The organism is Mesorhizobium sp. PUT5, assembly GCF_052216645.1.
In the GTDB taxonomy this organism is placed as follows: Bacteria; Pseudomonadota; Alphaproteobacteria; order Rhizobiales; family Rhizobiaceae; genus Mesorhizobium.
The window spans coordinates 506604-618705 of sequence record NZ_JBQOSO010000003.1 but is presented as its reverse complement, the minus strand read 5'-3'; the positions used below and the strand labels follow the sequence as shown (position 1 = coordinate 618705).

At 65.7% G+C, this 112102-nt stretch carries 102 protein-coding genes, 1 tRNA gene, 3 pseudogenes and 1 other annotated feature (2 of these 107 only partly in view); of the genes and pseudogenes, 62 read left to right on the top strand and 44 right to left on the bottom strand.

Annotated elements, in window-relative coordinates:
• The 3 genes from ACTDI4_RS04505 to ACTDI4_RS04495 all read left to right on the top strand — a co-directional run.
• Window positions 1-134, top strand: the end of a protein-coding gene (locus ACTDI4_RS04505) for an isocitrate lyase/PEP mutase family protein (RefSeq protein WP_442840015.1). Its footprint begins 667 nt before the window's first position; the window shows 134 of its 801 coding nt (coding positions 668-801); its start codon lies off the left edge, out of view; it ends in the stop codon at window positions 132-134.
• Window positions 135-260: 126 nt separating this feature from the next.
• Window positions 261-1253, top strand: coding sequence for an adenosine kinase (locus ACTDI4_RS04500; RefSeq protein WP_442840014.1), 993 nt, complete (start codon window positions 261-263; stop codon window positions 1251-1253).
• A gap of 391 nt (window positions 1254-1644) precedes the next feature.
• The gene (locus ACTDI4_RS04495; RefSeq protein WP_442840013.1) at window positions 1645-3084 is read left to right on the top strand and encodes an FAD-binding oxidoreductase; all 1440 of its coding nucleotides are present in this window, start codon (window positions 1645-1647) and stop codon (window positions 3082-3084) included.
• 48 nt (window positions 3085-3132) lie between these two features.
• Here the strand turns inward: ACTDI4_RS04495 and ACTDI4_RS04490 are convergent, their stop codons facing one another.
• A complete protein-coding gene (locus ACTDI4_RS04490; RefSeq protein ID WP_442840012.1) occupies window positions 3133-5412 on the bottom strand; it encodes an NADP-dependent malic enzyme in 2280 nt (759 codons plus the stop codon).
• A gap of 247 nt (window positions 5413-5659) precedes the next feature.
• Between ACTDI4_RS04490 and mutS the strand changes: the two genes are divergently transcribed.
• Window positions 5660-8311 (top strand): DNA mismatch repair protein MutS, encoded by a 2652-nt coding sequence (gene mutS, locus ACTDI4_RS04485; RefSeq protein WP_442843264.1) that lies wholly within the window; start codon window positions 5660-5662, stop codon window positions 8309-8311.
• A 100-nt stretch (window positions 8312-8411) separates the two neighbouring features.
• Here mutS and ACTDI4_RS04480 read toward each other — a convergent pair whose 3' ends face one another.
• Complete coding sequence (locus ACTDI4_RS04480; RefSeq protein WP_442840011.1) at window positions 8412-9170, bottom strand: GGDEF domain-containing protein; 759 nt, start codon at window positions 9168-9170, stop codon at window positions 8412-8414.
• A gap of 178 nt (window positions 9171-9348) precedes the next feature.
• On the opposite strand from ACTDI4_RS04480, the gene ACTDI4_RS04475 reads away from it, so the two are divergent.
• Window positions 9349-10053 carry a pyrimidine 5'-nucleotidase gene (locus tag ACTDI4_RS04475; RefSeq protein ID WP_442840010.1) on the top strand — a complete coding sequence of 235 codons (705 nt, stop codon included), beginning with the start codon at window positions 9349-9351 and terminating at the stop codon, window positions 10051-10053.
• A 36-nt stretch (window positions 10054-10089) separates the two neighbouring features.
• Here ACTDI4_RS04475 and ACTDI4_RS04470 read toward each other — a convergent pair whose 3' ends face one another.
• A complete protein-coding gene (locus ACTDI4_RS04470; RefSeq protein WP_442840009.1) occupies window positions 10090-10935 on the bottom strand; it encodes an LOG family protein in 846 nt (281 codons plus the stop codon).
• 153 nt (window positions 10936-11088) lie between these two features.
• Here ACTDI4_RS04470 and dapD point away from each other — a divergent pair, with 153 nt between their 5' ends.
• From dapD to ACTDI4_RS04450, 4 genes are all read left to right on the top strand, one after another.
• Entirely contained in the window at window positions 11089-11943 is an 855-nt protein-coding gene (dapD, locus tag ACTDI4_RS04465; protein WP_442840008.1) for a 2,3,4,5-tetrahydropyridine-2,6-dicarboxylate N-succinyltransferase, read from the top strand.
• 36 nt (window positions 11944-11979) lie between these two features.
• Window positions 11980-12351, top strand: a complete 372-nt coding sequence (locus ACTDI4_RS04460) for a DUF805 domain-containing protein (protein WP_442840007.1) — start codon at window positions 11980-11982, stop codon at window positions 12349-12351.
• Window positions 12352-12423: 72 nt separating this feature from the next.
• On the top strand, window positions 12424-13611 hold the full coding sequence (gene dapE, locus ACTDI4_RS04455) for a succinyl-diaminopimelate desuccinylase (protein WP_442840006.1): 1188 nt from the start codon (window positions 12424-12426) through the stop codon (window positions 13609-13611).
• A 3-nt stretch (window positions 13612-13614) separates the two neighbouring features.
• Window positions 13615-14208 carry a transporter gene (locus ACTDI4_RS04450; RefSeq protein WP_442840005.1) on the top strand — a complete coding sequence of 198 codons (594 nt, stop codon included), beginning with the start codon at window positions 13615-13617 and terminating at the stop codon, window positions 14206-14208.
• 4 nt (window positions 14209-14212) lie between these two features.
• Here ACTDI4_RS04450 and truA read toward each other — a convergent pair whose 3' ends face one another.
• From truA to def, 4 genes are all read right to left on the bottom strand, one after another.
• Entirely contained in the window at window positions 14213-14968 is a 756-nt protein-coding gene (gene truA, locus ACTDI4_RS04445) for a tRNA pseudouridine(38-40) synthase TruA (RefSeq protein ID WP_442840004.1), read from the bottom strand.
• A gap of 18 nt (window positions 14969-14986) precedes the next feature.
• Window positions 14987-15493 carry a GNAT family N-acetyltransferase gene (locus ACTDI4_RS04440; RefSeq protein WP_442840003.1) on the bottom strand — a complete coding sequence of 169 codons (507 nt, stop codon included), beginning with the start codon at window positions 15491-15493 and terminating at the stop codon, window positions 14987-14989.
• On the bottom strand, window positions 15490-16425 hold the full coding sequence (fmt, locus tag ACTDI4_RS04435; RefSeq protein ID WP_442840002.1) for a methionyl-tRNA formyltransferase: 936 nt from the start codon (window positions 16423-16425) through the stop codon (window positions 15490-15492). Before fmt ends, ACTDI4_RS04440 begins: the two co-directional genes overlap by 4 nt.
• Window positions 16426-16620: 195 nt before the next feature.
• Complete coding sequence (gene def, locus ACTDI4_RS04430; RefSeq protein ID WP_442840001.1) at window positions 16621-17154, bottom strand: peptide deformylase; 534 nt, start codon at window positions 17152-17154, stop codon at window positions 16621-16623.
• 103 nt (window positions 17155-17257) lie between these two features.
• Here def and ACTDI4_RS04425 point away from each other — a divergent pair, with 103 nt between their 5' ends.
• Window positions 17258-18517, top strand: a complete 1260-nt coding sequence (locus tag ACTDI4_RS04425) for a DNA recombination protein RmuC (RefSeq protein ID WP_442840000.1) — start codon at window positions 17258-17260, stop codon at window positions 18515-18517.
• Window positions 18518-18554: 37 nt separating this feature from the next.
• On the opposite strand, the gene ACTDI4_RS04420 is transcribed toward ACTDI4_RS04425, so the two are convergent.
• A complete protein-coding gene (locus tag ACTDI4_RS04420; RefSeq protein WP_442843263.1) occupies window positions 18555-20186 on the bottom strand; it encodes a long-chain-fatty-acid--CoA ligase in 1632 nt (543 codons plus the stop codon).
• Between the two features lie 534 nt (window positions 20187-20720).
• On the opposite strand from ACTDI4_RS04420, the gene ACTDI4_RS04415 reads away from it, so the two are divergent.
• The 3 genes from ACTDI4_RS04415 to ACTDI4_RS04405 are packed head-to-tail and all read left to right on the top strand — an operon-like array spanning window position 20721 to window position 24302.
• A complete protein-coding gene (locus tag ACTDI4_RS04415) occupies window positions 20721-22313 on the top strand; it encodes an ABC transporter substrate-binding protein (protein ID WP_442839999.1) in 1593 nt (530 codons plus the stop codon).
• A gap of 59 nt (window positions 22314-22372) precedes the next feature.
• The gene (locus ACTDI4_RS04410) at window positions 22373-23380 is read left to right on the top strand and encodes an ABC transporter permease subunit (protein WP_442839998.1); all 1008 of its coding nucleotides are present in this window, start codon (window positions 22373-22375) and stop codon (window positions 23378-23380) included.
• 1 nt (window position 23381) lies between these two features.
• Window positions 23382-24302 (top strand): ABC transporter permease subunit, encoded by a 921-nt coding sequence (locus ACTDI4_RS04405; RefSeq protein ID WP_442839997.1) that lies wholly within the window; start codon window positions 23382-23384, stop codon window positions 24300-24302.
• A 12-nt stretch (window positions 24303-24314) separates the two neighbouring features.
• Here the strand turns inward: ACTDI4_RS04405 and ACTDI4_RS04400 are convergent, their stop codons facing one another.
• Window positions 24315-24836: a molybdopterin-dependent oxidoreductase gene (locus ACTDI4_RS04400; protein ID WP_442839996.1), complete on the bottom strand. Its 522-nt coding sequence runs from the start codon at window positions 24834-24836 to the stop codon at window positions 24315-24317.
• A 133-nt stretch (window positions 24837-24969) separates the two neighbouring features.
• On the opposite strand from ACTDI4_RS04400, the gene ACTDI4_RS04395 reads away from it, so the two are divergent.
• Window positions 24970-25818 carry an ABC transporter ATP-binding protein gene (locus ACTDI4_RS04395; protein WP_442839995.1) on the top strand — a complete coding sequence of 283 codons (849 nt, stop codon included), beginning with the start codon at window positions 24970-24972 and terminating at the stop codon, window positions 25816-25818.
• On the top strand, window positions 25815-26642 hold the full coding sequence (locus ACTDI4_RS04390; protein WP_442839994.1) for a dipeptide ABC transporter ATP-binding protein: 828 nt from the start codon (window positions 25815-25817) through the stop codon (window positions 26640-26642). The genes ACTDI4_RS04395 and ACTDI4_RS04390 overlap by 4 nt, the downstream gene beginning before the upstream one ends.
• Window positions 26643-26957: 315 nt before the next feature.
• On the opposite strand, the gene ACTDI4_RS04385 is transcribed toward ACTDI4_RS04390, so the two are convergent.
• The 3 genes from ACTDI4_RS04385 to gshB form a co-directional block, all read right to left on the bottom strand.
• Window positions 26958-28490, bottom strand: a complete 1533-nt coding sequence (locus tag ACTDI4_RS04385; protein WP_442839993.1) for a YifB family Mg chelatase-like AAA ATPase — start codon at window positions 28488-28490, stop codon at window positions 26958-26960.
• Window positions 28491-28736: 246 nt separating this feature from the next.
• A complete protein-coding gene (locus ACTDI4_RS04380) occupies window positions 28737-29663 on the bottom strand; it encodes an IS110 family transposase (protein ID WP_442839992.1) in 927 nt (308 codons plus the stop codon).
• Between the two features lie 312 nt (window positions 29664-29975).
• Complete coding sequence (gene gshB / locus ACTDI4_RS04375; RefSeq protein WP_442839991.1) at window positions 29976-30914, bottom strand: glutathione synthase; 939 nt, start codon at window positions 30912-30914, stop codon at window positions 29976-29978.
• A gap of 186 nt (window positions 30915-31100) precedes the next feature.
• On the opposite strand from gshB, the gene ACTDI4_RS04370 reads away from it, so the two are divergent.
• The 8 genes from ACTDI4_RS04370 (at window position 31101) to ACTDI4_RS04335 (ending at window position 39095) form a co-directional block, all read left to right on the top strand.
• The gene (locus ACTDI4_RS04370; protein WP_442839990.1) at window positions 31101-32333 is read left to right on the top strand and encodes a glycosyltransferase family 2 protein; all 1233 of its coding nucleotides are present in this window, start codon (window positions 31101-31103) and stop codon (window positions 32331-32333) included.
• A gap of 8 nt (window positions 32334-32341) precedes the next feature.
• Complete coding sequence (locus tag ACTDI4_RS04365; RefSeq protein WP_442839989.1) at window positions 32342-32776, top strand: GtrA family protein; 435 nt, start codon at window positions 32342-32344, stop codon at window positions 32774-32776.
• Between the two features lie 33 nt (window positions 32777-32809).
• Entirely contained in the window at window positions 32810-34624 is a 1815-nt protein-coding gene (locus ACTDI4_RS04360) for a GtrA family protein (RefSeq protein WP_442839988.1), read from the top strand.
• Between the two features lie 110 nt (window positions 34625-34734).
• A complete protein-coding gene (locus tag ACTDI4_RS04355; RefSeq protein ID WP_442839987.1) occupies window positions 34735-36084 on the top strand; it encodes a putative bifunctional diguanylate cyclase/phosphodiesterase in 1350 nt (449 codons plus the stop codon).
• 273 nt (window positions 36085-36357) lie between these two features.
• Window positions 36358-37125, top strand: coding sequence for an SDR family NAD(P)-dependent oxidoreductase (locus ACTDI4_RS04350; protein WP_442839986.1), 768 nt, complete (start codon window positions 36358-36360; stop codon window positions 37123-37125).
• A gap of 5 nt (window positions 37126-37130) precedes the next feature.
• On the top strand, window positions 37131-38063 hold the full coding sequence (locus ACTDI4_RS04345) for a 2-dehydro-3-deoxygalactonokinase (protein ID WP_442843262.1): 933 nt from the start codon (window positions 37131-37133) through the stop codon (window positions 38061-38063).
• A complete protein-coding gene (locus ACTDI4_RS04340) occupies window positions 38060-38698 on the top strand; it encodes a 2-dehydro-3-deoxy-6-phosphogalactonate aldolase (protein ID WP_442839985.1) in 639 nt (212 codons plus the stop codon). Before ACTDI4_RS04345 ends, ACTDI4_RS04340 begins: the two co-directional genes overlap by 4 nt.
• 320 nt (window positions 38699-39018) lie before the next feature.
• A tRNA-Arg gene (locus ACTDI4_RS04335) sits at window positions 39019-39095 on the top strand.
• Window positions 39096-39497: 402 nt separating this feature from the next.
• Here ACTDI4_RS04335 and ACTDI4_RS04330 read toward each other — a convergent pair.
• On the bottom strand, window positions 39498-40475 hold the full coding sequence (locus ACTDI4_RS04330; RefSeq protein ID WP_442839984.1) for a hypothetical protein: 978 nt from the start codon (window positions 40473-40475) through the stop codon (window positions 39498-39500).
• A 142-nt stretch (window positions 40476-40617) separates the two neighbouring features.
• On the opposite strand from ACTDI4_RS04330, the gene ACTDI4_RS04325 reads away from it, so the two are divergent.
• Window positions 40618-41139: a hypothetical protein gene (locus ACTDI4_RS04325; RefSeq protein WP_442839983.1), complete on the top strand. Its 522-nt coding sequence runs from the start codon at window positions 40618-40620 to the stop codon at window positions 41137-41139.
• On the opposite strand, the gene ACTDI4_RS04320 is transcribed toward ACTDI4_RS04325, so the two are convergent.
• Entirely contained in the window at window positions 41140-42108 is a 969-nt protein-coding gene (locus tag ACTDI4_RS04320) for a hypothetical protein (RefSeq protein WP_442839982.1), read from the bottom strand.
• A gap of 590 nt (window positions 42109-42698) precedes the next feature.
• Between ACTDI4_RS04320 and ACTDI4_RS04315 the strand changes: the two genes are divergently transcribed.
• The 6 genes from ACTDI4_RS04315 to istB all read left to right on the top strand — a co-directional run bounded on the left by ACTDI4_RS04315 (window position 42699) and on the right by istB (window position 49436).
• Window positions 42699-43631 carry a hypothetical protein gene (locus ACTDI4_RS04315; RefSeq protein ID WP_442839981.1) on the top strand — a complete coding sequence of 311 codons (933 nt, stop codon included), beginning with the start codon at window positions 42699-42701 and terminating at the stop codon, window positions 43629-43631.
• Window positions 43632-43897: 266 nt separating this feature from the next.
• The gene (locus ACTDI4_RS04310) at window positions 43898-45511 is read left to right on the top strand and encodes a hypothetical protein (RefSeq protein ID WP_442839980.1); all 1614 of its coding nucleotides are present in this window, start codon (window positions 43898-43900) and stop codon (window positions 45509-45511) included.
• Window positions 45512-45665: 154 nt separating this feature from the next.
• Window positions 45666-46940, top strand: a complete 1275-nt coding sequence (locus tag ACTDI4_RS04305; protein WP_442839979.1) for a hypothetical protein — start codon at window positions 45666-45668, stop codon at window positions 46938-46940.
• Window positions 46937-47089, top strand: coding sequence for a hypothetical protein (locus ACTDI4_RS04300; RefSeq protein ID WP_442839978.1), 153 nt, complete (start codon window positions 46937-46939; stop codon window positions 47087-47089). Before ACTDI4_RS04305 ends, ACTDI4_RS04300 begins: the two co-directional genes overlap by 4 nt.
• Before the next feature lie 111 nt (window positions 47090-47200).
• Window positions 47201-48769, top strand: a complete 1569-nt coding sequence (gene istA / locus ACTDI4_RS04295; protein ID WP_442839288.1) for an IS21 family transposase — start codon at window positions 47201-47203, stop codon at window positions 48767-48769.
• On the top strand, window positions 48702-49436 hold the full coding sequence (gene istB, locus ACTDI4_RS04290; protein WP_442839287.1) for an IS21-like element helper ATPase IstB: 735 nt from the start codon (window positions 48702-48704) through the stop codon (window positions 49434-49436). Before istA ends, istB begins: the two co-directional genes overlap by 68 nt.
• A 147-nt stretch (window positions 49437-49583) precedes the next feature.
• Here the strand turns inward: istB and ACTDI4_RS04285 are convergent.
• The 3 genes and pseudogenes from ACTDI4_RS04285 to ACTDI4_RS04275 all read right to left on the bottom strand — a co-directional run.
• Window positions 49584-50386, bottom strand: a pseudogene (locus tag ACTDI4_RS04285) (IS3 family transposase); the annotation flags it as partial.
• 63 nt (window positions 50387-50449) lie between these two features.
• Window positions 50450-51115: a hypothetical protein gene (locus ACTDI4_RS04280; protein ID WP_442839977.1), complete on the bottom strand. Its 666-nt coding sequence runs from the start codon at window positions 51113-51115 to the stop codon at window positions 50450-50452.
• 123 nt (window positions 51116-51238) lie between these two features.
• A protein-coding gene (locus tag ACTDI4_RS04275) for an IS3 family transposase (RefSeq protein WP_442843261.1) occupies window positions 51239-52467 on the bottom strand; the annotation gives its coding sequence in 2 pieces (ribosomal slippage) (window positions 51239-52179 and window positions 52179-52467; 1230 coding nt in all).
• Window positions 52070-52186 (bottom strand) — a sequence feature (AL1L pseudoknot). It overlaps the preceding gene by 117 nt.
• 110 nt (window positions 52468-52577) lie before the next feature.
• Between ACTDI4_RS04275 and ACTDI4_RS04270 the strand changes: the two genes are divergently transcribed.
• Window positions 52578-53321: a BPL-N domain-containing protein gene (locus tag ACTDI4_RS04270; protein WP_442839976.1), complete on the top strand. Its 744-nt coding sequence runs from the start codon at window positions 52578-52580 to the stop codon at window positions 53319-53321.
• Here the strand turns inward: ACTDI4_RS04270 and ACTDI4_RS04265 are convergent.
• Together ACTDI4_RS04265 and ACTDI4_RS04260 are read right to left on the bottom strand one after the other, a co-directional pair.
• Window positions 53318-54016 (bottom strand): annotated as a pseudogene (locus ACTDI4_RS04265) (MOSC domain-containing protein). The gene ACTDI4_RS04270 and the pseudogene ACTDI4_RS04265 overlap by 4 nt on opposite strands.
• Before the next feature lie 88 nt (window positions 54017-54104).
• Window positions 54105-54548, bottom strand: a complete 444-nt coding sequence (locus tag ACTDI4_RS04260) for a universal stress protein (RefSeq protein ID WP_442839975.1) — start codon at window positions 54546-54548, stop codon at window positions 54105-54107.
• Between the two features lie 257 nt (window positions 54549-54805).
• Here ACTDI4_RS04260 and ACTDI4_RS04255 point away from each other — a divergent pair, with 257 nt between their 5' ends.
• Both ACTDI4_RS04255 and ACTDI4_RS04250 read left to right on the top strand, forming a co-directional pair.
• On the top strand, window positions 54806-55114 hold the full coding sequence (locus ACTDI4_RS04255; protein WP_442839974.1) for an MmcQ/YjbR family DNA-binding protein: 309 nt from the start codon (window positions 54806-54808) through the stop codon (window positions 55112-55114).
• Window positions 55115-56164: 1050 nt separating this feature from the next.
• Window positions 56165-56338 carry a hypothetical protein gene (locus ACTDI4_RS04250; RefSeq protein WP_442839973.1) on the top strand — a complete coding sequence of 58 codons (174 nt, stop codon included), beginning with the start codon at window positions 56165-56167 and terminating at the stop codon, window positions 56336-56338.
• Window positions 56339-56940: 602 nt separating this feature from the next.
• Here the strand turns inward: ACTDI4_RS04250 and ACTDI4_RS04245 are convergent.
• Entirely contained in the window at window positions 56941-57075 is a 135-nt protein-coding gene (locus tag ACTDI4_RS04245) for a hypothetical protein (protein WP_442839972.1), read from the bottom strand.
• 62 nt (window positions 57076-57137) lie between these two features.
• The gene (locus tag ACTDI4_RS04240) at window positions 57138-57623 is read right to left on the bottom strand and encodes a hypothetical protein (protein WP_442839971.1); all 486 of its coding nucleotides are present in this window, start codon (window positions 57621-57623) and stop codon (window positions 57138-57140) included.
• 216 nt (window positions 57624-57839) lie between these two features.
• Between ACTDI4_RS04240 and ACTDI4_RS04235 the strand changes: the two genes are divergently transcribed.
• From ACTDI4_RS04235 to nadE, 12 genes are all read left to right on the top strand, one after another.
• Window positions 57840-59225, top strand: a complete 1386-nt coding sequence (locus ACTDI4_RS04235) for a diguanylate cyclase (RefSeq protein ID WP_442839970.1) — start codon at window positions 57840-57842, stop codon at window positions 59223-59225.
• Between the two features lie 116 nt (window positions 59226-59341).
• Window positions 59342-59719 carry an MliC family protein gene (locus ACTDI4_RS04230; RefSeq protein WP_442839969.1) on the top strand — a complete coding sequence of 126 codons (378 nt, stop codon included), beginning with the start codon at window positions 59342-59344 and terminating at the stop codon, window positions 59717-59719.
• A 215-nt stretch (window positions 59720-59934) separates the two neighbouring features.
• Window positions 59935-60228 carry a DUF982 domain-containing protein gene (locus tag ACTDI4_RS04225; RefSeq protein WP_442839968.1) on the top strand — a complete coding sequence of 98 codons (294 nt, stop codon included), beginning with the start codon at window positions 59935-59937 and terminating at the stop codon, window positions 60226-60228.
• Window positions 60229-60567: 339 nt separating this feature from the next.
• The gene (locus ACTDI4_RS04220; RefSeq protein ID WP_442843260.1) at window positions 60568-61014 is read left to right on the top strand and encodes a DUF1801 domain-containing protein; all 447 of its coding nucleotides are present in this window, start codon (window positions 60568-60570) and stop codon (window positions 61012-61014) included.
• A gap of 71 nt (window positions 61015-61085) precedes the next feature.
• Window positions 61086-61595 carry a hypothetical protein gene (locus ACTDI4_RS04215; protein ID WP_442839967.1) on the top strand — a complete coding sequence of 170 codons (510 nt, stop codon included), beginning with the start codon at window positions 61086-61088 and terminating at the stop codon, window positions 61593-61595.
• A gap of 105 nt (window positions 61596-61700) precedes the next feature.
• A complete protein-coding gene (locus ACTDI4_RS04210; protein ID WP_442839966.1) occupies window positions 61701-63347 on the top strand; it encodes an AMP-binding protein in 1647 nt (548 codons plus the stop codon).
• Entirely contained in the window at window positions 63347-63625 is a 279-nt protein-coding gene (locus ACTDI4_RS04205) for an acyl carrier protein (RefSeq protein ID WP_442839965.1), read from the top strand. Before ACTDI4_RS04210 ends, ACTDI4_RS04205 begins: the two co-directional genes overlap by 1 nt.
• A 236-nt stretch (window positions 63626-63861) precedes the next feature.
• A complete protein-coding gene (locus ACTDI4_RS04200; protein WP_442839964.1) occupies window positions 63862-64503 on the top strand; it encodes a hypothetical protein in 642 nt (213 codons plus the stop codon).
• A gap of 248 nt (window positions 64504-64751) precedes the next feature.
• Window positions 64752-66698, top strand: coding sequence for an asparagine synthase (glutamine-hydrolyzing) (gene asnB / locus ACTDI4_RS04195; protein ID WP_442839963.1), 1947 nt, complete (start codon window positions 64752-64754; stop codon window positions 66696-66698).
• A 20-nt stretch (window positions 66699-66718) separates the two neighbouring features.
• Window positions 66719-66997, top strand: coding sequence for an acyl carrier protein (locus ACTDI4_RS04190; RefSeq protein ID WP_442839962.1), 279 nt, complete (start codon window positions 66719-66721; stop codon window positions 66995-66997).
• 27 nt (window positions 66998-67024) lie between these two features.
• Window positions 67025-68569, top strand: a complete 1545-nt coding sequence (locus ACTDI4_RS04185; RefSeq protein WP_442839961.1) for a class I adenylate-forming enzyme family protein — start codon at window positions 67025-67027, stop codon at window positions 68567-68569.
• On the top strand, window positions 68566-69582 hold the full coding sequence (nadE, locus tag ACTDI4_RS04180) for an NAD(+) synthase (protein WP_442839960.1): 1017 nt from the start codon (window positions 68566-68568) through the stop codon (window positions 69580-69582). Before ACTDI4_RS04185 ends, nadE begins: the two co-directional genes overlap by 4 nt.
• 24 nt (window positions 69583-69606) lie before the next feature.
• Here nadE and ACTDI4_RS04175 read toward each other — a convergent pair whose 3' ends face one another.
• Window positions 69607-70722, bottom strand: a complete 1116-nt coding sequence (locus ACTDI4_RS04175) for a hypothetical protein (RefSeq protein ID WP_442843259.1) — start codon at window positions 70720-70722, stop codon at window positions 69607-69609.
• 41 nt (window positions 70723-70763) lie between these two features.
• Window positions 70764-71442: pseudogene (locus tag ACTDI4_RS04170) on the bottom strand (N5-glutamine methyltransferase family protein); the annotation flags it as partial.
• Window positions 71443-71811: 369 nt separating this feature from the next.
• Between ACTDI4_RS04170 and ACTDI4_RS04165 the strand changes: the two are divergent.
• The 9 genes from ACTDI4_RS04165 (at window position 71812) to ACTDI4_RS04125 (ending at window position 83439) form a co-directional block, all read left to right on the top strand.
• Window positions 71812-73077, top strand: coding sequence for a lipopolysaccharide biosynthesis protein (locus ACTDI4_RS04165; protein ID WP_442843258.1), 1266 nt, complete (start codon window positions 71812-71814; stop codon window positions 73075-73077).
• Between the two features lie 84 nt (window positions 73078-73161).
• Window positions 73162-74781 carry a GumC family protein gene (locus tag ACTDI4_RS04160; protein WP_442839959.1) on the top strand — a complete coding sequence of 540 codons (1620 nt, stop codon included), beginning with the start codon at window positions 73162-73164 and terminating at the stop codon, window positions 74779-74781.
• A 3-nt stretch (window positions 74782-74784) separates the two neighbouring features.
• A complete protein-coding gene (locus ACTDI4_RS04155; RefSeq protein WP_442839958.1) occupies window positions 74785-76125 on the top strand; it encodes an O-antigen ligase family protein in 1341 nt (446 codons plus the stop codon).
• Entirely contained in the window at window positions 76118-76903 is a 786-nt protein-coding gene (locus ACTDI4_RS04150) for a polysaccharide deacetylase family protein (RefSeq protein WP_442839957.1), read from the top strand. Before ACTDI4_RS04155 ends, ACTDI4_RS04150 begins: the two co-directional genes overlap by 8 nt.
• A 17-nt stretch (window positions 76904-76920) precedes the next feature.
• A complete protein-coding gene (locus tag ACTDI4_RS04145; RefSeq protein ID WP_442839956.1) occupies window positions 76921-78165 on the top strand; it encodes a glycosyltransferase family 4 protein in 1245 nt (414 codons plus the stop codon).
• A gap of 194 nt (window positions 78166-78359) precedes the next feature.
• Window positions 78360-79670, top strand: a complete 1311-nt coding sequence (locus tag ACTDI4_RS04140) for a glycosyltransferase family 4 protein (RefSeq protein WP_442839955.1) — start codon at window positions 78360-78362, stop codon at window positions 79668-79670.
• Window positions 79671-79826: 156 nt separating this feature from the next.
• Window positions 79827-80222: a VanZ family protein gene (locus ACTDI4_RS04135; RefSeq protein ID WP_442839954.1), complete on the top strand. Its 396-nt coding sequence runs from the start codon at window positions 79827-79829 to the stop codon at window positions 80220-80222.
• A 29-nt stretch (window positions 80223-80251) separates the two neighbouring features.
• Window positions 80252-81250, top strand: a complete 999-nt coding sequence (locus ACTDI4_RS04130) for a glycosyltransferase (protein ID WP_442839953.1) — start codon at window positions 80252-80254, stop codon at window positions 81248-81250.
• Window positions 81247-83439 (top strand): glycoside hydrolase, encoded by a 2193-nt coding sequence (locus ACTDI4_RS04125; protein ID WP_442839952.1) that lies wholly within the window; start codon window positions 81247-81249, stop codon window positions 83437-83439. The genes ACTDI4_RS04130 and ACTDI4_RS04125 overlap by 4 nt, the downstream gene beginning before the upstream one ends.
• 32 nt (window positions 83440-83471) lie before the next feature.
• Here ACTDI4_RS04125 and ACTDI4_RS04120 read toward each other — a convergent pair whose 3' ends face one another.
• The gene (locus ACTDI4_RS04120; protein WP_442839951.1) at window positions 83472-84806 is read right to left on the bottom strand and encodes an O-antigen ligase family protein; all 1335 of its coding nucleotides are present in this window, start codon (window positions 84804-84806) and stop codon (window positions 83472-83474) included.
• Window positions 84807-85012: 206 nt separating this feature from the next.
• Here ACTDI4_RS04120 and ACTDI4_RS04115 point away from each other — a divergent pair, with 206 nt between their 5' ends.
• Window positions 85013-85366: a hypothetical protein gene (locus ACTDI4_RS04115; RefSeq protein WP_442839950.1), complete on the top strand. Its 354-nt coding sequence runs from the start codon at window positions 85013-85015 to the stop codon at window positions 85364-85366.
• Window positions 85367-85414: 48 nt separating this feature from the next.
• Here the strand turns inward: ACTDI4_RS04115 and ACTDI4_RS04110 are convergent, their stop codons facing one another.
• The 10 genes from ACTDI4_RS04110 to ACTDI4_RS04065 form a co-directional block, all read right to left on the bottom strand.
• Window positions 85415-86488, bottom strand: coding sequence for an ABC transporter ATP-binding protein (locus ACTDI4_RS04110; RefSeq protein WP_442839949.1), 1074 nt, complete (start codon window positions 86486-86488; stop codon window positions 85415-85417).
• A 36-nt stretch (window positions 86489-86524) separates the two neighbouring features.
• Entirely contained in the window at window positions 86525-87349 is an 825-nt protein-coding gene (locus ACTDI4_RS04105; RefSeq protein WP_442839948.1) for a carbohydrate ABC transporter permease, read from the bottom strand.
• Between the two features lie 8 nt (window positions 87350-87357).
• Window positions 87358-88293 carry a carbohydrate ABC transporter permease gene (locus ACTDI4_RS04100; protein ID WP_442839947.1) on the bottom strand — a complete coding sequence of 312 codons (936 nt, stop codon included), beginning with the start codon at window positions 88291-88293 and terminating at the stop codon, window positions 87358-87360.
• Entirely contained in the window at window positions 88290-89624 is a 1335-nt protein-coding gene (locus ACTDI4_RS04095; RefSeq protein ID WP_442839946.1) for an ABC transporter substrate-binding protein, read from the bottom strand. Before ACTDI4_RS04095 ends, ACTDI4_RS04100 begins: the two co-directional genes overlap by 4 nt.
• 55 nt (window positions 89625-89679) lie before the next feature.
• Complete coding sequence (locus ACTDI4_RS04090; RefSeq protein WP_442839945.1) at window positions 89680-90339, bottom strand: GntR family transcriptional regulator; 660 nt, start codon at window positions 90337-90339, stop codon at window positions 89680-89682.
• A 34-nt stretch (window positions 90340-90373) separates the two neighbouring features.
• Window positions 90374-91276: a dihydrodipicolinate synthase family protein gene (locus ACTDI4_RS04085; protein WP_442839944.1), complete on the bottom strand. Its 903-nt coding sequence runs from the start codon at window positions 91274-91276 to the stop codon at window positions 90374-90376.
• Window positions 91277-91453: 177 nt separating this feature from the next.
• Window positions 91454-92371, bottom strand: a complete 918-nt coding sequence (locus ACTDI4_RS04080) for a PfkB family carbohydrate kinase (protein WP_442839943.1) — start codon at window positions 92369-92371, stop codon at window positions 91454-91456.
• A gap of 154 nt (window positions 92372-92525) precedes the next feature.
• Window positions 92526-93527, bottom strand: a complete 1002-nt coding sequence (locus ACTDI4_RS04075) for an LLM class flavin-dependent oxidoreductase (protein WP_442839942.1) — start codon at window positions 93525-93527, stop codon at window positions 92526-92528.
• A 72-nt stretch (window positions 93528-93599) separates the two neighbouring features.
• Window positions 93600-94772 (bottom strand): AI-2E family transporter, encoded by a 1173-nt coding sequence (locus tag ACTDI4_RS04070; protein WP_442839941.1) that lies wholly within the window; start codon window positions 94770-94772, stop codon window positions 93600-93602.
• A gap of 122 nt (window positions 94773-94894) precedes the next feature.
• On the bottom strand, window positions 94895-95578 hold the full coding sequence (locus ACTDI4_RS04065) for a TetR/AcrR family transcriptional regulator (protein WP_442839940.1): 684 nt from the start codon (window positions 95576-95578) through the stop codon (window positions 94895-94897).
• Between the two features lie 92 nt (window positions 95579-95670).
• Here ACTDI4_RS04065 and ACTDI4_RS04060 point away from each other — a divergent pair, with 92 nt between their 5' ends.
• The 5 genes from ACTDI4_RS04060 (at window position 95671) to ACTDI4_RS04040 (ending at window position 100265) form a co-directional block, all read left to right on the top strand.
• Entirely contained in the window at window positions 95671-96744 is a 1074-nt protein-coding gene (locus ACTDI4_RS04060; protein ID WP_442839939.1) for a polyamine ABC transporter substrate-binding protein, read from the top strand.
• Between the two features lie 97 nt (window positions 96745-96841).
• Window positions 96842-97675, top strand: a complete 834-nt coding sequence (locus tag ACTDI4_RS04055; RefSeq protein WP_442839938.1) for an ABC transporter permease — start codon at window positions 96842-96844, stop codon at window positions 97673-97675.
• A 3-nt stretch (window positions 97676-97678) separates the two neighbouring features.
• Complete coding sequence (locus ACTDI4_RS04050) at window positions 97679-98470, top strand: ABC transporter permease (RefSeq protein WP_442839937.1); 792 nt, start codon at window positions 97679-97681, stop codon at window positions 98468-98470.
• Window positions 98467-99528 (top strand): ABC transporter ATP-binding protein, encoded by a 1062-nt coding sequence (locus ACTDI4_RS04045; protein WP_442839936.1) that lies wholly within the window; start codon window positions 98467-98469, stop codon window positions 99526-99528. Before ACTDI4_RS04050 ends, ACTDI4_RS04045 begins: the two co-directional genes overlap by 4 nt.
• 11 nt (window positions 99529-99539) lie before the next feature.
• Window positions 99540-100265 (top strand): MBL fold metallo-hydrolase, encoded by a 726-nt coding sequence (locus ACTDI4_RS04040; RefSeq protein WP_442839935.1) that lies wholly within the window; start codon window positions 99540-99542, stop codon window positions 100263-100265.
• Here ACTDI4_RS04040 and ccoS read toward each other — a convergent pair.
• The 10 genes from ccoS to ACTDI4_RS03990 all read right to left on the bottom strand — a co-directional run bounded on the left by ccoS (window position 100225) and on the right by ACTDI4_RS03990 (window position 110187).
• Window positions 100225-100407, bottom strand: coding sequence for a cbb3-type cytochrome oxidase assembly protein CcoS (gene ccoS / locus ACTDI4_RS04035; protein WP_442839934.1), 183 nt, complete (start codon window positions 100405-100407; stop codon window positions 100225-100227). The genes ACTDI4_RS04040 and ccoS overlap by 41 nt on opposite strands.
• Window positions 100404-102680 (bottom strand): heavy metal translocating P-type ATPase, encoded by a 2277-nt coding sequence (locus ACTDI4_RS04030; RefSeq protein WP_442839933.1) that lies wholly within the window; start codon window positions 102678-102680, stop codon window positions 100404-100406. Before ACTDI4_RS04030 ends, ccoS begins: the two co-directional genes overlap by 4 nt.
• Entirely contained in the window at window positions 102677-103168 is a 492-nt protein-coding gene (locus ACTDI4_RS04025; RefSeq protein WP_442839932.1) for a FixH family protein, read from the bottom strand. The genes ACTDI4_RS04030 and ACTDI4_RS04025 overlap by 4 nt, the downstream gene beginning before the upstream one ends.
• Window positions 103165-104721, bottom strand: a complete 1557-nt coding sequence (ccoG, locus tag ACTDI4_RS04020) for a cytochrome c oxidase accessory protein CcoG (protein WP_442839931.1) — start codon at window positions 104719-104721, stop codon at window positions 103165-103167. Before ccoG ends, ACTDI4_RS04025 begins: the two co-directional genes overlap by 4 nt.
• A 151-nt stretch (window positions 104722-104872) precedes the next feature.
• Window positions 104873-105739: a cytochrome-c oxidase, cbb3-type subunit III gene (gene ccoP / locus ACTDI4_RS04015; protein WP_442839930.1), complete on the bottom strand. Its 867-nt coding sequence runs from the start codon at window positions 105737-105739 to the stop codon at window positions 104873-104875.
• Window positions 105736-105894, bottom strand: coding sequence for a cbb3-type cytochrome c oxidase subunit 3 (locus ACTDI4_RS04010; protein WP_442839929.1), 159 nt, complete (start codon window positions 105892-105894; stop codon window positions 105736-105738). The genes ccoP and ACTDI4_RS04010 overlap by 4 nt, the downstream gene beginning before the upstream one ends.
• 123 nt (window positions 105895-106017) lie before the next feature.
• Complete coding sequence (gene ccoO / locus ACTDI4_RS04005; RefSeq protein WP_442839928.1) at window positions 106018-106749, bottom strand: cytochrome-c oxidase, cbb3-type subunit II; 732 nt, start codon at window positions 106747-106749, stop codon at window positions 106018-106020.
• A gap of 10 nt (window positions 106750-106759) precedes the next feature.
• A complete protein-coding gene (gene ccoN / locus ACTDI4_RS04000) occupies window positions 106760-108370 on the bottom strand; it encodes a cytochrome-c oxidase, cbb3-type subunit I (RefSeq protein WP_442839927.1) in 1611 nt (536 codons plus the stop codon).
• A 135-nt stretch (window positions 108371-108505) separates the two neighbouring features.
• Window positions 108506-108934 (bottom strand): aconitase X swivel domain-containing protein, encoded by a 429-nt coding sequence (locus ACTDI4_RS03995; protein ID WP_442839926.1) that lies wholly within the window; start codon window positions 108932-108934, stop codon window positions 108506-108508.
• Window positions 108931-110187 (bottom strand): aconitase X, encoded by a 1257-nt coding sequence (locus ACTDI4_RS03990; RefSeq protein WP_442839925.1) that lies wholly within the window; start codon window positions 110185-110187, stop codon window positions 108931-108933. The genes ACTDI4_RS03995 and ACTDI4_RS03990 overlap by 4 nt, the downstream gene beginning before the upstream one ends.
• 179 nt (window positions 110188-110366) lie before the next feature.
• Between ACTDI4_RS03990 and ACTDI4_RS03985 the strand changes: the two genes are divergently transcribed.
• Entirely contained in the window at window positions 110367-111749 is a 1383-nt protein-coding gene (locus tag ACTDI4_RS03985; RefSeq protein WP_442843257.1) for an MATE family efflux transporter, read from the top strand.
• A 98-nt stretch (window positions 111750-111847) separates the two neighbouring features.
• A protein-coding gene (locus ACTDI4_RS03980; RefSeq protein ID WP_442839924.1) for an ABC transporter substrate-binding protein crosses the window boundary here: on the top strand, window positions 111848-112102 show its beginning. 834 nt of this gene lie beyond the right edge of the window; the window shows 255 of its 1089 coding nt (coding positions 1-255); the start codon lies at window positions 111848-111850; the stop codon falls past the right edge of the window.

The following is a 112102-nucleotide window of genomic DNA, read 5'->3' as shown; positions in this document are numbered from 1 at the left end:
CCAAGCTCACCAACTATGCGTTCGGCATGCTGGAAAAGGCGTCGCGGCAGATGCTGGACGAAGGGTCCTTCAGCTTCGCCGACGATGCGATGCCCTTTGCCCGGCTCCAGAAGATGTTCGCGACGGGCGCGTGACGCGGGCCCGCCGAAACGGGGTAGGCAAACTTCCTGCCATGCTCTAAACCCGCCGGCGGCTGGACAGCGGCCGGGATCGCCGCTTCCTGGGGTTTTATTCGTGCATTCCTGCGGAGAAGGCGGCACATGGCAGATTATGACGTTCTGTGCATCGGCAATGCCATTGTCGACATCATCGCCCAGTGCGACGACGCCTTCCTGGAAACGAACGGCATCATCAAGGGCGCCATGAACCTGATCGACGCCCGCCGCGCCGAGCTGCTCTATTCGCGCATGGGACCGGCCGTCGAGGCGTCCGGCGGCTCGGCCGGCAACACGGCCGCGGGCGTGGCTTCCTTCGGCGGCCGCGCGGCCTATTTCGGCAAGGTCTCGAAGGACCATCTCGGCGGCATCTTCACGCATGACATCCATGCCCAGGGGGTGGCCTTCAGCACGCGCCCGCTGGAAGGCGAGCCGCCCACCGCGCGCTCGATGATCTTCGTCACGCCTGACGGCGAGCGCTCGATGAACACCTATCTGGGCGCCTGCGTGGAACTGGGGCCGGAAGACGTCGAGCCCGAAAAGGCGCGCGCGGCGCAGGTCACCTATTTCGAGGGCTATCTGTGGGACCCGCCCCGCGCCAAGGAGGCGATCCGCCAGACGGCGATGCTGGCGCACGAAGCCGGCCGCGAAGTGGCCATGACGCTGTCCGACCCGTTCTGCGTGGACCGCTACCGCGACGAGTTCCTGCACCTGATGCGCTCGGGCACGGTCGACATCGTCTTCGCCAACGCCCACGAGATGCAGTCGCTCTACCAGACGACGTCCTTCGACGCGGCGCTGGCGCAGATCCGTCGCGATTGCAGGCTGGCCGCCGTGACGCGTTCCGAAAAGGGCTCGATCATCGTGCGCGGCGACGAGACGGTGCCGATCGAGCCGCTGCCGATCCGCGAACTGGTGGACACCACCGGCGCCGGCGACCTCTATGCCGCTGGCTTCCTGCACGGCTACACGCAAGGGCTCAGCCTGGGTGCCTGCGGGGATCTCGGCTCGCTGGCCGCCGGGCTGGTGATCCAGCAGATCGGCCCGCGCCCACGGCAGAACCTGCGCCATGAGGCGGAGCGCGCCGGGCTTCTGTAGCGCCACGGCCCTCCATGCCCCTTGCAGGGCGTAGTCGACCCGCCGGACAGCACCCCCACCCCTTACCCCTCCCCACAAGGGGGGAGGGGAATTTTGGCACCGTTGCCGCCACGGCGAGGGTGTTGGCTGCAACGTCGCGGAATCCCCCTCCCCCTTGTGGGGAGGGGTAAGGGGGCGGGGGTTCTTCACAGCCGCCTCCCGGCCCCCAAAAGGAGAAAAGCGGGGCGCAAAGGCCGTGCCTTCCGCGGCGCGGCGTGCTGCGGCGCGGCCGCAAGCGTGGGTTGCCATCGAATTGGTTATCCGCATCGACGGCCAAGTTGCTTGCGCGGTTGCTAATGTAAGCGCAGAATTCCGATCGGAGGGGGCATGAATCCGACCGGGAGGAACGCGCATGAACGACCTCGCCCTCACCACCATCGACCTCGGGAAGACCACGATCGATGCGGAAGCCCTTGCCGCGCTGGCGGCGCGGCTGCGCGGCGCCGTGCTGAGGAAAGGCGACGACGCCTACGACCAGGCACGCACCGTCTGGAACGCCATGATCGACCGCCGGCCCGGCCTCATCATCCGCTGCGCCGGGGCAGCCGACGTTCGCGAGGCCGTGCGCTTCGCGCGCGACAACCGGCTGCTCGTCGCGGTGCGCGGCGGCGGCCACAACATCGCCGGAAGCGCGGTGTGCGACGGCGGCCTGATGATCGACCTGTCGCAGATGAAATCCGTGCGCGTCGACGCCGCCGGCAAGCGCGCATGGGTGGAGCCCGGCGCAACGCTGGCCGATGTCGACAAGGAGACGCAGGCCTTCGGCCTCGTCGTGCCCACCGGCATCAATTCCACCACCGGCATCGCCGGGCTCACGCTGGGCGGCGGCTTCGGCTGGACGACGCGCAAATACGGCCTCACCCTGGACAACCTGCTGGCCGCCGACGTGGTGACCGCCGACGGCGAGATCGTGCGCGCCAGCGCCACGGAGAACCCGGACCTGTTCTGGGCCCTGCGCGGCGGCGGCGGCAATTTCGGCGTCGTCACCGGCTTCGAATTCAAGCTCCACAAGATGGGGCCTCAGGTGCTGTCGGGCCTGGTCGTGCATCCCTTCGCCGAGGCCGGCCCGGTGCTGCAGCACTATCGCGAGGCGTTGGAGCAGGCGCCCGACGAACTGACCTGCTGGGTGGTGATGCGCAAGGCGCCGCCGCTGCCCTTCCTGCCGGCCGAATGGCACGGCAAGTCGGTTGTGGTGCTGGCCATGTGCTATTGCGGCGACCTCGCGGCGGGCGAGAAGGCGACCGCCCGGCTGCGCGGCATCGGCAAGCCGATCGTCGACGTGGTGAGCCCGCATCCCTTCACCGGATGGCAGCAGGCATTCGACCCGCTGCTGGCGCCCGGCGCCCGCAACTACTGGAAGAGCCACGACTTCGCCAGCCTGTCCGACCCGACCATCGAGGTCCTGCTGGGTGCGATCCGCGACCTGCCCGGACCCGAATGCGAGATATTCATCGGCCATGTCGGCGGCGCCGCCGGCCGGGTGGCGGCGCACGCCACCGCCTTCCCGCAGCGCAGTTCGCACTACGTCATGAACGTGCATGCAAGGTGGCGCGAAGCCGACATGGACCGCCCCTGCATCGACTGGGCGCGCTCGGTCTACGAGGCCGCCAGGCCGCATGCGGTGGGCACGGCCTATATCAACTTCATGCCGGGCGACGAGGCCGAACGGGTCGAGGCCGCCTATGCCGGCAACTATCGCCGGCTTGCGGAACTGAAGGCACGCTACGACCCGATGAACCTGTTCCGCATGAACCAGAACGTGCACCCGATGGAGGGAAAGAAGGCCGCCTGAAACAGGAGCAGGCCGCCGGCCCTTCCCTGCCGCCGGCCTGTTCCCGAGCTATTGCCCGGCGGTATAGGCCGCAATCGCCGCCATGTTGACGATGTCGCTGTCCTTGGCGCTGAGCGGCACGATCTGCACCGGCTTGTTCAGACCGACCAGCAGCGGCCCGATCACGGTGGAGCCGCCCAGTTCCTGCAGCATCTTGGTCGAGATCGAGGCGGAGTGGAACGCCGGCATGATGAGCACATTGGCCGGGCCGGTCAGCCGGCAGAACGGATAGAGCTGCATGCCGCGCGGGTTCAGCGCCACGTCGGCGGCCATCTCGCCGTCATATTCGAAGTCGACGCGTCTTTTATCGAGGATTTTGACCGCCTCCTGAATCCGCTCCGAGCGCTCGCCATGCGGATGGCCGAAGGTGGAATAGGCCAGCATCGCCACGCGCGGCTCATAGCCCATGCGGCGGGCGAAATTGGCCGTCTCCTCGGCAATGTCGGCGATCTGCTCGGCATCCGGCATGTCGTGCACGGCCGTGTCGGCCACGATCACCGTGCGCCCCCGCGCCAGCACGATGGAGACGCCGATGACGCAATGGCCGGGCTTGGCGTCGATGACGCGGCGCACGTCCTCCAGCGCGGTGGAATAGTTGCGGGTCACCCCGGTGACGATACCGTCGGCGTCGCCCAGCGCCACCATGCAGGCGGCGAAATGGTTGCGGTCGTTGTTGATGAGGCGCTGGCAGTCGCGCAGCAGGAAGCCCTTGCGCTGCATGCGCTCGTACAGATAGTCGGTGTAGATGGCGTTGCGGCGCGACAGCCGCGCATTGATGATCTCCAGCCCCGGCCGGTCGAGTTCGATGCCGGCGTTGCGGGCGTTCTCCTTGATGATGTCGTCGCGGCCCAGCAGGATGGCGGTGCCGAGCCGCTGGTTCACATAGGCCACCGCCGCGCGCATGACCTGCTCCTCCTCGCCTTCGGCGAAGACGATGCGCTTGGGCTGGCGCCGCACGCGGTCGTAGATGCGCTGGAGCGTGGAGGCGATCGGATCGCGGCGAGCCGAAAGTTCCTGCGCGTAGCGGTCGAGGTCGATGATCGGCCGCCGCGCCACGCCGGTCTCCATGGCGGCCTTTGCCACCGCCACCGGCACGGCCGAGATGAGGCGCGGGTCGAACGGCACCGGGATGATGTAGTTGGGGCCGAATTTCGGCCGGTTGCCCTGATAGGCGGCGGCGACGTCGTCGGGCACGTCCTTGCGGGCAAGCTCGGCCAGCGCCTGGGCGGCCGCGATCTTCATCTCGTTGTTGATGGTGGTGGCGCGCACGTCGAGCGCGCCGCGGAAGATGTAGGGAAAGCCCAGCACGTTGTTGACCTGGTTCGGATAGTCCGACCGGCCGGTGGCCATGATGGCGTCGGTGCGGATCTCGGCCACCTCCTCCGGGGTGATCTCGGGGTCGGGATTGGCCATGGCGAAGATGATCGGGTTCTTGGCCATGGACTGCACCATGGCGGGCGTGAGCGCGCCCTTGGCGGAAAGGCCGAAGAAGACGTCGGCGCCTTCCACGGCCTCGGCCAGCGTGCGCGCCTCGGTCCTGACCGCATGCGCCGACTTCCACTGGTTCATGCCCTCGGTGCGGCCCTGGTAGACCACGCCCTTGGTGTCGCACAGGATGATGTTTTCCGGCGAGAAGCCCATGGCCTTGATCAGCTCGATGCAGGCGATGCCGGCCGAGCCGGCGCCGTTGCAGACCAGCCGGGTCGTTTTCATGTCGCGGCCGGTGATCTCCAGCGCGTTGATGAGGCCGGCCGCCGAGATGATGGCGGTGCCGTGCTGGTCGTCGTGAAAGACGGGAATGTCCATCAGCTCGCGCAGCTTCTGCTCGATGATGAAGCATTCCGGCGCCTTGATGTCCTCAAGATTGATGCCGCCGAAGGAGGGGCCGAGATAGCGCACGCAGTTGATGAACTCGTCGGCGTCCTCGGTCGCGACCTCCAGGTCGATGGAATCGACGTCGGCGAAGCGCTTGAACAGCACCGCCTTGCCCTCCATCACCGGCTTGGAGGCGAGCGCGCCGAGATTGCCCAGGCCGAGGATGGCGGTGCCGTTGGAGATCACCGCCACCATGTTGCCGCGGCTGGTGTAGTCGAAGGCACGGCTGGGGTCTTCCGCGATCGCCTTGACCGGCACGGCCACTCCGGGCGAATAAGCGAGGCTCAGGTCGCGCTGCGTCGCCATCGGCTTGGTGGGCATGATCTCCAGCTTGCCGGGCCGGCCCATGGCATGGAACTCCAGCGCCTCCTGCGCGCTGACGGAAGGGCCGGAGGGCTCGGTCTTCTTGGCCATTTTGATGAAATTTCCTCGCCTTGTGCCGCGGGTGGTCCGCGCGTGCCGTGTTTCTTTGTGGAGTGTCCCGGATTAAGGCTACACTTCGCCGCAGTAAAGCGCCAAGCAGGGAGCTTTCGGGAATTTTGGAAACAGTTTCTTGAACGACGAACCCCCGATGCGCACCGACGCCGCCTCCGCCGCCCCGGCCGCCCTGCCTGGAGCCCTTTCAGGGGGCGCCCTTTCCGGGGGGGCAGGCACGACGCCGATGATGGAGCAGTATATCGAGATCAAGGCGGCCAATCCGGATTCGCTGCTGTTCTATCGCATGGGCGATTTCTACGAGCTGTTCTTCGACGACGCGGAGAAGGCCAGCCAGGCGCTGGGCATCGTGCTGACCAAGCGCGGCAAGCACCAGGGCGCCGACATTCCCATGTGCGGCGTGCCGGTACATGCCGCCGACGACTATCTGCAGAAGCTGATCGCGCTCGGCTTCCGGGTGGCGGTGTGCGAGCAGATCGAGGACCCGGCCGAGGCCAGGAAGCGCGGCTCCAAATCCGTGGTCAAGCGCGACGTGATCCGCCTGGTCACCCCCGGCACCATCACCGAGGACAAGCTTCTTGCGCCATCGGAAGCCAATTTCCTGATGGCGCTGGGCCGCGTGAAGGGCGGAGGCGAGCAATCCTGCGCGCTCGCCTGGATCGACATCTCCACCGGCGCCTTCCGCGTGGCCGAGACCAGCGCCGATCGGCTGCTGGCCGACATATTCCGCGTCGACCCGCGCGAGCTGGTCGTGGCCGAGCCGGTGTTCCACGACCCGGAACTGAAGCCGGTCTTCGACCTTCTGGGCCGCGTGGCCAGCCCGCAGCCCGCCAGCCTTTTCGATTCGGCTTCGGCCGCCGGCCGCATCGCCCGCTTCTATGAGGTGGCCACGCCGGATTCCTTCGGCAGCTTCGGCCGCGCGGAGCTGTCGGCGATCTCCGGCGCCATCGCCTATGTGGAGAAGACGCAGAAGGCCGAGCGCCCTCCCCTTTCGCACCCCGAGCGCGAGGAAAGCGGCGCGACGCTGTTCATCGATCCGACGACGCGCGCCAGCCTCGAAATCCTGCGCACGCTTTCGGGCGGGCGCGAGGGCTCGCTGGTCAAGGCGGTGGACCGCACCGTCACCGGCGCCGGCGCACGGCTTCTGGCCGAGCGGCTGATGGCGCCGCTGACCGATCCGGACAGGATCGCCGACCGGCTGGATTCGGTATCCTTCTTCCGCACGGAGCCGCGGCAGTGCCAGGCGGTGCGGCTTGCGCTCAAGGGCGTGGCCGACATGCCGCGCGCCCTGTCCCGGCTGGCGCTGAACCGCGGCGGTCCGCGCGACCTCGGCGCGCTCCGCGCCGGCTTTGCCGCGGCGGGCGACATCGCCGAGACCTTCGCCGGGAAGGCGCTGCCGCGGGAACTGGCCGGCGCGCTGGAGGCGATCGCGGCGCTGCCCGCCGGGCTGGCGGACCATCTGGCCCGGGCGCTGGGCGAGGACCTGCCGCTGCTGAAGCGCGACGGCGGCTTCGTACGGCCCGGCTACGACGCCGAACTGGACGAGATGCGCGCGCTGCGAGACGGCACGCGCAAGGTGATCGCCGCCATGGAGCGCGACCTCGCCGAGGAGACCGGCATCCGCTCGCTGAAGATCCGGCACAACAACGTGCTGGGCTATTACATCGAGGTGACGGCCAACCATCAGGCGGTCATGACCGGCTCGGACGAAGCCAAGGCGCGCTTCATCCATCGCCAGACCATGGCCAACGCCATGCGCTTCACCACCACGGAACTGGCCGGGCTGGAGACGAAAATCGCCAACGCCGCCGACCGCGCGCTCGCCATCGAGACGGCCGCCTTCGACGCGCTGGTCGCCGAGGCCGTCGCCGTCGTCGAAAGAATCCGCGCCGGCGCCGAGGCGCTTGCCGTGCTCGACGTGTCGGCCGCCTTCGCGCTCCTTTCGGAAAGCGAGAACTGGTGCCGGCCGCATGTCGATTCCAGCCTCGCCTTCGAGGTCGTCGGCGGGCGCCATCCGGTGGTGGAGCAGGCGCTGCGCCGCTCGGGCGAAGGGCCGTTCGTGGCCAATGACTGCGACCTGTCGCCGGAAGGCGACGGCCGCTACGGCGCCATCTGGCTGCTGACCGGGCCCAACATGGGCGGCAAGTTGACCTTCCTGCGCCAGAACGCTCTGATCGCCGTGCTTGCCCAGGCCGGCTCCTTCGTGCCGGCGGCGCGGGCCCGCATCGGCGTGGTGGACCGGCTGTTTTCCCGCGTGGGCGCCTCCGACGATTTGGCGCGAGGGCGGTCCACCTTCATGGTCGAGATGGTGGAGACGGCGGCGATCCTCAATCAGGCGGGCGAGCGGGCGCTGGTGATCCTGGACGAGATCGGCCGGGGCACGGCCACCTTCGACGGGCTCTCCATCGCCTGGGCGGCGGTGGAGTACCTGCACGAGAAGAACCGCTGCCGCGCCATCTTCGCCACCCATTTCCACGAGATGACCGCGCTGGCCGACAAGCTTGCGCGCCTCCACAACGTCACCATGCGGGTGAAGGAATGGGAGGGCGACGTGGTGTTCCTGCACGAGGTGGGCAAGGGCGCGGCCGACCGCAGCTACGGCGTGCAGGTCGCCCGCCTCGCCGGCCTGCCGGATGCCGTGGTGCAGCGTGCCAAGGACGTGCTGCACCGGCTCGAAGCCGGCGAAACCTCCGGCAAGGCCGAGCGGCTGGTGGACGACCTGCCGCTGTTCTCGGCCCTGGTGAAGCGCGAGCCGCCGAAGCCGGCCAGGACCGACATGCTGGGCGAGGCGCTGGCCGGCCTGAACCCGGACGAGATGACGCCGCGCGAGGCGCTCGAAGCGCTCTACCGGCTGAAGGTATTGGCCGCCTCCGGCTGATGCGCCGAAAAATGTGTAGGGGTTTTCGGCATCGTGGTCGGGCTAATTGATTTTGCCGCATGCATGCGACGCCAGTGATTCCACTTGGCTGCAACAGGCTCTACGCCGCCCTTGCCACGCACTGGTCGACGATCGCCAGGTTGCGGCCGCCGTGCTTGGCCTCGTAGAGGCGCCGGTCCGCGACGCGCATCAGTTCGGACACCGTGGCCTCGGTTGCGCAGACGGTGCCGCCGATCGAAACCGTCAGCGGCACGACCTTTCCTTCCGGACTGAAGACGGTGCGTTCCACCTCGCCGCGAATGCGCTCGGCGACGTTGCGCGCCTCCTGCTCGCTGGCACCGACCAGGAAGGCGCCGAACTCCTCGCCGCCGATGCGGCCGAGAATGTCGCCGGCGCGCACGCCGTCCTTGATGGCCGCCGCGATCAGCAGCAACGCCTCGTCGCCGGTCAGGTGCCCGTAGCTGTCGTTGATGGCCTTGAAATGGTCGGCGTCGATGATGAGCAGGGCCCCGCGGTCGCTGCGGCGGCGCGAGCGGTCCAGCGCGGCGAAGAAGGTCTCGCGGTTGAGCATGCCGGTCATGTCGTCGCGGCTGGCCTTGTCGGCGAGGCGCCGGTGGGCGGCAGCGAGCTGGGCGTGGGTGCGGGAAAGCTCCCGGTGCGCGGCCTTGAGCCTGTCGCTTTGCCAGAAAGTGTAGGCGCTGGCCGGCCAGGCGGTCAACAGCGGGCACACTATGCACATCATCCAGGCATTGCCGTCGACGCTGCCGCCCAACGCGGGAACGACGGTGAGAGCCAGAAGGATCGACGCCACGACCGCCGCCAGGGCAACGAGGCCCGCCCTCACCACTATGCTGTTCATCCGACACTCCCGCTATGAACAGGTCTCTTCGCAGCAAGCCCTGAAAGCGGCGTTTCGCCGGTAATTAAAATTTGAACCGATGGGCGTTTTCGCCCCGGCGCCGCCGAGGCATCTGTGGACAAGAGCCCCTGCCGACAAAGCCTGTTCCGCCGCGACGGTTTCATGCCATAAGAGCGCCATGACCGAGCTTCCCGATCCCACCCGCTTTTCGCATGTCACCGACTGGGTCTTCGACCTGGACAACACGCTCTATCCGCACCACTCGAACTTGTTCTCGCAGATCGACGTGAAGATGACGGCCTATGTGTCAGAGCTTCTGTCGCTGTCGCGCGAGGACGCGCGCAAGCTGCAGAAGGAGCTTTACAGGCAATACGGCACCACGCTGAACGGGCTGATGCAGCGCCACGGCATCGATCCGGACGACTTCCTGGAGAAGGTGCACGACATCGACTATTCCTGGCTGGTGCCGGACCCGGTGCTGGGCGCGGCGATCCACCAGCTTCCCGGCCGAAAGTTCATCTTCACCAATGGCGACCGCGGCCATGCCGAACGCGCGGCGCGGCAACTGGGCATCCTCGACCACTTCAACGACATATTCGACATCGTCGCCGCCGGGCTGACGCCGAAGCCCGCGCGCCAGACCTACGAGAAGTTCGCGGCGCTGCACGCCGTGACCGGCCACAACACGGTGATGTTCGAGGATCTGGCGCGCAACCTTTCCGTGCCGAAGGCGCTCGGCATGACCACGGTGCTGGTGGTGCCCCGCAATTTCGAGCCGACCTTCTCCGAGATCTGGGAAAGCGACCCGAAATTCGACGACGACGTGGATTTCGTCACCGACGACCTGGCGAGCTTCCTCACGACAATCCTCGGCGGACAATAGGGCAAGGCTTGGCGGTGTCCGGCAGGCCTTGTTCCCCTATTCCCCCAGCTTGTAGAAGCGCCTGATGATGCCCCAGGCTTCCTCGGCCGTGTCCACATAGTCGATGATGTCCTGATCGCCGGGGCTGATCGTGCCCTGCTCGGCCAGGAAATCCAGGTCCATGGCGCGCTCCCAGAACGATTTGCCGAACAGGATCACCGGCACGCGCTCCATGCGGCCGGTCTGGATCAGCGTCAGCGTCTCGAAGAACTCGTCCATGGTGCCGAAGCCGCCCGGAAAGACCGCGACGGCCTTGGCCCGCATGACGAAGTGCATCTTGCGGATGGCGAAATAGTGGAAGTTGAAGCACAGTTCCGGGGTGATGTAGGGGTTGGGGGCCTGCTCGTGCGGCAGCACGATGTTGAGCCCGATGGACGGCGCGCCGACATCGTCGGCGCCGCGGTTGCCGGCCTCCATGACGCCGGGGCCGCCGCCCGTCACCACCACATATTCGCGATAGTAGGTGTTGGCCGAATGCTGCGAGCACAGGCGGGCGAACTTGCGCGCCTCATCGTAATATCTGCTGTTGGCTTCGAGATTTCGCCTCTGCGCCTCGTTCTTGGCCGCCCACGCCTTGCCGCCGGGCTCGGGCAGGCGCGCGCCGCCGAACAGCACCACGGTGGAGCGGATGCCGCGTTCGGCCAGGATCATCTCCGGCTTCAGCAATTCGAGCTGCAAGCGCATCGGCCGCAGTTCGCGCCGCGTCATGAACGCTTCGTCGTCCCACGGCAGGCGATAGCTTTCGGCACGGGTCTGCGGGGTGTCGGGCGCGCTTTTCGACCGCTCCAGATCCTCGTCCGAGTGCGGCAGCGGCGTCCAGCCTGCCGGTTCCATCGGTTTCATGCGGCCATCCCTAAAAACTGGTCCCCAAGCTGCCTGTCCGGCGCCGTCACACGGCGCAACCGCGATTGACCCTCTCCAAGCCTTCAAATAGGGTCCGCGCGGCCTTGAAACAGGTTAAGTGCCGCATCTTAACAGTACGGTAATGGAGCAGACATGTCGAAGTCCGATCTGGCGAACCTCGAAAAGATCATCGAAACGGCGTTCGAGGCGCGCGAGAGCGTTTCCACCACCACGCGCGGCGAGGTGCGCGAGGCTGTCGACGCGGCGCTCGGCCTGCTCGACAAGGGCGCCGTGCGCGTGGCCGAACGCCAGGGCGACGGCACGTGGCGCGTGAACCAGTGGCTGAAGAAGGCGGTGCTGCTTTCCTTCCGCCTGGCCCCGATGGAGATCATCAAGGGCGGCCCCGGCCAGGCAGCGTGGTGGGACAAGGTACCTTCGAAATTCGACGGCTGGGGTGCGGTCGACTTCGAGAATGCCGGCTTCCGCGCCGTTCCGTCGGCGATCGTGCGCCGCTCGGCCTTCGTCGCGCCCAACGTGGTGCTGATGCCGTCCTTCGTCAATCTCGGAGCCTATGTCGGCGAAGGCACCATGGTCGACACCTGGGCCACGGTGGGCTCCTGCGCCCAGATCGGCAGGAACGTGCACCTTTCCGGCGGCGTGGGCATCGGCGGCGTGCTGGAGCCGCTGCAGGCCGGCCCGACCATCATCGAGGACAATTGCTTCATCGGCGCGCGCTCGGAGGTGGTGGAGGGCTGCATCGTGCGCGAAGGCGCGGTGCTGGGCATGGGCGTCTTCATCGGCAAGTCGACCAAGATCGTGGACCGGACCACCGGCGAGGTGTTCTACGGCGAGGTGCCGGCCAATTCGGTGGTGGTGGCGGGCACCATGCCCGGCAAGCCGCTGCCGAACGGCGAGCCCGGCCCCTCGCTCTACTGCGCCGTGATCGTCAAGCGCGTGGACGAGAAGACCCGCTCCAAGACTTCGATCAACGAACTGCTCAGGGACTGAGCGCCGGCAGGCGCGCGGCACGAGGGACGAAAAGCGGTGGACAGAAAGTCGCAACTCGTATGGCTGTTCTTCAGGACATCGGGGCGGCTGAGCCGCGCCGCCTATTTCCTGGGCGGGCTGCTGGTCGCGCTGGTGCAGGCGTTCCCGCTCTACCGCTTCACCCTGGTGGCGGAGGGCACCCCCGAAAGCCAGATGTGGGCCGCGGCCTTCTTCCTGGCCTTCCTGGCCTCGCTCTGGTCCAACATCGTTCTGGCGGTCAAGCGCCTGCACGATCTGGGCAAGCCGGGGCCGATGGCTCTGGTGCTGTTCGTCCCGGTGATATCGATCGTCGCCTTCCTGGTGCTGTGCCTGTTTCCGGGACAGCCCGGCCCGAACCGCTACGGCGCGCGAACCAACGCGCCGGCCTGATCCTTGCGGCCCCTGCGGCTGGCCCAAGCCGCCCCGCGTGACAGGCCGTGCGCTTTCGACTATCGCTTCGGCATGACCCTGCCCACCGATCCCGCCGAAAACCTCGCCGCCCTGATCCGCTGCCCTTCGGTGACGCCCGCCGAGGGCGGCGCGCTGTCGGCGCTGGCGGCCATGCTGGAGCCGCTGGGCTTTACCGTGGAGCGGCCGGTCTTTTCCGAAGAGGGCACGCCCGACATCGAAAACCTCTACGCCCGGCGCTCCGGCAACGGGCCGCACCTGATGTTCGCCGGACACACCGACGTGGTGCCGGTGGGCGACGAAGCCGCCTGGACGCATCCGCCCTTTTCGGCGGCGGTGGCCAACGGCGAGATGTACGGCCGCGGCGCCGTGGACATGAAGGGCGGCATCGCCTGCTTCGTGGCCGCCCTGGCGCGCCATGTCGAGACCGGCGGCGGCCCCAAGGGCTCGGTCTCGCTGCTGATCACCGGCGACGAGGAAGGACCGGCCGTCAACGGCACGGTCAAGCTGCTGGAATGGGCGGCTGCCCGGGGCGAGGCATGGGACGCCGCGATCGTCGGCGAACCGACCAATCCCGACCGCCTGGGCGACATGATCAAGATCGGCCGGCGCGGCTCAATGTCGGGCCTCGTCACCGTCAACGGCAGGCAGGGGCACGCGGCCTATCCGCACCTGGCCGACAATCCGGTGCGCGGCGTGATGGTGTTGGTGGACGCGCTGCTCCACCCCGCCTTCGACGAAGGCACGAAGGATTTCCAGCCGACCAATCTGGAGGTCACCTCCATCGATGTCGGAAACCCGGCCACCAACGTCATCCCGGCCAGGGCGACGGCGGCCTTCAATATCCGCTTCAACGACACATGGACGGCCGAGAGCCTTCAGGCCGAGATCCACAACCGGCTCGACGCCGCCGCCCGGCGCAGGAAATACCGCGACGGCCGCCGCGAGCCGGTCGACTTCGAGCTTGCCTGGCGCGATCGGCCGAGCCATGTCTTCCTGACCCGCGACGACAAGCTGATCGAGGCGCTGAGCGGGTCGGTCGAGGCGGTGACCGGCCGCCGGCCCGCCCTTTCCACCTCGGGCGGCACGTCGGACGCGCGCTTCATCAAGGACCATTGTTCGGTGGTCGAGTTCGGACTGGTCGGCAAGACCATGCATATGGTGGACGAACGCGTCGCACTGGCCGACCTGGAGACGCTGACCCAAATCTATCTTCGCTTCATCGAGGACTGGTTCGGATAGTCCATGCTCACGGCCGAAGAAACCCAAGCCTCGCTGACCGGTGCCTGGCGGCTGATGCTCGGCAAGGCCGACGGGCTGCGGCTGCTGGACCTTTCGGCCGACGGCTTCTGGAATTCCTTCTTCGCCATCGCGGTGGCCGCGCCTGCGCTGGTCGTCGGCTGGGTCGGCATCGCCAACGAGATCGGCGACCCCGATGCGGTTTCGGGCCGCTTCGGCCTGGTGCTGCGGCTGGCGGCTGTGGACCTCGGCTCCTGGGTGCTGCCGCTGGTGGCGCTGGCGCTGGTGGCGCCGCGCGTCGGCCTGGGCGGCCGCTTAGTGCATTATGTGGTGGCCTCCAACTGGGCGTCGGCCATCATCGCCTGGCTGATGCTGCCGGCCGCACTGGTGCGGCTCTTCGCTCCGGCCGGGGACCAGGTGTCCGCCGCCGTCTCGCTGCTGTTGTTCCTCGTCTCCATGGTGCTGACCTGGCGCATGACCAACGCCGTCATCGCGCGCGGGCCCGCCATGGGCTCGGCGGTCTTCACCGGCATGTTCGTGGCCTCGCTGGTGGCGCTGTTCGGCCTGCAGGCGCTGCTGGGCGTGACCGTTCCCGAATGACCGTTCAGCCGCCGTCCGGATAATCGACACCGACGAGGAAAAGCCCGTCAGGCGGCGCCACCTGGCCGCAGGCGGCGCGGTCCCTGGCATCCAGCGCCGCCTTCAGGTCGGCGGAGGTCCAGGCGTGCTCGCCCACGCGCTTGAGCGAACCCACCATCGAGCGCACCTGGTTGTGCAGGAAGGAGCGCGCCCAGGCGCGAATCTCGATGACGTCGCCCGTGCGGGCGACATCCAGCCGGTCCAGCGTGCGCAGAGGGCTGTTGGCCTGGCACTGGGCGGAGCGGAAGGTGGTGAAGTCGTGCTTGCCCAACAGCACCTTCGCCGCCTCGTGCATGGCCCCGGCGTCCAGGCTTTTCGGCACCCACCACACCTTGCCCTTCTCCAGCGCCGGCGGCGCGCGCCGGTTGGCGATGCGGTAGAGATAGTGGCGCCCGAGCGCCGAGAAGCGGGCGTCGAAATCGGCGGCCGCGCGCGATGCCTTCAGGATCGCGACACGATCGCCTGCCTGCTGGAGATGCGCATTGAGGGCGTCGCGCACCGTGTCCGGCGGCCAGTCCTTCGACAGGTCGATATGCGCCGTTTGCGCGGTGGCATGGACGCCGGCATCGGTGCGGCCGGCGCCGTGCAGGGCCACGCGGTCGCCGCAGAACTTTTCGACGGCCCGCTCGATCGCCTCCTGAACCGAAAGCCGGTCGGCCTGCCGCTGCCATCCGGCATAGGCGCCGCCGTCATATTCGATGTCGAGCCGAAAGCGCGGCATTGTCCGGACCGCTCCGGATCAGGCGGCGAGTTCGGAGAAGGCCGGCGCATAGACCAGCCCGCCCGTGGCGGGAGCCTCGCCCCAGGCCAGCGCCTGCAGCGCCTCGCCCTGATATTCGCTCTCGAAACCGGCGGCACGTTCGCGGCTGTAGCCGAAGCGGCCGTAATAGGCCGGATCGCCCAGCACGACGGAAAGCCGCTCGCCGGCGTTCTTCAGCCGGATGTGGGCCTCGCGCACCAGCGCGCCGCCGATGCCGGTGCCGTGGAAGGAAGGGGCGACGGCCAGCGGGGCCAGCGCCACGGCGGGAAAATCCTCCCCGCCCTGACGCACATGGAGGCGCGAGAACAGGACGTGGCCGACCACCTGGCCCTCTTCCACGGCCACCAGTTCGACCACGGCCTCGCCGCCCGCGACCAGCGCGTCGACCAGGCCGGCCTCCGCCTGCTGGCCGAATGCGTGTTCCTCGACGAGGCGGATCGCCTCGCGGTCGCGCGGCGTGGCCGCGCGGATCGACATCATGCTCATGACAGCATCGTTCCTTTTTCGATCTTGGCTCCGCGCAGGAAATCCTGCGCGGCGGCGGGACGCGCGCCCGCCCGTTGCACTTCGACCAGCCGGACCGCACCCTTGCCGCAGGCGACGGTCAACCGGTCGTCCAGGAGCCCTCCCGGTGCGCCCGCGCCCTCGGCAAGGGTCGAGCGCAACAGCTTCAATCTTTCGGCGCGCCCGGAAACGGGCGCTTCGCACCAGGCACCCGGAAAGGGCGACAGGCCGCGGATGAGGTTGTGCACCTGCGCGGCCGGGCGGCTCCAGTCTACGCGCGCCTCCGACTTGGCGATCTTGGCCGCATAGGTGGCGCCTTCGGCCGGCTGCGGCACGAAGGACAGGGTGCCGGCCTCCAAGCCGGCCAGCGCCTCTGCCATCAGCGACGCGCACATCGCCATCAGCCGGTCGTGCAGGTCGCCGGAGGTCATGTCGGCATCGATCGCAATCTTTTCAACCAGCGCCACGGGGCCGGTGTCCAGCCCTTCGTCCATCTTCATCACCATCATGCCGGTTTCGGCGTCGCCGGCCATGATCGCGCGCTGGATGGGCGCGGCACCGCGCCAGCGCGGCAAAAGCGAGGCGTGGCCGTTGAGGCAGCCGAGCCGCGGCGCCTGCAGAACCGGCCTCGGCAGGATCAGCCCATAGGCGACGACGACCGCGACATCGGCGCCGAGCGCGCGAAAGGCCTGCTGCTCGGCCTCATCCTTCAGCGACAGCGGCGCACGCACCGGAACGCCCAGGCGCTCGGCCTCGCGCTGCACCGGAGAGGGGGTGAGCTCCAGCCCCCGCCGCCCGCCGGCGCGCGGCGGCTGGGTGTAGACGGCGGCGATCTCGTGGCCCGCTTCCGCCAGCGCGCGAAGCGTCGGCACGGAGAAATCCGGCGTACCCATGAAGACGACGCGAAGCGGCATGTTATCCGTGGCCCGGCTTTTTTCGACCCGGTCTTGTAGGGCGCTCAGCCCCGAGCTTCAAACGGATTCACCAGTTTCATCCCCAACCAGTCGAAATCGCGCATGTATCCAGGACGATCATTCAAGGTCCGGCAGGGGCCGACCGAAGTCCGATTTCCGTTCCTGTTCGATCGCGCGATGGGCGGCCCGCCGGGCCTAGCCGACCAGCCGGCTGGGGGCCGCGCGGTCCTTGGCCAGCTTCCTGAATTTCTTCATCACCATGTCGCGCTTGAGCTTGGAGATGTAGTCGATGAACAGCACGCCGTTGAGGTGGTCGATCTCGTGCTGCAGGCAGGTGGCCATCAGCCCTTCGGCCATGATCTCCTGCTGCCTGCCGTCGCGGTCGAGATATTGCACCCGCACCGAAGCGGGGCGCTCGACCTCGGCGTAGTAGTCGGGGATGGACAGGCAGCCTTCCTCGTAGACCGAACGCTGCTCGGCGCTCTCCAGCACTTGCGGGTTGATGAAGACGTGGGGCGCGGGCGGCTCGCCTTCCTTGGCCAGGTCGATCACCAGAAGCCGCAGCGGCTCGCCGATCTGGATGGCCGCCAGCCCGATGCCCGGCGCCTCATACATGGTTTCCAGCATGTCGTCGGCCAGCTTGCGCAAGGCGTCGTCGACGCGCTCCACCGGCTTGGAAACCTGGCGCAGGACGGGATCGGGAAGGATGACGAGCGGCTTGATGGACATATCGCCTCACCTAAGGCTTTGCCGCAAAAGCGTCAACGGCCGAGTGTGCCGCCTGTTCCCGTTTTGATCTGTCCGGGCGGCCCGAATCATCTATGGTGAGGCCATGAACGACGCAAGCAGCCTCCTGTCCGAACCCCTCCTGCGCCTCGGCGCCAGCGCCTTCACGCTCGGCCAGGTGCTGCTTGCGGCCGGCACGCTCGCGCTCGTCTTGCTGGTCGGGCTGGGCTGGGCGCTGTGGCGCTCGGCGCGTGCCCGCACCGCGGCCGCCGAGGAAGCGGCCGAGCGCACCCGCACGGCGGAAGAGCGCATGGCCGGCATCCTGCAGGCGCAGGCCGAGATGAAAGGCTCCATGGGCGCGCTCGCCGACGTGTTCGGCGCGCGCCAGGCGGAGCTGACGCAATCGCTCGGCCAGCGGCTCGACGCCATGACCGGACGCATCGGCCAGTCGATGAGCGAGCAGGCGCGCTCCACGCATGACAGCCTGGCCAAGCTGCAGGAACGGCTCGCCGTCATCGACACGGCGCAGGGCAACATCCAGTCGCTGGCCGGGCAGGTGGTGCAATTGCAGGCGATCCTGTCCAACAAGCAGACGCGCGGCGCCTTCGGCCAGTCGCGCATGGAGGCGATCGTCGCCGACGGCCTGCCGATGAGCGCCTACGAGTTCCAGGCGACGCTGTCGAATGGCAGCCGGCCCGACTGCATCGTCAAGATGCCGAACGGCGCGCCGGCGCTCGCCATCGACGCCAAGTTCCCGCTGGAGGCCTGGAACGCGATCCGTGCCGCCGAGAGCCCGGACCTGCAGAAGGTGGCCTCGCAGGCTTTCCGCCGCGATATCGAGGTGCATATCCGCGACATCTCCGAAAAATACCTTCTCCAGGGCGAGACGCAGGACACCGCCTTCATGTTCGTGCCGTCGGAATCGGTCTTTGCCGAGATCCACGAGAATTTCGAGGCGCTGGTGCAGCGCGCCCATCGCGCCCGCGTGGTCATCGTGTCGCCCTCGCTGCTGATGCTGTCGATCCAGGTGGTGCAGGCGATCCTGAAGGATGCGCGCATGCGCGAGCAGGCGCATCTCATCCAGGGCGAGGTGGTGCGGCTGATGGAGGATGTCGGCCGCCTCGACGAGCGCGTGCGCAAGCTGCAGACGCATTTCGGCCAGGCCGCCAAGGACATAGACGACATCCTGGTGTCCTCCTCCAAGGTGACCAAGCGCGGCCAGAAGATCGAGGCGCTGGAGTTCGTCGAACGCACGCCGGACGAACAGGACGGACAGGGCGAGGCCCCGGCGCGCGCAGGCGGCCGGCGCACCGCCGATTCCCGGACCGGGCAGTTGCGCCTGCGGGTGGTGGACGAGGAAGGCTGACGCGGCGCGCGGCCTATGGGCGGGAGGACCGGCGGCCTCAGCCCCTCAGCTCGCGCCGCAGGATCTTGCCCACCGGGGTCTTCGGCAATTCCTCGCGGAACTCGATATATTTCGGACGCTTGTAGCCGGTGAGGTTCTCGCGGCAATAGGCGACGAGCTGCTCCGCAGTCAGCGCCGGGTCCTTGCGGACCACGAACAGCTTGGGCACCTCGCCCGAATGCTCGTCGGGCACGCCGATGGCGGCCACCTCCAGCACCCCGGGATGGCGCGCCACCACCTCCTCCAGCTCGTTGGGATAGACGTTGAAGCCGGAAACCAGGATCATGTCCTTCTTGCGGTCGACGATCCTGGTGTAGCCGCGCTCGTCCATGAAGCCCATGTCGCCGGAGCGGAAATAGCCGTCCTTCGTCATCACCTTCCCGGTTTCGTCGGGCCGGTTCCAATAGCCTTCCATCACCTGCGGGCCGCGTATGCAGATCTCGCCGACCTCGCCCAGCGGCAGATCGCCGCCGTCCTCGTCGCGGATGGCGATCTCGGTGGAGGGGATGGGCAGGCCGATGGTGCCGGTGAAGTCGGGCGACGAGCATTTGTTGGCGGTGGCCACCGGCGAGGTCTCCGAAAGGCCGTAGCCTTCGGTGATGTGGTTTCCGGTCAGCGCCTTCCAGCGCTCGGCGACGGCTTTCTGCACCGCCATGCCGCCGCCCAGCGTCAGCCGCAGCGGCGAGAAGTCCAGGCGCCGGAACTCCTCGTTGTTGGCCAGCGCGTTGAACAGCGTGTTGAGCCCCGGGAAGATGTGGAAGGGCTGCTTGGCCAGTTCCTTCACGAAGCCGGGAATGTCGCGCGGATTGGGGATGAGCACGTTCATGGCGCCCTGCTGCATGCCCATCAGCGCATTCACCGTCAGCGCGAAGATGTGGTAGAGCGGCAGCGCGCAGACATAGGTGAGACGGTCGGGCTTGGGCCTGACCGTGTAGGCATCCTCCACCCACAGCGCGAGCTGGGCGACATTGGCCAGCACATTGCGGTGAAGCAGCGTGGCCCCCTTGGACACCCCGGTGGTGCCGCCCGTATATTGCAGGAAGGCGACGTCGGTCGGCATGATCTCGGCCGGCTTGAGATGGCGGGCCGCGCCCTGCCGCAACGCGGTGGAAAAGCGCACATGCCCGGGCAGCGACCAGGCGGGAACCAGCTTCTTCACCCGCCGGACCACGAAGTTGACGAGCACGCCCTTCAGGCCGCCCAGCATCTCGCCCATCGAGGCCACCACGACATGCCTGACAGGGGTGCGGGCGATCACCGCCTGCAGGGTGTTGGCGAAATTCTCCAGGATGACGATGGCCTCGGCGCCGGAATCCTTGAGCTGATGCTCCAGTTCACGCGGCGTGTAGAGCGGGTTGACGTTGACCACCACATAGCCGGCCCGCAGCACCGCCATCATCGCCACCGGATATTGCAGCACGTTCGGCATCATCAGCGCCACGCGCGCGCCCTGCTTGAGCCCGCGCGACTGCAGGAACGCGCCGAAGGCGGCCGACAGGCGCTCGACCTCGGCATAGGTCAGCACCTTGTCCATGCAGGTGAAGGCGGGACGGGCCGCATATTGCCGGCACGCGGTCTCGAGCAATTCGCCGATCGATCCGGCCGGCAACGCGCCGATCTCAGGCGGCATGCCCTCGGGGTAGCTGGCCAGCCACGGCTTGGCCGGCTCGACGCCGGCCAGGACCGCCTCGGCCTTCGGCAGGGATTTCGGAGCTGCCCGCTTCCCGGCAGCCGCCGCCTTGACGCCGCCGGCACCAGCCTTCGCGGCCTTCCTGGCCGCCGGGCCCGTCGCTTTCGTCGCCTTCGCCACCTGATTCTCCCACACGACCTCCGGCGCGGCCCGCCGGCCCGCTAACTATTGCGACTATTCGCGGCCATGCAAGCCTCGCCGGGCCCGCCGGCTGCGCCCCGGCATCGGGCCGCTGCGGATCGCGCGGGGCGGCACGAAGCGCCGCCTTGTGTCGGCCAGGGGCGAACCGGACATCAACACGCGCGAAACGGCCGCGGCCACGCCACATTATTTCTCGCAACCGGCCCCGGGCGAAATCTTCCTCCCCGTTTGCCGGTTGCGTAAGCAGGGAGTTCCAAAGGCCGGAAAACGATGCTTATATGCGCGCTCCACGAGCCTGATAGAGGGGCTTGGAAGAACATCAGGGAGTGCTCAATGAAAACAAAATTGGCTTTTGCGGCCGCCTTGCTGGCCGCAACCGTCATGGGCGGGATGGCGCAGGCAAAGCAGTTGGTCTACTGCTCCGAAGCTTCGCCCGCCGGCTTCGATCCGTCACCGTGGAGCGGCGGCAACGACTTCGACGCGTCCTCGCGCACCATCTATTCGCGCCTGGTCGAGTTCGAGCACGGCAAGACCACCATCATGCCCGGGCTCGCCGAGAGCTGGACGGTTTCCGACGACGGCCTGGAATACACTTTCAAGCTGCGCCCCGGCGTCAAGTTCCAGACCACAGACTATTTCACGCCGAGCCGCGACCTCAACGCCGACGACGTGATCTTCTCCTTCGAGCGCCAGTGGAAGAAGGACAGCCCCTGGTACGACTACCTGCCGGGCACCGGCTGGGAGTATTTCACCGGCATGGGCTTCCCGGAGCTGCTCAAGGAGATCGTCAAGGTCGACGACCTGACGGTGAAGTTCGTGCTCAACAAGCCTGAGGTGGCTTTCCTGCCCGACCTCGGCATGGACTTCGCCTCGATCGTGTCGAAGGAATATGCCGACCAGCTCGAAAAGGCCGGCACGCTGCAGCAGTTCACCCAGAAGCCGATCGGCACCGGTCCCTTCCAGTTCGTGGACTACCAGGTCGACGCCGTCATCCGCTACGAGGCCTGGGACGGCTATTTCGGCGGCCGCCAGAAGATCGACGACCTGATCTTCGCCATCACGCCCGATCCGGCCGTGCGCGCGCAGAAGCTGAAGGCCGGCGAATGCGACATCATGTCCTATCCGGCACCCGCCGACATCGCAGGCCTGCAGGCCGACGCGAACCTCAAGGTCGACGAGCAGGAAGGCCTGAACATCGGCTACATGGCCTACAACACCACCGTGGCGCCCTTCGACAAGGTCGAGGTGCGCAAGGCGCTGAACATGGCGGTCAACAAGCAGGCCATCATCGACGCCGTCTACCAGGGTGCCGGCCAGGTGGCGGTGAACCCGATCCCGCCGACCATGTGGTCCTACAACACGGACATCAAGGACGATCCGTACGATCCGGAAGCGGCCAAGAAGATGCTCGAGGAAGCCGGCGTCAAGGATCTTTCCATGAAGATCTGGGCCATGCCGGTCAGCCGTCCGTACAACCCGAACGCGCAGCGCGTGGCCGAACTCATCCAGGCCGACTACGCCAAGGTGGGCGTGAAGGCCGAGATCGTCAGCTACGAATGGACCGAGTATCGCGAGCGCGGCAAGGCCAAGGACCGCGACGGCGCCTTCCAGCTCGGCTGGACCGGCGACAACGGCGACCCGGACAACTTCCTGTTCCTGCTCGGCTGCTCGGCCATCGGCCAGTCCAACTACGCGATCTGGTGCAACCAGGAGTTCGAGGACCTGCTTCAGAAAGGCAAGGCCACCACGGACGTCGCCGAGCGCACCAAGATCTACGAGGAAGCGCAGGTCGTGTTCAAGCGTGAGGCCCCGTGGCTGACCATCGCCCATTCCAAGGTGTTCATGCCCATGAACAAGAAGGTCGAGGGCTTCGCCATGGATCCGCTCGGCATCCATCGCTTCGACGGCGTCGACGTCGCCGAATGACGCCTCGCACCTAGAAAGGAACGGCGGCGCTGAACCATCGGCGCCGCCGTTTGTCTCCAATGTTCCGATATCTGCTGCACAAGCTCGCTCTCATCGTGCCGACGGTGTTCGGCATCTCGCTGGCCGCCTTCGCCTTCGTGCGGCTGCTGCCGGGTGACCCCATCCTGGCACTGGCCGGAGAGCGCGGCGTCAGCCCCGAGCGCTACGCCGAGCTCATCCACCAGTTCGGCTACGACCGGCCCTATGTGGTGCAGTATCTGGAATATATAAGGCAGGTGCTGACGGGCGACTTCGGCATCTCCATCGCCACCAAGCGGCCGGTGCTGGGCGAGTTCCAGGCGCTGTTTCCGGCCACGCTGGAACTGGCGACGGTCGCCCTCATTATCGCCATTCTCGTCGGCATCCCGGCCGGCATCTTCGCCGCCGTCAAGCGCGGCTCGTGGTTCGACCAGGCCACGATGGGCGTTGCGCTGACCGGCTATTCCATGCCGATCTTCTGGTGGGGGCTTCTGCTCATCATCTTCTTTTCCGGCTATCTCGGCTGGACGCCGGTTTCGGGCCGCATCGGCCTGCAATATTTCTTCAAGCCGACCACCGGCTTCATGCTGATCGACAGCCTGATCTCCGGCCGGGCGGGTGCCTTCAGGTCGGCGCTGAGCCATCTCATCCTGCCGTCCATCGTGCTGGCCACCATTCCGCTGGCCGTCATAGCGCGCCAGACGCGCTCGGCCATGCTGGAGGTGCTGGGCGAGGACTATGTGCGCACCGCCCGCGCCAAGGGCCTCAGCCCACGCCGCGTCATCGGCCTGCATGCCTTCCGCAACGCGCTGATCCCGGTTGTGACCACGATCGGCCTGCAGGTCGGCACGCTGATGGCAGGCGCGATCCTGACCGAGACGATCTTTTCCTGGCCCGGCATCGGCAAATGGATGATCGATGCCATCGGCAAGCGCGACTATGTCGTCGTGCAAAGCGGCCTGCTGATCATCGCGCTGATCGTGATGGCCGTGAACCTGGTCGTCGACGTGCTCTATGCCGTCATCAATCCGCGCATCAGGGTGCAGTGAGATGACCGACCAGTCCGCAGGCGAAAACACTTCCGTCGCCGTGCCCACCGGGCCGAGCCAGCAACGCGCGCTGGCCGAGTTCTGGCACTATTATTCGATGAACACCGGCGCCGTCATCGGCCTGGTGGTGTTCGCGGCCCTGGTGCTGATGGCCGTCTTCGCGCCGCTGATCGCGCCGTTCCCGCCCGACGAGCAGTTCCGCGAATTCCTGCTGACCCCGCCCGCCTGGCAGGAAGGCGGCAAGTCGATGTTCCTCCTCGGCACCGACGCGGTCGGCCGCGACATCCTCTCGCGGCTGATCCACGGCGCCCGCTATTCGCTGTTCATCGGCCTCGTGGTGGTGGTGTTCGCGCTCGTCAGCGGCATCGTGCTCGGCGTGCTGGCCGGCTATTTCCGCGGCTGGGTGGACACGCTCATCATGCGCGTCATGGACATCATCCTGTCCTTCCCCTCGCTGCTCCTGGCCCTGGTGCTGGTGGCGATCCTCGGACCCGGCCTGTTCAACGCCATGCTGGCGATCGCCATCGTGCTGCAGCCGCATTTCGCGCGCCTGACGCGCGCGGCGGTGATGGCGGAGAAGAACCGCGAATATGTCGTCTCGGCCAAGGTGGCCGGCGCCAGCCATCTCAGGCTGATGCTGGTGACCATCCTGCCGAACTGCGTGGCGCCGCTGATCGTGCAGGCCACGCTTTCGTTCTCCAACGCCATCCTGGAGGCGGCGGCCCTCGGCTTCCTGGGCATGGGCGCACAGCCGCCCACGCCGGAATGGGGCACCATGCTGGCCAGCGCGCGCGAGTTCATCCTGCGGGCACCTTGGGTGGTGACCTTCCCCGGCCTTGCCATCCTCATCACCGTGCTGGCCATCAACCTGATCGGCGACGGCCTGCGCGACGCGCTCGATCCCAAGCTGAAGAGGTCGTGAGCGATGCCCGCTTCAGCGCACCTCTATCTTGACGACGTCGCGCACGCTGCGTGCGCCGCGCCTGTCGCCCGGCACGATCAGCCGCAGCCCCGCCAGCGGCTTGCCGTCGGCCGCAGTGGCGATCATCATGGCGCGGCTGCCGAAATCCGGCGCGATCTCGCCCACCGAAAAGACGATGCGGTAGCCGTCGCGCCCCGTGACGGAGAAGATCTGCCGCAATTCGTCATGGTGGCCGCCGGTGGCGAGCGCATGGTTCGCCTCCAGCACGTCCCACAGCAGCACGCCCCTGTAGCGCGCACGGGACAGACCCTGCGAGGTCTGGAAGGCGACCTCCTGCTCGATCGCCGGCAGGCGGGCCAGGTCGCGCGCCGTCAGCCTGATCGGCGCGCCGCCCGGCACGGCAAGCTCGATTGCCCGACCGTCCGTGGCCTGGATGCCGGGAGCCTGGACGGCAGGGGCGGCCTCCTGCGCGCCTGCCCTTCCGGATGGAACGGCGAGAAGCGCCATGGCTGCGAGAACGACGACGAGCCGCATGACCGATACCTTCGCTGCACGGATTTCCGCTATGTCTGGCCGGATATTACGGCGCGGGACCGCCAGGCGCAATCGCGCCTGCCCGCACCGACCCGCATGAGCCGCACAACCGACTGCAAAGGGGAGCGCGCCCATGCCCCTGCTTGACATCAGGAATCTCACCGTCTCCTTCGACACCTCGACCGGGCCGTTCATGGCGGTCAGGGGCATCGATCTGGCCATCGAGCCGCGCGAGGTGCTGGCGATCGTGGGCGAATCGGGCTCGGGCAAGTCCGTGTCGATGCTGGCGGTGATGGGCCTGCTGCCGGCCTCGGCCACGGTCAAGGCCGACCGCATGGCCTTCAACGGCATCGACCTCCTCGGCCTCGATCCGGTGCAGCGCCGCAGGATCGTGGGCAAGGACATCTCCATGATCTTCCAGGAGCCGATCGCCAGCCTGAACCCGTGCTTCACGGTGGGCTTCCAGATCGAGGAGGTGCTGCGCGTGCATATGGGCATGGACCGCGCCCGGCGCCGCGCCCGCGCCATCGAGCTGCTTTCGCTGGTGGGCATTCCCGAGCCGCAGGAGCGCCTCGGCTCCTTCCCGCACCAGATGTCGGGCGGCCAGTGCCAGCGCGTGATGATCGCCATCGCGATCGCCTGCAACCCGAAGCTCTTGATCGCCGACGAGCCGACCACCGCGCTCGACGTCACCATACAAAAGCAGATCCTCGACCTGTTGATGCAGTTGCAGGCCGAGCACGGCATGGGGCTGATCATGATCACCCACAATATGGGCGTGGTGGCCGAGACGGCCGACCGCGTGATCGTGCAGTACAAGGGCCGCAAGATGGAGGAGGCCGACGTGCTTTCCCTGTTCGAGAACCCGAAGAGCAACTACACGCGCGCCCTGCTCTCGGCGCTGCCGGACAATGCCGTGGGCGACCGGCTGCCGACCATTTCCGACATGATGTTCGAGCCCGCCCCGGAGGCTGCGCGATGAGCCCGGTCGTCGAAGGAAGAGACATCAGGCGCGACTATCATGTCAGCGGCGGGATGTTCCGCCCGGCCCGCACGGTGCACGCGGTCAAGGGCGTGTCGTTCTCGGTGGAGAAGGGCAAGACGCTCGCCATCGTGGGGGAATCGGGCTGCGGCAAGTCCACGCTGGCGCGCATCATCACCCTGATCGACGCGCCGACCGCCGGCGAGTTGCTGATCGACGGCAACAAGGTCGACATCGCCCGCCACGGCCTGTCGCACGAGATGCGGCGCAAGGTGCAGATCGTGTTCCAGAACCCCTACGGCTCGCTCAACCCGCGCCAGAAGATCGGCGACATACTGGGCGAGCCGCTGAAGATCAACACCGACAAGCCGGCCGCGGAACGCCGCGAGCTGGCCATGCGCATGCTGACCAAGGTGGGGCTGGGGCCGGAGCACTACAACCGCTATCCGCACATGTTCTCCGGCGGCCAGCGCCAGCGCATCGCCATCGCGCGGGCCCTGATGCTGAACCCGAGCCTGCTGGTGCTGGACGAGCCGGTGTCGGCGCTCGACCTTTCGGTGCAGGCGCAGGTGCTGAACCTGCTGGCCGACCTGCAGGACGAGTTCCAGCTCACCTACATCTTCATCAGCCACGACCTTTCGGTGGTGCGCTACATCGCCGACGACGTGATGGTGATGTATTTCGGCGAGGCCGTGGAATACGGCGCGCGCGACGAGGTCTTCTCCGACCCCAAGCACAGCTACACCAGGACGCTGTTCGCCGCCACGCCGCGCGCCGACGTGGACAGCATCCGCGCCCGCCTCGCCGCCAAGCACGCCGCCTGAGCGGGCACGGCGCCGGCACGACACCGGAGGCGTCTGCTCTCCGGCGAAAGGCGACCGCATATGCGGGTGTCTCATCCTATGAAGATACCCCCACCCCTGCCCCCTCCCCACAAGGGGGAGGGGATACGGAACCGCCGCGTTTTTCGAGCGGAAATACTTCGCGACAGGGCGATACCCCGCGCCGGGAGTCCCCCCTCCCCCTTGTAGGGAGGGGTCAGGGGCGGGGTGCCGTCTGCCGAACTAATAGACAGTCGCCCTGCCCAAGCAGGGAGGGGGTCGCCGCCCGGCCCCTGCCCAGTTCGAGGCTGCCGGCGCTCAGGCCGCCTGCGCCAGCCGCTCCGGGCCCATCCGATAGGAGATCGCTTCGGCGAGGTGGACGCGGCCGACGGTCTCGCTGGCGTCGAGGTCGGCCAGCGTGCGCGCCACCTTGAGCACGCGGTGATAGGCGCGGGCGGAAAAGCCGAGCTTCTCGCTGGCGTCGCGCAGCAGCGCCTGGCCGGCGGCATCGGGCACGGCGACCTGCTCGATCTGCGCGGCCGAGCAGTGCGCGTTGGTGGCCAGGCCCGGTAACCCGAGGCTCTCGAAACGTTCGCGCTGGAAGGCGCGGGCGCGCGCCACGCGCTCGGCGACAATGGCGCTCGCCTCGGAGCGGCCGGGGCGGATGAGGTCGCTTGCCGAAACGGCCGGCACCTCGACGCGCAGGTCGATGCGGTCGAGCAGCGGTCCGGAGATGCGCGCCTGGTAGTCGGTGCGGCAGCGCTCGCCGCGCACGCAGCGCCAGCCCGGCTCGCCCGCCATGCCGCAGCGGCAGGGATTCATGGCGGCAACGAACTGGATGCGCGCCGGATAGGAGACGCGGTGGTTGGCGCGGGCGATCACGCACTCGCCTGTTTCCAGCGGCTGGCGCAGCGCGTCCAGCGCCTGCGGCGAGAATTCGGGAAACTCGTCGAGGAACAGCACGCCGTGATGGGCGAGCGAGACCTCGCCCGGCCGCGCGCGCAGGCCGCCGCCCACCAAGGCCGCCATCGAGGCCGAATGGTGCGGCGCGCGGAACGGCCGGCGGTCGCTCAGCCGACCTTCGGCCAGTTCGCCGGCGACGGAGGCGATCATCGACACTTCCAGCAACTCGCGCGGCGCCAGCGGCGGCAGGATCGACGGCAGGCGCTGCGCCAGCATCGACTTGCCGGAGCCCGGAGGCCCGGCCATCAACAGGTTATGGCCGCCGGCCGCCGCCACCTCCAACGCGCGGCGGGCGCTTTCCTGGCCCTTGATGTCGGCCAGGTCCGGCAGGTCGCATGCCGGGCGATGCGCGCCCGCCTCGGGCCGCGACAGGACCTGCGTGCCGCGGAAATGGTTGGCTATGGCGATCAGGCTGCGCGGCGCCAGAATGTCGATCCCGTTGCCGGCCCAGGCGGCCTCCGGCCCGCAGGCGTGCGGACATATCAGCCCCCTGCCCGCGGCATTGGCGCCGATGGCCGCCGGCAGTGCGCCCGCCACGGCCGCAATGGTGCCGTCGAGCGACAATTCGCCCAGCACGACATAGCCGGCCAGCGCGTCCGACGGCACCGCGCCAAGCGCCGCCATCAGCCCGAGCGCTATGGGCAGATCGTAGTGACTGCCTTCCTTGGGCAGATCGGCGGGAGCCAGGTTGACCGTGACCTTGCGCGCCGGCATCGACAGGCCCGAAGCATGGAGCGCGGCCTGCACCCGCTCCCGGCTCTCGGCCACCGCCTTGTCCGGCAGTCCGACGATGGACATGCCCACCTTGCCGGGCGCGACCATCACCTGCACGTTGACCGATACGGCCTCGATGCCCTGGAACGCGACCGTGCGCACCCGCGCGACCATGCTGCTTCCCCGCCCCTCGCGGGCGCTGCGCCCGCCGCGCCCCGCATCGTTCCCTCAGGGCGTCTTTTCCAAGACAAGCACGGTTTTCGGTTCAAATCAAGAACATTTCGGGAACGATTTCGCGCAGCGGCTGCGGGCGCGGTTGTGCCCGGTTGCGCGAAGAGAACGGGAACCGCCGAAGCCGCCCGAAGCCTCCGGGCTCGCTCCGACCGCCGGATCCTGGAGTATCCGTTTTGGTCAAGGAAGTTATGGGGCCCATTTGCGGTGGTCCCTGAGCAGTGCGTTTGCGAGGACGATCAGCTTTCGCATGATGGCGGTGATGGCGACCTTGGAGGCTTTGCCGGCGGCCTTGAGCCCATCGTAGTTTGCCTTGAGGTCTGGATTGAAGCGCGTGGCGACGAGGGCCGGCATGTAGAGGGCCTGGCGAACGTTGGCCCGACCGCCTCTGATGAAGGCGCGGCCTGTCCATTTTCCAGACTGGCGTGCGACCGGGGCGAGGCCAGCGAGCGATGCAGCCTGGGTGTTTTCGAGGGTGCCGAGTTCGGGCATGTCGATGATCAGCGCGAAGGCGGTGATGGCCGAGACGCCGGGGATCGATACAAGGATGTCGAAGCGGTTGGCTAGGTCAGGATCGGCCTTGATGAGCTTCATGATCTCGACTTCGATCGCGGCGAGCTGGCGCTCGATCTGCCTGAGTTGCTCGCCATTGTGACGCTTGAGGATGGGTAAGGTCAGGTTCTTTGCTCTGTTCTTCGCCGCCGTGCGGTTTTTCACCAGCGCCTCGCGGGCCATGGAGAGATCCTTGAGATCATTAAGGAGCGGGCCGCGCGTCGGTCGGGCCTCGAGGTCGAGCAACATCCCCATGCGCGCCAGCATGGCGGCGTCGAGCCGGTCGGTCTTGGCAAGCCGGCCGGTGGCCTCGGCGAAGCGCCTTGCCTGACGCGGATTGACCTTGACAAGGGCGAAGCCGCCATCCGCCAGCCTCCGCTCGAAGGCTCGGTGATAAGGACCGGTCGGTTCGTAGACGATGCGGGTGTCAGGCTGTGCCAGCCACGCCAGGAATGCTCTATGGCCGGCCTTGTCGTTGCCAAAGCGGCGGCTTTTGCCATCGCTCATGCGGTGGGCGTCGAGATGGTCTTTCGAGATGTTGACGCCGATGGTATCGTTCATCATCTTTCGCTTGTCCTGTGCTTGTCGTCCGCAGCCGAACTGCGGGTATCCGTTCAGGCCTCAAGAGAAAGACGAGGGCGATCACACTCTAGCTCGACCCGTCAACGGTCAGCATTTCAACGATCCGACCCTCGCCGCCGACGAGGGGCTGCTACCCCTCCCGGCGGTCCCTTCTTCGCCCGTTCGGCAGCAAAAGTCATAAGACAAGCATTTCCGCTTTTCTCCGAAAAGCGAAAACGCTCTATCCTGTTGTTTTTACGCAATTCCGGCCGGAAAACCGGTTCCCAGTTTTCCTGGAATTACTCCGGCGTCAAATTAACGCTTGGCCTCCACCGCGTCCCAGAACAGGGCGGCGATGTCGGCGCCGCCGAAGCGCTTCACCTCGCGCACGCCGGTGGGCGAGGTGACGTTGATCTCGGTCATCCAGTCGCCGATGACGTCGATGCCGACGAGGATGAAGCCGCGCTCGCGCAGCGAGGGGCCGATCGCCGCGCAGATCTCACGCTCGCGCGGCGTCAGCTCGGCCTTCTCGGCGCGGCCGCCTATATGCATGTTGGAGCGGGATTCGTGCTCGGCCGGCACGCGGTTGACGGCGCCCACCGGCTCGCCGTCGATCAGGATGATGCGCTTGTCGCCCTTGCGCACGTCCTTCAGGTAGCGCTGCACGATGAAGGGCTCGCGGAACATCTGCCCGAACAGTTCGAGCAGCGAGGCGAGGTTGCGGTCGGCCTCGTGCAGATGGAAGATGCCCGCCCCGCCATTGCCGTAGAGCGGCTTGACGATGATGTCGCCGTGCTGGCGGCGGAAGGCGGCCACTTCCTGCGGGTCCTTGGTGATCAGCGTCTCCGGCATCAGGCCGGAAAACTCGGTGACGAAGATCTTCTCCGGGCTGTTGCGCACCCAGGCGGGATCGTTGACCACCAGGGTCCCGGGGTGGATGCGTTCCAGTATGTGCGTGGTGGTGATGTAGTTCATGTCGAAGGGCGGGTCCTGGCGCAGCAGCACCACGTCCATTTCCGACAGATCGGTGCGCACCGGCTCGCCGAGCGAATAGTGGCTGCCCTCCTCGTCGCGCACCTGCATTTCCTCGATCCGGGCGAAGACCGTGCTGCCGAGCAGGGAAAGCCGGTCGGGCGTGTAGTGATAGAGCTTGTGGCCGCGGCGCTGCGCTTCCAGGCAAAGCGCGAAAGTGGTGTCGCCGGCGATCGACACGGTCGAGATATGGTCCATCTGGACGGCGATCTTGAGCGGCATGGCAGGTCTCCGAAGGAAGAGGGCTCGGTGGCAAGCATGTATCGTTTTCGGCACGCGGTGCCAATCGTTGCTTGCAAAGATCACAGGGGTGCGGGCCAGGCCGCATCATCCCTTTCTTAAGGCTTGCCGTGCAAGGGTGGGCAGATCCAGCAAGAGCCGGACGTTGCAACGTTGGGGATTGCGACCATGAATGCCGTCACCGCCACGCGCGCCGCCGACAGCGGGCAGCTCGAACTGACCATCCTGATGCCTTGCCTCAACGAAGCCGAGACGCTGGCCGCCTGCATCGGCAAGGCGCAGGGCTTCCTCCAGCGCGCCGGCATAGCCGGCGAGGTTCTCATCGCCGACAACGGCAGCACCGACGGCTCGCAGGAGATCGCGACCGGCATGGGCGCGCGCGTCGTACCGGTCGGGCAAAAGGGCTATGGCGCGGCCCTGCTGGGCGGCATAGCCGCCGCCAGGGGCCGTTTCGTCATCATGGGCGATGCCGACGACAGCTATGATTTCGGCGCGCTCGGCCCCTTTGTGGCGCGGCTGCGCGACGGGGCGGACCTTGTCATGGGCAACCGTTTCCAGGGCGGCATCGCGGCCGGCGCCATGCCGGTGCTGCATCGCTATCTCGGCAACCCGGTGCTGAGCTTCCTCGGCCGGCTGTTCTTCCGCATCGGCACGGGCGATTTCCACTGCGGCCTGCGCGGCTTCAACGCCGAGGCGATCCGCAGGCTGGACCTTCAAACCACGGGAATGGAGTTCGCCAGCGAAATGGTGGTGCGGGGTGCGCTGGCCGGCCTGCGCATCGAGGAGGTGCCGACCACGCTGAAGCCTGACGGCCGCAGCCGGCCGCCGCACCTGCGCACCTGGCGCGACGGCTGGCGGCACCTGAAATTCCTGCTCATGTACAATCCGCGCTGGCTGTTCTTCATTCCCGGCCTGGCGCTGACCGGGCTCGGCACGCTGTTTGCGGCGCTGCTGCTGTTCGGCCCGCTGGTGGTCGTCGACAACATCTCGCTCGACCTCAACACCTTCATGGCTGCCTGCTTCATGGTCGTGGCAGGCGTGCAGTTGCTGACCTTCGGGGCGATCTCGCGCAACTATGCTGCCATGACCGGAATCCTGCCCGGCAATGCACGCTCGGACTGGCTGGCCAGGACGATCAGCCCCGACCGGCTTGCGGCCAATGCGGCGATCTGCTTTGCGGGCGGCGTGCTGTTCTTCGGCTATGCCGTGGTGCGCTGGGCGCAGCTCGATTTCGGCCCGCTGGACGATTCCGAGATCGCGCGCATCGTGGTGCTGGGGCTCACGCTCATCATCATCGCCCTGCAGGCATTTTTCTCGGCGTTCCTGCTCGGGGTTCTGGAGATTCCGGTCAAGCGGCTCAAGGCAGGCCCGTCCCCGGAAACGCCTCGTGCCGGCGCATGAGGCGCCCGTTGCAGGAACTCGTCAAAAGCAGGATGTGCCGCTTCCTGATCGTAGGCGCGGGCGCGGCGCTGCTGCTGCTGGTGCTGAGCTATGCGCTGGTCAGCCTGGGCATGTCGCCGTTCACCGGCAGCGTCCTTGCCTATGCGGTCGCCTTCTGCTGCGCCTACACGGCCCAGCGCGGCTGGACGTTCGGCGGGGATCACGACCATGCGCGCGCCCTGCCGCGCTATTTCGTGCTCCAGGCCGGCTGCGCCGCCTTCTCGGGCCTGGTTTCCCATCTCGCGGTGACCCGCCTGGGCATGGCGCCGCTGCCCATGGCCGCGGCGACCACCATAGCCGCCAGCGCGGCAAGCTATGTGGTCTCGTCTGCCTGGGTGTTTCCCACGACGGGCCGCAAAGGCCAAGGCGCGGCGCTTTACCGTTTGTTGAAGCGGCCGTTCTAGCCTGCCGGCGAGGCCGAATCTGAGGACTGCGACATGACGGCGATTCCGGCCACCATGCCGGCAAAGGAAATACCTCGAAACACATGGCGCACCGACGTGCTCATGGCGCTCGCCGCCACGCTGGTGATGCTGGCGGTGAGCGGCATTTCCGGCTTTGCCAGCCTGAGCGACATGCGCGGCGACAATGACAGCCTGCTGCGGCTGGTGGAGGTGCGCGACCTCCTGGGCGGACAAGGCTGGTTCGACCTCCACCAATACAGGATGGGGCCCGAAGGGGGTCTGGTCATGCACTGGTCGCGGCTCGTCGACGCCCCGCAGGCCGCGATCGTGCTGGCCGTGCAGGCGTTCACCGGCAGCGCCGCGCTGGCCGAGACGGCGGCAAGGGTGCTGTGGCCGACGCTGCTCTACGGGCTGACCCTGTTCTTCCTGGTTCGCGCCGCGCGCCGCTTCGGCGGCGAAGCCGCGGTCCTGCCCGCAACGGTGATCTCGGCAGCGGCGCTGTTCTTCGTCGGCATTTTCGAGGCCGGGGCGCTCGACCATCACAATATCCAGCTCATGCTGACCGTGGCCGCCCTGTCGCTGCTGCTGGAGGCGCGCGAAAGCTGGCGGGCCGCCGCGCTGGCGGGCGCCTGCACGGCGCTGACGCTCGCCGTCGGTATGGAGACGGCGCCCTACGTCGCGGTCATCGGCCTTAGCGTGGCAACCCTTCTCGTGGTCGACGCGCAAGGCGAGCGGCGCATGGCGGCGGGCTTCGGCCTCGGCTTCGCCGGCATCGCCGCCGCGGCCTTCCTCGCCACCGTCCCGCCTTCCGCCTGGGGCACGGCCACCTGCGACGCCTTCTCGGCCGCGCAACTCATACCTGCCGCGATCGCAGGTATCGGCCTTGCGGCCGTCGCATCGCTGCCGGCCCTCCATGCCGGCCGCGCGCGGCTTCTGCTCTCGCTCGGCGGGCTGGGCCTTGCCCTGGCCGCGGCGGTCGTCGTGTTCTTCCCGCAATGCCTCGCTTCACCCTATGCGGGCGTCGATCCGCGGTTGCGCGGCCTGTGGCTCGACCATATCGCGGAGGCGCAGTCGCTGCCGCAGCTTCTCGCCAGCGACCTCACCACCGTGGTTGCGCGCTATGCCACGCCGCTGCTCGCCCTGGGGCTGATGGCGCGCCGGCTTCTGCAGGGAGGCTGGCGCCGGCAGGACAGCATCGTCGCCGCTCTTCTGGCCACGGCCTTCGCCGTCAGCGTCTGGCAGGTGCGCGGCTCGACCTTCTCCATTCCGCTGGCGGCGATCCCGCTGGCGGCCTGGGTGGGCGCCTGGCGCGGCCGGGTGGAGGCCGGCGCAGCGCGCGGCGCGACGCTAAAAATGCTTGCCGCATGGCTCGCTTCCATCAACCTGATCTGGAGCGGCGCGGCGGGTGCGGCCGGCTCCATGCTGGAAGCCCGGGACGCAGCGCAAGGCGCGGCCGAGCAGAGCTGCCAGCGCGCCGCCGATTTCGCCCTGCTGGCCGCCCAGCCCGACACCACGGTGCTGGCCGTCTCCAATCTGGGCTCGCCGATCCTGGCCTATACCGGCCACCGCGTGCTGGCCGGCCCCTATCACCGCAATGTGGAAGGCAATTTGCTCGTGCTCGACGCGCTGACCGGCCCGGCGGATGCAGCGCAGGAGCTGATACGAAACCACGGCATCGGGCTGGTGGCGCTTTGCCGCGGCAATGCGGAGACGTCGTTCCTGACGGGGCGGAGCCCGGACGGGCTGCTGGCCGGGCTGGTGCACGAAACGGTGCCGAACTGGCTGGAGCCGGTCGCCGGCACGGCCGGGCAACCCGTCGAACTCTATCGGGTGCGGCCAGCCGAATAGGGACGCCTGGACCAAAGCTACCGCATGGGGAGGATACCTTTCCTTAAAGGGTTTGCTGCGAGTGTCGCAAAAAATCCCGGGAAACAAGAACAAGGGACGGGGACAAAAGAATGAACATGCCGTTCGGCGTCGCATCGGCGGGCAGGGAAAGCACGGATCTGGCCTTCACGGACCCGCTTACCGGCCTGGGCAACCACCGGCGGTTCTTCGACAAGATCGACCGGCTCATCAGCGACCGCGCCGACGACCCGGCGCCTTTCGCCGTCGGCATTCTCGATCTCGACGGATTCAAGCCGATCAACGACCTGTTCGGCCACAAGGCCGGCGACGACATATTGGTGCAGGTGGCCATGCGCCTGCGCGCATCCATGGACAGCCATTCGACGGTCTGCCGCATCGGCGCCGACGAATTCGCCTTCCTCTACCCCATGGTGTTTTCCGAGGAGGCCGCGACCGAGAAGGCGCGCATGCTGATCGAGATCCTGTCGGCGCCCTATGACGTCGGCGAACGGACGGCCCGGCTGTCGGCCTCCACGGGCTGCTCGCTGTTCTATTCCGGCGACGAGACCACCGAGATCCTCGTCAACAAGGCGGAGACCGCGCTCTACCACGCCAAGCGTTCCGGGCGCGGCCGCGTCGTGGTCTACACGCGCGAGATGGAGGAGGCGGCCAAGCGCGTCACCCGCATCGAGCAGGCGCTGCGCCGCGCCGTCTCGGCCGGCGAGGTCGAACCGCATTTCCAGCCCATCGTCAACCTTTCCAGCCGCCGCACCATCGGCTTCGAGACGCTGGCGCGCTGGACCGACCGCGATCTGGGTCCCGTGTCGCCCGCCGTCTTCATCCCCATCGCGGAAGAACGCGGCATCATAGGCCCGCTGTCGCAACTGGTGCTGCGCAAGGCCACCGAGGCGGCGCGAAGCTGGCCGAAGGAGCTGTTCCTGTCCTTCAACCTGTCGCCGTCGCAGCTTGTCGACCAGAACACCGGCCTGCACATATTGGCGATCCTCGACCGCACGGGCTTCGACCCGCGCCGGCTGGAGATCGAGATCACCGAAACCGGCCTGATGACCGATCCGGCCTCGGCCGAGAAGATCGTCAACGACCTGCGCCGCGTCGGCATCCGCGTCTCGCTCGACGATTTCGGCACCGGCCAGTCGTCGCTGGGGCGGCTGCGCGAATTCCATTTCGACAAGCTCAAGATCGACCGCGCCTTCGTCTCCTCGATCCTCGATGACCGTCCTTCCGAGCACATCATCCGGGCGATCCTGGCCATGTGCGAGGGCCTCGGCATGGAAGTGGTGGCCGAAGGCATCGAGGAAGAGGCGCAGGCCGACCGCCTGATCGAGTTCGGCTGTGGCGGCGGCCAGGGCTTCCTGTTCGGCAAGCCGGCGGACGCCGACGCCACGCTGGGCTATCTGCGCGACGCCTTCCGCGGCGCGCGGCGGGCCGGAGCGCTCTGACCGGAACGCCCCGGCCGGAACGCCATGGCCGAAGCGCGCGGCCGGCCGCCCGCATCCTGCAATTTTGTCCGACATAAGCGGGAAAATCGGATTTGACGCTTGCCCGGCTGACCGGGCCGGCTAGACCATGATGCCGAAAAGTATGTTAGCGGTTTTCGGACGACATCATGGTCTAGCTAATTGATTTTGCCGCATGTATGCGACGCCAAGTGATTCCACTTGGCTGCAACATGCTCTAGGATGCGCCCGCCTCGAAACCGGAGTAGAACAGCCATGATGCCGACCGCACGCTTTGCCGACCTCGAAGGCGCCTCCGTACTCATCACCGGCGGCGGCTCCGGCATCGGCGCGGCGCTCACGGAAGGCTTCGCGCGGCAGGGCGCCAGGGTCGCCTTCATCGATTTCGCCGAAGAGCCGAGCCGCAAGCTGTGCGACACGATCGGCGAGGCGACCGGCAACCGGCCCCTGCATCTGATGGCGGACCTGCGCGACATTGCGGCATTGCGCGAGGCCGTGGCCAGCGCCGCCGCCGCGCATGGGCCGGTGACCGTGCTGATCAACAACGCCGCCCGCGACGACCGCCACGCGGCCGAAGAGGTGACGCCCGAAAGCTGGGACGCCAACCTGGACATCAATCTCCGCCCCCACTTCTTCACCATACAGGCGGTGGTGGACGGCATGCGCAAGGCCGGCGGCGGCGCAATCGTCAATTTCACCTCCACCTCCTTCATGCTCAACCTCGGCGACATGCCCGCCTACACCGCGGCCAAGGCCGGCGTCATCGGCCTGACCAAGGGCCTTGCCGGGCGCTACGGCAAGGACGGCATCCGCGTGAACGCGGTGGCGCCCGGCTGGGTCATCACCGAGCGCCAGCGGCAATTGTGGGTGACGGAGGAAAAGCTTGCCGCCCACGTCGCCCGGCAGGCGATCCCGCGCGTCATGGTGGCCGACGACATGGTCGGGCCCTGCCTGTTCCTCGCCTCCAATGCCTCGGCCATGCTGACGGCGCAGACCCTGATCGTCGACGGAGGGTTCCTGTGACCGTGATGCCGGCCGTCGCGGCCGTCGACTGGGGCACGACGCGGCTGCGCGCCTGGCTGCTCGGCGCCGGCGGCGCGGTGCTGGCCGAGCGGCGCGGCGACGACGGTCTGATCACGGCGCGCGAGGCCGGCTTCGCCGCCGTGCTCGACGGCCACCTCGCCGCGATGGGCGCGCCGGCCGGCCTGCCGGTCATCATGTGCGGCATGGTGGGTTCGCGCCAGGGCTGGATCGAGGCGCCCTATGTGGACGTGCCGGCCGATATCGGCGCCATATTGCAGGGCGCGGCGCGCATCGAGGGCACGGCCCGCGACATCCGCATCGTGCCGGGCCTGGCGCAGCGCCTGGCGGACGCGCCCGACGTGATGCGCGGCGAGGAGACCCAGCTTGCCGGCGCCGGCCTGCCGGCCAAGGGCCGGCACATTGTGTGCATGCCCGGCACGCATTCGAAATGGGTGGAGGTGGAGGACGGCGCGGTGGCCGGCTTCGGCACCTGGCCGACGGGCGAGCTTTTCTCCGTGCTGGCCGCGCATTCCATCCTGCGCCATTCGCTCGGCGAAAGACCCGCGCCCGTGCTGGCCGACGATGCCGGTTTCCGCCGCTGCTGCGAGGCCGCGCTTGGCGAGGGCGGCGATTTCGCTTCGCGTCTGTTTTCCATCCGCGCCGCCGGGCTTCTGCACGGGCAGACGCCGGAGCAGGCCGCGGCCGACCTCTCCGGCCTGCTGATCGGCGCCGAGATCGCCTCGGCGCGCCGCCGCTACGGCATGGCCGCAGGCACGGTGACGCTGGTGGCCTCCGGCGCGCTGGGCCGGCTCTACGAAGCTGCGCTCGGCCTTGCCGGGCTACAGGTCCGGCCGGTCGATGCGGACGAAGCGGTGCGCGCCGGCCTCATGGCGGCCGCGCGCCACAACCGCATGATTGCCCAGGGAGCCCCCGCATGACCCCCACCGCCCCCTTCCCCAGGCTGCAGCGCGGCCTGGTGGCCATATTGCGCGGGCTGATGCCGGCAGAGGCGGTCGGTGTCGCCGAAGCCGTCCATGCGGCCGGCATCGAGGCGATCGAGGTGCCGCTCAATTCGCCCGAGCCGTTTTCCTCCATTGCCGCGATCGCGCGCGCCCTGCCCGCAACCGCGCTGGTCGGCGCCGGCACGGTGCTGACCCCTGCCGATGTCGACAGATTGAGCGACGCCGGCGGCAGGCTGCTGGTCAGCCCCAACATCGACGCGGCCGTGATGGAGCGCGCCGCACGGCACGCCATGGTGACCATGCCCGGCGTGTTCACGCCCACCGAAGCCTTCCGGGCGGTGGCGCTGGGCGCCTCGGCGCTGAAATTCTTTCCCGCCAGCGTGCTCGGGCCCGGCGGCATCGCCGCCATGCGCGCGGTGCTGCCGAAAGACCTGGCCGTCGGCGCCGTCGGCGGCGTCTCGGAGAAGGATTTCGCCGGCTACAAGGCCGCCGGCGTCTCTCTGTTCGGCCTCGGCTCCAGCCTGTTCAAGCCGGGCATGACGGCGGCCGAGGTCGGCAAGCGCGCCCGTGCGGCGGCCGAGGCCTGGGATTCGGCCTTCGGCCAGGACTGACTGTATCGGCGCCGCCGCGCGCCCCGTTCCCCCGCATTTGCCAAGGGGTTGCTGGCGGCCGAAATGCGGCGCGCTGCTCGTGTCGAGTCGTGATCGGCGCGGCTATGGACGCCGCCTTGCGGTTCCCGCAGAAGCATGCGCGCGCCGGGATTTCCGGCTCGATCGGGCGACGAATGCCGCGGCCACGAAAGCGGCGGACGCAATCTGCAAAAGTTTTGCGAGATCGTCTTGCTTTTCGGCAGCGCACTCGTTAGGTAGCACATCAATTCCGGGATCGGCCGCAAGGCTGGTTCCCCGCCATGCTCCTGTATGGCCGGCGCGCGCCCGTAGCTCAGCTGGATAGAGCACCAGACTACGAATCTGGGGGTCAGAGGTTCGAATCCTTTCGGGCGCGCCATTCAAACCATTGAAAACTAAGGAATTAAGCCTCCTCGCGGGGAGCGCTCTTGCATTCTCTTTCAGGCTTATACCAAGTTCATACCACGGCCCGAATCTGGCTGATTAACGGAATGGCGCAAACCCTAACGAATCCGAAGCGCGCAGCGGCCGGAAATCGAGGCAGCGGTTGACGGCAGGGCGGGGCAAGTGACTCGCCCGGCCACCCGGAGCATCGTCGTGGAAAAGAGCGGGCTACTCCTGCCTTGCTCCTGATATGCGCCTCCGCAAATCTCCAAAGAGCGGTGATTTGCGTAACTTCCGGCTGCTATGTCGCGGAGTCGAGCCACAGGCTGGCCCGCTTGCTAGACGAGTTCTGCAACTCTAGCGAAAGGCGTCGTTCGGGCCCCTCGGCCAGGAATTATCAACAGGGCAGCGGATACAGCCTCGCGAGCGTCCTGATGATCAACGACTGTGCCCGCGTGAAGGGCTCCTGCGTCTCGTCGCGGAGGTCGATCCCGTCATTCACGTCCTCGATCAAATACATGGCCTGGTCAGTGCTCATCTCGGCGTTGCCGCAGATCAGGTTCTCCTCGACCATGCCCCGCCTGAATTGGATGATGTCGGTGGCGAATTCGGTGAACGCCGCCTGCTCAGCCTCCGTTGGGGACATGGGCCAGTCAAGGAACAACTTGAAGATGCCCGAGCGGCGCGCGGTCGAGGACATGACCTTGTCGTATGCAATGACCCGGTCGGTGGCATCCCGGCGCTGCTGCAGGCCTTCCTCCGTGTCATAGGGTGCCCTGATCTTCACCGACAGGTACCAGTTGGACGCGCCGTAGGCTGCCACCGCCAGTACTAATCCGGCGAGGATAGCGTAGGCGATCCATCGGTCTTTTCGGGTAACCGGCTTCGTAGCCTCGTGACCGAACAGCGCGAGCGTCGCGAGGCTCTCCTCGCCATCGCCTACGAGGCGGTCCCATTGCTCGGCGGCCTTTGCCTTGCGGGTGTCGGCTCCCTTCCGGATCATCGCCATCGACTGCGCGTTGGGATGCTCTACGACCTCGGGGTCGTCGCCTCCGGAAGGTTGATCGACGTAGTGCCCGGCCGAGTGGACCCACGCGGCCCGCGCCCATTTCTCCGTCTCGCTCTGCGTATCCGCGTCTACACCTTCCTTGCGGGCGGTCTGGACCGCACCCACTGCAGCGAGCTGCACCGCCATTTTCGGAAATGAGGCCTGCCGCTCGCGGATGACGACATGCTCTCCGTCACCCTTCAGCCCCGCGATGTGGTTGATGTAGTCGATGCAGTAAGAGAGGGCGCCACCAGCGGCCCGGATGCGCTGGTAATGGCCAGCGGCTTCAGCCTTGATCTGCTCGATCTTTTCGTCTGCCTTGGCCATGCTTCCCCGAGCCCTCAATCCCCAACGCAAGCTCGCATCCCGAAGACGTTTTGTCGACCGACAACTTCTTGCGCGGACGTTCGCTAATCTAGCCGCAAAAGACGCGACCATGTATTGTTCGGCCAAAGAGAGGTGGAACGCCATGACCGAAAGACTTGCAGGGGTGACATCTCCAGATGCATTGCCCGCCGACAAGCCGAAACACTGGCCGCTGTTCTGGGTAATCCTGATCCCCGGTTACCTCGTGAACGCGGCCACCAGCTCCAGCTGGGCGATGGCGGCCGGATACGTCGCGGTCCCCGCGCTCGTCGGAGGATTTCTGATCCGGAGGGCGACGACGTGGAAGGGACTCATGCTCGGCTACCTGGTCTTCCTCGGCCTGCTGACGATGCTCGTCTTCCAGGACACTCGCAACACCCTCCAAGACGCCAAGGATTCAATGCGCACCGCCTGCATGACCCGGAACGCCGACGTGGCGCTGCTCCCGGCACAAGATCAGAAGGACAGGTACTGCCGTTGCTTCTCGGAGAAGATGGCCTGGCCCCTCCTGAAGCACGCAGGTATTGCGTTCCTCACGTTCAGCAAGCCCGAGCCTATCCAGAGCAACCCTCCGATGATCTCCGCTGCCAGCGCCGCGGCTGAGGTGTGCGCGGCCCGAATCTAGTCAGTCGTCGTCCTTCGTCGGCTTTTCCTCGTCCGCGTCGGCCGCGCCATTGTCCGGCTCATCGAACGGGAGCGGCATCTGCCGCATGGGCGGGATATGCTCGAGAACCTTGAGCACGGTGTACTCGCTCTTCAGGCCGGACGTGGTCTGGCGCTGAATGACCCGCACCTCGCAGCGCAAGACGTCGCCCTTCGTGAAAGGCTCGTTGTTGTTCACCTTCCGGAGGAAGTCTTCGTCGGAGATCGTCGCCGATAGCTGGCTGTTGCCGTCGAAGAACCGCCACTTGCGGTCTTCCTTGAACGCGAGCGACACGATCGACAGCGCCATGTTCCTCGTCTCGTCGATGACTACGGAGCCCTCGATCTCCGGTGCTGCGAAAAATTCGGCCTCGCCCTCCTTGATGACCACCGGGGGATTTGCTTCGCCGTCGGACGCTTTGAAGGTGTCGATGCCTTCCTTCTTCAGAGGATCGTGGACCACGCCCTCCAGCGACTTCCTGACGGCGACGTCTTGGTAGAGGCGCAACGTCTGCATCGGCACCTCGATGACCTCGGGCGGCCCCTCGACGGTGAGCGTGACGCGCACGGTGTCGGCAGTGAGTCTCTCGACCTTTTCTGGCTTGCGGCCCTTGAGCTTCCTGACGAGCCAGATCAGGCTGCCGCTCGCTCCGGAGCCGCCGACGACAAGCGTGACGAGGTTCACGGCGGCGGTGACGTCTTCGCCCGCGAGGAAAGTCTTCGCTTGCTCGTAAAGGGACTGGACGACTTCGAGGGCGATCTCGAACGACCCGGTGCCCGTGGCCGTCACGTTGACGGCGACCTTCGGGCCGTCCTGCCCGTTGAGCGCGCGGTTCGCGGCGTCGAACAGGCTGCCGACCGCGAGCAGGGCCGGAGCGAGGTCGCGGACTTCCATGCGACCTTCACGGAGGGCCTCGCCGTCATACGATATCTTGAAGCGGGCCTTGCTCATCTCTGCCACTCGTTTCCCTCCGCAAGCGCGCGTTCCCCGGGAGGTTAACTATCATATGGGGGCTTGCTTGTCGCTCACCCCGAGGCAGGCTGAGCATAGCTCCGTCTATGACGCAACGGAGCGGCGGCAGGCACCGTTGCGCCCTGGCTCTTCCAGAGGGGCTGGACCTGACACCGTATTTCCAGAAATGAGGCCGTGCCGGCTCCGCTAGAATCCTCGGCGCACAGCGCGGGGCTTCTCCCAGAGCCGGAGCGAGCCCCTTTTTCCTGGTCGTGTCCTGTGCCCGGCAGGGCATGGGAAAACATTGCCCGTTGGTGGTCCTCTCCCGTCGCCTTCGCTCGCCCATGGCCGACAAGAACCCGGAGACGGTGACGGTCAGGGGGAGTGGTGCGGGCGCAGGCCGGAGGCCGAGCCACGGTCCCCTTGTCCGTTGCTGGGTCTGGGTTCAGGTCATGAAGAGGCGAGCGGAGGCGGCGGGAGAGAATCCGGGTCGAGGGTGAAAACGGATTCGTAGGTGCAAATCCCCAAACATTGGGGATTTGAGAACCTTCGACTGCTACGTCGCAGAGATTGAGCAAACGGGGGGGTACATGGCCAAGCAACTGGCGAAGATTGGGGCGGATGCTGCCGACGTGATCGTTGGTTTCGACTACAGTAGCATTGCCGCAGAGTACCGAGAGCCGCTGCGCGCGGATGCGATGGCGATCCGCTCGAACCTGATCCTGGCGGCGGGCTACCTGATGGATACTGGTGAGCGACTCGCACGCTGGCGGGACGTGCTGCCCCATGGCGCCTGGCTCCCCTGGGTCGAGGCTGAGGCGCGAATGTCCGCACAGTCGGCCCGCGATGCGATCAACGTATTCCTGCGTTTCCGTGATAGTCCGTTGCTGTTGGAGGATTTGGACCTCGCTCTGCCACAGATCGCAATCGTGCGTCTTGCGACGGCATCTGACGCCGCGTTTGAGGATGTCCGTGACCGCCTCGTCGAAGGTGACAAATTGCGGGTGGCGGAGGTCGACGAGATCGTGAAGCGCCATCGCAGGCTGGCGAAGGGAGAGGAGAAGGCCGCCGAAGTGGTAGTTGACCCATCGTGCACCGCACCCTCGGCGGCCGACATCCTCCGGGAGTTGGCCGACAGCGCGCGCGACGAACTCGTTCCGCTTATCATTGGTCGCCTTGTGCAGGTGCTCCACGTCCTTGAGGGCTACGAGGCGCTGAAGCCGAGCAAGAAGAAGCTGGAGGGCGAACTTCGCCCGCATGCGCAATGGCTGAGCGATGCCCTCGAACAGATCACCCAGCGGCGCGCCATCTCCGATACGAGCCTCGTACATAAGACCCTGCTTGATCGGCAGCAGTATGAACCAGGCCCGTTTGCCGATGCGGCAGCCTTCCTGCGTGACATCTCCCATTCGATCGCATGGGAGAAGATCGACGCTGCAGACGTGCCAAGACTGGCGCGGCGTGGGCGGGGGGCTCTGGAAGCCATCCTCTCGCCGGAGGAGCGCCGCCCTTCTTCCGGATGATCTGACAGTCGCGCTTGACGCCTGCATCATCCTCCCTGACCATAAAAAAACACCGCCGAGGGCTGGAACCCTGTGAGGCGGTGTTTGAGGCGCAGGAATATGATGATTGTCGGCCCCGAAACTGTAAAGCCCCCTCATAGGGGGCGTTGAGCCCCCGGCTCGGATATTCCCATACCGAGCCGACGCCACCGCCTGCCCCTCCAGCCAAAAATGTTGACGAACGCCCGAAAACCCTGGGCGGATTGGCTGCACGTGCGGTCGCCGCCATGGAATCGAACGGCCCGGCGCGTCGTGGCCATGCCGACGTTCTCAAGGCCAATACGGGCTGGTACATAGATCCGGTGAAGTGGGCGCGGCGGGCGACGGCCTCCAGGCTGCTCGCCGAGCAGTCGGAGGCGATTGCCGACGCGCTCGAACGGATGGGCGAGCGCGCCCGGCTGGACTCCAACATCACCGCCATCGGCGCGGTGACGGGAATCGCGGAGGCGCTGCCTGCCTATCGCGCCATCCGCTTCCTTCCTGCCGTGGCAGCCCGTGATCGGCGTCCCGTACTCAACGGAATGAAGTATTTTATCCAGCATCATCCTCATGCCCGGTTCTTTCGGTATGCCGTCATCACCGCCTCGGAGCCTGTGCCTTTCGGCGGAGAACTCCGGAAGGAAATTCAGCGCCTGTCCCGGCGGGTGTCGAAATGGGCGACGGCAGCGCGGGATCGTGACGTTGAAATCCTGTTCCGGGGAATCGAGTTCACCCGTGCGACGGCAGCCGATCGCGATGCGGAGGCAGCGCGGCGGACGGCCTCGTCCTTCATCGGCCCGGTCGACGCTCCGCTGACGCGGCGGTTCGGTGCGGATACGGTCCTCTATCATGTTCATGCCAACATCCTGACGTGGCCGCAGCGCGCCATGAAGGATTCGGACTGGTCCGGTTTCCTGCGGATGACGTGGCGCTCAGTCAAGAGTCATTGGCAGGACAATGGCCGCATCGAAAAGGTCGAGGAACTGGTCAAGTATTGCCTGAAGCCTGCCGACATCAAGGAAGCCCCCGACCATGAAATCCTCTGGCTCTATCGGCAGACGGAGCGGCTGAAGCTGATCCAGCCGATGGGGCCGTTCGCCGCCTTCATGGCGAATCTGGAAGAAGCGGGTGAAAAGGTGGTCCGCGTTCGATCCGGCGATGACGGCCTGCTCCAGCGTGTCCGGAAGTCTTCCCGCCTAAACCATCATTCCAAGGACGGGCAGGAAGGCAGTCAGGAAGGTGATGCCGCCCAGCCCGCCCCTTCCGTGCTTGATAGTGACGACTGTGCCCCGAAGGACGACAGCCGAAAGCGGCCCAGCAACCTCGTGCTGGGCGTGTCCCTGCCCCAGTGGCGTCACACGCCTTGGGCGGAGCCGCTGATCCTGGTGCAGCGCTACGATCCCTTGGCCGTCAGCATGGCCGACCGCGCCCGGCTCGAAGACATCGACATGGAGAAAGGGCTGGCGCGCGTGGACTGGGATTCCAGCGGCGCGCCGGATCCCGCCGTCGCGCTGGACATCGCTGGTAAGGCGATGGCCGGGAGGCTTGGCCCGATTGACCTCGCCATGATCGAGGTCGATCACCAGCCCGATTCCAACCCTGTCGCGGGAGGCGAAGCCGACCGCTATAGGGTTCACACATGTAGGCCAACTGTCCCAGCCGCACCCGCTCAATCAGGGACAAGGCCGGGTGTGGCTGCGTCATGGGAAGACGATCTGCCTCAGCAGAGAGCGGGGTGGGCATCGAAACTCCCACCGCCAGATCTCGAAGACGATCTGATCCCGTTCGATCCGCCTCTTTCAGCCTTCGTGCTGGCGATGCGTGCCGAGCATGGCTGTGCCAATCCCGCCATCGCCGCATAGTCCCGCAGGGCCCTCGGAGAGCCGACGCTATGGAGCTGTCCCCGAAGGGGCGGCGGAACTAGCGGTAGTCGGTCACTAACCCTTGCATTCGTCTCCGCCGAAACAAAACATTGTCCAGAGGGTGCAGCGTCGTGCGCCGGGGATCGTCAAGGGCATGTCCTACCAGTTCGTGCATATGGAGCTTTACAGCCGGAAGGGCAGGGACGGGCGGAGCGTGGATTTCGTCCTAGCGGAAGCGGCGCGCCGTCCTGATGCCTGCCTGCACGTCCAGAATCCTGTTCCCCCGGCAGTCGTCTTCGGCGTTGATGTCGATGAGGTCCGCCACCTTCATGACGAACGCGCTGCCACCGCCAAGGCCACGCTGGCGACCGGGAAGCAAAGGGCGATCCGGCAGGACCAGAACACGCTGCTGACCGTCGTCGCCTCTCATCCTGCGGCCATGGATTCGGTTGCATCGAACCCTGCACTCGCCGACGAGGTGAAGGAATGGGAAGCCCGGACTGTGGCCTGGCTGCGCGACCAGTACGGCGTCGCACTCGTGTCCGTTATCCGGCACGTTGATGAAAGCTATCCGCACCTGCATGCCTTCGTCCTTCCCGAGGCTCCCGACCTGCGCGCCGGCGCCCTTCATCCCGGGCAGGAAGCCAAGCGCCGGGTTGTTTCCGCAGGTGCCGCCAATGGCGAGGATGGCAAGACGCTGAACAGGCGAGCCGATGTCGCCTATCGCGAGGCCATGCGGGACTGGCAGGATTCCTATTGGCAGGCGGTGGGGTTGCCTTGCGGGTTGACCCGGCTCGGCCCTGGCCGACGCCGCCTGACGCGCGACGAATGGCAGGCCGAACGGACGCAGGTCCGAGCCGTCCGCCACGCTCAGGACCGTGCTGCGCTCATCGAGGCGGAGGCTGACTCCCTCGCTTCTCAAGCCAAGGCCGACGCGGCGATCGCCCATGCCGAAAGGACGGAAGCAGACCGGATCCGTGCTGCCGCTGTCGAACAGGCTGCCATCGCCAAGCGTCTGCATGACGCTGCCGAAATGCGCCTGCGGAAGGCGCGGGCGGCCCTGTCCCGTGCCAGCGACGAAGGCAAGCGAATCCTTGGTGCGGCCCATAGAGAGGCCGACAGGCTGCGCGCCTTCGGGGGCAGGCTGCGCGCCCTCTGGGATGGTCTCCGGCGCTCCGCCATGGAGGACAGGCTGCGCGCATCAGTTGCCCGTGATCTGGCGCGGGAACGCACCCGCGCCGACGAGGCTGGCCGCCGCGTTGCGGAGGAAGCCCGTCGCCGTCGTGAGGCTGAAAGCCGGGCAGAGGATGCCGTCGCATCGGCCCGCGCCGTGGGACGGGAACGAGATGCCGCACGGCGGCAACTATCTGCCCTGCTGCCCGACCTGCGATCTGAAAAGCAACTTACACTTGGGAGGACACGACCATGACAACGGATAAGCGGACGAAGGAGCGCCGCAAGGACTGCTACGAGGTGGCAATGCGACGGGCGCGGCGGGCCCGCCGGACAGGGTTGAATCCTGTCCTCATCTGGCTTCTGCTCGTGTGCGCCTTCCTGTCTGCCGATTCCGAGGTGTGATTTTTCGTGGAATGAGGACCCTGTTTGAGGGGTAATTTTCGTCCAAACGGGACCCCTTAACGTGGGGTCATCAAAGTGCCTCCGGTTTGATCGGAGGCATTTGTGTTTTGGATGTTGGTTGTGGAGACGATTGCAAAGATACGCCGGCTGTCGCTGGTGCAGGGGAAGTCGATCAAGGCGATCTGCCGGGAGCTGAAGATCTCGCGGAAAGTGGTCCGCAAGGTGCTGCGCTCGGACGAGACGGAGTTCCGGTACGAGCGCAAGCATCAGTCCTATCCTCGCATGGGGGCCTGGCGCGAGAAGCTGGACGGGCTCCTGTCGGCGAATGCAGCGAAGCCGCAGCGGGAACGGCTGACGCTGATCCGGATCTTCGAGGAGCTTCGCGGCCTCGGCTATGACGGCAGCTACAGCTCAGTGTGGCGGCATGCGCAGGATTGGGAAGAGCAACGCGGCAGCGCCGCGGCCGAGGCCTATATCCCGCTGAGCTTTGCGCCCGGCGAAGCCTATCAGTTCGACTGGAGTCACGAGGTCGTCCTGCTGGACGGCGTGACGGTTACGGTGAAGGTGGCGCACATGCGGCTCTGTCATAGCCGCATGTTCTTTGTTCGGGCGTATCCGCGCGAGACGCAGGAGATGGTGTTCGACGCCCATGATCGGGCCTTCGCCTTCTTCCGCGGAACCTGCACGCGCGGCATCTACGACAACATGAAGACGGCGGTGGACGCGATCTTCATCGGCAAGGATCGCCGCTACAACCGCCGCTTCGCGCAGATGTGCGGACATTACCTTGTCGAACCGGAAGCTTGCACGCCGGCGTCGGGTTGGGAGAAGGGCCAGGTCGAGAACCAGGTCGGGCTGGTGCGCGAGCGCTTCTTCACGCCGCGGCTGCGCTTCAAGACGCTGGAGGACCTGAACGGCTGGCTGGCCGACAAATGCGTCTCCTACGCCAAGGCGCACCGGCACCCCGAACAGGACGGCCGCACGATCTGGGAGGTGTTCGAGGAGGAGCGCGGCAGCTTCATCCCCTATGCCGGGCGCTTCGACGGCTTCCACTGCATTCCCGCCTCGGTGTCGAAGACCTGCACGGTGCGCTTCGACAACAACAAATACTCGGTGCTGTCGAGCGCCGTCGGCCGGCCGGTCGAGATCCATGCCTATGCCGATCGGATCGTCATCCGCCAGGACGGCGTGGTCGTGGGCGAACATGCCCGCTGCTTCGGCCGCAACGAGGTGATCTACGACCCTTGGCATTACGTCCCGGTGCTGGCCCGCAAGCCCGGTGGACTGCGCAACGGCGCACCGTTCAAGAATTGGGTTCTGCCGTCGGCCATGGAGAAGGTGCGCCGCAAGCTCAAGGCCGCCGATGACGGCGACCGGCAGATGGTGTCGATCCTCACCTGTGTGCTGAGCGACGGATTGAACGCGGTCGAGGCGGCCTGTCAGGAGGCGCTCGATCACGGCGTCTCGTCGGCGGCGGTGATCCTCAACATCCTGGCCCGCCGCCGCGACCCGGCGCCGGGCACGATCCTTTCCATTCCCCAGGCGCTGAAGCTGGCTCACGAGCCGATCGCCGACTGCGCCCGCTATGACCGTCTAAGGAGAGCAGATAATCATGGAACGCACCGAGGTTCTGGAACTGATGGGCACGCTGAAGCTCTACGGGATGCGATCAGCCTATGACGAGATCATGGGCGTCGCCATCAAGCGGCAGCACGAACCTCCGAAGATCGTCGGCGATCTGCTGCAGGCCGAGATATCGGAGAAGCAGGCCCGCTCCATCAAATACCAGCTCACCGTCGCCAAGCTGCCATTGGCCAAGGACGTCGATGACTTCGACTTCACCGGCACGCCCGTCAACGAGAGCCTGATCCGCGATCTTGCCGGCGGAGCCTTTGTCGCCGATCAGCGTAACGTCGTCCTGGTCGGCGGCACCGGCACGGGCAAATCCCATCTAGCCATCGCCATTGCCCGGGCGCTTATCCGCAACGGCGCGCGCGGCCGCTTCTTCAATGTCGTCGACCTGGTCAACAGGCTGGAGACCGAGACCCGTGCCGGCCGCCAGGGGCGCATTGCCGATCACCTGACCCGGCTCGACTTCGTCGTGCTCGATGAACTGGGCTATCTGCCCTTCGCCCAGGCCGGCGGGCAGTTGCTCTTCCATCTCGTCTCGAAACTCTACGAGCGCACCAGCGTCATCATCACCACCAATCTGGCGTTCGGCGAATGGCCCACCGTCTTCGGCGACGCCAAGATGACCACTGCGCTGCTCGATCGCCTGACGCATCACTGCGAGATCGTCGAGACCGGAAACGAATCCTGGCGCTTCAAGAGCCGCTCTCAAAGCTAAAGCCAAAAACCAACGAACCGCACCCGATCAGGCTGTGCAACCCCGACCAGCTTCGCCTGATCGGGCGCTAACCGCCGTGCCCTTCATCAACCCCAAAACCGGGGTCCCTTTTGCACGAAAATACAGGGTCCCGATTCCACGGTCATTGACAGCCTCTTCCAGAGCAGCGACGCAGAAGTCGGCTTCCATCGTGTTCGACAGCCGCCAGGCCAGCACCTTGCGGCTGAACCAGTCCATGATGGCGACAAGGTAGAGGAAGCCGCGCCGCATCGGAATGTAAGTCACATCCGCACACCAGACGTGATTGGGCCGCTCGATCGCCAGATGCCGCAGCAGGTAGGGATAGATGCGGTGCTGGGGATGCGGCTCGCTGGTCTTCGGAGCCTGGTAGATCGGCGACAGCCCGATCTTGCGCATCAGCCGTCGAACCCGCTTGCGGCCGACACACCAGCCTTGACGCCGCAGATGCCGCGCCATCTGCCTGGAGCCATACCAGGGCATTTCCATGAAGGCCTCGTCGATGATGCGCATCAGTTCCAGGTTCTCGAGCGTCTCGCCGGCAGGCTGTCGATAGAACGACGCCCGCGAGATCGAGACCAGTTCGCACTGGCGGCGGATCGAGAGCCGGTTGTGATCGGGATCAATCATCATTCTCCTCCGATCCAGGCTCAGCGATCGAAGGCCTTGGCCAAAAAATCCCGCTCCACGACGAGCTGGCCGATCTTGGCGTGCAGCTTCGTCACCTCGGCTTCCCGGCCGACCTGCGCATCCGAAGCCCTGTCGTCGAACGCCTTGGCCAGGTTCTCAATGGCCTGCCGTTTCCACTGGGTGATCTGGTTGGGATGAAGCTGGTGCTTCGTCGCCAGCTCCGAAATCGTCCGCTCGCCGCGGATCGCCTCAAGCGCGACCTTGGCCTTGAACTCGGCCGTAAACCGTCTGCGTGTCTTCATGCTGGATCGTCCTTCTCATCGGAAGATCCACCTTAGGCCCCTGTCTCGGAAACCGGCACCACCTCAGAATACCTTGGTCCGGTCAGGCGAACAGGAATTGAAGAAGCTCTTGAAAGGTTCCTGATTCGGAAAAAAATCCTGAGTAAAAATATACTCTGTGCCGTTCAGCAACGATATCTTTATCATTTCGAAATCGGACCAGTTCCTGAAGTCAAATAACTGGCTCGGTGCACCCGCAGATGAAATGGTAGCCTTGTCATAAATGCTGTGGAGTTTGTTCGTATTCGAACGCGAACAATAGAGCGCATCCACAGCACGAAACTCTCCGTTATCACGGCAAGCATTCACGTACTTGCCGCCCCATTGTCCTACAACAATGCCGTGGTCTCCATTCGGGATGATCCGCTTCGTCGCCACCGCCCACTCACCACGCACCTTGTAATAGTCCGGATTGAAGGAGTCCCTAGTTACATCAGTGAGCGGGTTCGGAAATAGGCCGATTTCTGCCGTTTTCATTGCGGGGAGATTCTTGCCGACTGCAGCCACGGTCACTTGCATGCTGGTAAAGTCACATGAGAAGACAACCTCGTAATCGCTCCCCTCAGAAGTTAGTCCGATATCGCTCGCCGTTTGATCAGTATATGGATCGGAGGTCTCTTCCGCAAAAGCGTTGTCATTATTCCCCTTGGCTAGGTCGATAGGAGGAAGTAACGATGAATAGTGTTGCAACCAGTCACTTAAGATTGCCGCCTGGGTTTGAAGCCTTTTTCTGAGCGCCGGATCGTTGTTCGTATCATCGGCGAAAACCGAGACTGAACCGCCCCGGGTTTGCCGGAGGCCTTCTGGTTTAAGTTATGCCGCGATGGCCGGTTCTTCCAGCATGGCGTAGTAGCGTTCCTCGGCTTCGGCCGGCGGGATGTTGCCGATGGGTTCCAGCAGCCGGCGATTGTTGAACCAGTTGACCCAGGTCAGCGTGGCGAACTCGACCGCCTCGAAGCTTCGCCATGGTCCCCGGCGATGGATGACCTCGGCCTTGTAGAGGCCGTTGATCGTCTCGGCCAGTGCGTTGTCGTAGCTGTCGCCGACACTGCCCACAGACGGTTCGATGCCGGCTTCGGCGAGACGCTCGGTGTAGCGGATGCTGACATATTGCGATCCGCGGTCCGAATGATGAACCAGACCACCGCGATGAACGGGTCGGCGTTCGTGCAAGGCCTGTTCGAGAGCGTCGAGCACAAAGCTCGCATGGGCGGTCCTGCTCACCCGCCAGCCGACAATACGACGGGCGTAGGCGTCGATGACGAAGGCCACGTAAACGAAGCCCGACCAGGTGCTGACATAGGTGAAATCCGAAAGCCAGAGCATGTTCGGGGCCGGCGCGTGGAAGACCCGGTTCACGCGGTCAAGCGGGCACGGCGCGGCCTTGTCCTGCACCGTGGTGCGGATCGGCTTGCCGCGAATGACGCCGTGAAGGCCGAGGTCGGCCATCAACCGCTCGACCGTGCAGCGCGCGACATCAAAGCCCTCGCGCAGCATCTGCCGCCAGACCTTCCTCGCGCCGTAGACCTCGAAGTTCTCGGCGAAGACGCGCTCGATCTCCGGCTTCAGCGCGAGGTCCCGCTTCGCCCGCGTCGACAGCTTCTCGGGATCGGCGCGCTTGGCGACATGATCGTGGTAGGTCGACGGGGCGACCGGCAGCACCCTGCAGATCGGCTCGACCCCATGCGCCTCGCGGTGATCGTCGATGAACGCGATCATCGTTTGAATGGGCGGTCGAGCTCCGCCTGGGCAAAATAAGCGCTCGCCTTGCGCAGTATCTCGTTGGCCTGCCGAAGCTCCCGGTTCTCCCGCTCAAGAGCCTTCATCTTCTCGGCCATGTCTGTCGGAACGCCGGCTCGCTTGCCAGCATTAATCTCGGCCTTCTTCACCCAATCCAGCAGCGTGTGCGCCGAGCAGCCGATCTTTGCCGCTATCGACTGGCAGGCAGTCCAGCGCGAAGAATGATCAGCCTCGTGATCGAATACCAACCGCACCGCACGCTCGCGCACCTCAGGGGAAAACTTGTTCGTCGTTTTGCTCATCATGGCTCCATCCTATTGGGAAGTTGGAGCCTCCGGCAAACCCGGGGCGGTTCAGTTGAGGTTTTTCCTCTAAAGTCAAAGAGGTATTTAAGCCGCACTACGGAGTTGAGATGTCCGCGCCAAGAGCGTTCCTGGCCTTTTTTGCAGCAGCCATGCTGGTGACGCCTGTCAGCGCAGACCCGCTGGCCCTCGTCTATCGCGGGCCCGCCGGTTGCCAAGGTTGCTCGGAAGCCGTGGCGGCGATCTTGGAAACCTCAAAATACCAGTTCAGGGTTGGGTATGTTGGGCCGAACGAGCCCCTTCAACTCAATGCTGAAACCCTCAAACATGCCATCCTCTATGCCCAGCCCGGCGGAGGAGACGACGTTCCTCGCGCCGCCCAGAGCATCGGCGCAGAGGGCCTCGCGGCAGTCCGCGATTTCGTTGGCAATGGCGGCCGTTACCTCGGCATCTGCATGGGCGCGTATCTGGCCTCGGACGCCGGCTTCGGGATTGTCGACGGCCAAGCGATCTCCTATGTCGGCCGCCCCGGATCGCTCGTCGAGCACGACGAGGACACGGTCACCCCGGTCTATTGGCGCAATGAGGAACGCTGGGTCTATTATCAGAGCGGCAGCACCATCCTGTTCTCGTCCACGGCGCAGGGCGTCGACGTCCTGGCGCGTTATCCCAACAACGATATTGCTGCCTCCGTATCATCCTTCGGCGCCGGTCGGGTCGGTCTCGTCGGCCCCCACCCGGAAGCGGATGCGTCCTGGTATGATGCCGCGGGGCTTGTTGATCCGGATGGTCACACCATCGAGCTGGCGCAGGACCTGCTTGCAGCGACGATGGATGGCGACGCCGGCCTTTAAGGGCTCGGCGTTTCGATCCTTTTGGACCAATCCTCGGATCGGCCGGATTCCAGCCGGGCTTCCGCCAATCGACGCCAGCTTTCCGGTAAACCCGGAATCGCCGCCAACTCGGCGAGGGCCGGTCGGTTCATTCGGTCGTGATAAAGAAGATGCGACACACGTGCGATGGACCAACCGGGGAGCGGCCGTGAAACCAGCGTGCCGTGGTTTCCACCACAAACCTTGCCGACTTCGATAACCCGGAAATACCATCCTGTCCTTCCGGTGTCCTGTACTCGGCGCGCCATGTCAGGTACGTCAAACCGGATATTGAGCTTCTAGCATGGCTGCCGACCCTGACTGACCTCGACCAATGCCGATCCGATGCGCCAGCGATCCCCGATGCACAGGCCATCTTCATTGATCGCGCCGACCACAAGATTTTCACCGAATGCACCTGGCTGGAAGCGATCCGCGCGATTTGGCAGTTCTTCCGCCCACTTGGACAGGTGCGAGACCGAATAGGCATGAATGGCCTTGTGCGGCCCGCCATGGTGCCTGCGGTCTGCCTGCTCGTCGCCGTCAAGGCCCAGATGACCCAACTGGACCGGACCCTGGACCTTCTGCTTGTCGATGGCGCTCATCCTGCCGGACGAGCCAAGGGGTGCGGCTTGGCCAACACGTATCTCGAGCACTTCAAATTCAACCGCGGCCATCTGCTGTCGCTCTCCTGTCCGGCCAGCAAGTCAGGTATTCGACCTTCGCCCGCCCGCCTTGCGCGCCCCGTCCGCAGCCACTGGCCGGTCAGCGCACCACAAGCACAGGTATTTGGCTGTTCGCCAGGACTTCCGCTGTCTGGCTTCCGAGCAGCAGCCGTTTGACGCCGCGTCGGCCATGGGATGCCATCACGATCAGGTTGCACGCGGCATTTTTGGCTGTTTCCAGTATGGCCGTGGCAGCCCTGCCGTCTGATACATGGATTGTATCGGCGACGATGCCAAGCTTCTCCGCTTGCGCTTTAATTGATGCGAGCAGCGTTTCCGACGCCTTCGCACAGTCCGCAGAGTAGCGGGCTATATCGCCGGGCGTGACACCCCAAGCGGCTACCCCTGTCGGAATTGGAAATGCTTCCGTAGCCGTAATGATCGTGATCTTGCTTCCAAGCGCTTTCGCCAGGGAAAGGCCGTGGTCAACGCCATTCTGCGCGAGTTCCGAGCCATCGGTCGAGATCAGGATATGCGTGTACATCGTAGCCTCGGGAGCGAGTTAAGCATTCGACCGGAAGGAAGCACACATGCCGCCGACCGACAAGGACGCGCGCCTCTCCAGATGGGTAATCTTCGCGTCGAGCGCGTCGTGGTAATCCTTGATTGCCTGGCGGGCGGTTGGCAGAGCGCGGAGAAGCGCGGCGCCGCGGCCTGCTTGTTTTCCGATCCGTCAGGTGGACCCATATGGTAGGCTGCTGGTCGCATTGCCGAGGAACCGACAGTCGAGGGAGCTTTTCAGTGACGCCCGACGCCTTCAGGGAGATGGCCCTTTCGCTTGCCGGGACAACCGAGCAGCCGCATTTCGACCGGACGGCCTTCAGGGTCCGGCGAAACTACGCGACATTGCCGCCGGACGGGCAGTCGGCGAATCTCTGCCTGGACCCGGACGGGCAGGATCATTTCATCAGCCTGCGTCCCCACATCTTTTCGAAGGTTCCCAACAAATGGGGCGACCGGGGCTGGACGCAGCTCTCCCTTGCCGAGGCGGACGACGGCACCGTTCTGTCCGCATTGCGCCATGGCTGGCGCCTGGCCGGCGGCGGCTGAACCCGTCCGAAATTCGCTCGCACGCCCAATCGGCACCGTCAAAACGTTCAAGTTCCGTTCCGGCCGCCGCCTGCCGCCGCCCGAAGCGGTTTGAACGCGCGGCAAGGCCATGCCGGCGCCGCGCTCGTCATAGGTTCGCGGGCCTGCACAGGGTGCCGTTCAGACGGCGCCCTGCGGCGACATCCTGTTCGGTGCGCCGGCCTCGGCATGACCCAAACGGGTGATGCTGGTTCTATCTTCTTCTGGCAGGGTGGGACGGCGCCTGAGAACCGGCCGCGATCAACCAAAATGGGTAGAGCTTCTACCCGCAAATATGGAGCTTGCGGCAGTGGACAACTGCAAGCCTATCCAACAATAAATATCATTCTTTACTTCCATTCTTTCTTGTAATCTGGTCAATCTCCCGCTTACCTGACTTCTAATAAATATATTTCTTCTTTACCTGGGAGAGTAACATGTCAGTTCGCAGTTCAATTCTAGCACTCGCACTTGCTGCGCCGGCATTGGTGGTCACCGACTACAGCCTTGCTGCAAACCCCTACAAAACACCCTGCACGGGGGACGGCAAAAGACTCTGCCACATGCAGAACCAGGCAAAGGCAGAAGCTTGCCTCAAACAGCATTTGACGGAGGTGACCCCCGCCTGCAGGACATATCTCGCGAAGAACAAGCGCTAGATGCCCGCCCAGCTTCGCCGCTGGCCCGGCTCACGCTACGGAGGAAGAGATGCCCGTCTCACGCCGTAAGTTCCTTTTCGCTATTGCCGTAGGCTCGGCATGTATAGCCGCCTTCGATCTCGCCGCTGCCAAAGGCGGCGGCGGTGGGGGCGGAGGCGGTGGTGGAGGCCATGGAGGCGGCCACGGCGGGGGCGGACATGGCGGGAAAGGCGGGGGTGGGAAAGGCGGCAAGGGCAGCAAAGGCAAAGGCAGTGCGCGATGCCAGGACGGGTTCGCAAACTGCTAGGGCCGGCCCCTTCCGGGAGCGCGAAAAGCCCGCCCCGTCAAACCGGAGCGGGCGAACACGGCCCTCGTCTGCGGGCTATTTCGTGGAATGTTTGTGGGCTTCCATCGTGTGCCGGTGCGCTTGCTCGCTGTGCTCCTGGGCGGCCATGGAATGCTGCCTGGCCTCCTCATGATTGCCCTGATTATGTTCATGCGCTGCACTGTGATGATGGTGAGCGGCGGCATCGTGATGCATCGCCGCAGTCAGATGATGTTCGGATGAAGGATGTCGTGTCGTAGCCATGGCTGGAGACTTTCGTGGAGATAGCCCTCCGCAGGAGCGGGCAAGCTGCGAGCGATCGTTGGCGAATCCGTGACGCGCGATACCGGTCACGCTGATTTGATGCCCGTCGGCGCGGCACCGCGGCAAAGCCGCTTTCCAAGCCTCACCCGATTGTGAGCGGAATTTCCAGCCGCTTCCCCTACTTCCTACAGCGCAATGCGCGGCGCGGGGCCGGGCTTGGGATCGTCCCTCGTTGGGGAGGTATTTCGATGTCAGCAAAATCTCTCGTGTTGGCTTCGGCGCTGGGGCTCGCCATGCTGGGGTTGTCCGGCTGCGTCGAAGTCACCGGGCCTTATGGATACTACGACGGATACTATACCGGGCCGGCCTTCCTGGGCGGCTATTACCGCAGAAACCAGCAATTCCGGACCAGCTACAGCCACTACCACCAAAGATATTCTCACCACCATCGGTTCCACCGCGTCGGACGGCGCGATGGCGGTCGTGGATAGAAACCGGCTGGCCGGAGCCGTCCCGGAATCGATCTCAGAGGCTGCCCGTTCGACGTAGTTGCCGGGACGCGATGGCCGGCTCGACCTGTTTCAGCCGCCCCTCGCATGCCGTTCGGCAAGCCGATCCACCAGGAAGGGCGCGAAGATCGATTTGGCGCATCGGCCGAGCGACCAGACGCGCACCGAGCGGCCGATGGGCTGCCGCAACCGGACAGGTTCTGCCATTCGACTTTTGACGGCGGCAAAATCCAGACGACCTGTCTCGGCGGGTAGCCGCCGAAGACCGTTCACGCGCTTGTCGGCGCCATCGAACCGCCCTGCGCATCATGGCTGCCGCGTCCGATCGACTGGACGGAGCCGCGCAGGCTTCTGGCTCGCGACAGCCAGTGCTGGATGGACGGCACATATCTCTTTGCGAAATCCCTCAATTCGACCCGTTGAGCAACCGTCAGATCGGGGGAGTTCCAGTCCGGGATCGGCGGAAGATGTTCCAGAAAGCCGATCACCCAATCGATCTGCGCCAGAAGGTGCGGCACGCCCGCCTCGAGGCCGAAGCGGCGCGCTTCACCTTCCTGCCTTTGAAGCAGCAGCCGGAATTCATCGCTCGCGCTCACCATCGAGGCCCACCAGCGATAGAACATCGTCTCGGTCTGGTCCAACGCGTAGTCGGGGTCCGGAAGCCATTCGCCGGTCGTGTGCCAGGCCACCATTCCGGGATCGGGGAGCGTCACCCTGAACGCCTCGAACTCTTCCCTGAACTCGGCAAGGCCCATCGCAGTCTCCTTGCCGGGGAATGTAGCGCGTGGCGCGTGACCGGGCAAAGGGGACACGCCCCGACACGCCCGGCCTCCCCCCTTTGCGGGAATGGCGAAAGTCGAAGGCGACCGCCTCCATGGTGCCGGCGCCTGCCAACTTCCGTCCAAAGCCTTGATGGAACCGCCGGCGACGGATACGGGGGAGTTCTTCAGGAGAGGCACGGAGCGGGAAAATTGCCGAGCATCGAAAGGCCGGGTTTGTCATTTTGGTCGGCGTCGTCGGAGCCGGTGATTTCAGCCGCGCTTGAACGCCTTTCAGGCATTGTCGAGACCGATGTCGAGCGATTGGTCGAAATATTCTATTCCACATTTCTCGCCGACGAGCGGGCATCGGCCTATCTGAGCCACTCCGTCGTAAGTACGCGACTTCGCTACTCTCTTCGCCAGTGGCTGCTTGATCTCGTCCGAACCGATCTGCGCGCGGACGTTTCCGAATTCGAGGAACGCCAGATCAAAATCGGAGAGGTTCACGCACGGCTCAAAGTCCCAAATGATATCGTCATGGCGGGGATCACGCTCCTCAAGACCGAGATCGGGCAACGGGTCTCCGCGCTCGACCTGGACAGGGCGACGACCGCCGAGACGATCATACTTCTCGGCGAGACCATGGATTATGCGATGCGCCTGATGACGGCGGCCTATGTCTCCGGCGCCAAAAGCCGGGCGCGGGCCGACGAGGCTTTCCGGCTGTTTTCTCTGGGGCAGGACATCAATCTGGAGCGCGAGACCCAGCGCGCCGCCTTGATGGAGTGGAGCCAGTCCGTTCTGTTCAGCCTGCTTGGCGACAAGCTCGAACACGCCCGGCTTCTGCTGTCGACATCGCCTTTCGGCCTGTGGGTGCGCCATCGCGCCGCCGTGCTCTTCCAGGATTCGTCCGTTCTCGGGCAGATCGAGGCTCTCGTGCGAAAGGTGGACGGGCAGACGATTCCGGCGGTCGCCAGAAAGGATCCGACAGGCGTCGCCGACCTGCAGCGGCACGTCGATGAAATCAAATATCTGCTCAACGACCTCTTCCAGGCAGCGGCGAACATGGAAAACGGCAGCGATCCGCTGACCCGGACGCTCAACAGGCGCTTTCTCCCGTCGATTCTGGGTAGAGAGGTCTCGTTGGCCAAGAACACCCGATCGCCGCTCGCCCTGCTTATGGTGGACGTCGACCATTTCAAGGCGATCAACGACACCTACGGACACTCGGCCGGCGACATGGTGCTCAGCAGCGTCGCCGAATATCTGCTCAGCACCGTAAGAGGGACCGACTATGTTTTCCGCTACGGTGGCGAGGAGTTCCTCGTTGTCCTGGTCGAAACCAGCCGCAGCGAGGCCCAGGCCATAGCCGAGAGGATCCGGCAGAAAATAGCCTCGCAGAAACCATCCATTTCGGACTCCGCCAGGGTCGAAATCACGGCATCCATTGGCGTGGCCAGCTTTGAAGGCCATCCGGACTATCAGTTCCTGATCGATCTGGCCGACAAGGCGCTTTATCAGGCGAAGCGAGAGGGCCGCAATCGCGTTCGGATGTCACCGGCGGGACATCCTGAAATTCCGGCTTTGGCCCGATGACCCGCTCGCGCCCAAAGCCGTCCTTTGAGATGCAGCCGGTCGGCGGTTCCGGACCCGCCTTTCCATTCCCCGCTGTCCTGGGATAGATGCAGGCAACGGCAACCGAGGAGATCGCCATGACCCGCATTCGCACCTTCGCAATCGCACTCGCTGCAGGCCTTGCGTCGAGCGCCGGCCACGCGCAGCAAATCCAGCCCAAGATCACCCTTTCGATCGACGTGCCGGCGGAAGCGACCGTGCATTCGGTGACATATGGCTGCGGCGACGGCATCTCCTTGCCGGTCAGCTACATCAACGCAGACCCGAACTTCCTTGCGATCGTTCCTGTCGACGGGAAGTCGATCGTGTTCGCCTCCGTCATATCCGGCTCAGGCGCCCGCTACGCGGCCGGCAAATATGAATGGTGGTCGAAAGGCGACGACGCATCCTTGCGAGACCTGACCAGAGACGAGAACGCCGAGCCAATCCTGGAATGCAAGGTTTCGCCGAGCTGATCTCCTTCCGCGCCAGCGGGGGGCGGCACCCTGGCCCGACGCCATTTCGGACCGCAGGTCCTCGTCGACCCCGCTCCTAAAGCGCGAGAAGGCGCCCGTCGGCACGTACGGCTCCTCACAAACCTTCCGCCGCATTCTCCATTCGTGACGAAGCCGGTCCCGGTCTCGCCCGTTTTCGTCGGTTGGAATAGCGTCTGCAAAAAGAGGAGCCTCAGATGAAACAGGTCAAGTTCGATCAGCCCGTCCCGGTCTTCATCGGCCTCGGGTTCCCGCGCGAAGTGGCAAGCGTCATCGAGGCCTACGACATCCTGATCGAGTGGAACGGCATTCGCGATCTGGATCAGACCGGGGCCATCGAGGTTTGCCGGAAAGCCCTAAACGGCAAGAGGACCGGGAGAGATGCGCGAAAGGCTTTCCAGCAATTCGCCATCAACAAAGGCATCCTTTCGGAAGAGGCGTACAGCCGGGCCGCCTCGACGCTCGGGCAAGAATGGTCGATCCACCGCTAGGGTCAGGACCTGTTAATTTGGTTGGAATGGCGTTCGAGATGGCAAGAGATGCGAGGAAAAGTCCGAAGAGCGGGGTGGTTCCCCCGGTCGAGGACTTTGACGCGGCAGATCGACGCCAGCTCGATCGTCCTTCGGATCGGGCGGATTTGCACGGGCTGCTTTGTCGCAAGGCCTTGAAAGGCTCAAGCCTTCCTGCGGCCTTGCTTCGCGCATCCGCACAAATCCGCTCCGACCATTCCAACCAAATTAACAGGGCCTGACCCTAGCCCCAGCCTGCCGGGCGGGTGCGATAGTGGGCCTTTGCAGGCCAAAGGCTATGCCCGGCAGCGCTTCTTGCCGATGGGCGCCGTTTCTGATTTCCTGACCTCCATGTCGGGCACGTACGAAACGCCGAAGCTTCTGTCTGGAGGCAATCCCCAGATCGCAAAAGGCTATGGCGACGCACCCGTGCGGTCCTACATCGCCTCCATGCCGGGTTGGAAAAGCGATATCGGCCGGCGGATCGACGGCATCGTCGGCCAAATCGTCCCTGGCGTCCGCAAGGCCGTCAAATGGAACTCACCCTTCTATGGGGTCGAGGACGATTGTTGGTTCCTCAGCCTGCATTGCTTCACAAAATACGTGAAGGTCACGTTTTTCCGTGGCACCTCGCTCGATCCGGCACCGCCCGGCAAGTCGAAGCAGCCCGAAGTGCGCTACCTCGACATATACGAAGGCCGGTTCGATGAGGTACAATTCGCCGGCTGGGTAAAACAGGCTGCCCAACTACCGGGCGAGAAATTGTAGGATTTGGAGCGTCGCCGACAAGGGTCCTTAGCGCCGGTCGGTGACACGAAGCTTCTGACGAGGGGCCAGGCATGGACATCGGCGAGATCGCGAAACGAACCGGCGGCAATTTCCTGATCTTTGCCGGATGCGCTTTCGTGCTTTGGCTCTGGGCCGCACTGATCGATCGGGTTGCCCAGGCAGTCAACCTGTCTACGCCCGACCATCTTGCCAATGTGGCGACTTCGATCGCGCGATCGTCGACGCTCGAGGCGATCGTCAGCATCTGGCTCCTCTCCGCCGCGATTGCGATCGCATTTCCGATTATCTGGCGCCCTTTCTCCACCACAACCACGCTGATGTTCGACGTCGGCTATGGCGTTCTTGGCGCGTTGACGGGCTTCGGCCTGGCGATCGGGCTGTTTACGGGAAACTGGCGCACTTTCGGTTGGGCCCTGGCCTACAGCGCGATAATCGCCGTCGGGTATTTTCTCGTGCGCAGGTTCCTGCCTCTGGCCGAGATGCAGACGAGGGGCCGGGACCGTTGGCTCCTGGCGGCGGCTCTGTTCATCGCCTCGCCGCTCATTTTCCTCTGGGGCTGAGCCGCCTTCCGTCTTGCTCCTCGGCGACGCGCCCTTTCATAAGGGAGGAAGGGGTTAAGGTTAAAAGCCTGTCGCGTTTGACAAAATGGGCCGGCTTTATCGTATATGATGGCACCTATGGGGCGGGGAGAAGGAATGCCGGAGAACTACAATATTTCCGCCGGTTTCCTTCGTTCCGCGCATATCCATGCCGACCGGGTTTTCTATTCGGACCGCAACCTCGACGTCACCTATGGCGAGATGGGCGAGAGGGTCGCGAGGCTCGCTTCCTTTCTTTGCTCCGGCGGATGCCCTCGCAGGGTCGGCATCCTGGCGACCCGGAGCTTCGAAGCCTATGCCGGCATACTGGCTGCCGGCCTTGCGGGGGCGGCCTACGTTCCCCTGAATCTGAAGTGGCCGGAGGAACGCATCGTCGTTCTGTTGCGGTCGATGGAACTGGACGCCCTGGTTGTCGATGCCAATGGCGCCGACCTGCTTACGCCAGCGGTGTTGCATGCCGCCCCGGATCGAATCGTGATCGCGGACGGGTCCCGCAACGTAGATGCGCGCGGCGGACAGCGGATCGTCCGCCTCGGCGACATCGACGGCGAGCCGATGCGAGAGCCCGCGTCCGTCGAGGCGGACGATCTCGCCTATGTGATCTTCACCTCCGGTACCACGGGCCTGCCGAAGGGCGTAATGATCTCGGCGGGATCGCTGCGCAGCTACCTCGAGCAGAGCAGGCCCTGGACCTGCCTCACACCCGCCGACAGGCTGGCGGAAACCTGCGACGTGACCTTCGATCTATCCGTCCACAACCTCTTCCTGTGCGCGGAAGCCGGTGCTTCCCTGCACGTGCTGTCCGCATTGGAGATGCTGGCTCCCGCACGCTTCGTGCGAATGCGAGACATCACCGTGTGGATGTCGGTTCCAACCCTGATATCGATCATGCGTAGGAGCGGCTCCCTCAAGCCCGGCATATTCCCGAGCCTGCGGCTTTCCATATTCTGTGGCGAGCCCCTGCCCGCCGCCGCGGCCCGGGCATGGGCGGAAGCAACGCCGAACGGTGTCGTGGAAAACATCTACGGACCGACCGAGGGAACGGTGATCTGCATGCGCCAGCGCCTGGCCGGGTCCGGCGTATTCACCCCCGGCCGAGATATCGTGGCGATCGGAACGCCATACGCCACGATGGACGTCGCGGTCCTCGACGCACGGCAGAGGCCCGTGCCGGACGGGACGCCGGGCGAGATCGCGCTGTCGGGCCCGCAACTGGCCATCGGCTATCTCAACGAACCTGCGCTGACGGCCGACCGCTTCAGGGAGATCGACGGCCGCCGCTGGTACCTGACCGGCGACCTCGGCATGCGCGATGGCAAGGGCATTTTCCACCATCTCGGCCGGACCGACAATCAGATCAAGGTGAAGGGCAACCGGATCGAACTGGAGGAGGTGGAGGCGCATCTGCGGCAGGCGTCCGGGACCGACATCGTCGCGGTCGTGGGATGGCCGACGATCGACGGCTCCGCGCAAGGATTGGTCGGCTTCTGCAACAGCGCGCTGCCCGCCGAAACCATCGCGACATCCATGCTCAGGACGCTGCCTCGCTACATGGTGCCCAATACCATCCATGTCCTCGATGTGCTGCCCGTCAACATCAACGGCAAGGTCGACCGGCGCGCCCTGGTTGCAAGGCTGCGCGAAAGCGAGGAGAACGGGGACCGGAAACAGGAGCCGTCCTCCCGGACGGCAGAGCCGGCGGGAGCAAGCTAATGGGTGAACCGACGAGCGCGCACATAAGGGATGCCCTGCTCTCGATCCTGTCGACGCACGGAATATCGTCAATCGAAGAGCATGAACGCCTGTTTTCCAGCGGACGCCTGGATTCGCTGGCGGCGACCGAAGTGCTGATCCTTCTGGAAACGGACTACGGCATCGACCTTTCCGACGAGAATTTCGACATCCTGCAGATCGATACCCTCCACGATCTGGAGAGGATGATTTCATCCCGCGAGACGGCAACCGGCACGCCTGGAAATCCGGGCCGGTGAAGCTGCGGCCCATCCACAGAAGCGACATCTCCAAGGCCGCCGCTCTTCTGGCGGAAGGCTTTCCCAAGCTGTCCTGCGAGACATGGACGGCATGCCTTGCAAATATCGTCGCCCATGTCGAAAATCTCGGGCACGATTCCATAGGGCAATTCGCTTCGGCCAATGACGGTGAGGTCGGCATTTGCCTGACCATTCCTTCCCGTCGGGTTGCCTACGCCGAGGCCCCGCGGGAGATCATGAACCTGTCGGCCTTCTATCTGCGGCCGGGCAATGAATGGATGGCCACCCTCTTCCTGCGCCGGCTCATGGTCGACCCGACCGTCGACTATGTGGACCTGACCGCTTCGATATCGATGCGCAAACTCAACCGCCGGCTGGGCTTCGTCGATCGATCGCGGGGTGCGGTCGTGGTGCCGCTCGCCCTGTCCGCCCTGCGTCCCGCGCGCCAGACCAGAATCCTGCCCCTGAGCGCCATCCCTCCCGAGATGCTGCCGGGCGTTCATCGCGACCTTCTGGAGGAGCATGCCCGGCTGGGCTGTATCGCGGTCGGGCTCGCAGCCGGGGGATCCTGCCATCCGTTGATCCTATGTCACTGCCGCCGCCGGGGCGTTGCCGGCGCGCGAGTCATCCTGGCACGCGACAGGCGGCTTGTTCAGGCGGCCCTCGGGACCATTGCCCGATATCTGCTGAAGCGCGGAATTCACTTCCTCGAATTCGAGGCCCTCACAAAGGACGGATTTTCCGAAGCGCTGTTCCGAACGGAAGCGTGGCCCGTGCAAACCACGCGCGAGCCGGGCACGGATGCGATCGACCATACATTCTCCGAACTGGCGTTCGTGCCCCCTCCCGGCGTGCCTGCCGGTCGGCTGGGAGCGTGAGCGTGCCCCACGCGGCACGGCTGCGGCAAAGCTGAAGCCACCCTGCCCGTCACTTCCATTCCGAACGGGCGCAAGACGAGTTTCTTCGATCCAAAGTTATTAGTTAAAATTCGAACGGGATATTTACCGAACCCCAACCTAGCGGGGGAGTAATCCGGCATTTCCCCCAAGATTAACACATTCGTCGGCTGTTTCTGGCATGGCTCGACCGGGAAGGATGACCGGGATATTGGTGCTGGTATTGGCCTATGTGTGGATTTAGCGGTTATTTTGGAGACGGCGTCGCGCCCGACGCGGCAAGGCCGCTGCTGCAGCAAATGGTTGCGGCGATCGCCCACCGCGGCCCGGACGAGCAAGGCATTTTCGTCGGCGACCGCGTCGGGTTAGGACATGCGCGCCTGTCGATCGTCGGGCTTGGCGATGGCCAGCAGCCGATGACCCTCGCCAACGGGCGCTTCACGATCGTCTTCAACGGCGAGATCTTCAACTATGTCGAGCTGCGTGACGCCCTGAGAGCTCAGGGCCACGTTTTCCGGACGGGAAGCGACACCGAAGTCATCCTGCATCTTTACGAGCGCATGGGCCCCGACTGCCTGTCCAGGTTGAACGGCGACTTTGCCTTCGCGATCTGGGATGCCAAGGAACAGCGCCTGATGATCGCCCGCGACAGGATGGGCGTTCGGCCGCTGTTCCACACCACGGTGGGCGGCACGCTGTATTTCGCCTCCGAAGTGAAGGCGTTGCTGCGAGTGCCCGGCGTCAAGGCGCGGATGGACCCGTTTGCGCTCGACGAGATCTTCACCCTGTGGGCTCCGATCGCGCCGCGCACTGCCTTCCGCGACATTTTCGAGCTGGAGCCCGCCCACAGCCTGATAGCCGACCGAAACGGTGCGACGATCAGGCCGTACTGGACATTGCAATATCCCGACGCGGACGCGCCGGCGCAGCACACCGATGCGCGCGCGGCGGCGGAAGAGCTGCGCAGCCTGCTCACCGATGCGACACGCATCCGCATGCGGGCGGATGTGCCTGTCGGCTCCTATCTTTCCGGGGGCCTCGATTCCTCCGTCGTGTCGGCATTGGCGGCACCGATGGCGGCCGAAGGGCTCTCCACGTTCTCGGTGACCTTCGGCAGCGAGGAGCACGACGAGAGCGCCTTTCAGTTGCAGATGGCCGAAGCGCTCGGTACGCGCCACCACGCCGTTTCCTGTGGCGACGGCGATATTGCGGATTCGTTTCCCGAGGTGATCCGGTTTACCGAGCGGCCGGTTCTGCGCACGGCGCCGGCGCCGCTCTACCAGCTCTCCGGCCTTGTGCGGGAAAAGGGGCTGAAGGTGGTGCTGACCGGCGAAGGAGCCGATGAGGTCTTTGCCGGATACGACATCTTCAAGGAGGCGCGTGTCCGCCGCTTCTGCGCGCGGCAGCCTGGCTCGCGCATACGGCCGCATCTGTTCCGCAAGCTCTATCCCTATCTGCCCGGCCTGAGGCAGCAATCGGCCGAATATCTCGCCGCCTTTTTCGGGGCCGGCGGCGAAGGGACGGACGACCCCCTGTTTTCGCACCGGCCGCGCCTGCGCGGGACGGCGGCTGCAAAGCTGTTCTTTTCCGGCGATCTTCGCCGGGAACTGGCGGACTACGACGCCGCAGCCGAACTTGCCGCGCGCCTGCCCCACGATTTCGGTCGCTGGCACCCGCTGCATCAGGCGCAATATATCGAGAGCCGGTTCCTTCTGCCGGGCTACATCCTGTCGAGCCAGGGAGACCGCATGGCCATGGCGCACGGGATCGAAGGCCGGTTCCCGTTCCTCGACCACCGGCTCGTCGAGTTTGCGACCCGCCTGCCGCCGGAGATGAAGCTCAAGGGCCTGGTCGAAAAGCACATCCTGCGCGAGGCGACGAAGGATCTTCTCCCCAGTGCGATCGGCAGCCGGACAAAGCAACCCTACCGGGCGCCCGACAGCCAGTCCTTCGTGGGCGGCAACGAGCGCGGCTATGTCAGGGACGCCTTCAGCAAGAAGAAGCTCGAAGCATCCGGCCTCTTCAGCCCCGATGCCGCGGGCAAACTCTTCGAGAAATGCCGGGCGAGACCGGCATCCGGCTATCGCGACAATGTTGCCTTCGTGGGCATCCTGTCGACGCAGCTCTGGCAGGAGACGTTTTCGAAAACCCGCACTCCGGACGCGCAAGCGGCTTGAAACAGACCAAGGAGACAAGCATGAACCAGTCGGTCAAGCACAGTATCAAGACCTTCATAATCGACAATTTTCTGTTCGGCGACACCACCTACGACCTTCAGGACGACGTATCGCTGATCGAGAACGAAATCATCGATTCCACCGGCGTGCTCGAACTCGTCGCGTTCATCGAGGAGCAGTTCGGCTTCACCCTGGCCGACAGCGATATCGTTCCCGCAAATCTCGATTCCGTGGCGCGGATCACGGCGTTCGTCACCAGCCATACCGATGCGGAAGCACTGAGCAAGGCGCTCGCCTGAGATAAGGGGCTGCGAGAGGCACTTACCATGCGTATCGAAAATTTCCTGCGCGACAGTGCGCGCCTGCATCCCGACAAGACCGCGCTGGTGGCGGGCGGCAGGCGGCTCAGCTATGCGCAGTTCGACGCAGCGACCGACCGGCTCGCCTCCTCGCTGGCGCAGGGCGGCATCGGGCGCGGCGATCGCGTGCTCGTGTTCATGAACAATTGCTGGGAGGCGGCCCTATCGCTCTTTGCCATCTTCAAGGCGGGTGCGACGGCCGTCCCGGTCAATCCCTCGACCAAGGCCGACAAGCTTGCCTACATGATCGGCAATTGCGAGGCGGCCGGCATACTGGTGCAGGAGCGGCTCCTGCCCGTGGTGCTGGAGGCCCGGGCAATCGAACCGCGCAAACTGTTCATCGCAGCCACGGGCTCCGCAAGTGACGGCTCCAGCGGCGACATCGCCGGCTTCGAGGCCTGCCTCGCCGGAAACGACGCACCGGTGAACCATGGCGGGATCGACGTCGACCTGGCGCTGCTCATCTACACGTCCGGCTCCACGGGCCGCCCCAAGGGCGTGATGATGAGCCATCGCAATGTCGAGGCGGCCGCAGGTTCGATCACCACCTATCTGGAGAATACGCAGCACGACGTCATCCTGAACGTGCTGCCGCTGGCCTTCGACTACGGGCTCTATCAGCTCCTGATGGCCGTCAAGCTCGGCGCGACCCTCGTCCTGGAAACCTCCTTTGCCTTCCCGCAGGCGATTTTCGATCGAATCCGCGAAGAGGGCGTGACGGGTTTTCCGCTGGTTCCGACGATGGCGGCGATGATCCTGCAGATGCGCGATCTGGAACCCGACTTCCTGCCGAGCCTGCGCTATATCACCAATACGGCTGCGGCCCTGCCGCCGGCGCATATCGCCCGGCTTCGCGAGCTTTTCCCCCGCGCGAGCATCTATTCGATGTACGGCCTGACCGAATGCAAGCGCTGCACCTATTTGCCGCCGGCCGAACTCGACCGGCGTCCCGGCTCCGTCGGTATCGCCATCCCCAATACCGAAGCCTTCGTCGTCGACGAGGACGGCAAACAGGTACCGCCGGGCGTTGCCGGTCAACTGGTGATCCGCGGACCGCACGTCATGCAGGGATACTGGCGCAACGAAGCCGAAACGAACCGCATGCTTCGCCCGGGCCCCAACCCCTGGGAAAAAGTGCTCTACACCGGCGACCTGTTCACGACCGATGAAAGCGGCTTCCTGTATTTCGTCGGGCGCCAGGACGACATTATCAAAACGCGCGGCGAGAAGGTCGCGCCGAAAGAGGTCGAAGCCGTGCTCCATGCCCATGCCGGCATCGCCGAAGCGACCGTCTTCGGGGTGGCGGATCCCGTGCTCGGCCAGGCCATCGGCGCGGTCATCGTGCGTGCGGACCCCGGCCTGACGGAGCGCGAGGTCATCCGGCACTGCGCTGCGCATCTGGAGGACTTCATGGTTCCGCGCCTCGTCGAGTTCCGCAGCGAACTCCCCAAGACCGACACCGGCAAGGTGAGCCGCCGCCTGGCCGCGGAGACAATGAAAGCAGCCGAATGAACATGGACAGATCCGACGTCAACGCGGCCTTCTCGGCCGACACGCTCATGATCGACCCCGAACAGGAAACCGAGAAGATCGTGGCAGCCCTGCGCAATCAGTTGCGCGGAACCCTGCGCAAGCGCGGACTCGTCCTGGGCTTGTCCGGCGGCATCGATTCCAGCGTCTGCGCGGCGCTTGCCGCCCGCGCCGTGGGAGCCAAGAACGTGCTCGCCCTGTTCATGCCGGAAAACGATTCCGATCCGGAAAGCCTGCGCCTCGGCCGCACGGTCGCGGAAGCTTTCGGCATCGACAGCGTCGTCGAAGATATCGGTCCTTCCCTGCAGGCCATGGGCTGCTACGACCGCCGCGACGGTTTCATCCGCGAACTCGTTCCCGGATACACCGCCGAATGGGCCTCCAAGGTCGTCATTTCCAGCGCCCTTGAAGGTGATGGCTACAACATCTCCTATCTGGTCGTGCAGGACCCCCAGGGACAGCAGACCAGGCTGCGCATGCCGCCTTCCGTCTATCTGGGCATCGTCGCTGCGACCAACATGAAGCAGCGCACGCGCAAGCAGCTTGAATATTTCCACGCCGACAGGCTGAACTACGCCGTGGTCGGCACGCCGAACCGGCTGGAATATGACCAGGGCTTCTTCGTCAAGAACGGCGACGGCGCCGCCGACGTGAAACCGATCGCGCATCTCTACAAGAGCCAGGTCTATCAGCTCGCGGCCTATCTCGGCGTACCGGACGAGATTTGCCGGCGCCCGCCGACGACGGACACCTATTCGCTGCCGCAGACGCAGGAGGAATTCTACTTCTCCCTGCCCTACGACCGTATGGATCTTTGCCTCTACGGCCTCAACCACGGCTTGCCGGCGGATGTGGTGGCAAGGGCTGCGGGCCTGAGCGCCGATCAGATGTCGCGCGTCTGGGCCGACATCGGCGCCAAGCGCAGGGCGACGCGCTACCTGCATCTTGCGCCGCAATTCGTGGAGCCGGTCGACGAGGTCGCCAGATGGGAATGACCGCCTGCATGCAGGCGGCCGGGGTCATTCGATATTGCTGGTGGCCAGACGGCTCCAGCTTTCGCCGGCGAGGCCGTTGAAAAAACCTTCGCCGGCTTGAAATGCCTGCATGAGTGCCGGGTCTTTCGTGTGGATCACGGTAGACGCCAGATGCGTGAAGGCGATGCGCTTGCCGAGCATCGCATCGAGAAGCGCCGGCTGGGTGCGGCCGCGCACCGCGACGGCACCCCGGTCCGCGGCATGCTCGATCAGGCAGTCGACCACCTGCTGCTCCTGTCCGGGCACGGCCAGTATCTGAAGGACCCGGGCAACGCGGCCGGCGTCGCCATGGTAGACGAAGCCGCCCGCAAGAGCGCCGGTGCGTGTCTCCACCCTGCAAAAGACCGCGCTTCCTTCCACGCGCGGAAGGGTAATTTCGCGCAGCACATAGGCAAGCTGTTCGGGCGTGAAATCCGGCCGCAGCCTGAAGCTGGCGACCAGCCGGGTGAAAAGCTCGGCAAATGCCGCGGCATCGACCTCGACCGCCTTGAAATTTCCCTGTCCATTCCGAGCCGCGGGCACACCCGACCAGCGCAAGTCTCCCGGCCGCATCCGGCGGCGCAGCAGGTTGTCGGCCTGGCGGGCGAACGGATGGAGAAGCCGCGCGGCACCGAGACGGTCCCGCCCGAGCTCGACGAAGAACCCCGCCGGCCGGATGATGCGCAGCCAGTCGAGGCTGTGCTGCGGAAGCGCCTTGCCCCTTAGTTTCCGCCACATCGATTCCGAGACCTCGCTGGCGGTCTCGCTCAGCGACAGATCCTGGGGGCCGGCAAGGAAAGCCTTGAGCAGACGCGCGCCCGCCATCGGGTCGGTCTCGCGCCCTTCCACCATCAGGGAACCGCAGATCGCCGCGCGCAATCGCCGCCCCTCGAACACCATCGGCAACCCGGTCACGCCGATGAAGCCGTTCATTTCGCCGCTATCGCCGATATGAACGAGCGAGGATAGCCCCAGGTCCTGACCCGGCGCTTCCAGATAGAAATGCTGAAGATACCGGCTGAGCGTTTCCGTCACCTGCGCCTTGGGGTCGCGGAAGACACGCAGGAACATCTTCGAAAGGCAAGGGATGTCGGAAGCCTGCAACTCGCGGATTTCACTCATCATTCTACCGGGTTCTGCTGGTGAACGGTCCGGCCGGGCACTTAGACATCCAGCCTCTTCTGCGCGAACGCAGCGCGGGGCGTTCCATTGTGGTCGCTCGCGAATTCCACCGAATCGTAGGCCCGGGCGCGCGCCAACAGGGCCGCCGCCTGCCGCTGCTGACCTTCGCCGAACTCGAAGGCCAGCCAGCCGCCCGGCTTGAGAAAGGCAACGGCGTCGCGCACCAAACGCTGATGGATCGAAATGCCGTAGGGACCTCCGTCGAAAGCCTCGCGCGGCTCGTTCTCAAGCAGGTGGGCGCTGTCGCCTTCGAGGCGCTGGGTGGAGATATAGGGCGGGTTGCAGACGATGATATCGACGCTGCCTTCAAGGTTCTCATCGGCGAGCCCGCCGAAAAGATCGCCCTGCAGGACGCGAACACGCTCGGAGAAGCCGCAGCGCCGCACATTGCGCTCGGCCAGCGCCACCGTCTCGTCCGTCAGGTCGCAGGCCCAGACCGTTGCGGCCGGCGCATGGGTGGCAATGGCAAGCGCCAGATTACCGGAACCGCAGCACATGTCGATGACCAGAGGATTTTCGTCGCCTGCCCTGATCAGGTCGATCGCGACACGCCCGAGAAGCTCGGTCTCCTCCCTCGGCACCAGCACGCCGGGCGCGAGTTCGAGATCGACCCCCAGGAAGCGATGCAGAAGGACCTGATCCGGCCGTCCGGCCTGGATGTCGCTGCCCATCTTGTCCACCATAAACAGGACTCCAACCCGAACGCTTCGAACCACTATGAGACCGCTTACGCCAGCGGCGTAAACATAAACTGAAGCTCACATCGCAAATGTTAACCTCAATATAGAATCTCCGGTTTCCAAAGCCTGCGTTCAGCCCGAAGCGCGCCAGCGTTGATCAGAAAGAAAGAATTTTCCGGCATCAGGTTGCCATCGTCATCTCGAACGAATGTGGCACATCATGAAGCCTGCGCGAGACTTTTCAGGCGCCGTCCCGGCCTGCAAGCAACACATCGCAACTTGCCAGAAGTGACACCCTGCGGTGGCATCGGACGCATTTAACGTGACCGGGCAAAAAGCCTTCCTGTCGATGGCCATGTCCTACATGGCCTCCGGCGGCAGCCTGATCATGAGCTCTGCGGCGCAGTTGCTGACCTTCGCCATCGTGGCGCGGTCGCTTGGCGTGGTGGAGTTCAGCGTCTTCGTCGCCATCACCGCAATTTGCAACATCGCGGTCCATCTTTGCGGGCTTGGCGGGATGGAATGCCTTGTCCGTCGCGTCGCCCGCGATCGCACGATCTACCCGGTCATGCTCGGGCACAACATCATCCTTACGAGCCTGAGCGGCGCGGCGCTCGTGCTTATCGGCGCGGCTATCCTGCCCTTCTTCTTCGCACTGTCGCCCGACCCCCTCCATAACCTTTTCTACATCGTGCTGATGCTGGTCACAAATATCGTTCTGGTGCGGGTGATCGTGCTGACGGAACAGATATTCATCGGGCACACCGATTTTGCATCGGCCAATATCGTCGTGGTCAGCTTCGCATTTGCCCGCACCATCACTGCGGCCCTCGCCTGCCTGGTCTTCGGCGTCTCGACGGTTGCGCATTGGGCGGCCTGGCAATTCGGCTGTCATGTCCTGGTTGCGCTCGGATGCTTCTTCGCCCTGAGGAAACTCGGCCGCCCGAAATTCCGGATCGTCAGGGAGGAATTGCGGCTGGGCATGTATTTCAGCATCCCCTTCATCCTCGACGCCGTCCGCAAGAACGCCGACCTTCTGACGCTGAACGTGGTTACGACGGCGGAAATCGTGGCCAGCTACAGCGTCGCACGGCGCATTCTGGAAAGCAGCTATCTTTCCGTCGAAGCCCTGAACCGGCTGATCTATCCCGGGTCGGCGCGAGCCGCGGCCCAGGGCCTGCACAACGCCATCGGCCGAATTCGCAAGGTCATGCTTGCCGCATGCGGGATCAGCGTCGCGGCGGCGGTGACGGTATATATTTTTGCGCCCGTGCTGCCTTATCTGTTCGGCCACGACTATCTGAGCCTGGTCCGGTTTGTCAGAAGCCTATGCTGGGTGGTCGTGCCGCTTGGCATGTGGTCGATCGCGGCCGAAGCGCTGGGCGCTGCAGGCTACCACGGCGCACGCGCGACGGTGATGGGTCTCGGCAGCGTCGCGGGTGCGGCGCTCGCGGCCTGGGCCACATGGTACGCTCCGCCGACCGGCACGATAATCTCGTTCTACGTCATCGAAATAGCCATGGTCGCCGCCACCTGGAGCGTCTTCTTCCGCTATGTGAAAAAAGACAGGGAGAGCGGCGCCGCGATCTCGTCGGGCAAGCCGCTTAACGGCTGATTTACCATGACTCGATAGTCATGTGGGGGAGATGAGAGACGACGTGGCTTCAAGGGTTCGGGGCGCGCCGCGGAGACGGAACGAATGTACACGCCGAAGGAGCCGGGGCTGCGGTATGCGCTGGAGCGTTCGGAAGCTTTGCGTCCGGGTCCGCGCGGCAGCTCGCTGCTGGGACTGATCTCCGATACACGCGACGTTGCGGCTGCCAGGCCGAGTGCCGCCGCCGGCTCCGCGCGGGGCAGGCTGGCGCCGAACCCGCAGCCCGAAACACAGGTCGGGCCCGCCGAAACCACCGCTGCACCCGCCGCAAGGCAGGTCATGGGCTATGCGCACGCGCTCCGCAGCATCAATCCGGATGATATTCTTCTTTGGCTGCGCCGGGGCTGGCTCTGGATCGTCGGCGCGACCATCCTTTGCGTGATGGGGGCCTTTGTCTATGCGCAGACGGCTTCACCGCGATATACCGTCTACACCGATCTCGTGATCGATCCCGCCAATCTCCAGGTCGTCAACGACGACGTGTTCGGCTCCAATCTCCTGCGCGATTCCCAATTGCTGGAAGTGGAAAGCAAGATGAGGGTGCTGACGTCGCGCAACGTGCTCGCGCGTGTGATCGACAGCATGAACCTCACACAAGATCCTGAATTCGCCAAGCCGACCACCGTGGGCCGCCTCAAGAACATCGTCCTCGGCACTTCTCAGAACGAGGCCCGGCAGGCGGACATGCTCAGCACGATGCGCGCGCTTTCCGAACGCGTCGAGGCCCGACGCGAGGAGCGGTCGTTCGTCGTCTCGCTCAGCGTGTACACCGAAGACCCGCTGAAATCGGTGGCTCTGTCGGACGCGATCGTCGATGCGTTCGAAAAGGAGGTCTTCGAATCTGCCGCACAAAGCGCGGGACGGGTGGCGGCCGCGCTCAACCAGCGAATGGACGACCTTCGCCGCAACGTCACCGATGCGGAGGCGAAGGTGGCGGAATTCAAACGCCGGCACGGGCTCCAGTCGCAGAATGGCGAACTCGTCAGCACGCAGCTTGCGGCAGAGCTGAACACGCAGGTCCTGGCGGCGCAGCAGCACTATATCGAGCTGGAAACCCGCTACCGGCAGATGCAGGAAGCGATTGCGGTCGGCCGCACCAGCACGGCCTCGGTCTTCGTCTCTCCGACCATGACGGCGCTCAGGCAGGAATACAACGCAGCCGTGGTGCAACTGAATTCGCTGAAGCTCACCTACGGCGCGCGCCATCCGCGCATCACCGCCGCCAACTCGGATCTGGAGACGCTGAAAGCATCGATCCTCGATGAGGCAAGGCGCATCGTGGACATTGCGAAAAGCGACATGCAGCAGGCAAAGTCCGCCCTCGACGAGCTTCAAAACAAGTCGAGCGAGCAGCAATCAAAAGTCTACACCGACAATGATTCCCAGGTCGAACTGCGCGATCTGGAGCGTGACGCGCGCGCCAAAGCCGCGCTTTACGAAACGCATCTGGCACGGGCCCAGCAGATCACCGAGCAGCAGCAGATCAACACGTCCAACATCCGCGTGATCTCGCGCGCCTTGCCGCCGAAATCACGCAGTTGGCCGCCACGGACAATGATCCTGCTGGCGGCAGGCGCCTTTGCGGGACTGGGCATCGGCATCGGCATTGCCCTCCTGTTCGGCCTGCTGCGGGTGCTGCGCCAGAGTCAGCCTCGCCCGGCCTGACCGATGGCGACGGCATCGCAGCGCGCCGCTTCTCCTCTGCCGGCCGGCCTGGAAAGAATGGCGGCGGCCGGCCCCATCCTGTTCATGGCGATCTTCCTGTTTTTCTGGATTTCGACGACGCCGTTCGTCGATCTCACAGGAGAGACGGTTCTCGATCCCTCGGCCGCCAATTCCAATCGGCTGAACCAGATCGTCTCGATCGGCCTGTTCTTCGGCATGCTCTGCTACGGCCTGATGCATCCGCTGCGGGCGGTCCTGATGCAGCCGCGCGCACTGATGATCCCGCTGTTCACCTGGTTCCTGCTGGTCTCGCTCGTATCCGCCCATCCGATGCTGGGGATCAAGGCCGTCGTCCTCGGGGTGATGGTGACGATCAATGCCGGCGTGTATCTGCTCCTGCCGGCTTCGGAAAAGCAGTTCGCGAAAATGCTGGCGATCGGCACGCTGATCATGCTCGGCACGGCATATTACGGCATCCTGTTCAAGCCGGAACTTGCCATCCACCAGCCATCGGAATTGCGCGAGCCGATGAATGCGGGCCTGTGGCGCGGCCATTTCCCGCACAAGAACAGCGCGGCCGCGGCAATGGTGCTCGCCACCTTCTTCGGCATCTATGTCCTGAATGTCTGGTCACGGCTGGCGGGCATCGCGATCATCGTGCTGTCGGTGATTTTCCTGGTTCATAGCGGCGGAAAGACCTCCGCTGCGATGCTGCCGGGCATTTTGATCCTGGCGTGGATATTCGAGCGGATATCCATTCTGCGAATTCCGATCGTCATCGGAGGCGTCGGCCTCTTCAACCTGCTTGCGGTGGGCTCGGCCGTGTTTCGTCCGCTGGGGGAATTTGTCGCGTCGCTCGGCATCGACGCCACCTTCACCAATCGCTCCGATATCTGGCGTTTCGCCTTCGGGGCCATCGCCGAAAACCCGATCATCGGCTACGGCATCAACGCTTTCTGGCAAACCGACGAACTCGTCTACAGCGGCGGCAGCGTCGAAACCTGGGCCGTTGCCGCGGAAAACGGGCACAATTCCTATCTCGACATCACACTGATGGCGGGGGTGCCCGGCCTGGTGCTGACGCTGCTGCTCGTGATCGCCATGCCGCTGCGCGATATTTCCCGCCTGCCGAGCGCCGGCAAACATTCCCATCTGACCCGGCTTTTCATCTGGACCTGGCTTTATGTGATCTTCAGCGCCGGTCTCGAGACGCTTTTCTTCGAGGGCGGTAATCTTTTGTGGTTCACTTTCCTCTACAGTCTCTACGGATTGCGCTTTCAATCCTCTGCCGTACTAGACCCCGGCAGCTTCGCTCCGGCCAAAAGGATGGTTGCCCATGTCTGATCTTCGCGATCGGCTTTCCACCCTGACCGATCGGGTCAGCAACCGTTTGATATGGCGCTTCTCCCGCAGCCGGCGGCCGATCCCCACGAAACGGCCGATCGTTTCGTTCACCTTCGACGACGTTCCCGACACGGCACTCACGCAAGGGGCGGCGATCCTCGAAAAATTCGATGCGCGCGGCACGTTCTACATCGCCGGAGGCCTGACGGGCCGGGCAGAGCCGGATCGCCGGCTGATTTCCGCGGAAGGATGCCGCGAACTGTTCGCGCGCGGCCATGAGATCGGCTGCCACACCTTCTCCCACAGCAAAATTCGCACCCTCACCAGTCGCGCCCTTTCGGACGACCTCGACCGGAACCTGGCATTTCTGTCGGAAGCCGGGATTTCTCGTCCACCGACCAATTTCGCCTTCCCCTACAATGCCGCGTGGCCGGCCGCGCGCAGGGTCATGGGCAGACGCTTTTCGAGTTGCAGAGGCGGCGGCGAAGCCATCAATCGAAAAGCGGTCGACCCGCTGATGCTCAAGGCGGTGGAGATCCGCCAGCCCGACGAATACGCGCGCAGCCTCACGCGCTGGATCGACGACGTGGCCGGCCAGCCGGGATGGCTGATATTCGTGACGCATGACATCACCGCCAGGCCGACGCCCTATGGATGCCTGCCCGAGACGCTCGAACGGCTCGTGTCGCACGCCCGGGACCGGCAATGCGACATATTGCCGATTTGCGAAGCTCTCGACCGGTTCGGCTGGATGGAACCGGATCGCCGAACGCCATGAGCCAGCAGCCTGCCGGCATGCCGGGCCTTCTGAAGATCAATAATTACTTCTACCGCAGGGGCGGCGCGGAAGCCGTGTTCCTCGACCATATCGCGATGTTCGAACAGGCGGGATGGGACGTGGTCCCCTTCGCCATGAAACATGAACTGAACCATCCGTCCCCCTGGTCGGATTATTTCGTTTCCGAAATCGAATACGGTCGCCAGACGCGCCCCCTCACCAAGATCAGGCAGGCGGCGAAGGTCATCTATTCCTTCGAAGCCCAGCGAAATCTCGCCCGCGTCATCGAGAAGCGGAGGCCCGCGGTCGCGCATGCGCACAACGTCTATCATCATCTCTCGCCCGCCATTTTCTCCACGTTGAAATCGGCGGGAATTCCGACGGTCATGACAGTCCATGATCTCAAGCTCGCCTGTCCGTCCTACAAGATGCTTCGCGACAACAAGGTCTGCGAAAAGTGCAAGGGAGGGCACACCTACAACGTGCTGGTCCACCGTTGCATCAAGGGCTCCGCCGTCCTCAGCGGCGTCGTTCTCGCCGAAACGCTGCTGCATCGCAGCCTCGGCCTCTACCGGAAGAATCTCGACCGCCTGGTGGTGCCGAGCCGCTTCTACATGGACAAGCTGGAGGAATGGGGCTGGCCGCGTGAACAGATGGTTTACATCCCCAATTTCATTGATGCCGGCAGCTTCGAAACCGGCTGGGCCAAACCCGGCTATTTTGCGTTTGCCGGACGCCTTGCCCCTGAAAAAGGCATAGGCACCCTGATACGGGCCGCGGCCCTTTCCAAACAGAAGCTCGTCATTGCCGGAACGGGCCCGGAAGAAGCATCCCTGCGGGCGCTGGCCGCCTCGACCGGCGCGGACGTCGTCTTTGCCGGCTATCTTTCTGGCGCTGCGCTGCATCGCCTGATCGGCGAAGCCACGGCGCTGGTCCTGCCGTCGGAATGGTACGAAAACGCGCCGATCAGCGTCCTGGAAGCCTATGCGCTCGAAACGCCCGTGATCGGAACGAGGATCGGCGGCATTCCCGAACTGATCCGCGACGGCGAGACCGGCTACATGGTGGCGCCCGGCGCCCCCGACGACCTTGCAGCCGCCCTGGCAAGAATGGCGGCGCTCTCCGCGGGCGCGCGGCACGCCATGGGTAAAACGGCAAGACAATGGGTCTCAACCGTTTTTTCGTCCGCGGCCTATTTTCGGGCAACGACGGAGCTTTATTCCAGTCTCGGCGCGGCATTACCGACCCCGGCCGGGCGATAGACCCCGGGCCGGGACTCCTTCCCGCAATCTGGCCTGCAATCTGGGATTTAGTCGGTCGTTACAATTTTAACGCTTATCTTATCCGCGATTTCAGGCCGCTCGTCTAACACATCTCCCAGGAAAATCGGGTTTTCGACCGTTGAGCAGAAAGCCGCGCCTTCCGACGGGCATTGGGTGCGGAACCGAGTGGGCAGATGGGTTTCAAAGGCGATTCCGAGGGCGAAAACCGCCAGATTTCGGATGAGATTTATACTTTGCCGGCAACAGACGCCGCTTCGGCGGTTGACGAGGTCTCCGTTGCGAAGAAAAGGAAGCTGATAGCGACGCCGCCGCTGGGCGCCGTCGATGCACTCGACCGGATATCGGGCCTCGAGACGAGCCCTGACCGTCCCAGAGTGATGATGCTGGGAAGCAGGGGTATTCCGAACGTCCAGGGCGGCATCGAAAAGCATATCGAGATGATCACCACGGAACTCGTCGATCTTGGCTGGAATGTCGAGGTGCTGGGGCGGCGTCGGTATCTGGCCACGCCGACCGAGACTTTCTGGAACGGCATCCGGATCATCCCGCTTTGGGCGCCGAAAAGGATGACGTTCGAGACGATAGGAAACAGCATCGCCGGCGTTCTGTTTGCAGCCAGGCACAGGCCCGACATACTTCATATCCATGCGGTCGGACCCGCGCTCGTCGCCCCGCTTGCGCGACTGCTGGGCCTGAAGGTGGTCGTCACCCATCACGGCTATGACTACAACCGCCAGAAATGGGGCGGCTTTGCCAAGCGCATGCTCAAGCTCGGCGAAGCGCTGGGAATGTACACGGCAAACGGCCGGATCGCGATTTCCCAGGACATCGTTCGCACCATGCGGCGGAAATATCGGGTGGCCGCCGACCTGGTGCCCAACGGGGTTTCCATGCAGTCGCGGGAAACCTCCACCGAAACCCTTCGCGCTTTCGGGCTCTTGCCGCGGCAATATATCGTCATGATCGCGCGGGTCGTCCCGGAAAAGCGCCAGCACGATCTGATCCGTGCCTTTGCGAAGATGAAACGGCCGGAGAAGTTGGTGCTGGTCGGCGAAGCGGACCACGAAACGGAGTATTCGGCATCGGTCAGGGAACTGGCGGCCAGAACGCCGTCCGTCGTCATGACCGGGTTTCAAACCGGCTCGGCTCTTTCGCAACTCTACGGCAACGCCAGGCTGTTCGTGCTTCCCTCGAGCCATGAAGGCATGCCGATCGCCCTTCTGGAGGCGCTTAGCCACGGGCTGCCGGTCCTGGCGAGCGACATCGACGCCAATCTCGAGCTGAATCTTCCAGCCGACGACTACTTCGCCATGGGCGATGTCGATGCGCTGGCGGCGGCTTTGGAGCGAAAGCTTTCGGTGCCGTTTCGCGAGGATATGATGAGCGAGATCATGCAGCGGATCGAATCCGACTATAGCTGGAAAAGGATCGCGGAACGCACCGCAGCGGTCTATCGCTCGGTGCTGCGTCGGCCCCGGCGCTGAGCTTCCGCTCGCCGTGCCGGTCAACCGCACGTTGTCCCATGATCGGATCGGCGCGGGCGCCGTTGCCCGGCACGCAGTTTTCATGAGGAGATCGGTTTTGGACGGTTCCACCATCAAGGGTCATGTCGCAGATTGCGTGCGCGGCGGGCGGTGACGATGGCCGCTCTCGTCAGGCGCACCGCCGTCGTCATGGCATGGCTCGCCCTCGCCCTGATAATCTTCTCCACGCTTTCCCCGATCGGCATGCGGCCGCATCTCGGTGTGTCCGTCCATGTCGAGCGGTTCGGGGCCTTCGCAGCGCTAGGCTGCCTGTTCGCGGCGGCCTATCCCCGCCGCCGGCTGGAGATATTCCTTTGCGTCGCCGGCCTCGCCATGGGGCTGGAGTTCCTGCAAACGCTGGTTTCCAGCCGGCATGCACGCTGGTCCGATCTCGGGGTGAAGCTGGCGGGAGGCGGGGCCGGCATCCTGCTTGCCGGCTTCCTGCCGCGCCCGCCTGCCGGTCTGGAGCGCTTGCTGTTGCGTCTAAACCAAAACAAAAGCCCTTCACGCTAATTTTCGCGCATGGTCCCATGGAGAAATCCGTGACTGTATCGGTCATCATCAAGACGCTGAACGAGGAGAAAAAGATCGCAGCGACGATCGAAAGCGCGCTGGCCGCACTGGAGGCGGTGGGCGGCGAGGTCATCGTTGCCGACAGCGGCTCGCGCGACAGCACCGTCGAGATCGCCTCGGCCTATCCGGTTGTCATCGCCCAGATCGAACCGCCCGCGCTGCCGAGCTGCGGCATCGGCCCACAACTCGGCTATCAATATTCGCGCCATCCCTTTCTCTGCCTGATCGATGGCGACATGCTCCTCGATCCGGACTTCCTTCCGGCCGCTCTCGCCTTCATGGACGAGCACCCCGACGCCGCAGGCGTCAGCGGCCATGTCGAGGAAATGGAAATCGCGAACCTCGAATTTTCCCGCCGGGTCAATCGCGCCGCGCCGGAAAACCGCACGGGCGCGGTCGACCGCATGAATGGCGGCGGGCTCTACCGCCGCAAGGCCATCGCGGAAGTCGGCTATCTTTCCGACCGCAACCTGCATGGATACGAGGAATTCGACCTCGGCGCTCGGCTGCGCGCCGCCGGCTGGCAACTCCATCGCCTCGACCGGCGTTTTGTCAGGCACTACGGCCACACGGACAATTCCTACAAGCTGCTGGTTCGCCGCTGGCGCAGCAAATATCTGTTCGGTATCGGCGAACTGCTGCGGGCCTCGCTGGGCCGGCCCTATTTCTTCAGGCTTTTCCGGGAGCTGCCCGAGCTGCGCCTGTGGATGGGCGTATATGCCTTCTGGGCGCTCTGCCTTGCCGTGCTCATCGCGGTTCCCGGCAAACTGTCCGCCCTGGGGATCGTTGCCGGACTGCTGGTCCTGCTGGTCGCCCTGATGAGCCTTCGCAAGGGAGGGCCGAGCATGGGGCTCTACACGGTGGTCGCCTGGTTCTTCCACGCCGCGGCCCTGCCGGTCGGCCTTCTCCGGCGCCGGCGCGAGCCTGCCGCGCCGATCGAAAGCCGCCTGATCGGGCAGCGCGGATGAAGATCGGGGCCGCAGCCGTTGCGCTTGCGCTGCTGCTCGGCGGTTCGACCGCGCCCGCCACGACGTTTGAAAGCTGGCTTCCGGTGCGCGAGGTCTCCCTTGAAATCCGTCCGGGCAGTCCGCTCGATTTTTCCGGCCTGCTGCCGAACACGGCCATCGGCTCGGAAGGCGCGCGCGGCGCCGACCGCCGGCTGATCGAGGGGGCGGGCGGGCGCATGGCCTTCGCCGACGCACCCGACAGGCCGCAACGCCTCTTCTGCGCCTCGCTCGCCTGGAGCCCGGCCTCCGGCGGCTTCCCGTCCAGGGACGAGGCGGATCGCTACGCGCGCCAGCTCGCCATGCATGGCTACAATCTCGCCCGGCTGCATTTCGTCGACGCCGCCCTGATGTTCGGCCGCCAGGCGGATTTCGACTTCGATCCCGAGACGCTCGACCGCGTCCACTATCTTCTCGCCGCGCTGAAACGGAACGGCATCTACTGGATGATCGATGCCATGTCGTCCTGGCGCGGCGCCTATGGCGGTTACGACGACCGCTGGGATCCCGCCGGAAATCTCAAGACGGCGCTCTATTTCGATGAAAGGGCCTTCGCGCACTGGCGACGGTTCCAGGAAACCTTCCTGGCGCGGGTCAATCCCTATACCGGCGTCGCTCCCATTTCCGACGAGGCGCTGGCCGTCGTCATCCTGGTCAACGAGAACAGCCTGGAATTCGAAAGCGTTGTTCACGACCGACCGGGGCGCCTGCCCTACGATCCGATGATCGCCGCGCCCTTCAACCGCTGGCTTTCCGGCCGCTACGCCTCGACCGCCGATCTGGCCCGCGCCTGGGGCGACCTGGCGCGCGACGAGAGGCTGGAGGAAGGCACCGTCCGGCTGCCCCGCGACCGCTATGTCGACAGCCCGCGCCTGCGCGACCTGCAGGCGTTTTTCACGGAGACGGAGCGGGCGAGCGCCGAACGCATGACCGGCGTGCTGCGCGGGCTCGGCTATCGCGGGCTCGTCAGCACCTACAACAACTGGCCGACCGTCCAGACCGCGCTCAGCCGCCGAGACCTCGACGCCGTCACCATGAACACCTACCACGACTGGGTGGGCGGCTATGAGCCGGGCAGCAGCCTGACGCAGGAAAGCTCGCTGGTGGACGGGGCGGGCTACATCCGCATGGCGGCGGCCTCGCGCTGGCTCGGCAAGCCGTTTGCCGTCAGCGAATGGGATCATCTCTTCTGGAACCGCCATCGCTACGAGGCCGGGCTTGCCATGCCGACCTATGCGGCCCTGCAGGGCTGGGATGCCCTGTGCCGCCACGCGCACGGCCCCATCGTGCTTTCCTACGGCGAACCTTATCCGCACAAGCGCGCCATGCTTCCCTATGCGATCGCCCTCGATCCCGTCGCGCGGGCGGGCGAGACGCTTGCCGCGCTCATCTACCGGCGCGGGGACGTCGCGCAGTCGCGTCTCGTCATTCCCTTCGCCGTTCGCGGCGAGGCGGATCTCGGCCCCAACATGCAGGCGCGCGAGCCGCCGGACCTGACGCAGCTCGCCCTCGTCAGCCGGATCGGGCTGGCGGACGAGGCCGACGCCAGGCAGGCTGCGCTGTTCGTGCCGCAACCGCGCGGCCCGGGTGACGCCGACCGCCTAGTCGGGGAACTGCGCCGGCGCGGCGATCTGCCGGCGGCAAATCGCACGTCGCTCCCCGACCGCCTCTACGAAAGCGATACGGGAGAAATCCTCCTCGACGCCAAGGGTGGCCAGTTGCGGCTCTCCACTGCCGCGACGGAAGGCGTCGCCTTTTCCCACCTCGCCGAACCGGTCGATCTGGGCACGCTCTCCATAGCGCAGGCCGAAGGCGGTGCGCTCGTCGCGCTTTCCACGCTCGACAAGGGGACCAGCCTGCGCGACGGCAAGCGGCTGCTGCTGATCTTCGCCACCGACGCGCGCAACAGCGACATGCGCTTCCGCGACCGGGCGCAGAAGGTCATCGAGGATTTCGGCCGCCTGCCGGTCCTGATCCGCAAGGCGGGCGCGCGGATCGCCCTCGCCCGCGAGGGGCGCTGGACGCTCTCGCCGGTCGGCCTCGACGGCGCGGTCCACGCGCCGATGGCCAGCGGAGAGGGCGCCGTGTCCTTCACGCTGACGAACGACGTCCCTTCGGGGCCCACGACGTTCTTCCTGCTTGAGATCGAATAAGGGAAGGCCGGCCGCCGATCCTGCCGGCGATATCAGGCCCGAGCCGCGACTTCCCCTGCCGCGAGGCGTGGCGTTTCCACGGCGAGCTTTGCGCGCGATTGCATGCGCAGCCCCCAGAGGGCCGCCACCAGCGTGAACCAGACGACATTGCGCCCCTCGAAAAAAACACTCTCCAGCCCGGCATTGTATAGGGCAAACAGCCAGACGCGAACGAACAGCCGCGTCAAGGGCGTATGCTGCTGTTCTTCCGTCATGCGACTGACATCGCGCAGCGGCAGGAACAGAAGCCAGACGAGCGCCAGCGCGAGGCCTGGCAGGCCCGTCGTCAGAATCAGGTCCAGATAGGCGTTGTGCCCATGCCCGGCCATCACCGCCCAGGTCTCGCTGCCGCTATAGACGAGTTCCGGAGTTTGCCAGAAGCCCTTGAGGCCATAGCCTGTCAGGGGGCGCTCAAGAATGGCGTTGTAGGCGAGCCGCCATATATCGGCGCGGTTGGTGAATGTCGCGTCGATGCCGAGTTTTCCGATGAAATCGTTCAGGGGCCGGATGATCCCGGACCCAACGAGCAAAAAGCTGAAACCGATGACGCCGCAGGCGATCGGAGCCCGCAGCCAGCGCGCCTTCTCGAAGACGAAGGCTAGCAGCAGGATGGCGGGCAGCATGGCGCTCGACGTCTTGCCGCCAGTGTTCAGGAGGAAAAGGCACGACAGGACGAAGATGAGCAGGCCGATGCCGCGCGACCAGACGCTCATGACATAGAGCCCCAGAAATGCGGAGATCACCATCGCCCCGGCGGCGGTGTTCTTGTGGTTGAAATGCCCGCGCCACATGCCTGCGTTCATGGGTTCGAGGAGTTCGCCGGCATGGTGGATCGACAAGGCCGGCAGGAACAGGACCCCGTAATAGGCGATGGCGAGAACGATCAGCATGCAGATCCCGCAGAGCCGGGCGAAGTGCTGTTCCGTCGCGGGCAGAAGCAGATAGACGCCGGCGTTGATCGTCACCAGCGTCGTCACCACGATGGCCTTTACGCCGAGCATGGGATGCGCGCCGATCAGCGACACGAAGAGAAACCACAAGAGCAGCGATGAAAGCAGCGCGCGCGGACCCAGGATCCAGCCCCGCATTGAATGAGCCAGGCCATAGGCGATCATCATGATCGAGATCGCCACAAGCGTGATCTGATAGAGCTGGTTCGACGTCCCCGCCTGAGGGTCCGCGAGATCCAGGCCGGTGAGGTCGATGAAGGGCGTGACACCGACCCAGAGGAACAGCGACACGGCCACGAACAACACAGTGCCGAGCCACTGCACGGCGGCGCCGCGCGGCGGTACTGGACCTGTTTCAGGAGGCTGCCGGCCACTCATGTGGCTTCCCGACGAGGACATTCGACAAAAGACATGCACAAGCTTTGCCAGAAACCGAGCGCGAGGGCCATGCCGATCAGGATTCGATCGTTCGAACCCGTTCTTCGCATCGATGGCACGATGCCAAGTTTTTATCTTCGTTTTAACTCTTATCGTCCAAAGTTTCCGAAGTGACGTTCTACAGACCCACTCCAAGGAGGGTGGAAATGACAGAACTTGCTGAAGAAGACGGCCTTTCAAAACTTTCGACAACCAACCGGCGGAAACAGTTCGCGCTTGCAACGGCCATGGTTGTGCCCACGGTCATATCGATGGTCTCCGCAGCGATGGCGGGTTACTTCATCCTTCGGGCCAGCGATAGCGAACCGCCCGCAGACCTGTCGAAGCTGGCCGTTTCGATCCTGCAATCGCACGACGCCTCGCCGCAGATGCGCGCCTGGGCGGCCGCCGCGCTCGGCATACCGTCCGACATTCCAATGGACCTGACCACCGGTTCCACGACGCGGCGAAAGCCCGCCGCGCAGCCGATGCCCCTGCCGAAGGTGCCGGTCGCGGATTGACGGAAAACGTTCCGGCCGCGGCCTTGCCGGACAAGGCGGGAGCCGGCGTCAGGCACTCGCGCGCCTGCCGCTTTCCGGATCGAAAATATGGCTCGTCGCCGGATCGACGGCGATCGACAGAACGTCGCCGGGACGCACGGACAGGCGGTCGCGGAACAGGCAGGTCACCGGCTGGCTGCCCAACCTGCCCATGACCATGATTTCCGAGCCGGTGGGCTCCACGATCTCCACCGTCACGGGCGCGCCGCCCTCGGCGATCTTCATGTGCTCCGGCCGCACGCCGTAAACGGCCTTGCCGCCGGAAAGGCCGGAATAATCGCCCCCGGACCCCGCCTGGGGCAGCGGCAGCCGGACGCCGCCCTCCACGGCGAAGGCGCCTTCCTCGATCCTGCCCTCGATGAAATTCATCGAGGGCGAGCCGATGAAGCCCGCCACGAACATGTTGGCCGGGCGGTCGTAGAGATCGAGCGGCGCGCCGATCTGCTCCACCAGCCCGTCGCGCATGACCACGATCTTGTCGGCCATGGTCATGGCTTCGATCTGGTCATGGGTGACGTATATGGTGGTCGTCTTCAGGCGCTGGTGCAGGCCCTTGATCTCGCCGCGCATCTGGACGCGCAGCTTGGCGTCGAGATTGGACAGCGGCTCATCGAACAGGAACACCTGCGGATCGCGCACGATGGCGCGGCCCATGGCCACGCGCTGGCGCTGGCCGCCGGAAAGCTGGCGCGGATAGCGGTCGAGCAGCTTGTTCAGCCCCAGGATTTCCGCCGCGCGGGCGACCCGGCTGTCGCGTTCCTGCTTCGGCGCATTCTTCAGCATGAGCGCGAAGCCCATATTGTCGGCCACCGTCATATGCGGATAGAGCGCATAGTTCTGGAACACCATGGCGATGTCGCGTTCCTTGGCCCTGAGGTCGTTGACCACCCGCGGCCCGATGGCGATCTCGCCGTCGGTAATCTCCTCGAGCCCGGCGATCATGCGCAGAAGCGTGGACTTGCCGCAGCCCGACGGGCCGACCAGCACGACGAATTCGCCGTCTTCCACGTCGACGGAGACGCCGCGCAGCACGCCGACGTCGCCATATGTCTTGACTGCATTTCTGATGGAGACAGATGCCATCTTGAACCTCGATACGTGACTTTTTCCGCGAGCCGGTCAGCCGCCCTTGACGGCGCCGGCGGTCAGGCCGGCGACGATCTGGCGCTGTGCGAAGACGGTGAGCAAAAGGACCGGCAGCGTCACCACGAGCGCAGCGGCCGCCAGCGGACCCCAGCTCACCTGCTCGAAGGAAAGCATGTTGTAGACCGCAACCGGCAAGGTGCGCGTTTCGCGACCGGCGAGCACGATGCCGAAGACGAAATTGTTCCAGGAAAAGATCACCGCAAGGATGAGCGAAACCACAATGCCCGGCTTGGCGATGGGCAGCGCCACCTTGGTGAAGACCTGCCAGGAGGAGGCGCCGTCGATCATGGCGGCCTCTTCGAGTTCCAGCGGCGTCGTCTCGAAATAGCCGATCATGATCCAGATCACGATCGGCACGGTGACGACCAGATGGATGATGATCTGCGGCCACAGCGTGCCGAGCAGGCCCAGCGTCTGGAACAGCAGGAAGAGCGGGATCAGATAGGACAGGCCCGGCGTCATGCGCGCGATCATGATGACGATCGCCGACTTGTGCGCGCGCAGCCGCGCGATACCGTAGCCCGCCGGCACGCCCACCAGAAGGGCAAGCAGCGTCGCCATGCCGGTGACGACCAGGCTGTTCCAGAAATAGAGCAGGAAGTCGTTGGCCTCGAAAATCTGCGTGTAGTTCGACCAGGCGAAGCGCTCCGGGATCAGGATCGGCGGGTAGGCGCCGTTGTCGATCTCGTATTTCAGCGAGAGCGACAGCATCCACACGAAGAAGAAGATCGCCGGCGACACGATGACGAAGACGACGAGGGCCGTGCCAAGCTTCGACAGAAGGGATTTGCGTGCCATGGCCGGGCTCAACTGTTCCACTGGGTGCGCTGGCGAAGCACCAGCAGCGCAAGCGACATGGCGATGATGACGACGAAGAACACCACGGCGATCGCCGAGCCGTAACCGATGTCGTAATAGGAGAACGCCACGTTATAGAGATAGATGTTGATGGTTTCGGACGCCGTTCCGGGGCCGCCCTGCGTCATGGCATAGATGATGTCGAAGCTCTTCAGCGCGTCGATGGAGCGGATGATGACGGCGACCATGATGAAGGGCAGGATCATCGGCAGCGTGATGTAGCGGAACTTCTGCCAGCCATTGGCGCCGTCGATCTCGGCGCTTTCGAACGGATCGCGCGGCATGGCGGCAAGACCGCCGAGCACGATCAGCATGACCAGCGGCGTCCACTGCCAGGTCTCCACCGCCACCAGCGAGGGGATGACGGTGCTCTGGTTGAATATCCATTCCTGCGGCGGAATGCCGACCAGCGACAGAAGGTAGTTCAGCACGCCCAGTTGCGGGTGGTACATCATGGTCCAGACCAGCGCCACGGCGACGGGCGTGGCCATCATGGGCATGACGAAGATGCCGCGCAGCAGGCCGCGCGCCGGCAATTTGCTGTCGAAGGCCAGCGCGGCGATCGTGCCCAGCACCATGGGGGCGACCACGGACAGCACCGTATAGACCACGGTGTGCCACATGGAGTCCCAGAAGCGGGCGTCGCCTGCCAGGCGCAGGTAGTTGGCCAAGCCAACGAAACGCTGGCTTCCCCCCAGTTGCCATTCGTTGGCGCTCATCCACAGGGTGAACAGCCACGGGAAAACGATCACCGCCCCGACGGTGGCCAAGGCGGGGATGACGAAAGGCCAGTAGCTCGGCCGCAAGCGGCTCTTGCCTGCCTTCGCCGTCGAGGCCGCCAGGGCGGCCCCCGACTTCGCTCCTGTCGGGGCGGTGAGCGTCATTTGCCTTCGCTCCGGGCGAGCACCGGACGGAATTCCTCCGTCGCGCGCTTCATTTCAGCGGCCGGATCGGCGCCGTTCAGCAGATTGGTGAGGCCCACGCCCATGATGTCGCGGAACTCCGTCACCGGAACGATGACCGGCAGGCAGAGCTGGCTGATCGGCGCGGACTTGGAGAGCGCCTCCACCCAGCCTTCCGGCATGGTCACGCCCTTGCGCACCGCCTCGTCGTCGATGATCGACTTGCGGAACGGCACGCCGGAACCGGACTGGAGCAGGCGCGCGCCCATCTCCTTGGAAATTGCCCACTGGCAATAGAGATAGGCCGCCTCCTTCTTCGCCGATGCCTCGACCACGCCGATGCCGTCGCCGGTGGTGGGGGCCGCCTGCGCCGCCGGGCCGGCGGGCATCACGCCGTAGCCGACCTTGCCGACCACGCGCGACTTGTTGGGGTCTTCGAGCGGCGGAGCAAAGCCGATGCCGTCCAGCCACATGCCGATCTTGCCCTGCAGGAAGCTCGACTGGCATTCGGCCCAGTTGAAGCCGGCCACGCCGGGAGGAGCGGCCTGGGTCATGAGGCGCTGGTAGAGCTTCGCGGCCTCGATGGCCTCCGCCGAATCCGTCTGGAGGTTGCCTTCGGCGTCGACCGAGTCCTTGCCGTAGCCCAGCATGAGGCTGGTCCACACCGGCACGTTGGCGTTCTTCATGCCGCGCGCGACGAAACCGTAGATGTTCTGCGACGGGTCGGTGAGCGCCTCGGCGGCCTGCACCAGTTCGTCGAAGGTCTTCGGATATTCGATGCCCTTGGCGGCGAACAGTTCCTTGTTCCAGTAGATGATCCAGTAGTCCACCGAGAAGGGAAGCGCGCCGAAACGGCCGTCGGCGTCCTTGGCGAAGGACAGGCCGGCGCTGGCGAAATCGCTTTCTGTCAGCGAGGCGTCGGTCAGCGAGGGGTCCTTCAGATAGCCGGAAAGATCGGCCAGCCAGCCGCCCTTTTCAAACTGCCGCTTCTGGACGTGGTAGCTGATGTGGATGACGTCGAAGCTCGGCTTGCCTGAGGTCAGCTCGATCACCGCCTTCTGGCGCTGCTGCTGTTCCGGCATCTGCTCGGAGCGCACGGTGATACCGGTCAGCTCCTCGAATTCCTTCTGGTACTTCTGCAGGATTTCGCCGCGCGGGCTCTTGATGAGGTTCACCTCGAGCGTCGTGCCGGCAAATTTCTTCCAGTCCACGGACGAATCCGCAAAGGACGGGCTGATGCCGGTCACCCCTGCCGCGGCGATCGCCGCCGTTCCCGTCAGAAACTGACGGCGTGTCGGATGTAACAGATTCATTCCTTCTCCTCTCGTGGTTTTCCTGGCCTGACATCTCCTGCTGTCAGAACCCGCCTCAAATTTGCAAAGCCAATGTCCGCGCATTGTGGATGTGGACGGTGATGGCATCCATGGCGGTCTGCGGATCGCGGGTCTCGATCGCCGACAGCACCGCCAGATGTTCCTGCATGACCGGGATCACGCGTCCGGTGATGCGGAAGCGCTCCTGATTGATGAGGCGCATCTTGATGGTGTTGGTCTGGTAGGCGCGCCAGATGATCTCGTTGTCGAGCGAGCCCACGATGACGTCGTGCATGTTCCAGTCGATGGCCTGCGCCTTCTGCTCCAGTTCCGGCGTCTCGCCTTCTTCGGCGGCACGCTGGAGCGTCTGCTCGTGCTCGGCGCGCAGCGAGTGCAGCAATTCGTCGGACGCCGTCCGGCAGAACAGCGCCACGGACTCCCTTTCGATGAAAAGGCGGAACTGGAATGCCTCGCGGATGAGGTTGAGGTCGATATGGGCGATCTGCAGCCCGCGCTGCGGCACGGTCTTGATGAGCCCTTCCGCCTCCAGGCGCGGGATCAGTTCACGGATCGCGCCCAGCGGCAGGCCGGTCATGGTGACGAGCTGGCGCTGCGAGACGAACTGGCCCGGATGGAAGTCGCGCGCCAGCAGATGCTGCGTGAAGCTCTGATAGGCCTTGTCGCGCAATTTGACCGGTTCGTTCAAGTCTTCCACCAAAGCCCGCTTCCTCGCCCGTCTTATGGCCCGCTCAGGCGGCTCTTGCCAATCGCAACTGGTCGAATACGCCGCCGATGGCCTCGAAATCCGCATCGGGGAGCGCAACCAGGGGCGCCCGCACGCGCCGCCACGCGCCGTCGCCGGTGCGCCGCGCCAGCATGGCCTTCACGCCCGGCGTGACCGGATAGGCCAGCAATTGCCGCACGGTCTCGACGACCTGCGGATCGTCGCGCCCCTCGTCCACCATCGGCAGCAGCCGCTCCGGCACCAGATTGGCCATGCCGGATATGGCGCCCTGCCCGCCGAGCCGGACGCCGGCGGCGAGATCCCGCTCGTCCCCGATCAGGATGGCGATGTCCTTGTGCGCGGCCAGCAGCCGTTCCGTATGAGCCCAATCGCCGGACGAATCCTTCACGCCGGCGATCGCGCGGCCGAACGCCGCACGCAGGCGGCCGACCAGATCGACCGACAGCTCCACCGCCGTGACCGAGGGGATATTGTAGAGGATGATGTCGCGCGCATCGGCGCCGAGCCCTTCCAATACCGAGGAGAACCAGGCGAAAATGCCGTCGTCCGACAGGCTCTTGTAGTAGGACGGCGGCGCCAGGAGGATGCCCTTGCAGCCACGGCGCAGCGCATCGCCTGCCTGGCGGCAGGCATCGGCGACCGAATTCGCCATCACCCCGGCCACGATCTTCGAGGCCGGAACGCCACCCGCGACCAGAGCGTCGATCAGCGCGCCGCGCTCGCCATCGGCAATGGACGCGCCCTCGCCCGCGGTGCCGAAAAGCGTGACGCTGGAGCAGCCGCTTTCCAGGCACCAGCGCGCATGTGCGGCCGCGCGGGCAAGGTCGATGCTTCCGTCTTCCTCGAACGGCGTCGTGAGCGCCGCCGAGAGACCGAAGCGCGCGCGTGGTGATTGATCGTGCGGCAAGATGTCCTCCAAGACTGAACTGTGAGCCGAGCTGTACTAACATGTTAGCTGTCAGTCAATCGGCATCCAGCATGCGGACACGCAATTTGTCGCCGGCCCGGCGGCGGCGTCCGGCTTCGACAGGGAACAAGACAGTGAGGGAAGAGGGCCGGCGAAAAAAGCCGGTGGCTTCCAGCGTCAGGCCGAAATCCGGCCTGTCTCCATGAAGGCCGTCACTTCGTCGCGGCGCGGCGAGCCTGCGCGCCCGCCGAAGCGGGCGCATTTGATCGCCGCGGCTGCATTGGCGAAGCAGATCGCCTCCGTCATGCCGCGGCCCTCCGCCACGCCGAGCGCAAACGCGCCGTGAAACACATCGCCGGCGGCGAGGGTATCGACCGCCTCGACGCGGAACCCTTCGACGTGGCGCACCGGCATGCCGGCGCGCTCAGCCCAGTAGCAGCCGTCCGCCCCGGCCGTGACAGCGGTGAACACGTCGTACTGGTCGGCCAGAATGCGCACGCATTCGCGCGGGTCGGCCGTTGCCGTCACGCTCGCGGCTGCCGGCTCCGAGGCCGCGATATGGCTGGCAAGCGGCAGCAGTTGTTCCAGAAGCTCGACCGGAGCCGTATCCGCGTCGAGAATGCCGGCAATGCCGGCCTTGCGCGCGGCCTTCAGCGCGATTTCGGCCGCCCATGGCCAGCGCACGTCGACCAGGACCGCGGCAAATCCGGAGGCGTCGACGGGCGGCACGCTCTGCGCGGGACCGGCCAGCCGGGGGTCGTAGAACGGCACGATGACGCGCTCGCCGGAGGAATCGACCAGAATGGAGGAAAAGGCCGTTCGCGCGCCTTGCAGGCGGCGGACGTGGGAACAGTCGACGCCCTCGGCCTCCAGTTCGCGCACCACCCGCTCGCCGGTGGCGTCCGCACCGGCCGACGCCCACAGCACGGCGTGCCCGCCGAGCCGGGCAATGGCGGCGGCCGCGCTGGAGGCCATGCCGGCGGCGATCTGAAGCGCGTCGTCGGGCAGATATTTGCCGGCTTTTTGCGGTTGCGCGTCTAGGCGGAAGATGGTGTCGAGGGTCAGCGCGCCGACGCAAAGGATGCTTTTGGTCATGGTGGGGTGGCAAAACCTTCCCTGTGCAAAGAGCTGAAGCGCATAGCCGGGTTTGGCAAAGGCCGCCATAGGGCGCGTGGCCGGCCGCGGTGTCAGCGGCATGGCGACAAGGCAGGAATCTCAGGACAAGGCGGGGGCCCGGGCGCGACCGATATCAGGCCGCGTCCGGCCGAAGCCCGGCCGCTTCGGCCAGCAGTTCGAAGGAGCGGACGCGGGCGGCGTGGTCGAATACCTGTGCCGTCACCATCAGTTCGTCGGCGCCGGTGCGCGCCACAAAGGCCTCGAGACCGCGCCCGACGGTCCCGGGCGCACCGACGATGGCGCAGGACAGCGCCTGCGCCAGCATGGTCCGCGCCATCGGGTCGAGGTCGCGTTCATAGCCTGCCACCGGCGGCGGCAGCCGGCCCGGCCGGCCGCTGCGCAGGTTGACGAAGGCTTGCTGGAGTGAGGTGAACAGGTATTTCGCCTCGTCGTCGGTGGGCGCGGCCACCACGTTCAGCCCCAGCATCACATAGGGCCGGTCGAGATGCTGCGAAGGCTGGAAGCGCGCGCGATAGATTTCCAGCGCATTGTCCAGCTCGGCCGGGGCGAAATGCGAGGCGAAGGCATAGGGAAGGCCCAGCATGGCGGCAAGTTGCGCGCCGTAGAGGCTGGAGCCGAGGATCCAGACCGGCACCTTCTCGCCCTCGCCTGGAACGGCATGCACGCGCTGGCCTTCCACCGCCGGCTCGAAATAGGACATCAGTTCCACCACGTCCTGGGGGAAGGTGTTGACGCCGGCGTCGAGATTGCGGCGGAGCGCCCGGGCCGTCAGCATGTCGGTGCCGGGCGCGCGGCCGAGCCCGAGGTCGATGCGGCCGGGATGGAGGGCGGCCAGCGTGCCGAACTGCTCGGCGATGACGAGCGGGGCGTGGTTGGGCAGCATGATGCCGCCGGCGCCGACGCGGATCGTGCTGGTGCCGGCCGCGACATGGGCGATGACCACCGCCGTGGCGGCGCTGGCGATGCCGGGCATGTTGTGATGCTCGGCCAGCCAGTAGCGGCGATAGCCCAGCCGCTCGGCATGGCGGGCGAGGTCGAGCGAGTTGACCAGCGACTGGCCGGCGCTGCCGCCTTCCGTGACGGGCGACAGATCGAGCACGGAAAGGACGGCCATGGCAGCATTTCACCTATCTGAAGCGTTGCCCCGCATATAGGCCCGCCCGGGCAGCCGCGCAAACAGGCCGTGTCAGGCCGCGGCTTCGTCCTTGCGGCCTGCAAGCCCTTCCTCCGTCTCGTCCGGCTCCTCGGACGACTGCTGCGCGGAGAGGAAATTGCCGACATGGGCCAGGCCGTCGAAATGGTCGCAGAACACCTTGATGACCACCAGCAGCGGCACCGCCATCAGCGCCCCGACGAAACCCCACAGCCACGACCAGAAGGCGATGGCGATGAAGATGGCCACCGCGTTGATCTCCAGCCGCCGGCCGACGATCATCGGCGTGACGAACTGCCCCTCGGCGATGCCGCACAACAGCACGAAGGCCGGCGCCAGAAGGGCGTAGGAGATGGTGTCGAAGCTGATCAGCGCGATCACCGCCACCAGCACGATGGTGGTGAGGGCGCCGATATAGGGCAGGAAATTGAGCAGCGCCGCCGCCACGCCCCACACCAGCGGATTGGGCATGCCGAGCGCCCAGAGCCCGAGCGCGATGACCGCGCCCAGCCCCGCATTGATGGCGGCCACCGTGAACAGGTAGCGCGAGATCTCGCGCTCGACGTCGTAGACGACGCGCAGCGCCCGCTTCTTCTCGCTCATCGTGGCGAAGGACTGGATGATCTTCTCGTAGAACAACGTTCCCGAGGCCAGCAGGAACAGCGACAGCACCGCCACGATGGTAATGGAGGTGCCGGCCGAAAGCAGATTGCCCGCTGCCTGCGAGACGATGCCCGGCTGGGCCAGCACCACCTTCTGCACCCCCGGCTCCTGCGCCGGCTCGGTCATGGTGCCGATCTGCTGGGAGATGTGCGACAGCTTCTCGAACGGGCGGCGCAGCGGTGCCAGCCGCTCGGTAAGCTGCTGGCCTATGGAGGGCGCGTTGTTGACTAGGTCGATGACCGGGCCGCTGAGGAAATAACCGGCGCTGCCCACGGCCGTCAGCGACAGCAGCACCAGAAGCGTGGCCGACGCCGCATCCGGCACGCCGCGCTTGCGCAGGAAACGCACGATGGGCGTGAGCGTCAGCGCCAGCAGGAAGGCCAGGATCACCGGCATGAAGAAGTCTTTGCCGAAATACAAGGCATACACCGCCATGATCAGGAAGATGCCTGTGAGCAGCCAGCGCATGGTCCGCGATTCGGCGATCGCGCCCGTGCCTGCCGCTGCGCCTGCATCCGGGGAATCCGGTTCGGTCTTCGCCATTCCTGTCCCCTCGCCTGCCGCGCCGCCGTCGGCACGAAACGTCGCTGTGAAACGCCGCTTCGCGGCCAAGGTTCCATTGGGAGGCGGACCGAAGGCGAGCGGTCCACGACGTCGGGCAGGGCCTATGATGGCATGACGGGCCACGGCCCGGCGCGGGGCCCGGACACGAGCCCGGACACGACCGGGGCCTCGCGCGCGGCGAGCAGCGAGACGATCAGCGCGGTCTGGCCGCCCACGGCATCGACGACCGCTTCCATGCCCGCCGCGTCGTCCTTCACGAAGTCGATGAACATCATGTTCATGGTGTTGAACAGGATGCGGCCGGCAAGGTTGACATCCACCCATGCGCCGATGGAGCCGCGCGCCTTGAGCTTGGCCAGCAGCAGGCAGACCTGGCGACACAGGCTTTCATCCAGCCCGCTGTAATGGCGTCCGAGCGGCGATTGCGGATGCAGCGTCGACATCGACATGGCGGCCCGCCACATCTCCTTGTTCAGATAGTGGAGCGAGTGCCGCAGATAGATGCCGAACAGCGCATTCACGCCCTGCGCGGCGTCGGCCGGCGGCGCGGCCAGAACGCCTTCGCCGGCGGCGATCACCTCGTTGACCTCCAGCGAGACAACGGCGACAAGCACGTCGCCCTTGCTTTCATAATAGTTGTAGATGGTGCCGACCGACACCTGCGCCTGCTCGGCGATGGTCTCGATCTTGACCCCTTCGTAGCCGAACTCACGGAATAGCCGCGCCGCGGCCTCCACGATGCGGCGGTCCCTGTCGAGCTTCTGTCTCTGTCTCAGGCCGGCCATTGACGCTCCGGAAATATGAATTGACTCATATTTGAAACCAATTCATATTTCAACAACCGATATGGTGAGGGTATCTGGCAGGGAGGAATGCCATGTCCGCTAAGCGTTCGTCATTTTCCGCAGGGTTGGGATTGCTGGCCTTCTCGGCCTCGGTGCTGGCGGTCTCGCCGGCCGGCGCGACAGAGGAGCTGAACGCGCTGGTCTGGTGCGACAACACCGACCCGGCCCTGATCGAACCGTTCGAGAAGGCCAACGACGTCAAGGTCAATCTGAAGGTCTATGAGGGCACCGGCGCCGGGCTTTCCATCCTCGACCAGTCCCAGCCGGGCGACTGGGACGTGATGGTGATCGATTCCATCGACGTGCAGCGCGTGGCCAAGGAGCGCTTCCTGCCGCTGGCCGACGACAGCCTGCCGCTGGCCAACCAGTTCCCCGAAGTGCGCATGGACGACATCCTCGTCCTCGACGGCAACCGCTACGCGGTGACGGAGAAATGGGGCTTCAACGCCATCTCCTACAACAACAAGGCCTTCTCCGCCGAGGATGTCTCCACGCTGAAGAAGCTCACCGATCCGAAGTTCAAGGGGCGGCTGGCCATCTACGACTACTATCTGCCGGTGCTGGGCATGGCCTCGGTCGCCACGGGCACGCCGACCAAGGACTTCAGCGACGCCACCCTGGCGCCGGTCAAGGACCTGATGCTGCAGCTCAAGGCCAACTCCAAGCTGGTGGGTGAGGTTTCCGCCAGCCAGACCGCGCTCGCCACCGGCGAGGTGGATGTGGTGGTCGGCGCCGGCGAGTGGGTGACGGCGGGCCTGCACGCGGAAGATCCGAACCTCGATTTCGTCATCCCCGAGGAGGGCGGCATCCTGTGGTCACAGTCGCTCGCCATCCTCAAGGACAGCAAGAAGCAGGACCTGGCGCTGAAGTTCGTCCAGCACGTGCTGAGCCCCGAGGGCCAGGCGGCGCTCGCCACCTCCTCCTGCTACTGGGGCATGCCGGCGCAGAAGGACGCCGCGCTGAACGACGAGCAGAAGAAGACGCTGAAGTTCTCCTCCGAGCAGCAGGCCAAGGATCTGGCGGCGTCCAACCGCTATCCTGCGCCCGACCCGGAACTGGACAAGAAGATGCAGGATCTGTGGAACGACGTCCTGCAGGCCAACTGAGGGCTGCCCCTCCCCTTCCACAGCCATGCGGCCGGAAACGATCCGGCCGCGAAACCTTGCCGCGGCGCGACCGCCGCGCCATGACCGCGACATTGCCATGACCGATGCGAAACTCAACTGGCGGACATTTCTGCTGGTCGGCCCGGCCGCGCTCTTCACCGTGCTGTTCTTCGTGGTGCCGCTGGCGGCGATGGTCGCCGTCTCCTTCACCGCGGGCGGCGCGGCCTCGCTCGACAACTACCGCCACTTCCTCACCCAGCCGAGCTATGTGAAGGCGCTGGCCAACTCGCTGGAAGTGACGCTCATCGTCACCGCGATCTCCGTCGTGGTGGCCTATCCGCTGGCCTGGGTGCTGGCCGAGCGCGTACCGGAGCGCTGGCAGCGCGCCGCCCTCATGCTGACCATCCTGCCCTTCTGGACCTCCTATGTGGTGCGCTCCTATTCCTGGCTGCTGCTCCTGGCCGAGCGCGGCGTCGTCAACCGCGCGCTCATGGCCACCGGCCTGCTCGACCAGCCGCTGCAGCTTGCCAACACGCGCGCCGCCACGGTGATCGGCTTCGTGCATTTCTTCGTCATGCTTTTGACGCTGACCATCTACGCCAACTTCAAGCAGCTCAGCCCCAGCTACCGCAAGGCGGCCGCGGACCTCGGCGCCGGCGGCGTGCAGACCTTCCTGCATGTCGTGCTGCCGCTGACGCTGCCCGGCATCATGGTCGGCGCCTTCCTCACCTTCGTGCTGGCGATCGGCGACTATGTCACGCCGCAGCTTCTAGGCGGCAGCAACGAGCTGTTGATGCCGCAGCTCGTCATCCAGCAGATCGGCCGCCGCGCCGACCTGCCGCTGGCGGCCGCGCTGTCGCTGATCCTCATGCTCGTCATCTCGATCGCCTATCTCGCCTGCGCGCGCTGGCTGAAGCTGGACAGGACATAGGCCATGAAGCGGCTTGTCGACCTTCTTGCCGGCCTCTACGCGCTGCTCGCCTACGGCTTCATCTACCTGCCGATCGTGGTGCTGGTGCTGTTTTCCTTCCAGGCCAGCCGCTTCCCGCTGCCGCCCTTCACCGGCCCGTCGCTGCGCTGGTACGGCGAGGTGCTGGGCGACGCCAAGTTCACGCATGCCATGCTGAATTCGGCGGTGCTGGGCGTGGTCTCCTCGGCCGTCGCCGTGCTGCTCGGCTTCCTCGCCGCCTATGGCTGCGCGCGCATGCGCGGCGGCATGGGCAACACGGTGCGGGCGCTGCTGATTGCGCCGCTTTCGGTGAGCTATCTCATCATCGGCATGGGGCTGGTGGTGCTGTTCAACGCGGTCGGCGTGCCCAAGTCGCTGTTTGCGGTGGGCGTCGGCCACGTCGTCATCAACCTGCCGCTGTGCTTCGCCATCCTCTACAGCCAGATGAACGACAACATCATTCGCCTGGAGCAGGCCGCGCGCGACCTCGGCGCCAGGGAGTGGCAGGTGCTGGCGCTGGTGGTGGCGCCGGTTCTGTGGCCGGCGCTGGTGGCCAGCTTCGTGCTGTCGCTGACGCTGTCCTGGGACGAATTCCTGATCGCCTTCCTGCTCACCCGCTTCGAGACCACGCTGCCGGTGGAGATCTGGACGCTGCTGCGCTCCGGGCTCAACCCCAAGGCCAACGCCATCGGCGCCATCGTGTTCGGCGTCTCGGTGGTGATGGTGGTGCTGGCGGAACTGGCGATCTTCGGCAGGGGGAAGAAGCAGAAGTCATGAGCACGCCCGTCGTTTCCATCTCCGGCCTGTCGCACAGCTACGGCGCGCTGACTGTGCTGCACGAACTGTCGCTCGACATCCACCCCGGCGAATATGTGGTGCTGCTCGGCCCGTCGGGCTCCGGCAAGACCACGCTTCTGTCCATCCTGGGCGGCTTCCTGCAGCCGACCAGGGGCCAGGTGCTGATCGGCGGGAGGGACTGCACCCGCATGCCGCCGGCCAGGCGCCCGACCACCACCGTGTTCCAGGACTACGCGCTGTTTCCGCATATGAGCGTGGGGGCCAACGTCGCCTTCGGCCCGCGCATGAACGGCGTCAACCGCGCCGAGCGGGCGCGACAGGCGCGCGAGACGCTGGCGCTGGTGGGACTGGAGCAGGCGTTCGACAAGAAGCCGCACCAGCTTTCCGGCGGGCAGAGGCAGCGCGTGGCGCTCGCCCGCGCGCTGGTGATGAAGCCCAAGCTCCTGCTTCTCGACGAGCCGCTCGGCGCGCTCGACCTCGGCCTGCGCCGGCAGATGCAGGACGAGCTGAAGGCGATCCAGAAGCGCGTCGGCACCGCCTTCGTCCACGTCACCCACGACCAGGAGGAGGCCATGGCGCTGGCCGACCTGCTGCTGGTCATGCAGGACGGCCGCATCGTCGACCAAGGCGACCCGGAACGCGTCTACACAAGGCCATCCACCCGCTTCAGCGCCACCTTCATGGGCGAGAACACGCTGATCGAGGCCGAGGTGACCGGCGTGGAAGGCTCGCTCGCCATGATAAAAACGCCGCTCGGTACCCTGCGGCTGGAACGGCCCGGGGCGCGCCTCGGCAAGGCGGCCATCACCGTCCGGCCGGAGAACATGCGATTGGGACCGGCCCCTTCCGGCACCGTCTCCTTCGGCGCCGGCATCATCGCCGAAAGCGTGTTCCAGGGCAGCTACCGCAAGGCGGTGGTGCAAAGCGACAGCGGCCAGCATATCGTGCTGAAGCTGGCCGCCGACGAACCGGCCGGGATCGGCTCGCGCGTCGAACTGCATGCCGAACCCCGGCATGTCGGCCTGCTGCCTGGATGAGGAAAACGCCCATGGCTGCGATCGCGCCGAAGGACTGGTACGAGGTCGTGCCCTTCGCGGACGGCATCAGCCTGATCCACGAGCCATGGATAAAGCCGTTCTTCCGCTGCAACATGTTCCATGTGCGCGGGCGCGACCGCGACCTTCTGGTCGATACCGGCCTCGGCCATTTTCCGCTGCGCGCCAATGTGCCGATGCTGGGCACCGGCCGGCCGCTGGTGTGCGTGGCCAGCCACGCGCATTTCGACCATATCGGCAGCCATCACGAGTTCGAGGAACGCTGGATACATTCCGCGGAGGCGGAGATCCTCGCCGATCCGCGCCCCGAATGGACATTGTCGGCCGGCTATGCCGACGAAGCCATGTTCATCGCGCCTCCGCAAGGCTGGGATACGGCCGCCTACCGCATCGAGCCCGCCCCGGCCACGAGGCTGCTTGCCGACGGGGATGCGATCGACCTCGGCGACCGCAGCTTCGAGGTCATCCATACGCCCGGCCATTCCCCGGGCGGCATCGCGCTCTACGAGCAGGCGACCGGCACGCTGATCGCCGGCGACATCGTCTATGACGGCGAGCTGGTCACCGACACCTTCCATTCCGATCTCGGCGACTATCGCCGCTCGCTGGAGCGGCTGGCGAAGCTGCCGGTGCGCATCGTCCATGGCGGGCATTTCGCCAGCTTCGGCCCGGTCAGGCTCAGGCAGATCGTCGAGGACTTCCTGCGGGAGCATCGGTGACGCCGTCGCCGTCCAGCAGGATGCGTTCGGCGCTGCCGTCGAGATCGTCGTACTGGCCGCTACGCAATGCCCACAGGAAGCCGGCCAGTCCCAGCCCGCCGAGGAACAGCGCCATCGGGATGAGGAAGGCAAGGCTGGTCATTCGGCAGGGCTCAGCATGCCCTGTCCGCCCAGGCCGGCGCGGACAGGCTGTTTGCGGGAAAGACGGCCGGGCCAGCCGGAAAGCCGCATCGCATTGGCGATGACGACCACGGACGAGCCCGACATGGCTATCGCCGCGATCAGCGGCGTGACGTGGCCGAGCACGGCAATGGGCACGGCGACCGCATTGTAGGCGATCGCAAAGCCGAGGTTCTGCCGGATCAGGCGGCCGGCCTTGCGCGAAACGGAAAGCGCCAGCGGCACCGCTTCCAGGCTGTCGCGCAGGAACACGAAATCCGCGGCGTTGCGGCCGATATCGGCGGCGGTGGCCGGAGCCATCGAGACATGGGCGGTGCTGAGCGCGGGCGCGTCGTTCAGCCCGTCGCCCACCATCAGCGCCTTGCGCCCCTCGGCGCGGAGCGCTTCCAGACGCGCCGCTTTCTCGCCGGGCAGCATGGCGGCAGTGAAATCGGAAATGCTGAGCTGCGCCGCGACGACGGCGGCGTTGCGGGGCGTGTCGCCGGTCAGCATCGCGACATGGATGCCGTCCGCGGCCAGCGCGGCGACGGCCTGGGCGGCGCCCGGCCTGATCCGATCCTCGCAGGCGAACGCGGCCTGCAGAACGCCGTCGCGGGAAAGCACGGTGCCGCTGCCGGCCTCGCTGCCCAGCGCCCAGGCGGCCCGGCCGAGCCGCCACAGCGCGCCGCCGGCCTGTCCCTCCAGCCCACAGCCCGGCACCTCCTGCACCTGGTCGAAGCGCAGGCCCGGGACAACGCCCTTGCCGGCTTCGGCGACGGCGCGCGCCACCGGATGGCGCGAATGCGCGGCAAGCTGCGCCGCCATGGCAAGCGCCTCGGGATCGATGCGCCCGGCCTCGAGCAGGCGCGGCTCCCCCATGGTCAGCGTGCCGGTCTTGTCGAACACCGCGGTGTCGACGCCGGACAGCCGCTCCATGGCCGAGCCCTCCTTGACCATGATGCCGTTCTCGAACAGGCGGCGCGCCGCCACTACCTGCACGATCGGCACGGCAAGTCCCAGCGCGCAGGGACAGGTGATGATGAGCACGGCGATGGCGATGGTGATGGCGCGGTGCCAGTCGCCGCCGGCGATCATCCAGCCGACGAAGGTCAGCAGGGCGGTGAGGTGCAGGACCGGCGCATAGAGCGCGGCCGCGCGATCGGCGATGCGACGATAGCGCGCCCGACCTCCCTCGGCCGCCTCCATCAGCCGCACCATCTCGGCCAGGAACGAGTCATCCGCCCTGGCAAGCGCCTCCACCGTCAGCGCGCCGGTGAGGTTCATCGCGCCGGCGCGCAGCGTCGTGCCCGGCCCGGCGCGCTGCGGCTCGCTCTCGCCGCTGACCAGCGAGCAGTCGATCTCCGACAGGCCGCCGGTGACGCGTGCGTCCACGGGCACGCGCTCGCCCGCCGCCAGAAGCAGAACGGCGCCCTTCTCGATCTCGTCGGACGGCACGTAGTCGCGCGTGCCGTCCGGGCGCAGCACGGTGGCGCCGCGGGCGGCCAGCCGGCGCAGGCCGCTGACGGCGACGCGGGCGCGCGCCCGCATGACATGGTCGAGCGTGCGGCCGATCAGCAGGAAGAACAGCAGCGACACAGAGGCGTCGAAATAGGCATGCGGGCCGTGCGTCATCGTCTCGTAGAGGCTGAGCGCATAGGCGAGCGCGATGCCCACGGAAATGGGCACGTCCATGTTCATGCGGCCGTGGCGCAGCGCGCCCCAGGCCGAGCGGAAGAAGATGCGCCCGGCGAAGATCAGCGCCGGAATGGCGATCAGCGCCGAAATCCAGTGAAAAAGGTCGCGCGTGGCCGCATCCGCGCCCGACCACACCGAAACCGAGAGCAACATCACGTTGCCGGCCGCGAAACCGGAAACGGCGACCCCGCGGATCAGTTCGGACAGCACCGGATCGCGGCCGTCATCCTGCTCGGCGTCGAACAGATGCGCCTCGTAGCCCAGCCGGCCGAGCGTGGCGACCAGCGGCGGCACCGCGCCGTGCGACTGCCCCTCGCGCCACCGCACGGCGACGCGCCGGGTCGACAGGTTCACGCGCGCGCCCTCCACGCCCGGCAGTCCGGCCAACGCCGTCTCGATGGTGCGGATGCAGGCGCCGCAATGCACGCCGGGCACGGAAAGATAAAGCTGGAGCAGGCCCGGGCCGGCCGGCCGGCTGGCCAGTCTTATCTCCTCGGCGGACGGCCCGGAAAGCCTCTCCAGGTCGAGGGCGGCTTCGGCGACAGGCGCGCAGCAGCTCATTTCACGGCTCCGTCCCTGACCTGGATGCGCTCGACCTGCCGGTAGGGAAGGTCGCGGCCGACATCGGCGTCGATCTCCACGATCCAGACCCCGTCGGGCACGGTCTCGTCCGATGCGAAGGCGCCGTCCGCCGCCCGTCCGAGCCGGATGGTGCGGTCCTGCGCCTCATAGGCGGGATGGCGGAAGGCCAGGGTGACGGCGCGCGGCACGATGCGCGCGCCGGAGGCGTCGGCAAGCTCGTAGCGGATGGCGCCTGCGGCCAGCGTCAGCCGCCCGCTCCAGTGCAACGCCGCCTGCGCGCGGCCTTCCTCGGCCTTGCGGTTGAACTGCTGGCCGGCGACATAGGTGTTCTCCACCACCAGCCCGGTCCAACTGGTGCGGGCGAATGTCGCCATCGTCAGGTTGACGGCGATGATGACGCCGAAGAAGGCCACCATGGTCAGCAGCATGTGCCGGCCGGTGAATTCGCCGGAGGTTCGGGGGCTCATTTCAGCGTCTCCGGAGCATTGAAGGTGGCGGTGTAGGATGCGGTCTCGGTGCCTTCGACATCCCGCACCAGGAACCGGAAGGTGACGTTGCCCGCCCGCACCAGCCGGCGCGGCTGGCGCACGTAGATCTTGACCGACTTCAGCGCATCGGGCTCGGCCTGGATAAGCAGTTGCGTGCCCTCGGCCTTGTCGCCGACGGCGGTCATGGAGGCGCCCGGGAGATCGGCCAGGGAGACTTCCAGCGTGCGCGGCTGGGGAATCATGTTGAGCAGCTTGACGGTAAAGCCGTTGCGGATCGAGCCGTCCGAGAGCGTCACATATTGCGGGTTGCGGTCGTGCAGCACGTTCACCTGCAGCCGCTCGCGCGTCATCAACCCGTAGAGCAGCGCCAGCCCGACCAGAGACCAGCCGGCCATGTAGATGAAGGTGCGCAGGCGGAAGACCTTGCCGATGCGGAAGTCGGCCACCTTGCCGGAAAGCTTTCCGTCCGCGCCGCGCACCAGGGCAGGGTCGACGGCATGGCTGCCGCTGCCGGTGGCGAGCGCCATGTTGGCGTTGTAGTCGTTCAGGGTGGCGTAGGCGATGAGGCCGCGCTCCCTGCCGATCTTGTCCATGACGGCGTCGCAGGCGTCGATGCACAACGCGCAGGTGATGCATTCGAGTTGCTGGCCGTCGCGGATATCGATGCCCATCGGGCAAACCGCCACGCAGGCGTTGCAGTCAACGCAATCGCCCACGCTCTCGCCGGCGGCGGCCGCCTTCTTGGCATGGCGCGAGCGTGGTTCGCCGCGCCAGTCGTTATAGGTGACGGTGAGCGAGTTTTCGTCGAGCATCGCCGCCTGGATGCGCGGCCACGGGCACATATAGGTGCAGACCTGTTCGCGCATCAGGCCGCCGAACACATAGGTGGTGGCGGTCAAGACGGCGATAGTGATGTAGGCGACCGAGGGCGCCTCGCCCGCCACCACTTCCCCGAACAGGGTCGGCGCATCGGCGAAGTAGAAGATCCAGGCGCCGCCGGTGGCCACCGCGATCAGCAGCCAGATGGCATGCTTGGAGGCACGCAGCACGAGCTTGCGCACGGTCCACGGCCCGGCGTCCAGCTTGATGCGGGCATTGCGATCGCCCTCCATCCAGCGCTCGACGACCAGGAACAGGTCCACCCACACCGTCTGCGGACAGGTGTAGCCGCACCATGCGCGGCCGACGGTGGAGGTGATGAGGAACAGGCCGATGCCTGCCATGATCAGCAGGCCGGCGACGAAATAGAACTCCTGCGGCCAGATCTCGATGAAGAAGAAATAGAAGCGGCGGTTGGCCAGGTCGACCAGCACCGCCTGGTCCGACGCGTAGGGGCCGCGGTCCCAGCGCAGCCAGGGCGTGAGATAGTAGATGGCGAGCGTGACCGCCATGACGATCCACTTGAAGCGGCGGAAGCGCCCTGAGGCGCGCTTGGGAAAGATCTTGCGGCGCGCGGCGTAGAGGGGCTTGCGCACCCGGGCGGAATTGACCGCCTCGGCTTCCAGTCTTTCTACTTCGTTGCTGTCCAGCATGCCCGTTTCCAGCGTCGTTTTCACGCTTTTCGGTCCGCCGGCACCGCCGCGCGTTGATCCAGGTCAAGAAGCGCAAGGGCTGCGGCAAATGGTCGAGGCCCGCCGGGTGGGGCGGGCCTCGTCGCCCGGGCGGCTGGAACGCCCCCCTCGGCTATTCCCCGCCGCCCAGCGAATGCACGAACACGGCCAGTTCCTTGACCTTGACGTCGCCCAGCCGCGCGCCCCAGGCCGGCATCACGCCCATCTTCGGGTTGCGCACCTGCGCGGCGATGGCCGCTTCGCCCTCGCCATAGAGCCAGATGCCGTCGGTCAGGTTCGGCCCGCCCAATTCGCGGTTGCCCTTGCCGTCGTCGCCGTGGCAGGAGGCGCAGTTGTCGGCGTAGACCTGCCGCCCCGGCTCGACCATCGACGGGTCCTTGACCGGGCTGCCGGAGAGGCTGGCCACGAAAGCGCTGACCTCGGCGATCTGCTTCGGCTCGAGGATTTCGCCGAAGGCGGGCATGTCGGAGACATGGGTGTCGGGATCGGTGGCGAAGCGGATGCCGTGCGCAATGGTCTTGTAGATCTCGTCGGGCGAGCCGCCCCACAGCCAGTCGTCGTCGTTCAGGTTGGGGAAGCCCTTCGAGCCCTCGGCGCCCGATCCGTGGCACTGCACGCAGTTCACCCGGAAGGCGGCGCCGCCGGCGGCGACGGCGAATTCGCGCAGCGTCTCGTCGGCCTCGATCTCAGCGACGCTCTTGGCCCTGACCGCCTCGACATATTTGTCCTTGGCGGCTTCCGCCGCGACCAGCTCGGTCTTGACCGCGCCGCGGCTGGAATAGCCGAGCAGGCCGCTGGTGGCGGAGGTCAGCATCGGCCAGGCCGGGTAGGCGATGGTGTAGGCCAGCGCCCACACGATGGTGGCGTAGAAGCTCCATACCCACCAGCGCGGCATGGGATTGTCCAGCTCGCGGATGCCGTCCCATTCGTGGCCGGTCGTGGCGACGCCGGAGACTTCGTCGATATGCTTGTCGCTCATTTGCGGTCGTCCTCCAGCGGAATGCGGGCGGCCTCCTCGGCCTTGCTGCGGGTGCCGGGGCGGAAGGCGAACAGCACCACCCCGACGAAAAACAGCGTCATGGCGAGCAGCCCCCAACTGTCGGCGAAGTGGCGCATGGCGGTGTAGGTTTCCATCCTGCCCTCCTAGAGCATGTTGCAGCCAAGTGGAGTCACTTGGCGTCGCACACATGCGGCAAAATCAATCAGATAGACCATGATGTCGTCCGAAAACCGCTTCACACTTTTCGACATCATGGTCTAGCGGTAGCCGGCGGCTTCGTCGTAGGTCGAGAAATCGACCAGCGTGCCGAGCATCTGCAGATAGGCCACCAGCGCGTCCATCTCCGTGACCTGCTGCGGGTTGCCGTCGAAATCGCCGAGCTTGGCCTTCGGATAGCGCGCTTCCACGCCCGACGTGTCGGCGTTCGGATTGGCCTGCGCCATCAGGTCGGCCTCGGCGTTGTCGACCATCTCGCCGGTGTAGGGCACGCCCACGTCGACATTGGCCACGAGCTGCGTGGAAAAGCCCTTCGGATCGATCGGATTGTCCTTCAGGAAGCCGTAGCTCGGCATGATCGATTCCGGCACCACCGAGCGCGGCTCGACGAGATGCTGCACGTGCCATTCGTTGGAGTAGCGATCGCCGACGCGCGCAAGGTCCGGCCCGGTGCGCTTGGACCCCCACTGGAAGGGGTGGTCGTACATGGATTCGGCCGCCAGGCTGTAATGGCCGTAGCGTTCCACCTCGTCGCGGAAGGGCCGGATCATCTGCGAGTGGCACAGATAGCAGCCCTCGCGGATATAGATGTTGCGCCCGGCCAGCTCCAGCGGCGAATAGGGCCGCATGCCTTCCACCTTCTCGATCGTGTTCTGGAGATAGAACAGCGGCGCGATCTCGACGATGCCGCCGACCGTGACGACGAGGAGGGAGCCTACCAGGAGCAGCGTGGCGTTGCGCTCCAGGATTGCGTGCTTGTCCAACAAGGCCATGAGAATGCTCCTATTCGGCCGGCTGCAGGGCGGGCTGGAAGCCGCCGATGGGGGTTTCCTGGCGCTGGCGGCCGCGGATTGTCATGGCCACGTTCCAGGCCATCAGGATCGCGCCAGCCAGATAGAGGCCGCCGCCGAAGGCGCGCATGATGTAGTAGGGATGCATGGCCGCGACCGACTCCGCGAAGGAATAGACCAGGAAGCCCTGCTCGTCGTATTCGCGCCACATCAGGCCCTGCTGGATGCCCGACACCCACATCGACGCCGCGTAGATGACGATGCCGAGGGTCGCCAGCCAGAAGTGCCAGTTGACCATGCGGATCGAATAGAGCCGCTCGCGGTTCCACAGGCGCGGCACGAGGAAATAGATGGCGCCGAAGGAGATCAGCCCGTTCCAGCCCAGCGCACCGGAATGCACGTGGCCGATGGTCCAGTCGGTGTAGTGCGACAGCGAGTTGACCGCCTTGATCGACATCATCGGCCCCTCGAAAGTGGCCATGCCGTAGAAGGCGACCGCCATCACCATCATGCGCACGATGGGGTCGGTGCGCAGCTTGTCCCAGGCGCCCGAAAGCGTCATCAGGCCGTTGATCATGCCGCCCCAGGAAGGCATCCACAGCATGATGGAAAAGACCATGCCCAGCGTCTGCGCCCAGTCGGGCAGGGCGGTGTAGTGCAGGTGGTGCGGCCCCGCCCAGATGTAGAGGAAGATCAGCGCCCAGAAGTGGATGATCGACAGGCGGTAGGAATAGACCGGCCGGTTCACCTGCTTGGGAATGAAGTAGTACATCATGCCGAGGAAGCCGGCGGTGAGGAAGAAGCCCACGGCGTTGTGGCCGTACCACCATTGCGTAAGCGCATCCTGCACGCCCGAGAACAGCGAATAGCTCTTGGACCCGAGGAAGGAGGCCGGCACCGCCAGGTTGTTCACCACATGCAGCATGGCGATGGTGACGATGAAGGACAGGTAGAACCAGTTGGCGACGTAGATGTGCGGTTCCTTGCGCTTGACGATGGTCCCCAGGAACACGGCCAGATAGGCCACCCACACGATCGTCAGCCAGATGTCGACATACCATTCCGGCTCGGCATATTCGCGGCTCTGGGTGATGCCCAGCAGATAGCCGGTGGCGGCCATGATGATGAAGAGCTGGTAGCCCCAGAACACGAACCAGGCCAGGTTGCCGCCGAACAGGCGCGCGCGCGAGGTGCGCTGCACAACATAGAACGAGGTCGCGATCAGCGCGTTGCCGCCGAAGGCGAAGATCACCGCCGAGGTGTGCAGCGGCCGCAGGCGGCCGAAATTGAACCAGGGCTGGACGTTGAGGTCGGGAAAGGCCAGCTGCAGCGCGATGACGACGCCGACCAGCAGGCCCACCACGGCCCAGAACACGGTGGCGATGGCGCCGTAGCGGATCGGGCCGTCCATATAGGCGGAGGGATCGGGCGCCCGCTGCGGCGCGAAGCTGACATTGCGCAGCAGCACGATGGTGCCGCCCGTCAGGGCAAAGAACAGCACCCACATATGGGCGCGGAACGGTGCGTCGACGCCGAAGCCCGCCCCGGCCAGGGCCAGGAACGCGGCAATGCCCAACACAACGATTTCGGTTCCGTATTTCATCGAACGTCCCCACGGCTCTCCGTAGGACCGCACGGACGCGGTCCCTGCGGAGAGCCATTCCGCAGGGCGCGAGATCGCGCCTTGATCCATGTCAAACGGCGCCGCGCACAGGCGGCGGTGGATGGGGAAAGGCGGTCAGCCGCCGGCGGTCGCCAGGCGTTCCACCTTCGCGGCACCAGCGCCGGCGCCGGCAATCCGCAGGCGATCGCCGGTGGCGATGCCGTCGATGGGACACACCACCACGGGGCAGCGCGTGCCGTAGAGCAAGGCTGCCACCAGCGCGCCCACGGTGATGATGGGGTCGGGGCGGGCCAGCACGATGCCGGCGGGGCCGGTGCCCAGCCGGATCGCCTCGGCCAGCACCGAGGACGAGGAGGAAGACCCGCGCCCGCCGGCCATGACCAGGATCCGGCCGGTCATCGCCTTGCCCAGGTCGGGATGCGAGCGGTCGATGATGCGCCCGGTGGCGGCGTCCAGCCCGCCCCAGAAGCTCAGCTCCTGCGAAAGCACCAGCGCAACGCCTTCCGCCTCGCCCGCCGCATAGGCATTCGCCGCGCGAATCACGGCACTCTCCGTATGACGCGGCCCGCTGCGGCGGAGGCCACGCAGTCCTCCAGCGCGCCGAAGGCCACCTCGACGCCGATATTGCCCGGCGCATAGTGCGCCCACTTGCCGGAATTGGTCATCACCGCCCCGTCCAGCTTCTTCAGGATGGCGGTGACATAGGTACAGGTGTCGGCGACGGGAACGAGGTTCAAGGCATCGGCGTCGCGCAGCTCGCCCTGCCGCTCCAGTTCCGCCAGCGTGGCGCGGCCGGTGTTGACGTAGATCGGCACCCTGCTCGCCGCGCCGGCACGCCGCAGCAGGGCCAGAAGCCGGTCCCATTCGGCGCGCGAGAAATGCGGCGTGCCGAGGCAGACGGCGCTGATGGCGGAGCCGTCCGGCACGCTGGACAGTTGCCGCAGGGCGCGGGCCGCGTCCGGCGGCGTTATCTCGACCACCTCCTGCGGCGCAAGTCCGCCGAAGGCGTCGGCGAGCGTCGGCGCCTCCGGGGTGATGCCGACGGCATGGAACAGCGCCACCGCGCCGGCGGAGGCGGCGGCCGCGCCCAACGCTTTCAACTGGTCCTCGTCGCGCGGCGGCGGCAGACCCTCGATGACCGGCACCCGCTCGCCGGCGCGCTCGCCGACCAGCAGCCCGACAGCCACGTAGAGCGTGTCGGCGGGCTCCGGCGAGGCGGGAAAGCCGGCGAGGCGGAACAGCACCCGGCCCGCCCGGTTCCGGTCGAGATGCAGCCCCCAGGCCGGCGCGCGGCCGGTAACGGCGCAGCACAGGTCGATGAAGTCGCCGTAGCGGTTGGTGCGCGCGCCGATCACCGAATTGGCGAAGACGATGGCGTTGGATTCGCCCCAGGCGATCTGCTCGCCGAAGGCGGGCCGGAACAGGGTCTGGTAGGGCGCGCAGGTGAAGGTGGGCTGGCAGCCCAGTTCCTCATGCGCCCGCATCAGCCGCCGGGCCGGCGCCTGCTCCCCGGCGCTCAGGCGCATGATCTCGGGATGGATGAGGTCGAGCGAGCCGACATTGAGGGTGGTGGGCACGCGCACCCTGCCGCCGCCGGAAACCAGCCGCTCGACGAAATCGAGGCTGGCCTGGCCGTGATACAGGCATCCGTCGATATGGGCGCGGGAAATGTCGATGAGCGACGCGGCCCCCAGCGCTTCGGCGAAGGCGGCGAGGACCTGCATGGCGAAAGCGGCGGCCCCGCCCGCCTCGCCATTCAGCATCGCCCGGTCGGCTGCGGTCAGCGACAGCGCCATGTCACATGGTCCTTCCTGCGCGGCGCGGCATCGCCGTGTCCGGCCCGCCCTACATTGCCTCCCCCGCAGGCCAGGTCAATCGCGGCAGTTCGGCAGAAACGGCGGAAGGGCTGTTCCAGCGACGGAATTCTGTTGGCCGCATCGCCGCAACGGTTGCCGGAAACGGCGCGGCGGCGCACATGCTCGGACAGGTCAAGCACAGGAGGATCGCCCTGGACCAGGCGTCGTCGACGGGCGCGCGGCCCTTTTCCGTCACCAACCGCCTCGTGCTGGCGATCGCGGTGCCGATGACGCTCGCCTATCTCACCACGCCGCTGCTGGGCATCGTCGACACGGCCGTGGTCGGCCAGTTCGGCGATGCGGCCCTGCTCGGCGGCCTGGCGGCGGGCGCGCTGGTGTTCGACGTCGTCTTCACCACCTTCAACTTCCTGCGCTCCGGCACGACCGGGCTGGTCGCGCAGGCTTACGGACGGGGCGACGAGCTGGAGGAACGGGCCGTCTTCTGGCGCGCGGCTCTGATCGCGGTGGCGGTCGGCCTGGTGCTTGCCGCCTGCGCGCCGCCGATAGCCGCCGCCGGCAAATGGTTCATGGGCGCGGAGCCTCGCGTCAACGAGGCGATGGACACCTATATCCGCATCCGTCTGCTGGCGGCGCCGTTCTCGCTCGTCAACTATGCCGTGCTCGGCTACGTGCTGGGCCGGGGCGAAGGTTCGTTCGGACTCCTGCTGCAACTGGTGCTGAACGGCATCAACATCGCGCTCAGCCTGCTGCTCGGCCTCAAGCTCGGCTGGGGCGTGGCGGGCGTGGCCTGGGCCACGGTCGGCGGCGAGGCCGTCGCCATGCTGCTCGGGCTCGGCATCGTCGGCCGCCGCTTCCGCGCGGGCCCGCGCCTGTCGCCGCGGCACATACTGAACCTGCCGGCGCTGCTCGCGATGATGTCGCTCAACCGCGACATCATGATCCGTTCCTTCTCGCTGCTGGCGGCCTTTGCGCTGTTCACCCGCCAGGGCGTGCAGTTCGGCACGGTCACGCTGGCGGCGAACGCGATCCTGATGAACTTCTTCCTCATCGCCGGCTACTTCCTGGACGGCTTCGCCACCGCCGCCGAGCAGCTTGCCGGCCGCGCCATCGGCGCCGGCGCGCCGGCCTCGTTCCGCCGGGCCGTGCGGCTTACGCTGTGGTGGGGCTTCGGCCTTGCCGGCGCCGCCACCGCGGCGCTGCTGGCCTTCGGCGACGGTCTCGTCGCCGTCGTCACCACCGCGCCACAGGTGAGGACGGAGGCGGCCGTCTATCTGCCCTGGGCCGCCTTCACCGCGCTGAGCGGCGTCCTGGCCTTCCAGATGGACGGCATCTTCATCGGCGCCACCTGGTCGCGCGACATGCGCAACATGATGCTGCTGTCGCTCGCCGCCTTCGTCGCCGCGCTGCTGGCGCTGGCGCCCCTGCTGGGCAATCACGGCCTTTGGGCGGCGCTGCACGTGTTCCTGCTGGTGCGCGGCTTCAGCCTGCTCGGCATGCTGCGGCGCAGGGTCAGGACCGCGTTCCGGCCGCACCGCGCCTGACCCGCGCAATGCCTGCTCCGGGCGAGACGGACGAACGGAAAAAGCGTATAGACATCATGGACCAACACCGGCAGGGGCCGGAAGAAGCGGAGAAGACGATGAGGAAATTGCTGGAGAATAGGATCAGCCGGCGCAATGTGCTGGCCGCAGGCGCCGCCGCGGCCGGCTTGCTGGCCATGCCGGCCGTGCTGCGCGCGCAGGACAAGTCGCTCAAGGTCGGCGTCTATGGCGGCTATTTCAAGAAGTCGTTCGACGAGCACATCTTCCCCGAATTCACCAAGGCGACCGGCATTGCGGTGGAATCGGTGGCCGAACCCACCGGCGAGGCATGGCTGGTGCAGCTCGAGCAGGCG

Bases quoted from the DNA above. Each gene is read 5' to 3' on its own strand.
- ccoP (WP_442839930.1), bottom strand. From the start codon at position 105,739: ATGAGCGACAAGCATATCGACGAAGTCTCCGGCGTCGCCACGACCGGC.
- ACTDI4_RS04190 (WP_442839962.1), top strand. From the start codon at position 66,719: ATGAACCAGTCGGTCAAGCACAGTATCAAGACCTTCATAATCGACAAT.
- ACTDI4_RS04470 (WP_442840009.1), bottom strand. From the start codon at position 10,935: ATGAAACCGATGGAACCGGCAGGCTGGACGCCGCTGCCGCACTCGGAC.
- ACTDI4_RS04200 (WP_442839964.1), top strand. From the start codon at position 63,862: ATGAACCTGTCGGCCTTCTATCTGCGGCCGGGCAATGAATGGATGGCC.
- ACTDI4_RS04390 (WP_442839994.1), top strand. From the start codon at position 25,815: ATGAGCCCGGTCGTCGAAGGAAGAGACATCAGGCGCGACTATCATGTC.
- ccoG (WP_442839931.1), bottom strand. From the start codon at position 104,721: ATGCTGGACAGCAACGAAGTAGAAAGACTGGAAGCCGAGGCGGTCAAT.
- ACTDI4_RS04145 (WP_442839956.1), top strand. From the start codon at position 76,921: ATGCCGGGCCTTCTGAAGATCAATAATTACTTCTACCGCAGGGGCGGC.
- ACTDI4_RS04385 (WP_442839993.1), bottom strand. From the start codon at position 28,490: ATGGTCGCGCGGGTGCGCACGGTCGCGTTCCAGGGCATCGAGGCCGTA.
- def (WP_442840001.1), bottom strand. From the start codon at position 17,154: ATGTCCATCAAGCCGCTCGTCATCCTTCCCGATCCCGTCCTGCGCCAG.
- fmt (WP_442840002.1), bottom strand. From the start codon at position 16,425: ATGCCGCTTCGCGTCGTCTTCATGGGTACGCCGGATTTCTCCGTGCCG.
- ACTDI4_RS04420 (WP_442843263.1), bottom strand. From the start codon at position 20,186: ATGCCGCCTGAGATCGGCGCGTTGCCGGCCGGATCGATCGGCGAATTG.
- ACTDI4_RS04030 (WP_442839933.1), bottom strand. From the start codon at position 102,680: ATGAGCTGCTGCGCGCCTGTCGCCGAAGCCGCCCTCGACCTGGAGAGG.
- ACTDI4_RS04220 (WP_442843260.1), top strand. From the start codon at position 60,568: ATGGGCGCCGTTTCTGATTTCCTGACCTCCATGTCGGGCACGTACGAA.
- ACTDI4_RS04075 (WP_442839942.1), bottom strand. From the start codon at position 93,527: ATGGCCGTCCTTTCCGTGCTCGATCTGTCGCCCGTCACGGAAGGCGGC.
- ACTDI4_RS04080 (WP_442839943.1), bottom strand. From the start codon at position 92,371: ATGACCAAAAGCATCCTTTGCGTCGGCGCGCTGACCCTCGACACCATC.
- dapD (WP_442840008.1), top strand. From the start codon at position 11,089: ATGTCGAAGTCCGATCTGGCGAACCTCGAAAAGATCATCGAAACGGCG.
- ACTDI4_RS04100 (WP_442839947.1), bottom strand. From the start codon at position 88,293: ATGACGCTCACCGCCCCGACAGGAGCGAAGTCGGGGGCCGCCCTGGCG.
- ACTDI4_RS04150 (WP_442839957.1), top strand. From the start codon at position 76,118: ATGTCTGATCTTCGCGATCGGCTTTCCACCCTGACCGATCGGGTCAGC.
- ACTDI4_RS04245 (WP_442839972.1), bottom strand. From the start codon at position 57,075: ATGGCAGAACCTGTCCGGTTGCGGCAGCCCATCGGCCGCTCGGTGCGC.
- ACTDI4_RS04010 (WP_442839929.1), bottom strand. From the start codon at position 105,894: ATGGAAACCTACACCGCCATGCGCCACTTCGCCGACAGTTGGGGGCTG.
- ACTDI4_RS04425 (WP_442840000.1), top strand. From the start codon at position 17,258: ATGAACGACGCAAGCAGCCTCCTGTCCGAACCCCTCCTGCGCCTCGGC.
- ACTDI4_RS04325 (WP_442839983.1), top strand. From the start codon at position 40,618: ATGACCGAAAGACTTGCAGGGGTGACATCTCCAGATGCATTGCCCGCC.
- ACTDI4_RS04495 (WP_442840013.1), top strand. From the start codon at position 1,645: ATGAACGACCTCGCCCTCACCACCATCGACCTCGGGAAGACCACGATC.
- ACTDI4_RS04320 (WP_442839982.1), bottom strand. From the start codon at position 42,108: ATGAGCAAGGCCCGCTTCAAGATATCGTATGACGGCGAGGCCCTCCGT.
- ACTDI4_RS04140 (WP_442839955.1), top strand. From the start codon at position 78,360: ATGGGTTTCAAAGGCGATTCCGAGGGCGAAAACCGCCAGATTTCGGAT.
- ACTDI4_RS04315 (WP_442839981.1), top strand. From the start codon at position 42,699: ATGGCCAAGCAACTGGCGAAGATTGGGGCGGATGCTGCCGACGTGATC.
- ACTDI4_RS04305 (WP_442839979.1), top strand. From the start codon at position 45,666: ATGTCCTACCAGTTCGTGCATATGGAGCTTTACAGCCGGAAGGGCAGG.
- ACTDI4_RS04230 (WP_442839969.1), top strand. From the start codon at position 59,342: ATGACCCGCATTCGCACCTTCGCAATCGCACTCGCTGCAGGCCTTGCG.
- dapE (WP_442840006.1), top strand. From the start codon at position 12,424: ATGACCCTGCCCACCGATCCCGCCGAAAACCTCGCCGCCCTGATCCGC.
- ACTDI4_RS04135 (WP_442839954.1), top strand. From the start codon at position 79,827: ATGGCCGCTCTCGTCAGGCGCACCGCCGTCGTCATGGCATGGCTCGCC.
- ACTDI4_RS04040 (WP_442839935.1), top strand. From the start codon at position 99,540: ATGGCTGCGATCGCGCCGAAGGACTGGTACGAGGTCGTGCCCTTCGCG.
- ccoN (WP_442839927.1), bottom strand. From the start codon at position 108,370: ATGAAATACGGAACCGAAATCGTTGTGTTGGGCATTGCCGCGTTCCTG.
- ACTDI4_RS03990 (WP_442839925.1), bottom strand. From the start codon at position 110,187: ATGGCGCTGTCGCTGACCGCAGCCGACCGGGCGATGCTGAATGGCGAG.
- ACTDI4_RS04300 (WP_442839978.1), top strand. From the start codon at position 46,937: ATGACAACGGATAAGCGGACGAAGGAGCGCCGCAAGGACTGCTACGAG.
- mutS (WP_442843264.1), top strand. From the start codon at position 5,660: ATGATGGAGCAGTATATCGAGATCAAGGCGGCCAATCCGGATTCGCTG.
- ACTDI4_RS04045 (WP_442839936.1), top strand. From the start codon at position 98,467: ATGAGCACGCCCGTCGTTTCCATCTCCGGCCTGTCGCACAGCTACGGC.
- ACTDI4_RS04405 (WP_442839997.1), top strand. From the start codon at position 23,382: ATGACCGACCAGTCCGCAGGCGAAAACACTTCCGTCGCCGTGCCCACC.
- gshB (WP_442839991.1), bottom strand. From the start codon at position 30,914: ATGCCGCTCAAGATCGCCGTCCAGATGGACCATATCTCGACCGTGTCG.
- ACTDI4_RS04095 (WP_442839946.1), bottom strand. From the start codon at position 89,624: ATGAATCTGTTACATCCGACACGCCGTCAGTTTCTGACGGGAACGGCG.
- istA (WP_442839288.1), top strand. From the start codon at position 47,201: ATGTTGGTTGTGGAGACGATTGCAAAGATACGCCGGCTGTCGCTGGTG.
- ACTDI4_RS04050 (WP_442839937.1), top strand. From the start codon at position 97,679: ATGAAGCGGCTTGTCGACCTTCTTGCCGGCCTCTACGCGCTGCTCGCC.
- ACTDI4_RS04105 (WP_442839948.1), bottom strand. From the start codon at position 87,349: ATGGCACGCAAATCCCTTCTGTCGAAGCTTGGCACGGCCCTCGTCGTC.
- ACTDI4_RS04205 (WP_442839965.1), top strand. From the start codon at position 63,347: ATGGGTGAACCGACGAGCGCGCACATAAGGGATGCCCTGCTCTCGATC.
- ACTDI4_RS04380 (WP_442839992.1), bottom strand. From the start codon at position 29,663: ATGATGAACGATACCATCGGCGTCAACATCTCGAAAGACCATCTCGAC.
- ACTDI4_RS03985 (WP_442843257.1), top strand. From the start codon at position 110,367: ATGCTCGGACAGGTCAAGCACAGGAGGATCGCCCTGGACCAGGCGTCG.
- ACTDI4_RS04400 (WP_442839996.1), bottom strand. From the start codon at position 24,836: ATGCGGCTCGTCGTCGTTCTCGCAGCCATGGCGCTTCTCGCCGTTCCA.
- nadE (WP_442839960.1), top strand. From the start codon at position 68,566: ATGAACATGGACAGATCCGACGTCAACGCGGCCTTCTCGGCCGACACG.
- istB (WP_442839287.1), top strand. From the start codon at position 48,702: ATGGAACGCACCGAGGTTCTGGAACTGATGGGCACGCTGAAGCTCTAC.
- ACTDI4_RS04215 (WP_442839967.1), top strand. From the start codon at position 61,086: ATGGACATCGGCGAGATCGCGAAACGAACCGGCGGCAATTTCCTGATC.
- ACTDI4_RS04175 (WP_442843259.1), bottom strand. From the start codon at position 70,722: ATGAGTGAAATCCGCGAGTTGCAGGCTTCCGACATCCCTTGCCTTTCG.
- ACTDI4_RS04225 (WP_442839968.1), top strand. From the start codon at position 59,935: ATGAAACAGGTCAAGTTCGATCAGCCCGTCCCGGTCTTCATCGGCCTC.
- ACTDI4_RS04475 (WP_442840010.1), top strand. From the start codon at position 9,349: ATGACCGAGCTTCCCGATCCCACCCGCTTTTCGCATGTCACCGACTGG.
- ACTDI4_RS04120 (WP_442839951.1), bottom strand. From the start codon at position 84,806: ATGAGTGGCCGGCAGCCTCCTGAAACAGGTCCAGTACCGCCGCGCGGC.
- ACTDI4_RS04270 (WP_442839976.1), top strand. From the start codon at position 52,578: ATGTCCGCGCCAAGAGCGTTCCTGGCCTTTTTTGCAGCAGCCATGCTG.
- ACTDI4_RS04025 (WP_442839932.1), bottom strand. From the start codon at position 103,168: ATGAGCCCCCGAACCTCCGGCGAATTCACCGGCCGGCACATGCTGCTG.
- ACTDI4_RS04370 (WP_442839990.1), top strand. From the start codon at position 31,101: ATGAATGCCGTCACCGCCACGCGCGCCGCCGACAGCGGGCAGCTCGAA.
- ACTDI4_RS04210 (WP_442839966.1), top strand. From the start codon at position 61,701: ATGATGGCACCTATGGGGCGGGGAGAAGGAATGCCGGAGAACTACAAT.
- ACTDI4_RS04310 (WP_442839980.1), top strand. From the start codon at position 43,898: ATGGAATCGAACGGCCCGGCGCGTCGTGGCCATGCCGACGTTCTCAAG.
- ACTDI4_RS04350 (WP_442839986.1), top strand. From the start codon at position 36,358: ATGATGCCGACCGCACGCTTTGCCGACCTCGAAGGCGCCTCCGTACTC.
- truA (WP_442840004.1), bottom strand. From the start codon at position 14,968: ATGCCGCGCTTTCGGCTCGACATCGAATATGACGGCGGCGCCTATGCC.
- ACTDI4_RS04340 (WP_442839985.1), top strand. From the start codon at position 38,060: ATGACCCCCACCGCCCCCTTCCCCAGGCTGCAGCGCGGCCTGGTGGCC.
- ccoS (WP_442839934.1), bottom strand. From the start codon at position 100,407: ATGACCAGCCTTGCCTTCCTCATCCCGATGGCGCTGTTCCTCGGCGGG.
- ACTDI4_RS04160 (WP_442839959.1), top strand. From the start codon at position 73,162: ATGTACACGCCGAAGGAGCCGGGGCTGCGGTATGCGCTGGAGCGTTCG.
- ACTDI4_RS04450 (WP_442840005.1), top strand. From the start codon at position 13,615: ATGCTCACGGCCGAAGAAACCCAAGCCTCGCTGACCGGTGCCTGGCGG.
- ACTDI4_RS04345 (WP_442843262.1), top strand. From the start codon at position 37,131: ATGCCGGCCGTCGCGGCCGTCGACTGGGGCACGACGCGGCTGCGCGCC.
- ACTDI4_RS04480 (WP_442840011.1), bottom strand. From the start codon at position 9,170: ATGAACAGCATAGTGGTGAGGGCGGGCCTCGTTGCCCTGGCGGCGGTC.
- ACTDI4_RS04415 (WP_442839999.1), top strand. From the start codon at position 20,721: ATGAAAACAAAATTGGCTTTTGCGGCCGCCTTGCTGGCCGCAACCGTC.
- ACTDI4_RS04110 (WP_442839949.1), bottom strand. From the start codon at position 86,488: ATGGCATCTGTCTCCATCAGAAATGCAGTCAAGACATATGGCGACGTC.
- asnB (WP_442839963.1), top strand. From the start codon at position 64,752: ATGTGTGGATTTAGCGGTTATTTTGGAGACGGCGTCGCGCCCGACGCG.
- ACTDI4_RS04360 (WP_442839988.1), top strand. From the start codon at position 32,810: ATGACGGCGATTCCGGCCACCATGCCGGCAAAGGAAATACCTCGAAAC.
- ACTDI4_RS04115 (WP_442839950.1), top strand. From the start codon at position 85,013: ATGACAGAACTTGCTGAAGAAGACGGCCTTTCAAAACTTTCGACAACC.
- ACTDI4_RS04165 (WP_442843258.1), top strand. From the start codon at position 71,812: ATGGCCATGTCCTACATGGCCTCCGGCGGCAGCCTGATCATGAGCTCT.
- ACTDI4_RS04490 (WP_442840012.1), bottom strand. From the start codon at position 5,412: ATGGCCAAGAAGACCGAGCCCTCCGGCCCTTCCGTCAGCGCGCAGGAG.
- ACTDI4_RS04355 (WP_442839987.1), top strand. From the start codon at position 34,735: ATGAACATGCCGTTCGGCGTCGCATCGGCGGGCAGGGAAAGCACGGAT.
- ACTDI4_RS04125 (WP_442839952.1), top strand. From the start codon at position 81,247: ATGAAGATCGGGGCCGCAGCCGTTGCGCTTGCGCTGCTGCTCGGCGGT.
- ACTDI4_RS04410 (WP_442839998.1), top strand. From the start codon at position 22,373: ATGTTCCGATATCTGCTGCACAAGCTCGCTCTCATCGTGCCGACGGTG.
- ccoO (WP_442839928.1), bottom strand. From the start codon at position 106,749: ATGGCCTTGTTGGACAAGCACGCAATCCTGGAGCGCAACGCCACGCTG.
- ACTDI4_RS04500 (WP_442840014.1), top strand. From the start codon at position 261: ATGGCAGATTATGACGTTCTGTGCATCGGCAATGCCATTGTCGACATC.
- ACTDI4_RS04395 (WP_442839995.1), top strand. From the start codon at position 24,970: ATGCCCCTGCTTGACATCAGGAATCTCACCGTCTCCTTCGACACCTCG.
- ACTDI4_RS04260 (WP_442839975.1), bottom strand. From the start codon at position 54,548: ATGTACACGCATATCCTGATCTCGACCGATGGCTCGGAACTCGCGCAG.
- ACTDI4_RS04055 (WP_442839938.1), top strand. From the start codon at position 96,842: ATGACCGATGCGAAACTCAACTGGCGGACATTTCTGCTGGTCGGCCCG.
- ACTDI4_RS04330 (WP_442839984.1), bottom strand. From the start codon at position 40,475: ATGGCCAAGGCAGACGAAAAGATCGAGCAGATCAAGGCTGAAGCCGCT.
- ACTDI4_RS04065 (WP_442839940.1), bottom strand. From the start codon at position 95,578: ATGGCCGGCCTGAGACAGAGACAGAAGCTCGACAGGGACCGCCGCATC.
- ACTDI4_RS04155 (WP_442839958.1), top strand. From the start codon at position 74,785: ATGGCGACGGCATCGCAGCGCGCCGCTTCTCCTCTGCCGGCCGGCCTG.
- ACTDI4_RS04185 (WP_442839961.1), top strand. From the start codon at position 67,025: ATGCGTATCGAAAATTTCCTGCGCGACAGTGCGCGCCTGCATCCCGAC.
- ACTDI4_RS04440 (WP_442840003.1), bottom strand. From the start codon at position 15,493: ATGAGCATGATGTCGATCCGCGCGGCCACGCCGCGCGACCGCGAGGCG.
- ACTDI4_RS04060 (WP_442839939.1), top strand. From the start codon at position 95,671: ATGTCCGCTAAGCGTTCGTCATTTTCCGCAGGGTTGGGATTGCTGGCC.
- ACTDI4_RS04070 (WP_442839941.1), bottom strand. From the start codon at position 94,772: ATGGCGAAGACCGAACCGGATTCCCCGGATGCAGGCGCAGCGGCAGGC.
- ACTDI4_RS04240 (WP_442839971.1), bottom strand. From the start codon at position 57,623: ATGGGCCTTGCCGAGTTCAGGGAAGAGTTCGAGGCGTTCAGGGTGACG.
- ACTDI4_RS04250 (WP_442839973.1), top strand. From the start codon at position 56,165: ATGTTTGTGGGCTTCCATCGTGTGCCGGTGCGCTTGCTCGCTGTGCTC.